Source organism: Paenibacillus sp. DP01 (assembly GCF_044784315.1).
GTDB lineage: Bacteria > Bacillota > Bacilli > Paenibacillales > Paenibacillaceae > Paenibacillus > Paenibacillus polymyxa.
In genome coordinates this window covers 3,532,402-3,647,744 of the sequence record NZ_CP173059.1, presented here as the reverse complement: position 1 = coordinate 3,647,744, position 115,343 = coordinate 3,532,402, and the positions used below count along the sequence as shown (strand labels likewise).

The following is a 115,343-nucleotide window of genomic DNA, read 5'->3' as shown; positions in this document are numbered from 1 at the left end:
AAAAGGATATTGGCCGAGACGATAAATTTATCGATATGGGACTGGATTCTATTATAGGCGTAGAGTGGGTACAGGACGTGAATAAACGGTTTGGAACGGCTATTTCAGCAACCAGAGTATATGACTATCCTAACATCAAAGAATTTTCCAAATATTTAGCAAAGGAATTAAGCAAATCGGCGGGAGCCTCAAACCAAGTACCTGTAGAGTCAACTTCTACGCAGCCCATGCAAGCATTGATCCAGAAGGTGCTGCAAGGTGAATTAAATGTTGAGCAGGCCGATCAGTTGTTCAAGCAATTACACTCGTAAATTGCCGACACGATATTCGTCCTATTTCATACGGCTAGGAGGGCATTTTTATGGATCCAAAAGATATTTTTCGTGCGGTACAAACAGGGGAAATAAATTCTGAAGATGCCGAAGCACGATTGCGCCAATTGATGGGCGGGCTTTCGGATGAATCTTTGGAAGAATCATTGGAAGTCCGGTCACAGGAATCAACTTCAGAGGAATTGTCTCTTTCGCTACAGCCATTGGACAGCTTTCACGGACCGGAGAAGGAGAGCAATGGCGAAACGGAAGTGCCGCCTGTGGTTCAATTGCAGGAATTTGAGCATGGCATTGTTCTGTTAACAATGAAGGATACCGTGCACAAAAATACATTTTCCGATGAACTGATTGTGGGCCTGAACCAGGCGTTCGCTACGGTGCAGGCTAACGAGAATTATAAAGTTGTGATTCTGACGGGATATGACACCTATTTTGCCACAGGGGGTACGCAGGAGGGATTGCTGGCCATTCATGAGGGAAAGGCGAAATATAGCGATACCAATGTTTACAAGATTGCACTGGATTGCAAGCTGCCAGTCATTGCTGCTATGCAGGGACATGGGATTGGCGCGGGCTGGTGCATGGGGATGTTTTGCGATTTTATCGTGATGAGTAGAGAAAGTATCTACACTACTAATTTTATGAAATACGGCTTTACTCCCGGTGCGGGCTCAACCCTCATTTTTCCTGAAAAGTTCGGAGTTAGCATGGCGCAGGAAATTTTATTCACTGGTACTAGATATAGCGGTTCAGAACTGGAGTCCAAAGGGACTCCTTTTCCTGTTCTGCCGAGAAATGAAGTGGTACCGTACGCAATGCAGCTGGCAAGGAAACTGTCCGAGTCGCCAAGAGAGTCATTGATTGAGCTGAAAAACCATATGGCTCAGCCGATTAGAGAAAAGCTGGCGGCTACGATTGAGAAAGAAATAAAAATGCAGGACAAAACGTTTGTGAATCAGCAAGAGGTCAAGGAACGGATTCAGACGGCCTACGGACAACTTCCGAATAGCGATGGTACGCACAAACCGCTCAAGCAGGCGGATATGAAAAAATCTGTGCCCAGTATGCCGCATGGTCAGGAGAAGGATTCTATCGCAGTTATTGGCATGGCGGGGCAGTTTCCCAAATCCAAGACATTGGCTGAGTTCTGGGATAACCTGGCTCAGGGCAGGGATTGTATATCGGAAATTCCTTCAACACGCTGGTCCATTGACGAATATTATGATACTGATCCCAAGGCTGAGGGGAAAACCTATAGCAAGTGGATGGGTGTGCTAGAGGATATAGATCGATTTGACCCGTTGTTCTTTAATATATCTCCTGCGGAAGCAGAGATGATGGACCCTCAACAGCGTCTATTTCTGGAAAGTAGCTGGAAATGCATTGAAGATGCTGGATTGAATCCAGCCTCACTGTCAGGGAGCCGTTGCGGTGTTTTTGTAGGTTGTGCAGCTAGTGATTATGGAAGGTCCATGAGCGGACAGGGATTGAATGCGCAGGTTCTTATGGGAGGATCACCTTCCATTTTATCGGCCCGGATTTCGTATTTGCTGAATTTGAAGGGCCCTTCTCTGGCGATTGATACCGCATGCTCTTCCTCTCTGGTAGCTATAGCTGAAGCTTGCAACAGCCTTGTTTTAGAAACAAGCGATCTTGCTTTGGCGGGCGGAGTAATGATCATGGCAGGGCCAGGGATGCATGTCATGACCAGCAAAGCAGGAATGCTGTCCAAGGATGGACGATGCTTTACTTTTGACGCCCGTGCAAACGGGTTTGTCCCTGGAGAAGGGGTTGGCGTTATTTTATTAAAACGGCTCTCTGATGCAATCAGGGACAAGGACTCCATCTATGGAGTTATCCGGGGATGGGGAATGAACCAGGATGGGAAAACCAACGGCATTACCGCTCCAAGTGTAAATTCACAGATTTCGCTTGAAAGTGAGGTTTACCAGCGGTTCAATATTAATCCTGAAACGATCTCTATGGTAGAGGCCCATGGGACAGGTACCAAACTGGGCGATCCGATCGAAGTGGAAGGGCTTACCGAAGCTTTCCGATCCTATACGAACAAAAAGGGCTATTGCGCGCTGGGATCGCTGAAAAGCAATATGGGACATATGCTAACAGCGGCCGGAGTAGCTGGCATAATGAAAGTGCTCCTCGCCATGAAACATCGGCAATTGCCGCCAACCATCAATTTTGAATCCCTAAATGAACATATTTCTTTGGAGGAAAGCCCGTTTTACATTAACACTGGGCTACAAAAGTGGGAGTCCAAACCGGGGATACCTCGACGTGCAAGCGTCAGTGCTTTCGGGTTTAGCGGTACTAATGCGCATATGGTTATTGAAGAATATGTGCCTGTAGCCTCTGAGGTGAAGCTGAACCCAGTCGATCAAGATAACCCAGTGCTATTTGTACTTTCTGCCAAAAGCGAACAAGCCCTGAAATCCTATGCCGCCGACATGATGGAATTTGTTAAATTGCACGAAAGCACTAAGCTGTCAGACCTGACTTATACCCTGCAAGTGGGCAGAGAGGCTATGAACTGGCGCCTCGCGTTTTTGACAGATTCAAGAGAAAATCTGATCCATGAGCTGGAACATTTTGTGAATGGCAACTCGTCGGACAAGGTGTTAACTGGACAAGTGGACGATGCTAGAGGCGAAATTGAACTTTTTGATTCTGACGAAGATACTGGAACCCTCGTTCGGACCTGGCTTCAAAATAAAAGACTTGATAAAGTAGCCAAATTATGGACTAATGGCGCAACTGTTGAATGGGATGCACTTTATGGAGCAACCAAGCCCCAGCGAATCAGTCTGCCGACCTATCCTTTCGAGAGGGAACACTATTGGTTGTCTGAGACAGACATGGAGCAGGAGAATATAAACCCGGCTATGACCGCCCAAATTCACCCTTTGTTGCATCAAAATACTTCCGATCTCTCCGGGCAGCGCTACGACTCCACCTTTACAGGCCGGGAATTTTTCCTAGCAGATCACCGAGTCATGGGCCAACCGACATTACCTGGGGTGGCTTACCTTGAAATGGTGCGAGCGGCCGTCGAAGAAGCAGCAGGAGATGTCATGGAGGGTGAGACCCGTATTCAACTGAGAAATGTAGTATGGGCTCAGCCCATCGTTGTAGCTAACAATCCGATCAGGGTACACACCAGCCTATATCCTCAGGACGATGGAGCGATTGCGTTTGAAATATACAGCGGGGGGGAAGAAGACGCCGAAAATATTATACACAGCCAGGGGATAGCTGTGTTGGAGAGAAACAGTGAGCCGCAGTACCTGGACCTGAATGTTTTACAGGCAGAATGTATTCACAGTTCACTATCTTCAAGCCAATGCTATGAAGCTTTCAGAGCTATGGGAATAGACTATGGCCCGGGACACCAGGGGATCGAGACCATCTTACGGGGAAAGGATTTCGTGCTGGCAAAGCTGTCCCTTCCATCCAATGTATCTCATACTCAAAGTGAATTTGTATTGCATCCGGCTTTGATGGATTCAGCCTTGCAGGCCACAATCGGCTTGGTGATGGATCGGGAAGAACATGTGTCTGAAGGCAACCTCTCGGTACCCTTTGCCTTGCAGGAACTGAAAATATTCGAAAAATGCACTTCTGTGATGTGGGCACGGATTTCCAGACAAGCGAGTGAGGAGACACTAAATGGATTGAGCATAGTACATATCGATCTCTGCGACGAGAGCGGAAAGATTTGTGTGCAGCTCAAAGGGCTCTCATCCAGAGAACTGGAAAAAGGAGCAGGGCAAGCAGATTTCGTCGAGAATGTGGGCACACTCATGCTGGAGCCGGTCTGGGAGGAGGAGGCAGTCCTTGCAGGAGAGAACGCGTTCAAAGATATACGGCATATTGTGATCCTGTGCGAATTTGAAGGTATTTCCAGAAAGGATATTGCAGCTCGTATGGATGGTACTCGCTGCATTGTTTTACAGTCATCGAGTAATGACTTGGATGCGCGGTTTGAAGACTACACTATTCAGATATTTGAAGAATTGCAAAATATAATGCTGGATATACACAAACAAAAAACTTTGCTGCAAATTGCAGTCCCTGCCCGAAATGACCAACAGGTTTATTCCGGGTTCTTTGCCATGCTGCAAACCGCCCAAAAAGAAAACCCGAATGTCATGGGTCAACTGCTAGAGCTTGATGCCAAGGATGGCCCTGAGGGGATTATTGCAAAATTACAAGAGAACCGTTACGGCCAGTACGGCGAACGAATACGATATCATGGCGACAAGCGACAGGCTTTAAAGTGGCAAGAAATTGAAACCTTGCGTGAAGATGCAGCCCAGCCATGGAAAGATGGAGGGACCTATCTCATCACTGGCGGTCTAGGCGGCCTGGGACTGATTTTTGCCAGAGACATCCTGTGTAATGTGAAAGACTCCACCGTCGTACTGGTAGGACGATCACCTCTGTCAGCGGATAAACAGACCTTGTTAAGCGAATTGGAAGCGCTGGAAGGTCATATAGAGTACAGACAGGTGGACGTGGGTCAAAAGGAAGCGGTCACCGAGTTAATTCATGGCATCGTCGAGCAATATGGCGGTCTTAACGGTATTTTACACACAGCAGGAGTGATACGGGACAACTTCATCATCAAAAAGACGATAGAAGAAGTTAGAGAAGTGCTGACTCCCAAAGTCTCAGGGTTGATCCATCTGGATCAGGCCAGCAACTCCCTGCCTCTGGATTTCTTTATCCTGTTTTCTTCCGGCGCCGGAAGTGTTGGCAATGTAGGACAGGTTGACTACTCTGCTGCCAATGGCTTTATGGATGCTTATGCTTCTTATCGAAATGCTTTGGCGGCAGGCAAGCAACGCCAGGGGCACACGCTGTCGATCAACTGGCCGTTGTGGAAGGACGGTGGGATGCATGTCGATGGGGAAACGGAAAAGGCAATGCAAGGTCTGGGCATGATTGCCATGGAAACAGAGAGTGGAATAAAGGCTTTGTATCAAAGCTTATCTTCCGGTAAAAGCCAGGTTATGGTTATCGAAGGATATCCTCAAACGATTAAGACGGCCATTCTGGGACAGCCTTCAGGAACAGAGATTTCAGGCCGTTCCAGAATGGAAGATGGGGAAGCCTCGATTATCGGCGAAGAATGGCTAAGAGAAAAAGCTGAAGACTATTTGAAAACATTGCTTTCGGCTGTAATCAAGCTGCCAGCTGAAAGTATAAATGTAAATGCGCCTATGGACAGGTATGGGATTGATTCCATATTGGTCATGCAGCTCACAAATGAATTGGAAAAAACGTTTGGCTCACTGCCGAAGACATTATTTTTTGAATATCATAATCTCCGCTCATTAACTGGATATTTCCTTGAATCGCACCATGGCCGGCTGGTAGACGTTTTAAAAGCGCAGGAGAAGAATGCGGCTCCTCATAAAGTGGCGAACGAACCTGCAAAAGCAGCAATAGAGCCTTTGGCTCCGATCGCTGCGAGTCGCAGACGTCCATGGCCTTTCCCGACAGGTACGCAGCCCCATCAGGAAGAGAAGGGCTTGGACATTGCCATTATAGGGGTATCGGGAAGATATCCGGGGGCAGCAGGTATCCAGGAGTTCTGGAAAAACCTAAGGGATGGGAAGGACTCCATCACTGAGATTCCCAAGGAGCGTTGGGACTACAGTCTGTACTTTAATGAAACTAAAGGGAAGCCCGGGAAAACCTACAGCAAGTGGGGAGGGTTCATCGATGGGGTGGACTGGTTTGACCCGTTGTTTTTCAACATTTCGCCAAGAGAAGCGGAAACGATGGACCCTCAAGAGCGCCTTTTCCTGGAATGTGTGTATGAAACCATAGAGGATGCGGGCTATACGCGCGAAACTCTTGGTGCAGACCGGGGACTTGGCGGCATGGAAGGCAATGTTGGCGTTTATGTCGGAGTAATGTATCACGAATATCAGCTTTATGGAGCCCAGGAACAAGCCAAAGGGAATATGCTCGGGCTTCTCGGGAATGCTTCGGCGGTTGCCAACCGTGTATCGTATTTTTGTAATTTTCATGGACCAAGTATCGCTGTGGATACCATGTGCTCTTCGTCACTGACAGCAATCCATATGGCCTGTCACGGACTGCAGCATGGAGAATGTGAACTGGCGGTTGCAGGGGGAGTCAACGTTTCCGTCCATCCTAACAAATATCTATTACTAGGACAGGGAAGCTTTGCATCAAGCAATGGGCGGTGTGAAAGCTTCGGACAGGGTGACGGATATGTGCCAGGAGAAGGAGTCGGGGCTTTGCTGCTCAAGCCGCTGGCCAAAGCTATAGCAGATGGAGACCGGATATATGGCGTCATAAAAGGTACTGCAGTGAATCACGGAGGAAAAACCAATGGATATACTGTACCCAACCCCAACGCACAGGCTAGCGTGATTGGGCAGGCTATTCAGGAGGCGGGAATCAACCCTAGAACCATTAGCTATATAGAGGCGCATGGGACAGGAACTCCTCTGGGTGATCCGATTGAAATTGCGGGCTTACAAAAGGTGTTCCGGGAATATACCAGAGACAAGCAGTTCTGTTCAATCGGGTCTGCCAAGTCTAATATCGGACATTGTGAGAGCGCAGCCGGTATTGCCGCAGTGACAAAGGTGCTGTTGCAGTTGAAATATAAACAATTGGTGCCTTCACTGCATTCAAGCAAGTTAAATCCCAACATCGATTTTAGTGATAGTCCTTTTAAAGTACAGCAGACATTAGAGGAATGGAAAAGACCTGTCGTATCCATGGATGGTGAAATCAAGGAGTATCCAAGGTTGGCAGGAGTCTCGGCCTTCGGGGCAGGCGGATCTAACGCGCATGTGGTAATTGAAGAGTACATTCCAGCAGAGACTACTCAGCTGCAAGCTGCTCCTGCGTCTCTTCATCCTGCCATGATTGTGCTATCGGCCAAGAACAGGGAAAGGCTGAACGAGCAGGCGCAAAGATTGCTATCTGCCATTAGAGAGCTGAATGACCCGCGTATAGGTCTCGCAGATATCGCCTACACGCTGCAGATCGGACGAGAAGCGATGGAAGAACGGCTTGCGATCATCGCCACATCCATCCAAGAGCTGGATTGGAAATTGGAAAGCTTCCTGCTGGAAAAGGAAGGTATAGAAGAACTGTATAGAGGACAGGTAAAGCGCAACAAAGGAGTATTGGTCACTCAGGAAATCGATGAGGATATGGCTAAAATGGTGGGTGCATGGGTGAGCAAAGGTAAATATGGAAAGCTCGCCGAGCTTTGGGTGACAGGACTGCTGTTGGACTGGAACAGGCTTTATGGGGAAAAGAAGCCTCACAGAATTAGTTTGCCAACCTATCCTTTTGCCAGAGAAAGCTATTGGGTGCCCGTAAACCAGGTAAAGGGCGATGGCTTGATAGCCGCTCTGAGTCAGTCTACATTTTTGTCCCCTTTACTGCATCACAACACTTCAAACTTCTTGAAGCAGCGGTTCAGCTCAACGTTTACAGGCGAGGAATTTTTCCTCAGAGATCATACGGTAAAAGGCCAACGGATTCTACCAGGCGTCGCTTATCTTGAGATGGTGCGGGCGGCTGTGGAACGCTCTATAGGAGATGAGGACAACTGCACAACAGGAATCCGGTTGAAAAATGTAAACTGGATTCGGCCAATTGTGGTCGAAGATCAGTCATTCCCAGTACACACAGGCCTATTTTTGGAAGACGCGGGAAAAATCAGCTTTGAGGTATATAGTAAGCAAGCAGGAAGCGATATCGGACATACCGTGCACAGCCAGGGCAATGCGGTGCAGTTTAACGTGGAACAAAAGCCAGTGCTTAACCTAGAGGCATTACAGGCAGAATTTGATCTACACGGATTTGAGGGGGAGCGTTGCTACGATATCTTCCAAAAAATTGGCATGGATTACGGCCCAGCCTTCAGGTGCGTGGAGAAAGTGTATACACGTCCGGGCAAGGTACTGGCCAAGCTGGCATTGCCCTCCGTGCTCTCCGATTCGGCTGACAGCTTTGTTCTTCACCCTAGCCTAATGGATGCGGCCTTGCATGCATCCATTGGATTAATCATGGGTCAAGATGGAGAGCTGCCGGACAGCACAGTACCCAATACGCCTTCTATGCCATTCGCCCTTCAAGAGATCGAAATCCATGGGGCATGCACCCAGAATATGTGGTCGTTGATTCAATACAGCGAGGGCAGCAAGAGAGAGGACAAGGTACAGAAGCTCAATATCGACTTATGTGATGAGGAAGGGAACGTTTGTGTCAGAATAACGGGACTATCCACCCGAGCGCTGGACGGAGATATCCGCACTGAGCATGCACAAGGCGTAGTTGCAGGAGATCATGCCGCCGATCCGCTTGTAGGAGCTGTCATGCTCATCCCAAAATGGGACCCCGTTGCGCTTAAAAAAGAATCAGCTTTCCCATCTTCGACAGACCGAATGGTCATTGCAGGTGGTACGGACAAAGATAGACAGGCCATCCGGGAATATTATCCGAAGGCGCATTTTTTGGAGCTGCAGGCGCAGGATTCCATAGAAACGGTTGCCTCAAAGGTTGAAGAATATGGAGCCGTTGACCATATACTGTGGATTGCACCTACGATTTCTGTCGAATCGGTCACTGCTGAATCCTTGATTGAGGAACAGGAGCCCGGAGTCTTGCTCTTCTTTAGAATGGTCAAGGCGCTGCTCCTGCTGGGGTATGGGACGAAAAAGCTAGGCTGGACCACCATAACCACCCAGGCTCAGTCGATCGATCAGGACGATACAGTCCACCCGGCCCACGCAAGTTTGCATGGGTTGGTAGGCACGATGGCCAAAGAATATCCGAACTGGAAGGTTCGTATCATAGACCTGCAATCCGACTATGACTGGCCGTTATCCGAACTATTTACGCTGCCTTCAGACCGTCAGGGACGGATGTGGGTTTTCAGAGGCGGTCAGTGGTATCGCCAGCAGCTGATTCCGTTTAAGCAGACTCCAGGCTCAAAAGGACAGACGCTGTACAAAACCGGAGGCATCTATGTGGTTATCGGTGGTGCAGGCAACATCGGAGTGGCGTGGAGCAAGTATATGGCTTCGACCTATCAGGCCCAGATGGTGTGGATAGGCAGAAGGCCAAAGGACGCGTCCATCCAGGCTAAATTGGACGAATTTAAAGGCCACGGACCTGTTCCATACTATATTACGGCAGATGCAGCAGATGAAAGGTCGCTGCAGGGGGCATATGAGGAGATAAAGCAGCGGTACTCCAAGATCAACGGCGTAGTCCACTCTGCCATTGCCTTTTTGGAGAAGGGTTTGGAAGATTTGACGGAGGAAGAGCTCCGGTCCGGGCTTTCGGCAAAGGTCGATGTGAGTGTGCGCATGGCTCAGGTCTTCCAAAATGAACCGCTGGATTTCGTGTTGTTTTTCTCTTCCATTATTGCCTATGTAAAAAATCCCGGACAAAGCAGCTATGCTGCCGGATGTACCTTTAAGGATGCGTTTGCGCAGCGGCTTTCACAGGAATGGCATTGCCCGGTGAAAGTCATGAACTGGGGATACTGGGGGAACGACGAGAACAATGCTTCCCAAGACAGGCAGCAAGAGGTGGAAAATTACTCAAAACTAGCGCAGATCGGCGTCGGACTTATTGAGCCTCAAGAGGGGATGGAGGCACTTGAGACGTTGCTTGCTTCACCATTGAATCAAGTAGGGCTGATGAAGACAACAAAACATTTAGATTTGGAAGGGACTAATCCGGCGGAAGCCATTGGCCTATATTCGCACAACACGGATCCCGATCTTCGGGATATACAAGAAAGTATGGCTGCAGTAATCAAATCAAAAGACCAGTTTGCCGAGGATTATGCGGCAGAGGATGCTGGCAGCCTGCAGGAAAAGGAATTGGAACACCTTCTGGGCAAGCTGTTGCAGGAGCAGCTTTGGTCCATGGGGCTGTCAGGGACAGATCATCAGTCTGTTGACGAGTTCAAACATAAGCATGGACTGCCTGAGTTATACGGCAAATGGCTAGGTGAGAGTGTAAAGATTTTGGCACGGCTGAATGATGCTCTTACAGATGGAAATGCTTCCAGCCCGGCTTACCGAGAGGATGTCTGGCAGGAATGGGAAGAGCACAAGCATACATGGAAAAAATATCCGCAGATGCGGGCGAGGGTACATTTGGCTGAGACAACGCTGCGGGCCTTGCCTGAAATTATTACCGGCCAATGTCCTGCAACGGAAATCATGTTCCCCAATTCCTCGATGGAATTAGTGGAAGGGATTTATAAAGACAGTCTGGTAGCTGACTATTTTAATGAAGTTCTTTCCGATACGATCGCCGCCTATGTTCAGCAGAGAATTATGAGCGACTCTGCTGCAGAAATCAGAATTCTCGAAATCGGAGCAGGCACCGGAGGAACCAGCAACACCGTATTCCTCAAATTACGGCCATATTGCAAACACATTCAGGAATATTGTTATACCGATATTTCGAAGGCCTTTTTGATGCATGCGGAAAAAGAGTATGGGCCAGACAATCCGTACCTTAGTTATCGAATCTTTAATGTGGAAGAACCTATTGCTGGACAAGGTATTGATGCGGGTAAATATGACATTGTCATTGCTGCCAATGTACTTCATACGGCCAAAGATATTCGTCAGGCATTGCGTAATGCGAAAGCGGTTTTGAAAAGCAACGGCCTGCTTCTATTAAATGAACTCATGGGCAGCAGCATATTTACCCACCTTACCTTCGGATTGCTGGATGGCTGGTGGGCTTATGAGGATTCGGAGTTGCGTATTCCCGGCTGCCCTGGACTTTATCCTCACGTATGGAAAAGCGTATTGGCCAAAGAAGGCTTTCACACAGCGTTCTTCCCGGCACAGGAGGCGCATGATTGGGGCCAGCAGATCGTTGCAGCCCAAAGCGATGGCTTGGTTCGGCAAAAGCGACAGCCAAAGCAAAAATCCCTATCGGTAGAGAATAGAACCGTTGAAGCAGGATCAATAAAACAATCAGCTCAGCCCAAAAGAGAGGCAGTACAGGCGGAATCAGCGGAATCAGAAAATGTGCTGCGCAGCAAAAGTACGGCCTACTTTAAAAATTTACTTGGCGAAACCCTAAAAATGGAACCGGGAAGCATCGACTCTACGGTTGCCCTGGAAGAGTACGGGATCGACTCGATATTGGTTGTGCAAATCACCAATGTGCTGCGTGAAGTGATCGAGGATTTTGCCAGCACCCTGTTTTTTGAGTACAACACCATAGATGATCTGGTAGCGTACCTGCTTCAAACGCAAAAGGATTCGTTGAAGAAGCTGGTAGGTATGAAGGAGACAGAGATGAGCGAAGAAACTTCCAGAGTGGAAGAAGTCCCTGCTCCACAGGTAGTCGATATTGCCCCGATGAGATTTGCACAGAAAGGACGCTTCCTTAAGCCGTCTGTCAGCAAAGGTGAGAAGCCGAAGGAGCACTCCTCTAATATCAGAGATATTGCGATTGTGGGCTTGTCCGGGCGCTATCCAGGAGCTCGTAATGTAGAGGAATATTGGAACAACCTAAAAGAGGGTAAAAACTGCATCACTGAAATTCCGAAAGATCGTTGGGATTGGAAGACCTACTTTGACGAAGAAAAAGGAAAACGAGGTACCATCTATACGAAATCAGGCGGCTTTATCGAGGGAATCGATTTATTTGATCCACTATTTTTCAAGATTTCTCCTGCAGAAGCCGAAACTATGGACCCGCAGGAACGGCTCTTTCTGGAAGCTGCATATGCAAGTATAGAGGATGCCGGATATACCCCTGCCAATCTTTGTGAGAGTCGTAAAGTGGGCGTATTCGCAGGCGTGATGAATGGAAATTACGGTTTGGGACCTCAATACAATTCCATTTCCAATCGGATATCCTATCATTTGGATTTCCAAGGTCCAAGTATGACCATCGATACCGCTTGTTCCTCCTCATTGACGGCTATCCATCTAGCTTTGGAAAGTCTGTATAGCGGTATCAGCGAGTGCGCTATTGTCGGAGGGGTCAATTTGATCGTAGACCCAATCCACTATATCAAGCTGTCAGCGATGACGATGCTTTCGAAAACTGGCGAATGTAAGTCGTTTGGAGACCAAGCGGATGGATTCGTTGATGGGGAAGGCGTCGGCGCTATCGTGTTAAAGCCGCTGGAGAAGGCTATTGCAGACGGTGACCATATTTATGGTGTCATCAAAGGGAGCATGCTCAATGCTTCAGGTAAAACCAGTGGTTATACCGTGCCTAGCCCTCAAGCTCAATCTCAACTGATTGAGGATGCGCTACGGCGTTCGAATGTTGATGCAAGAACCATCAGTTATATTGAAGCCCATGGAACCGGCACGGCTTTGGGAGACCCTATTGAAATTGCCGGATTGACCAGGGCTTTTGAGAAATTCACACAAGACAAGCAGTTCTGCGCCATAGGTTCGGTCAAATCCAATATTGGTCACACCGAGAGCGCAGCAGGCATTGCAGGAGTAACTAAAATATTGCTGCAGCTTAAGCATCGCCAGTTAGTACCGTCCTTACATTCTAGGAAGTTGAATCCTGAAATTCATTTCAGCAATACTCCTTTTGTCGTTCAGCAGAATCTAGAAGAATGGAAGAGACCGGTAATTACAACCGATGGAATCACTCAGGAGTGTCCGAGACGGGCTGGAATATCGTCTTTCGGTGCAGGTGGGGCCAACGCTCATATCGTGATTGAAGAGTATATTCCCGAGGTTCAGGAGCCATCAGGAATAGAACCTGCTTCTCAGGGACCTGCGATGATCGTGCTATCAGCCAAGAGTGAGGAGCAGCTTAAGGAAAAAGGACGACAGCTGCTTGAGGCTCTTCAGGGTCAGCTATCCTCGGCCAGCATATTGGATATTGCCTATACGCTCCAGGTGGGACGCGAACCGATGGAGGAGCGTCTAGCCATGCTCGTGGATTCGATCACAGATCTTGAGGAGAAATTAAAGGAATTTGTGGACGGACGCCACAGCATGCTCAACCTGTATAGAGGTCAAGTAAAACGCAACAAAGAAGCGTTGTCCATTTTTACGGGGGACGAAGACCTGCAACAACTGATTGAACATTGGATTTCCAAAAGGAAATATACAAAGCTTCTGGAGCTGTGGGCCAAAGGGCTAAATTTGGATTGGGAAAAAGTTTATACGGGGAAGGTACCTCACCGTATCAGCCTGCCAACCTACCCATTTGCAAAAGAGCATTATTGGACTTCGGATAGCAAGGATCAATTAAAAGCCCACGCATTACTGTCGCAAAATGAAAGCAATGTAGATTTTGATGATCAATTGTGCGGCAGACTCTTGGATGAAATGATGAACGACGCCATGTCTGTTGATGAGGCCGCCAATGAAATCTTCAATATATTCATACGTAAATGAGAAGTTTCTACATGCTGGGAGGCAATCGAAGATGAAGGACTTTTTTCAAACTATTCTGGGTGAGGTAAAAAGCGGACGGATGCAGAAAGAGGAGGCTCTCCTCAGAATACGCCAAATTCAAGCTCAAATGGCTTCAGATGGAACTCTGCACAGCAGAGCAGGGAACACGGAGGGGGCTCTGGCGGATACAGGAGTCCTTATGCTTGAGCCTTCATGGAAAGAGCAAGCTGCGCTCCAAAAAGCGACTCTTCATGAATGTAGCCAGCATCTGGTGGTGCTTTGTGAACTTGATCATATCTCAGAGCGAAGTATTGAAGCGCTCATGAAAGGAACCCGATGCATCAAGCTCCATGCCGGTTTGACCGGCATGGATGAACGCTTTCAGCGCTATGCCCTTCAACTGCTTGCAGAAGTGCAAATGCTCCTCAAAGAGAACTTGAGGGGCAGCGTGTTGGTACAGATTGCTGCTTCTTCACAAACCGGGCAGCAGCTCTTTGCTGGGCTTTTGGGATTGCTGCAAACAGCCGAAAAAGAAAATCCAAAAATCGTAGGGCAATTTGTTGAATTGGAAGCTACAGGTTTGGAAGAGATCGTTGAGAAATTGAAAGAGAACAGTCAATACCCCAAAGACAAAAGGATACGGTATGAGAACGGTAAACGTCTGATTCTCAGCTGGAATGAAATGAAAGCCCCTGAAACTCCGGGAAGAGTGCCCTGGAAGGATCAGGGGATTTATTTGATTACGGGCGGTGCAGGAGGTTTAGGGCTTGTTTTGGCGAGAGATATCGCCCGGCGAGTCCGAGAAGCTACGCTAGTCCTTGTAGGACGTTCCATGCTTGATGAAGGCAAGCAGGTCATACTGGAGGAGTTGAAGGCGCTGGGAGCCCGCGTAGAGTACAAACGAGCGGATGTATCCCGAAAGGAAGAGGTCTCGCAACTGGTCCTAAAGATCCGAGAGGAGCACGGGGGGCTTGATGGCATCCTCCATAGCGCAGGGGTGATACAGGATCGTTTTATGATTCATAAGACGCAGGAAGAGTTCAAGGAAGTAATGGCGCCCAAAGTAGCCGGGGTGGTCAACTTGGATCAGGCGACGAAGGAGCTAGATCTTGATTTCTTCATTTTCTTCTCTTCCATCGCAGGGATTATGGGCAATCCTGGTCAGGCCGACTATGCCGCAGCAAATGCGTTTATGGATGCCTATGCCTTTTATCGAAACAGCCTCGTCTCTTGCAAGGAGCGCAAAGGGCAGACGCTGTCTGTCAATTGGCCTCTCTGGAAGGATGGAGGCATGCATGCGGATGCTGAAACGGAGAGGGTTTGGCAAAGTATTGGCATGGTGGCCATGCAAACTTCAAACGGCGTTAAGGCTTTATATGATAGCCTGGCCTCTGGCCAGAAGCAGGTGCTGGTGATAGAGGGGGATTTGTCCAGATTGCGGAAGCATCTATTGGAGCCTCAGCCACAGGAGAAAGTATACGTTGAAGAAATAGCTTCTTCACCAATAAAGCCTGAGCTACTTCTGGAAAAAACCTTGTACCAGCTTAAAGTGTTGTTTGGAGAAGTGACTAAGCTGAGCATTGAAAAGATTGATGTCAGTGAGCCTTTGGAGAGCTACGGCATAGACTCCATCATGATTACAAGGCTTAACCAAAAGCTTCAGGGAGTTTTTGGTGAAATCTCGATGACCCTGTTTTTTGAATATCAGACGTTGGAAGCGGTAGCGGAATATTTTATTGCTGACTACTATGAGGAATGCGTACGGTGGACAGGACTTGGCAGACGGCTGGAGCCGGAAGAAAACTTCGTCCCTGCATCCTTGCATGTTAATAGCGAATTATCATTGCCGACTCTGCCACAGGAAGAAAAACATCGCACTAGCAGCGCAGCTATAGACACAGGCAGTGCGAAACACGAGCAAATAGCCATTATTGGCATGAGCGGACGATTTCCACAAGCAAAAAATATGGAAGAATACTGGAGCAATTTACAACAGGGCAAAGATTGTATTACAGAGGTCCCTGCGGATCGCTGGAAGAGGGAAGGATTTTATTCTCCTGACATCAAGGAAGCTGTGGAGAAGGGCAAAAGCTATAGCAAATATGGGGGATTTGTAGAGGATTTCGCAGATTTTGATCCTCTTTTCTTCAATATATCGCCCCGGGAAGCGATGAGTATGGACCCTCAGGAACGGATATTCCTGGAAGAATGCTGGAAGGCCTTCGAGGATGCTGGATATAGCAGAGATCAGCTTGCAGTGCAATACAATGGGCGAATCGGCGTCTTTGCAGGCATTACCGCAACAGGCTTCAATTTATACGGGCCCAAGCTGTGGGAGCAAGGCAAACCGATCTTTCCTCGCACATCGTTCAGTTCGGTAGCCAATCGAATATCGTATCTCTTGAATTTGAAGGGACCGAGCTTTTCGGTCGATACCATGTGCTCTTCGTCATTAACTGCAATCCATGAGGCTTGTGAGCATATTCATAACGGAGAATGCGAGATTGCCATTGCAGGTGGAGTCAACTTATATCTTCATCCTTCCAACTATGTTTTTCTAAGCACAATGCGAATGCTATCGCCAGAGGGACGTTGCAAGAGTTTTGGCGAAGGGGGGAATGGATTTGTCCCTGGTGAAGGTGCGGGCGTTGTACTGCTCAAACCTTTATCTCAGGCCATTGCTGACAAGGATCACATTTATGCGGTTATTCGGGCTACTAGTATCAATCATGGTGGAAAAACGAACGGATATACCGTTCCTAATCCGGTAGCACAAGGAGAATTGATCCGAGAGGCTTTGGATAAAGCAGGCGTCAATGCTCGAACAGTCAGTTATATTGAAGCCCACGGAACAGGGACAGAGCTTGGTGATCCTATTGAAATTACCGGACTTACCCAGGCTTTCAAGAAGGATACACAGGATACAGGGTTCTGTGCGATTGGCTCGGTAAAATCAAATATAGGCCATTTGGAGGCGGCCGCAGGGATTGCGGGTGTCGCTAAAATTATACTGCAAATGAAAAACCAGAAAATTGCCCCAAGTCTGCATGCCAAAGTATTGAATCCCAATATAAATTTTGCCAAGACGCCATTTGCAGTTCAGCAGGGACTTGCTGAATGGAAACGTCCGATTCTGGAGGAAAACGGCGAGCAACGGGAATACCCGAGAATTGCAGGAATATCTTCCTTCGGAGCCGGAGGATCTAATGCCCATATCGTTCTTGAAGAATACATTCCAGCAGAACAGGCTGCCTCTACTCCGCAAAGGCCAGTTGTCATCGTATTGTCGGCCAAAAGTAATGAAGCATTGAAAGAGCAGGCTGTTCAATTGACTGCTGCAATGGATAAAAATGACTTCTCGGATAATGACCTGATAAATGTGGCTTACACCTTGCAGATAGGGCGTGAGGCGATGGAAGAGCGCCTTGCTGTGGTCGTTCAGTCAGTGGAGGAACTTAGAAACAAGCTGCAGGAATTTATTGGGGGAAGGCAGAATATTGTACAGCTTTATCGGGGACAGGCTAAACGAGATAAGGAGAGTTTAGATGTCGTTAAGCAGGAAGAAGCGCTGGATGAATCCTCTGATGCCTGGAATCTAGCAGAGAAATACGGCAGGCTTTCGGAATTGTGGGTCAAGGGTGTGCACATTGACTGGAACAGACTTTACAGTGATGTCCAGCCTTTCCGCATCAGTTTGCCTACGTATCCCTTTGCTAGGGAACGCTACTGGATATCAGTAGATGAAGAAAAGCCCGCTGGCGTCACTCCGGCATATCTGCACCCCTTACTGCATCACAATACCTCCGTTCTTTCTGAGCAAAGATTCAGCTCAATCTTCAACGGTCAGGAGTTTTATCTGAATAACTCCGTCGTTGATGGAAGACTTGTTCTGTCGGATGGAGCATGTCTTGAAATGGCGCGGGCAGCGGTTGAACAATCGTTAACAGTTCAGGAGAAGGGTCAGGCAGGCATCACACTCACAGACATGGTATGGACACATGCTCCTGTCATAGGAGATCAGCCGGAAATACATATAGGACTCTTTCCGGGAGATCAAGGTGGAATTGGCTTCAAAATTTACAGCACACGAACCGAAGCAGGAGATCCTGTCTTACACAGCGAGGGAAGTGCCGAGCTGGAGGCTTTAAATAGAACGGAAACATTAGATATTCAGGCTTTGCAGATGGAGTGCATTGATCATATTTTACCTAGGGGAGACGATGAAGCACTGCGCACGACTGGAGCCAACTACGATTCGGAATTCCAGTCCGCTGAGCAAGTTTATATAGGTCAGGGTTTGGTGTTGGCCAAGCTATCACTGCCTTCCGGTATTGCGAATACTGGGGGCCTATTTGTTATGCATCCCTTCATGACAAGTGCTGCCCTGCAATTGCCGTTATACCTGCTTTCGAATAATGAAAATGTTATGCAGTTCAATGGCATTGATTCTCGGGAAAAAATACTGCCGACTGCGATAGATAAGCTTCAAATATTTCAGGAATGTCCGAGCAAAATGTGGGCGTTAGTACGGCATGGAAGAGGAAATCAGATTAATCATAAGATGCACAAGTATGATATTGATTTGTGCGACGAGGCAGGCAGAATCTGTGTGCGCATAAAAGGGGTCTCCTATAAGGAAGCGGAGACTTGTGAGCAACCGCTCGGTGCAATGATGCTACAGCCATTCTGGAAAGAACAGGCGGCTAATAAGGAAACCATAGCAACCGACTACGAACGGCATGTGGTCATACTTTGTGAGACAGATGCCATAGCTGCAGTACATGTCGAGGCCTCCTTGACAGGCGTGGAATGCATCACCCTACAAGCCCGCATGGAAGAGGTCAACCGACGCTTTGAAACATATGCCGTTCAGGTTTTTGAGAAAATACAAGGCATCCTAATTGACAAGCCTAAAGGCAAAGTGCTGGTACAAATGGTAACGATGTCTGGAAATGAGAAACTACTTTTCTCCGGGCTGTGCGGCATACTCAAAACGGCTCATAAGGAAAATCCAAAGTTCTACGGGCAACTGATTGAAGTAGGGGAAACGGAAAAAAATGAAGGACTCATTGAAATATTAAGGTCGAGCAGTCAGCGTCCAGAGGACAGCCGCATCCGTTTTGTAGAAGGTAAACGTTGGATTCCTGCCTGGAACAAGGTTGAAATGCCAGCGACACCACAAATTCCATGGAAAGATCATGGGGTTTACCTGCTTACTGGAGGTGCCAAGGGCCTGGGTCTAATTTTTGCCAAAGAAATTGCGCGCCAGACCAGGGAAGCAACCTTGATTCTGACTGGGCGGTCCCTGCTGACCGAGGACAAGCTGGCCCAATTGGAAGAATTGAAGGCTTTGGGCGCCAAGGTGGAATACAGACAGGTGGATGTCACGCAGAAGGCAGCGGTGGTTGGCCTGATTGAGGACATCCAAATGGCATACGGCGGAATTAACGGCATTCTGCACAGTGCTGGAATCATTAAAGATAACTATATTATCAAAAAGACGAGCGCAGAATTCAGGGAAGTTCTGGCACCGAAGGTGGTCGGACTAGCCAATTTGGATCAGGCCAGTAAGGACATGCCCCTAGATTTCTTTATTCTTTTCTCATCAGCTGCCGGAGTGGGCGGAAATGCGGGTCAGTCTGACTATGCCACCGCGAATGCGTTCATGGATGCCTATGCTTGGTATCGTAATACTTTGGTATCCTCCTGGGAGCGTATGGGCAAAACGCTGTCGATCAATTGGCCGTTATGGAAAGACGGCGGAATGCGACCTGACCAGGAGACGGAAAAAGCTTTGCAGAATGTAGGCATGTATGCGATGAGGACAGAGACTGGTATTCGTGCGTTGTATCAAAGTATAGCCTGCATATCGAATCAAGCGATGGTGGTAGAAGGAGACATTGAGCTGATCAGCAGAATGATGATTATGGAAGGACAGCTTGAAGACAGCGGAGAAGCAGCCCGAGATCAGAGACTCGGATCAGAAGACAACATCGCTCCTTTCTCAGAAAATAAGACAGTGTCCGTCCAAGATGAACATCTGCTGCGTGAAAAGACGGCCCATTACTTGAAGACTTTGTTGTCTTCGTCAATCGAACTGCCTGCATATCGAATTGAAGAGGATGCGCCGTTGGAAAATTACGGGGTGGATTCTATCAAGTCCATGGAACTGACTGACCAGTTGGAGAAAACGTTCGATCAGGTGTCGAAGACGATATTTTTTGAATATCCGAATATCCGGAGCTTAACCGAGTATTTTCTGGAATCTCATCGAGACGAATTAATCGCTCTGTTTGGTCTGGAGCAGGCAGTAACTGTAGGTGTAAAAGCCACCACCGCTACGACAGCAATGGATACAGAACTTCGACCAGGAGAAGAACAGTTGCGTGATCAGGTGACAAGTTATCTAAAAGGCTTGCTTTCTTCGTCTACCGGACTGCCGGAACAGCGCATTGAAGAGGATAAAAACCTGGAGAACTATGGAGTTGACTCCATAAAGTCTATGGAAATAACCGATCAGCTGGAAGAAACGTTTGGATCACTGTCCAGAACCTTACTGTTTGAATATCCGAATATCCGAAGCTTAACCGAATATTTTCTGGAATCTCACCGAGACGAGTTAAGCACTTTGTTTGGTCTGGATCAGGTAGCGACTGTAAGTGCAATAGCTGACACGGCTTCCGTAGCCAATGAGACAAAATCCCTGGCTGGAGAAGAGCGGTTGCGTGATCAGATAACGGGTTATCTAAAGGGCTTACTTTCCTCATCCACTGGACTGCCGGAACAGCGCATTGAAGAGGATAAAAACTTAGAAAACTATGGGGTTGACTCCATAAAGTCTATGGAAATAACCGATCAGTTGGAAGAAACGTTTGGATCACTGTCCAGAACCTTACTGTTTGAATATCCGAATATCCAGAGTTTAACGGCTTACTTCCTGGAATCTCATCGGGACGAATTGAACGCTTTGTTTGGTGCTGAACAAGAGCTAGTCGCGGCAGCCAGCACGAAATCCATGGGCATCGTAGAGCATGCAAAAGCGCCCTCTCCTTTATTTCGGCACTCACCTATTTCGTCAGTGCGAGTAGAGCCTAAGGAGGAGGCAAAAGAAACGAAGACAAAAATAGAAACAAAAACAGAAACAGGAGCGATGGACATTGCTGTCATCGGGATGTCTGGAAAATATCCTGGAGCGGAAAATATTCAAGAATTCTGGAGAAATCTCCAAGAGGGCAAGGACTGCATTACCGAAGTTCCCAAAGATCGCTGGGATCACGATCTTTACTTTGATAAAGAAAGAAATAAACCGGGAAAAACCTACTGCAAGTGGGGGGGCTTCCTAAACAGAATAAATCCGTTGGATTCTTCTTTCTTTCACCTCACTCCTTATGAGGTGAGTTTGATGGACCCTATGGAACAGCTTTTCCTGGAAATGATATGGAGCCTGCTGGAAAGTGCGGGATATACGCGAGAGATGCTACAGAAAAAACACCAATCCAAGGTTGGGGTCTACGTTGGTGCTACGTATCATAAATACTGCACCTGTGATACAAATACGGATGCCCCTCGGATCACATCCTTTGGTTCTGTTGCCGTCGCCAACCCCATGTCGCATTATTTCAATTTCCAGGGACCGAGCATATCCATTGATACGATGAGCTCTTCCTCTGCTGTGGCTGTCCATATGGCATGTGAAAGCCTGATCAGAGGTGAGTGTCAAATCGCAGTAGCTGGCGGTGGGAATCTGTTGACAAGCCCCAAAAAGTATATTGAATCCAGCCAGAACCAATTGATCGGAAGCCATGAAGAAAGTCGAAGCTTTGCGGATGGAGACGGATATCTTCCTGCTGAAGGTGTTGGGGCAGTTCTCTTAAAGCCGCTTCATAAGGCAGAGGAGGATGGAGACTGCATTTTAGCAGTCATCAAATCTACGGCCACTAATCATGGAGGACACAGTAATGGGTACACGGTCCCCAATCCCAATGCACAGGCACAACTTGTTGAAGAGAACTTTTTGAAAGCCGGCATTCACCCTCGGACAGTCAGCTATGTAGAGGCAGCAGCCAATGGATCTACATTAGGAGACCCGATTGAGCTAGTCGCCTTGAAAAAATCTTTCCAGAAATTTACGGATGAGCAGCACTTTTGTGCCATGGGTTCGGTTAAATCCAATATAGGCCATGCAGAAGCGGCCTCGGGGATATCGCAGCTTACCAAGGCCATATTGCAATTGTGGCATCGAAAGCTGGTTCCCACCATTAAAGCGGAAAAGCTGAATCCTAATCTTACGTTCAGCAATACTCCATTTTATTTGCAGCGGGAGCTTCAGGAATGGAAGCGGCCTGTAATAGAGCTGGAGGGAGAAGAGCGGGAATTTCCGCTACGGGCAACAGTAAGCTCCTTCGGTGCTGGGGGATCGAATGTTCATTTTATTCTGGAAGAATACATCCCTTCGCCAAAAGAAGCTGTCCAGTTGCAAGGGGCAGATCAGACAGAAGTAGTGGTTCTCTCAGACATAAACTGGGAGCGACTAAATGCGCTTGCGAGTCAATTACTTGAATATGTAGAGCAGCAGCACGAGCTTTCCTTACATGATATTGCTTTCACCCTTCAGACAGGCCGTGAAGCGATGAAGTGCCGGGCGGCAATCGTAGCGAGCTCACGGGAGGAATTGCGAACTGGTCTTAGAGAGCTTATCGAGTCAGTCGGCCAGGGCAACGAGCCGGAGAGAGCATCTATTCCAGTATTTATCGGAGAAGGCGGAGAAGATTCAAATAAAAGTGCACTTCTGTCAGGAAAAGTAGGCGAGAAAGTTTCTCAAATACTTCTAGAGGAGAGAAATCTGGAAAATATTGCGATGTATTGGACCCAGGGAGGCAGGATTACGTGGGAGGCGCTCCATGAGGGACACACTGTTCGTAGAATTCCCTTACCGACTTCTCCTTTCTGAGCACACATTGGGGAACAAAACCCTGTCTAACGAAAAATACGAATATTCCGGAGGTAAACATGAGGGAGTTCAAAGATAAGGTAGCTGTGATTACGGGAGCTGCCAGCGGAATTGGCCGAGCTATTGCAGACCGATGTGTCAATGAAGGGATGAAGGTTGTTCTGGCGGATATTGAGGAGGGGGCTCTTCTAAGGACTGAACGAGAATTGCAAGAAATGGGCGCAGCTACACTATCTGTTGTGACCGATATTTCCAAAGAAGCTGATATTCGTTTATTAGCGCAAAAAACAGTTCAGACCTTTGGTGCTGTGCATCTTTTGTTCAATAATGCAGGTGTGGATGCCGGCACAGGCCGCTTATTATGGGAGAATACTGTGGCAGATTGGCAGTGGGTAATTAACGTAAACATTTGGGGAATTCTGTTTGCTACCGAAATTTTTGTTCCTATTATGGTGAAACAAAAAACTCCATGCCATATTGTAAATACAGCATCGATTGCTGGTCTGCTGTCCGGTCCTGGAAATGGAATATACAGCGCGTCAAAGCATGCCGTTTTAAGCCTGTCTGAAACGCTATACCAAGAGCTAAGATTGATCGGTTCTAATGTGGGAGTGTCGGTTGTGTGTCCGGGATTCGTCCGTACTCAAATTATGGATGCAGAGCGAAACCGCCCGACAGAGCTGCGTAAGCCAGATGGGAGTGGAAATCTTCCGCCCGAAAGACAAGTCATTACCGAATTGGCTCGCAAGGCTGTCCAAAATGGCATACTTCCAGAGGATGTGGCCCATCAAATTTTTGAGGGCATCCGAAAAGGGCAGCTATATATCATCACAGAACCGAAATTCAAACCTGCAATCAGGCAGCATATGGAGAATGTCCTTAATGAAAGTAATCCTACGGCATCCCAAATGCAATTAGTGCGCAATTTGTTATGAACTGTGAATGATAGAGGAACTGCTTAGGCGAGTCTGATCAATACGTTGTGGGGGTTACTCGGATGGACAGATCAGTGGTTTTTATGTTTTCAGGTCAAGGTTCGCAATACTACGGTATGGGAAAGGAATTATATATGTCCAACCCGGTTTTCCGAACATGGATGACCAGGTTGGATGAGATTCATATGGATGTTACAGGCAGGTCTGTATTAAAAACGCTGTTCGATGACACGCGTCGCAGGGGAGAAGAGTTTGACAACCTGCTATATACTCATCCTGCCATTTTTATGGTTGAATATGCGCTCACACAGGTGTTATTGGAAAAGGGAATTTACCCTGATTATGTTTTAGGCTCTAGCCTGGGTGAGTCTGTTTCTGGTGCTGTGGCTGACTGCATGAGCTATGAGGACACACTTCAATGCATTATCAAGCAAGCACAGCTGGTGGAAACGTACTGTCCGAAAGGGGGTATGATGGCCGTCATTGGTGATCCCGGTCTGTATGATGAAGTACCCATATTGAATACCAACTCAGAGCTGGCATCCATCAACTTTGACTCGCATTTTGTTATTTCAGGCAGCTGCGAGGGTCTGTCAGAGATTGAACACTATTTGAAGGCAAATGAGATGATCTGTCAAAGACTGCCAGTACACTATGCTTTTCATGCTTCCTTAATGGACCCAATCGCATTGGAATATACGGAATTTTTAAAGCTCATGACCATAAGAAGCCCTAAAATAAATATGGTTTCATCTATGTACGGCGGGAAGATGACATGGCTTGACAACCGTTTTCTTTGGGATGTTACTAGAAAGCCTATGCAATTTCAGAGCGCTCTAAAGTGTCTGGGAGACAGGGACGGTGTTGTCTATATTGATCTCGGTCCCTCGGGCACGCTTGCTAATTTTGTAAAGTACAATTTTGGCCCCAAGAAAAAGGCAAGCGTCTGTTCTATTCTCTCCCCTTTTCAACAGGACATAAAAAATTTGGATCGTCTGTTCGAAATATTTGCCTAATATGCATCCATTACTAACAAGGAGGAAATCAATGATCGCATATCTGTTCCCTGGACAAGGAGCTCAAGTAAAAGGTATGGGCGAAGGACTGTTTGATGAATTTCCAGAATTGGTTGCCAAAGCGGATGCAGTTCTTGGTTATTCTATTCAGAAGCTGTGCCTTGAAGACCCTGCCAACCAGCTCGGGCAAACGGATTTTACCCAGCCAGCCCTATTCGTCGTAAACGCTTTAAGCTATCTGAAAAAAATAAGAGAGACCGGAAGAAAACCCGATTATGTTGCAGGACATAGCTTGGGTGAATATAATGCTTTATTTGCCGCGGAAGCGTTTGATTTTGAAACCGGCTTGAAGCTGGTCCAAAAAAGAGGAGAGCTGATGGCTCGGGCTACTGGTGGCGGAATGGCGGCAGTTTTAGGCTTGAAAGAAGAAGTGTTTCGGGAAGTAATGGAGAAAAATAAATTAATAGAGCTCGATGTTGCCAACTATAATTCGCCCAGCCAGATTGTCATTTCAGGGCCAAAGGAACTGATTGAGCAGGCGAAACCGATTTTTGAAGATGCAGGAGCCCGAAATTATGTGGTTTTGAATGTAAGTGGAGCATTTCACTCTAGGTATATGGAAAATGCCAAACAGAAATTTGAGGCCTATGCGGCGCCATTTGAATTCTCGAACATCAAAATACCCGTTATTTCCAATGTCCATGCCAGACCCTACAAGCAGCAGGACTTAAGAAGTACGCTGATCAACCAGATTGTAAGCCCGGTCAAGTGGTCGGAGAGTATACGGTATCTGATGGGTAAAAGTGTAACCCAGTTTATCCAAATCGGGCCTGGAAATGTTGTGGCAGGATTGGTTAATGCCATACAACGAGAAGCCGAGCCATTGATCGTGACAGAGGTTGAAGACCGAAACGAACAGGTACAGAAGAGGATGTCGAAGGATACGTTGAGAAATGATGAATCGATATCCGAAAAGCGACAGGCTCCCATAACAAAATCCGGTCATGACGTACTGGAATCCAGCAAACGATTTACGGCAGAGTCTCTTGGGCATAGCGAATTTAAACAAGATTACGGAATTAAGTATGCGTATCTTATAGGCTCTATGTACAAGGGAATCTCTTCAAAAGAGATGGTCGTAACAGCAGGAAAGGCAGGAATGATGGCATTTTTTGGAACTGGGGGAGTGAAGATGGATGTTCTGGAGGAAACCATAAAGTATATTCAGAAGCAATTGAACCATGGCGAAGCCTATGGAATGAATCTGATTCATGTGCCGGACCACCCAGACATAGAAAATAACATCGTTGATTTGTACATAAAATACGGTGTTAGAAATATTGAAGCCTCTGCGTTTATGAGTATCACACCTTCTTTGGTTAGGTACAGGCTGAAGGGGCTGAGACGGAATGCACAGGGAAATGTTACGCCACAGAACAGAATTATTGCGAAAGTATCCAGGCCAGAGGTTGTTGAAGCCTTCCTGAGTCCTGCGCCTCAGAATATTATCAATAAGCTGCTGGCGGAAAATAGGATCAGCCGGGAAGAAGCGATGATGGGGATGGAAATTCCCATGGTAGATGATTTGTGCGTCGAGGCTGACTCAGGTGGGCATACTGACCATGCAGTTGCTTATGTATTGGTCCCGCTGATGCTTCAGATGAGGGATGAAGCGATTCGAAAGTATAAACACAATAAAAGTATAAGGGTAGGGGCAGCCGGGGGAATAGGGACTCCACAAGCTGCAGCGGCGGCGTTTATACTGGGTGCTGATTTTATCATGACGGGTTCAATCAATCAGTGCACAGTTGAAGCAGGGACGAGTGATGAAGTAAAAGATTTGCTTCAGCAGTTAAACATTCAGGATACGGACTACGCTCCAGCAGGGGATATGTTTGAAATGGGCGCAAAAGTTCAGGTCATGAAAAAAGGAGTGTTTTTCCCAGCCAGGGCGAATAAATTATATGATCTTTACCGTAATTATAATTCCATAGATGAAATTGATAGAGAAACAAAACACTATATTGAAGAAAAGTATTTTAAGAAGAGTATTGAACAAGTCTACGAAGATATTAAAGCTTATTATCCGCCTGAAATCATTGAAAAAGCTGAAAGAATCCCGAAACGGAAGATGGCCTTGATATTTAGATGGTACTTTACTTATTCTACTCGACTTGCCATTAATGGCGACAAAAACAACAGAGTCGATTATCAAGTACACTGCGGACCAGCCCTCGGCGCTTTTAATCAATGGGTTAAGGGGACAGATCTTGAGAATTGGAAGAATAGACATGTTGACGATATAGGACAAAAAATAATGGTTGAGACTGCAGAGTACCTGAATGAAAGATTTAAAGCTTTAACTGCTAGTCTTACAATCTAGTTGGATTCAACCTAGGGCAAGAAGCTAATAATGAAGTGCAGTATGTTCTAACCGTATAAGCCCATGGCCGGATTCATGCAGAATAGAGTAGCAATATATGCAATCAGACCATGGGTTACATCATTGAAACCATGTAGATACTAGGGTAAAAGAAAGAGGGTGTTTCTGTGCATAGATATAGAACTCATAACTGTGGAGAGCTGAATCAGACGCATGTCGGGGAAATCGTGAGAATTGCAGGCTGGGTTAAAAATATTCGTAACCTCGGTGGGATTGTTTTTATTGATCTTAGGGATCATTATGGGGTTACGCAAATCGTTGTCTCTGATCCTAATGAATTAAAGGATTTTGTATCCAAGATCAATAGGGAATCAACCATCTCTGTTACAGGAGCTGTATGTCACAGGTCCGAAAGTACGATCAGTCCTCATATGAAAACCGGTTATATTGAGGTCATTGCCAATGAGATAGAAGTGCTAGGGAAAGTCATGAATCCGTTGCCTTTTGAAGTATCTTCAGCACATGAAGCCCGGGAAGATTTAAGATTAAAGTATCGTTTCCTGGATCTGCGCCATGAAAATCTGCATGATAATATTGTACTTCGCTCTAAAGTCATTCAAAGTATCCGAAAAAAGATGATTGATTTGGATTTTTTAGAGATTCAGACACCGATTCTGGCAAGTTCATCTCCAGAGGGCGCCAGAGACTATTTAGTTCCTAGTAGAGTGCATCCAGGTCAATTTTATGCCTTGCCTCAGGCACCTCAACAATTCAAACAACTATTAATGGTCTCCGGCTTTGATAAATATTTTCAAATTGCTCCGTGCTTTAGAGATGAGGATGCAAGAGCAGACAGATCACCCGGTGAGTTTTATCAGCTGGATTTGGAAATGGCTTTTGCTACACAGGAAGATGTTTTTAATGTAGTTGAAAATATGCTGTATGAAGTTTTTTCTGAATTTACACATTTTAAAATTTCAAAGCCTTTTAGTAAAATTCCCTATCAAGAAGCCATGCTCAAATATGGGAGCGATAAACCTGATTTAAGAAATCCATTAATTATCCATGATGTTACAGAGCTTTTTGCAGAGAGTGATTTTAAAGTGTTTAAAAATAAAACGATACGAGTTATTGCTGTTCCTGATTGTGGAGGGCAGCCAAGAAGCTTTTACGACGACATGGTAAACTTTGCTGCTGAAGCTGGAGCGAAAGGTCTTTCATGGATTAAGTTTAATGATGATATGTCTCTCAGCGGCTCGATTGCAAAGTTTATACCGGAGAAGGTAAAAAACGAATTGATCGATGTAACGCAAGCTGGTCCGGGATATGCACTGTTTTTTGCTGCCGATGAGCTTAAAAATGTCGAAAAAATAGCTGGCGCTGTCCGAAACCAATTAGGCAAAAGGCTGGATTTATTGGAAAAGGATACGTTTAAGTTTTGCTGGATTGTTGATTTCCCCATGTTTGAATTGGACCCTGATACTCATAAAATAGAGTTCAGCCATAACCCATTTTCGATGCCGCAAGGTGGCATGGATGCGCTGCTGAATATGAATCCTCTGGAGATCCTGGCGTACCAATATGATATTGTATGTAATGGAATTGAGCTGTCCTCGGGGGCTGTCCGTAACCACGATACAGAGATTATGGTAAAAGCCTTTGAGATCGCGGGTTATACATATGAAGAGATTAAGAGTAAATTTCCTGCACTCTTTAATGCTTTTCAATTTGGGCCACCCCCTCACGCAGGTATAGCACCTGGAATTGATAGGATTGTGATGATCCTTGCAAATGAATCGAATATTCGAGAGGTTATTGCCTTTCCAATGAACAGTAAAGCACAGGATGTATTAATGGGAGCCCCTTCAGAGGTTACTGACAAACAATTGAGAGATGTTCATATAAAATTGGCAAATGCCAAGCCACAAACAGAATGAACGGATTCAACAAGATACTGCAAGCAAAGCTGAATCCAGCACGCAATTAAATCCGATTGAGTGAGCTAAAAACTCTCCCTGCTAGAAGCAGAGGAGAGTTTTTTTATGTAGCTTAGATTGTTCAATTTAGGTTAGTAGCAACTGCTGCAACCTTTCTATCGTGAACCACGTCAAGAAGTTGTTAACGGCCAAGCGGCCTAATTCAACTACAAGGTGGAACTTAACATGAGCATGAGAAAAAGTGCAATCGCAGCCCTTACGACTATAGCTCTGCTGTCCTTCTCGATTGGAGGTCATTTGTCTGCGGCAGACAGTCAATTCAAGGATTTGGGCCATGTAAATGGCAAAGAAAAAATCATATCCCTTAAAGAGCGGGGGTTACTTAAAGGTGCCTCTGACACGCAGTTTCTCCCCTCATCTAAAGTGACCGCTGCCCAAGGCATTCAGTTGATCTCGGGCGGACTTCAGCTTAGTTTGGCCGCCATTGATTTGAACCAGGCGCCGCAGGCGAGTGGACTGTTTACCCAGGTTAGGGATACCGCCTGGTACGCCGAAGCTTTTATTAACGCGTATTATAACGGTGTAGACATTCCAAAAGAAATCAATCCTGCCAAAGCACTAACCAAAGAAGAGTTCACTCACATGTTGATTCAGGGCATGGAAAAAGCAGGTGCTCTTCCCATGATTAAAATCGCACCTGCAAATATTGCGGATGACAGCGAGCTGGAGCCTTCTTACCAAGGCAGCATTCAACGCTCGCTAGTGTACAAGGTCAATGTCCTGGATGGGAAGGGAAATTTTCATCCCAAAAGTGCGATTACACGTGCCGAAGCTGCTGTTATGTTATACAATGCATTGGAATACCTGAATGCTCATCCAAAGTCGTAACCAATACAGCAATTAAGAGCTTTACTTCTGAAGAATTTAAGCATTCAGTTACTTGACATCAATACCGTGAATGCTATAATAAGGAAATCGAATTTAGACCCCGCGGTAGTTGACTATCGTAAGAATACTTTTCTGGTCCTTCGGCATAGAAACACAAGTAACGAATAAATAAGCTGGCTCCGGATGAGGGGTCAGCTTTATTTGTTTGTACAAAAGTTAACAGCTTTCACAGATTTACATATTGAGAGGAGACAGCGGTATGTTTGGGAATGACTGGGATGATGTACTACGGGAAGAGGTCGAAAAGCCTTACTTTAATGAATTAAGGTATACGTTAGCTCGAGAGTACAAGTTACATAAGGTATATCCTCCAAAGGAAGATTTGTTTTCAGCACTCAAATTAACGCCATATCATCTGACCAAAGCGGTTATATTAGGGCAGGACCCATACCATGGAGAGGGACAAGCTCACGGCTTGAGCTTTTCGGTTAGACCCGGTGTGCGTACACCGCCGTCTCTACAAAATATATACAAGGAGCTGCGCGATGATGTCGGCACTCCCATTCCGAATCAGGGATACCTCGTTCCTTGGGCTGAGCAAGGTGTGCTGCTGCTGAACAACGTGCTGACCGTGCGCGAAGGACAACCTCAATCTCATCAGGGAATAGGTTGGGAACGTTTCACGGATGCTGTCATTGAAGCGATTAATGAACGTGAACAGCCGGCAGTGTTCATTTTGTGGGGGAGCCATGCTCAGAAAAAAGCAAGCTTCGTGAATACCAGTAAGCACTTGGTGCTGAAATCTGCTCATCCGAGTCCATTGGCGGCTCATAGAGGTTTTTTTGGCAGCAAGCCTTTTTCACGTACCAATGCATTTTTGCAAGAGCATGGAATGGAACCGATTCGGTGGGAGATTCCTAACCGCTAGCACGGGAGGTGAGGACATGCGTCAATGGAAGGGACGTCAGGTCATTTTATATCACGGCAACAACGGTCATACCCAGAAGGTGCGCGGCACACTTGAAAAATGGGATGATATACGAAAATGCGTTATTTTGGGCCCGAAAATGCTGGCTATTCCTTTTGAAAATATTACGCATATTACCATGCTTCCTCCGGGACGTGAGCGTAAAAGCCGCCAGCCAGCGAGGCTGAACGCTTTCGGTTATGTAATGAATGTTCCGTTACAGTTTGATAATGCCATTCATTTTCAGTCGGCGGTGACGATTTGGAGAGATGATCAACTGATTGCTTATAATGTAAAGCTGGTTAGTCACTCGGCAGACCATGTGACTCTTGAGGATGGACAAACCTTATCCAAGGCAGAGCATTTATTTGTAGTGAGGTCACTGCGTGGCGAACTTTAACTGTTATAATTCACCTTTTTTTGATGAAGGGTTCAATTTAGTTAGCTGCTTACCGATAAAAGATAATGGGATTGTTAATAATATCCTGTTTTATAGAATGAAACCAAGGGAGAGAAACGAATGGAGCGTATGAAACGTATGAGCAAACGGAGTACCTTCTTACTTGCTTTGCTGATGTTTGTATTCGCAGCATGGCCAGCAGGTTTGATCCGGGCTGAGGAGAAAACGACCTCTACGGTACAGTGGGACAGTCAAAATCCAACCACAATCAATCTGGGTGGAAGCCCCGCTCAATTAAAAGTGTGGTCTGTGACGGAGACTGGTAAAACGGATGTAACCGAAGAAGCTGAATGGATCTCCGGGGACTCAAGTATTTTAAAGGTAGAAAAGGGACTCATTACCCCAGTGTCCAAAGGGCAGATTAAGATTGTTGCCACATATGGTCAGAAAACGGTAAGTACGACGATTACGGTAAAATCGCCTTACAGCAAGTTGCAATTCAATCCGACGGGTCCTCTGAATCTGACTATTGGCGGAGAATCGAAGCAACTGACTGCTCAAGGTGTGCTTAGCGGAGGTGGCACGGAAAATGTGTCCGGCGTGGAATGGACATCCACGAATGAAGCTGTTGCTACCGTAGAAAATGGACTTGTACGTCCTCTTGCCAAAGGCGTGACTTATATAAAAGCCGCCAAAGATGGCCTTAATGCTCAATTGATCGTGTATGTGCGCTCTTCATCCCAGGCACTGGTACTGAGTGAGACTGGCTCCAAATCGGTCTATATGGGGAGCTCCCCCATTCAGGTTACTGCAACCGATGTGAACCTGACTGGCGGCAAAACAGATGTGACCAACACAGCAGAATGGACTTCCTCTAATTCGCTGGTTGCCACTGTAGAGCAAGGGAAAATCACACCGATGGATGTAGGGAATTCGACGATTACAGCTTCCTATCATGGTTTGAGTAAGACTCTGAAGATTAATGTACTTCCAACTGTCGAAAAACTGGTCTCAAGCAAAGCCAGTCTGGCTCTTGAAACTGGCAGCAAAACATCTCTTCCGAGTATATCTGCTTATTTGGTCAATGGAGCCAAAAAAGCAGTTCAATCCGATGTAAAATGGAGCTTAAGCAGTGAGAGTGCAGTCAAAATTGCAAATGGTAAACTGGTAGCAGTAAACCCAGGTAGTGCAACATTGACAGCGACAGTAGGTGCGCTCAAGCTGGACATTCCAGTGACCGTACAATATAAGGTTCTTAAGCTGACGGCTTCTGAGAAAAAATATGTATTGGTTGCAGGCCAAGAAACGAGTATTCCGACTGTAAAAGCACACATGGCTGGTGGCGGAGTACTGGATGTGACCAACCAGGTAAGCTGGGTAGCTACAACAGCGGCAGTTACAGTGGGAAATGGCAAAGTAAAAGCGGTGAGTGGTGGAAACTCGGGAATCAAGGCAATGTATATGAATAAATACGTGAAAGTGCCTGTCATTGTGGAGGGAGCCATTTCTACATTGACACCAAGTTTTTCGAATGCTGAGATGAATTTGAAGGGAAGTAAGTCCATCAAAGTCGTCGGCAATTATACAGATGGTAAAAAAGTTACCCTGAGCAGCAAAGTGAAATGGACAACATCGAATGCTTCTGTAGTGCTCGTAAAAGGGTCTTCCATTAAAGCTGTTGGAATTGGAACAGCAACCATTACGGGTACGTACCAGGATAAGTCGTTTAACGTGGAGATTAAGGTTACACCTAAGTTGCTTAAGCTGGTATTGAGCAATAAAAACCTGAAGCTGCCTAAGGGCTCATCTCAAGTGCTTAGCGTGAGTGCAGTTTATGATTCAGGCGCGACTGCGAATGTGACCAATTCAGCGGTGTGGACATCCTCCAAACCGTCGATCGTACAGGTTACAGCTGGTCAGGTGAAGGCCTTGGATAGCGGAAGCTCCAGTATTAAAGTAGTCTATGGTGGTAAGAAGGTAACGACGTCTGCCAAAGTGTTAAAATAGTCTACGTACATTGCCACATCTGGCGTATACCAAACAAATAAACCCCCGGTCCAAAGACCGGGGGTTTTATTTTCAGCTTATTCTACGCCGTCCTGATAATGATTTTTCCAGTGCTTATCGCCTTTGTGCGCGAAATCTTCAACTGTTTTCTCCAGAGTAGCTACTAGTTGGGCTTTAATCTCAGCGATTGTGTCACGAAATAATCTTTCTTCCGTACCGTTGATTTTTTCACCATATAAAGCTTGAGCAGCTACAAATTGACGATGTTGTTCTACAAAACTGTCAATCGAATGCAATGCATGCTCCACGTATTGTGAAATGCTATGATGCTCGTTAGGCAGTTGTAATTTTAATTCCTTAACTCTGTTTAATAATGCCATGATGATCACCTCGTGCGTTTTGTTATGTCAATAATTATACATCATTTTCGGAAAAATTTCATTAAATTTCGGTTAAATTGTGACTTTTATTATGTCATGATTGCATTTTCAATGGTAATCAGTCCTAATCTCGGAATTTTGTGCTTTTTTCTTGGTATCGTGATTTCAAAATTTAAAATATATGATACGAAGACAATGTAAAAGCAGGCTGCGACAGCTGTCTTTCTGACATGCTATAATGGGGAAAAAGCCCAGTCGGAAAGGTTGTCAGTATGGTATGAAGCTTTTTAAAGGTTTATTTTGGGGAATTCTGATTAGTCTTCTCCTGTGGTGCGCCTTGTTTGGGCTTGTCCGCTGGATGACTCATTAAGTCGTTCTCTGTATCTTATACAATAACTCTTGCGACTGTATCCACGTCATTAACGGAAATCGTATATACGTGTTCGTCATCGTAGAGCTTGAATTGCTGAGTTTCTTGGTCAGATAGGAGCTTAGGCCAGCCAATTACGGTATTTCCATTCAGTAACCGGATTACAACAGCTTGCATTTGGCTCACGGCCAGTTTGATCTCATCGTTCATTCGTACAACCTCCTCTCTATACTATTTGTCGTCGGATATTTAACCTTTTTTTATAGTCGGTAAGGGGTTACAAAAAATAAAATCTGGGGATTACCTTAGCTGAAGGTCATTTACTGGAATAGCTTGAAAGGAAGAGGGAAATTGAAGAAAAAGTTGCTAAGTTTTATAGCCTTAGTGTTGCTAGCTGTGGGAGCGTACTGGTTTGAAGGAGACAATCTTTTTACGAAAATAACAGGAGAGAACCCGCCTTCATCAGCTCAGGTAACGCTGCAATTTCCGTCAGGTCGTTATCCTGAAACGGCGCAGCATATTAAGGAAGCCATTCAAGCGGGAAAATCACCAGTATGCACAATTGACCGGGAAGGAGCCGAGCAAAATCGTCAGCATTCACTTGCGGGTGTTCCTACTCGTAAAGGGTTTGATCGTGATGAATGGCCGATGGCTATGTGCTCAGAAGGGGGTAAGGGTGCAAATATCAAATACATAGCTCCTAAGGATAATCGTGGGGCAGGATCATGGGTCAGTCACCAGTTAGATCAGTATGAGGATGGGACTCGTGTAAAATTCGTTATTAAATAGTTTTTGATTTAGTGTTTTTACCTTTTAGCTCCTTAGATGTTTCCTGTTTGGCTTTAATCAGCGCCAAAAAATCAAAAAAATCACCTAGTGTATTGAAGCCGGCACCTAATATGGCCAGGTCTTCAGCAGATAGTTGATCTAACCATTCCATTTGCTTAGCGTCAAACATATTATCACCGCCAACCCTTAATAATGTATAGTATGTAGTGGCGGCAACGAAGGTCAGGGCTCTGGCATACCTTTTAAGTATGCCTGTTTTTTGTGCAGAGGATGTGTAAAACTCATGTTAAAATTTAATTTTTATACTAAAATCGTTTCCATCGTTATCGTATTGCTGATACCTGTGCTGCTTCTGTATGTCTACTCTAATCAGACAACGACAGGCGTATTACGTGAAGAACTGAATCAATCCAATTATAACCAGCTGACTTTTTTTCAAAACCAGGTGAATACGAATATTGAAATGATTTCCTCCTGGCCGCATCTGCTGATTCATGATCCTGATGTAGCCAGTTTCCAAGCAATTTTTTTAAAGGATAAGACTCTCAACCTGGATGGAATTAACCTTGTCAAGCGGATTCAAACCAAGCTTGGGCTTCAGGAAAGCTCTTCGAACTGGAGAACAGGGCTGAGTATATATTCTCCTTCGCTTGGACGAGTTGTATCGGAGAATGGAGCCAGTTATTATGATCAGAAGAAATTAAGACAATCGATTACAAACGGCTGGCAGGTATCTAAAAAAAGAGTGTACGGTAAGGATCAATTTATATTTTCATTGTATACCTTATCCCCGTTTTCCTCACTAGCCAATCCAGAAACCGCTAACACAATTATTAAAGTGGAATTCGATAGCAGCAACATTCAGGACATGCTTGACCGCTTTAAAGGCGATGGGCGAAAGGAGCCTTTTTATTATAAAAAAGGTGTAGGCGTGATTTACAATCGCTCTGCAAATGAAGAATTGTCAAGCCAGCTGATTGCGAAACTGGAGAAATTGGGATTACATGAAGTTGATAATTTGACCGTGAAAATTGGAGAAGAGAGTTACCTTGTTCACGCCGTTCTTTCGCAAACAACAGGTTGGTATTTGATTGACTACATGCCTTTGTCCGATATGATGTCTCCGATTTATTCATCTAACCGACTATTTTATCTAACCGTTGTTGGCTCGCTACTGGTGGGGATCATTGGTGCTTATCTTCTTCACTCACAGGTACAAGTTCCGATTCTCCAGCTTGTGCGGGCGTTTAGGAGATTAAAGGATGGAGACTATGCTGTTCGTTTGAGTCCTAAGGGTAGTCATGAATTTGCATTTCTGTCACGTCAATTCAACCTGATGGTCGAACAGATTCAAGAGCTGTTTGAGAAGGTTTACGTTGAGAAGCTGCATGTAAAGGAAGCTCGTCTAAAGCAGCTCCAGTCTCAAATCAATCCCCATTTTTTTTATAATTGTTTTTCCTTTATTACGAGTATGGCAAAGCTGCGCAATCATGAGGCGGTCGTGGCTATGGCTCATAATTTGTCCAAATATTATCGCTATACGACAAGACAGGAAAGAGATTTGGTTCCTTTATCGGATGAAGTCGAGTTTGTGCAATATTATTTGAAAATTCAGCAGATGCGTATGCCACGGTTAACGTTCACTATTGACATTTCTTCACAGGCCCATAGTCTGCTGGTTCCACCGCTTGTATTGCAACCCCTGGTGGAAAATGCAGTGCTGCACGGAATAGAACCTCAGGCGGAGGAGGGGATCATCCGTATTATGACTGAGTGCATCGGCTCATCCATGTACTTGATTGTAGACGATAACGGACTCGGTTTGAGTGAAGAGGATATAAGATCCCTGACATTAGCACTTGAGAAGCCTGTAGAGGAGAAAAGTGGCTATGGTTTATGGAATGTGCATCAAAGAATGCGATTACATTTTGGTGAAAACGCCGGGCTGGAATTCTCGTTGTCTCCGTTGGGAGGATTGAGAGTGATTTTAAAATGGCCACTGTCAATTGAAGAAGGGCAGGAAGACGGGTTGATCCATTCTTCATCAAATTCAAGAAATAGTTAAATTGGAGGATACTGATGGTTCAGATATTACTAGTCGATGATGAGAGTTATGTTACTGAAAGCCTGGCGGCTACCATACCGTGGGAGTCATTGGGAATTGAGAGGGTACATCAAGCAGCTTCAGCCTTGGCAGCAGTAGATGTGCTGGAAGCGCATGATATTGATATTCTGGTTACGGACATTCGTATGCCTGGCATGACGGGATTAGAGCTGATTGTTGAAGTAAACGAACGTTGGCCGCACATCCGAAGTTTATTACTGACAGGCTATGCTGATTTTGAATACGCTAAAAAAGCGCTCCAGCTTAAGGCTTTTGATTACATATTAAAGCCGGTGGATGATGATGAGTTTATCAAATGTGTGTCAGCTGCTATGGATTCGCTAAAGGAAGAATGGGAAGCATTCGACAAGGTTCATCAATTACAATACAGTCGCAGGAACGATTTCGGTGTGCTGCGCACTCATTTGATGCACGATTTGTTACTCGGGCGTGATTTGACTGTACAGAAAATAACGGACAAAATGTCCGAATATGAAATCAAGCTACGTACAGAACATCCTGCCAGTATGCTGCTTATTCAGCTGGGCAAGCATTTTTCCGATATGGATTATCACTCAGTTTCCTTAATTGAGTATGCGATTGGAAATATTGCAGAAGAAGTGTTTGCTCCTGATTTTCATGTTTGGCATTGCAAAGCGCCACATGATTGCCTAATCGTGTTAATTGAAGGAAATTGGGATTTATTTGCTGAAAGGACTGTGGATGAACAGAATCATTTTTTGCGTGCAGCGATTGAGACCTTTCGGAAAAATGTGAGCAATTACTTGAAAGGTGAAATTTACGTCACATTAACGAATTGGTTTCATTTCCCGGATGAGCTGCCTAAGCTATATCAGACAGCAATCAGATCCTTATATTGGAACCAACAGGAGGAAACGAATCCACTGCTATTCATAGAAGAGCAGACAGAACAGTCACATAGCTCAGTGAAGTCGCTGGAGGGTCTTTATACGCACCCTACGCTTACTCATCTGCTAGAGTCCAGGCAATGGGAAGAGGCCGAAGCAAAAGTAAGCCGTGTATTTGGCAAAATGGAAGAGGCAGGTTATACACGCGAGCATTTGTATGAACTGTTTATTTCGGTAACGAGCGCCTTTATGTATACAGCTCACAAACAAGGACGCTTCATTACACAAATGGACCAGGTAGGCTTCGATCCGTTACATGCGCAGAAATTGGTTCATTCGTTTCCCCACCTCAAAGAGTGGATATTTTCCATGATGAACAAGCTTAAAGCCGAGTGGTCCGCAAGCGAGCAAAGCGCCAAAAGCTATGTGGTCAAGCAGGTTCAGGAGTTGATCGCTCAGGATAAAGGACAGGAGCTGTCTGTTAAGACGATTGCCGATCAGGTCTATCTTCATCCCGTCTATTTGTCCAAAATCTATAAAGCCGAAACTGGGGAAGGCCTGGGAGATTATATTATCCGAATGAGAATGGAACGGGCTCTTTATTTGCTCAAATATTCCAACAAAAAAATATATGAAATAACAACTGAACTCGGCTATCAGAATCCCCAATATTTCAGCAAGATGTTCAAAAAGCATTATGGAATGACTCCGCATGAATTTCGGGACCAGTAAAGACGAATGAATAAAGATCAGTTGAGAAAGGTGCAGAAATATTTATTTTGTGACATAGGCTGCTAAGAAAAGCCCTCTTATAATAAAAGAGTAGAAAATGATTTTTAGAGGGGGAACAAGATGCGAGTTCATTCGAAGAAAAAGCTATTGTCGTTGCTCGCCGCAACTATGGTATTAGGGGTTGGCCTTGTGGGCTGCTCAGGTGCAGGAAATGATGGGAATGCGGACAGCACAGCTAAAACTGAAAACGTATACAAAGAAAAATACAACCCAGAAGTTACAATATCCACGGTATGGGGGGTAGATCCCGCCTTAAAATTTAAAAATGGCGAATCTATCGAAAATAACGTTGCGACGAAATGGGCCAAAGAGAAATTTGGTATTAATATAAAATCACTCTGGTCTGTCACGGATACAAACGGTGCGTTTGCTACCAAGCTGCGGTTGGCGATGTCCTCTGGCCAGGAGATGCCTGATGTCGTTGTACTGGGAACGGAGAATGAGCAGCTGGCCCAGGATATGATCGATTCCGGTATGTTCGCTGAAGTTGGCCCGTTGTTTGATAAATATGCTTCGGATTCTTGGAAGCAGGCCATGAGTCAGGATACGAATGTATGGAATCAGTATAGCCGGGATGGTAAAAAAATGGGTATCCCTGTGCTTGATTTCGCCTATAACCATGATTATGTATTGTGGGTACGACAAGATTGGTTGGATAAGCTGGGGATGAAGGCTCCTGAGACGATGGATGATCTGGAAAAAGTGATGGATGCCTTTAAAAATAAAAATCCGGACGGATTGGCTCCGGACAAAGTGACCCCGCTCAGCATCGGTTTCAAAACATCCATGAACACTTGGATGGGTGACCCATCCTGGATTTTCGGGGCTTATGGCACACTACCCCAGCAGTGGAACAAAGGTGCAAACGGCAGCTTGGAATATGGCTCTGTCCAGCCTGGCATGAAGCCGGGTCTGCAAAAACTGAGCGAGTGGCTCAAAAAAGGATATATCCCTCAGGAAGCAGCATTATGGGATGAAAATAAAACGACAGAACCTACAGTTGCAGGGACAGCCGGGATGATTCCTGGGCCATATTGGATGAGCGGATGGCCGCTTCAAGATACGGTTAAAAATGCGCCGAGTGCTGTATGGAAGCCGATCAAGATTCCAGCCGGACCTGACAACAAAGCTATGCGCCATGGAACGCAGTACACCAATGGTGTCGTACTCATCAACAAACAAATGCAGCATCCTGAAGCCTTCTTCACATATCAAAATTACTTGTTTGATCATTATGCAAATGCCAAACCGGACGGTGATTTGTCGAATGGGCTGTTTAAGGGCTACGATTATGATTTAGATGCCAATGGAAAGCTGGTGTCTATTGATAAAATACCGGGTGGTTATGTAAACTCTATTCGTTATTTGCTGGTTCGTGATGGTGCACGTATCCCTGATGCCCAAATGAAGGCTTTGTTAAGCTTGGCTGACGGTGCAGAACCGAAAACCAGACTGGAGAAAGATGTAATGGTGAATTACGGGAAAGACACTCCCGCAGCGGCCAAAGTGCTTATGGAACAAAAGGATATCTCTATGAAAGATCAGTTTACAGGACCAACCACGCCAACGATGAAGGCTAAAAAGGATTATCTCGATAAGATTGAAAGCCAGACGTTCAATGAAATTATTTATGGCAAACAGCCGATTTCCGCTTTTGATACCTTTGTACAGACGTGGAAAGCCGCTGGTGGCGAACAAATTACAAAGGAAGTAAACGAATGGTATAAGAGCGTCGAAAAGTAAAAGTTGTCGATGGTGTAAAACAGATTGAAAAAGGCTGTCCCAAGGTGGACAGCCTTTTTACTTCAGCTTCATATGGATTAAATAAAAATGATTGCTTTTGTGCCATGTATGTTGGTTTTTTGAACTGTTGGGACTGCGAAAACGCTTTTATAATTGAGGTATACCATGAGAATTACAGGAGGAACTGCAATGAGAAGTCTGCAACGTACGTGGCCATTTCATATCATGCTGCTGCCAGCCATCATTTTCTTAATTGTATTCAGCTACATTCCAATGGGCGGCATCGTGATGGCCTTTCAAAATTACAAACCTTGGCTAGGCATAACTGGTTCTGAATGGGTTGGACTGGATAATTTCCGCTTTTTGTTCCAACGGGAGGACAGTCTTCAGGTCGTATGGAATACGCTGATTATTGCTGTGTTAAAGATGTTTTTCAATCTGCTGGTTCCGTTTGTTTTTGCTATCCTGCTGAATGAAATTCGCAAGGTCGGACTTCAGCGCTCCATTCAGACATTGGTGTATCTGCCACACTTTCTGTCCTGGGTAATCTTGGGCGGAATTCTGATTGATCTGTTGGCTACTGACGGATTTATGAACCGGATTCTTGGAAGTATAGGAATCCAGCCTATCTTCTTTCTGGGAGATAACAACTGGTTTCGTTTTACCGTCATTGTATCGGACATATGGAAAGAGTTTGGCTACAATACCATCGTATTCCTCGCTGCACTGGCGGGTATCAATCCTTCGTTGTATGAGGCTTCTGAAATGGATGGAGCGAGCCGGTGGAGACAGACGCTGCACATTACTGTACCATCATTGATCCCGATGGTGGTCGTTGTTGGGACGCTTGCCCTTGGTAATGTTCTGAATGCTGGTTTTGACCAGATTTTCAACCTTTATAATCCGCTGGTATACCAAAAAGGCGATATTATTGACACATTCGTCTACCGGACAGCATTGATCAATGGGGAGATGGGCTTTGCTACCGCCATTGGGTTGTTCAAATCCGTTATCAGTATGATTCTCATTCTGATATCTTATCGGCTTGCTTACAAATGGGCAGGTTACCGCATATTCTGATTCCACGAGGCTGAAAGAGGGAGAGTCATGTATCATAAAACAACGCCATACCGCATTTTTAATGTGTTCAACATTTGCTTGCTTGTGATATTGTCTATCATGTGTATCGTTCCACTGATCCATGTGTTGGCGGTATCGTTTAGTGCTAAATCAGCAGCAGATGCCAATCTGGTTGGACTGTGGCCAGTGCAATTTTCTTTAGAAGCCTATAAGAAGACGATGAATAACCCAATTTTTCTGCACTCCATCTGGATTTCCGTCTGCCGAACTGTCTTGGGAACCGGCTTGACGCTGCTGATTACCTTTTTAGCTGCTTATCCGCTTTCGAAGGAAACCACGGTGTTCCGTAGTCGCAACATTTATTCATGGCTGTTTGTATTTAGTATGATTTTTAACGGTGGTCTGGTTCCATTTTATATGGTTATTCAAAAGATTCATCTTATGGACAGCTTCTGGGTACTTGTATTGCCAGGAGCGGTCAATACATTTCTGGTCATTCTTATGCTGAATTTTTTCAGAGGTATCCCCAAAGAGATGGAAGAGGCGGCATTGATCGACGGAGCAGGGCATTTTCGGACATTGTTTAGTATTTTCTTACCGATATCCATGCCTTCCATTGCGACGATTGCGCTGTTCAGTATGGTATTTCATTGGAACTCATGGTTTGATGGTCTGCTCTATTTGAGCAATGCAAAGGATTATCCGCTGGCGACGTTCCTGCAAACTGTAATTATACAGAAGGATATGAGCTCCATGAGCATGAGTCCCAAAGAGATGGAATTACTGTCTCAGACGACGGTTAATGCAGCACAAATTTTCATTGGTGCAGCGCCTATTCTTATTGTATATCCATTTTTACAAAAGTATTTTGTTAAAGGTATGACGTTAGGTTCCGTCAAAGAGTAACAGAACTAATACAAGGAGATGATTTACAGTGACATATCCAAACATAACCAAGTACCCTCCCATTAGTGAGCGAGTTCCGCGTATGCTGCATGGAGCAGACTATAACCCGGAGCAATGGCAGCAATATCCCGAGGTGTTAGCGGAGGATATCCGCTTGATGAAACTAGCCAAATGCAACGTAATGTCTGTCGGCATTTTCTCATGGGTATCCTTGGAGCCTGAGGAAGGTGTATTTACGTTTGAATGGCTGGATCGTATTCTGGATTCGTTTGCTGAGAACGGAATCTATGCGTTTTTGGCCACTCCGAGCGGAGCAAGACCAGCCTGGATGTCGCAAAAATATCCCGAGGTGCTGCGTGTAGGGGTTAACCGTGTCCGTAACTTGCACGGGTTTCGACATAACCACTGTTATACGTCGCCTGTATACCGGGAAAAAGTACGTATCATGAATACGAAGCTGGCTGAGCGATATGCTAATCATCCTGCTGTTATTGGCTGGCACATTTCCAATGAATTTGGTGGAGATTGTCACTGTGATTATTGTCAGGAGGCGTTTCGCGCTTGGGTGCAGGATAAATATGGTACGTTAGATAAACTTAATCATGCATGGTGGACGACATTTTGGAGTCATACAGTTACGGACTGGAGCCAAGTTGAATCTCCGGCACCTCATGGTGAAACGCAGGTTCATGCCATGAATTTGGACTGGAGACGATTTGTAACCGAACAGACCGCAGATTTTATCAAACATGAGATTGTGCCGCTCAAGGCTGCGAATCCGGACATTCCAGTCACAACCAATTTAATGGAGTTTTTTGAAGGATTGAATTACTGGAAGTTTGCTGATCTGCTCGATGTTATATCCTGGGACAGTTATCCGACGTGGCATGACCGTGAAGGGGATGACAGCCGTCAGGCTGCGAGAGTGGCTATGATGCACGATATTATTCGCTCCATTAAAGGTGGGAAACCCTGGATGCTCATGGAAAGTACGCCAAGTTTGACAAACTGGCAAGACGTTAGCAAGCTGAAGCGACCGGGTATGCATCTGCTATCGTCTTTACAGGCTGTGGCGCACGGCTCAGACACCGTTCAATATTTTCAGTGGCGGAAAAGTCGCGGTTCGAGTGAAAAGCTGCATGGTGCAGTCGTCGATCATGTAGGACACGAGCATACTCGGGTATTCGGGGATGTGACAGATGTCGGTCATGCGCTGGAAAAACTGGAAGAGGTGGTCGGTACATCCGTACCGGCTGAGGCCGCAGTCATTTTTGACTGGGAGAACCGTTGGGGAATCAACGATTCACAGGGACCGCGGAACAAAGGCGTGAAATATGAGGAGACAGCTGAAGCACATTATTTGGCTTTATGGGAGCAGGGAGTGCCAGTAGATGTCATTCATATGGATGCAGATTTCTCCAAATATAAACTTTTGGTCGCTCCGATGTTGTATATGGTCCGCAGCGGTGTAGGGGAGCGCATACAGAAGTTTGTCGAAAATGGCGGCATTTTCGTAGCAACCTATTGGTCTGGCATCGTGGATGAACATGATTTATGCTTTCTTGGAGGCTTTCCAGGGCCGCTTCGTAAAACGCTGGGAATCTGGTCGGAAGAGATTGATGGATTGCATGATCATGATCGTAACTACATTATACCGATTGAAGGCAATGAGCTGGATCTACAAGGGGAATATGAAGCTGTTGAATTGTGTGATCTCATTCATACGGAGGGTGCAGAGGTACTGGCTAAGTACGGGACAGACTTTTATGCAGGACGTCCAGCTTTGACGGTGAACCGTTTGGGACAGGGAAAAGCTTATTACATCGCATCACGCAACAACGGACTATTCCATAGTCATTTTTACAAGAGTTTAATTGATGAGGCAGGTCTCAGTAAAGCACTCGATGTGCAGTTGCCACATGGAGTGAACACAGCGATTCGTACCGATGGAGTTCATGATTATATTTTTGTAATGAATTTTACGCATGAGCCGCAAGAGATTACACTGGATGGACGAACTTATGCGGATATGCTTGAAAATCTTGTGGTAGCAGACAGCAGCGTTCAATTGGGTGCCTATGCTGTTAAGGTTCTAAAGACAGCGCGCAATAATTAGAACACGTTATACATGTGATCGCCGCCGATTCCCGAGTGAGGGAGCAGGTGGATTGGCCAGAGGCAATGTGAGTATACAATTTAGATTGGGGATGACTTATGAAAACAGGTAAACGTACTATGGTATTTGCGATGTTGATCTTGTTATCCAGCTTTTTGTACCCATTGGGCTCTGTGGGAGGGGGTGCGGCTTCGGCCGCCCCTGCTTTCGCCAAAGGAGCAGATATAAGCTGGGTCGCAGGGATGGAAGCCCAAGGTATGACCTGGAAGGATAAAAAAGGGGTTCGCCGGGATGTGCTGCAAATTTTACGGGACGATTATCAGATCAATTCGGTTCGTATTCGAGTGTGGGTAAATCCTGACATGAAGGATTATGCAAGCGGATACATGAATGCCGAGAAGGCAGCAGAACTTGCGCAGCGAGCTCAAAAGTTAGGCATGAGCGTTATGCTGACCCTGCATTATAGCGATTCATGGGCTGACCCAGGACAGCAGAACAAGCCTTACGCATGGCGCAATTTTACATTTACACAACTTATGGATGCGGTCTGGTCCCATACCGTCTATGTTATGAACACGATGAAGAGCAAGGGTGTGACACCGGATTGGGTGCAAATCGGCAATGAAACGAACAATGGCATGCTCTGGGATGACGGCAAAGCCTCAGTGAATATGAAAAACTATGCGTGGCTCGTCAATACAGGGAATAACGCTGTTAAATCCGTAAGCAACAGCACCAAGACGATCGTACATTTAGCTAATGGGGATAACAGTTCCGTTTTGAACTGGAACATTGGTGGACTGATTGATAATGGAGCTCAGTTTGACCTTATTGGACTGTCTTTATATCCGTCTTCCTCTGACTGGCAGGGTAAGGTGGATCAGACGATTACCAATGCCAATAGCCTCATTGCGAAATATGGTAAAGGCATTGTTATCAGTGAAATCGGGATGGAATATAATGAACCTGCTGCTTCCAAGGCATTTATTTCTGCAATCAAAACGAAGGTTCGGAGTATCGGAGGCGGTAAAGGCGTGGGCGTATTTTATTGGGAGCCAGCTGCAACCCCAGGTTATAATCAAGGCTATAACAAAGGTGCTTGGCAGGCTGACGGTAAGCCAACCTCAGCGTTGGAAGGCTTTTTAAACTAAAGAACGATGTAAGAGCATATCAAAGAACCTCTAATGTGCATTCTATGCAGATTAGAGGTTCTTTGTTTTATGATGATTGGGTAGTTATAATGTTTAGACTTCCCGGTTTACCTTGAAGAATGAAATAAGCTCTTCCAGCTCCCCGGACATCAATGTAAGCTTGTCCGAAGCTTGGACAATCGAAGCCATAGACTCTGTCTGTTCCCCAATGGTTTGTTCAATTTGTTTGCTGCTGTTGACTGTTTTGCTAACTGTGGAAGACAACTCGTCCGAGGTAGCTGACATTTCCTGCGTGCTGGCCGAGATTTGCTCAGTTGCACTGGATACCTCCTGGATTTGTGACGACACTTTGTTGGACGCTTCTAAAATTTCAGAGAACATTTCGCCTGTCTGCTTCGTAACTTCCAGTCCGACGTGAACTTCTTTTGTACCCAGGCTAATGCCTTTTACAGTTTGTTCAATCTCTTTTTGAATTTCTTCAATAAGCTCTGCAATTTGTTTGGCGGATTCTTGAGACTGTTCAGCCAAATTACGCACTTCTCCAGCTACTACTGCAAAACCTTTGCCTTCTTCGCCGACTCTGGCAGCTTCAATCGAAGCGTTGAGGGCAAGCAGATTCGTTTGGCTGGCAATACCGGTAATGATGCTTACAATATTACTGATTTCGTTAGAACGGTTCTGCAATGCATTAACGGAATCAACTGTACTTTCCATTGTAGTGGAGATAGAGTCCATCTGAGTGGATAGCTTTTGAGCTACCTGATTGCCTTCAACGGAGCGCTTTTCCATGGAATAAGCTTGATCCGCAACAGAAGAGGAGCTTTCAGCGATGGTTTGGATCACTGTAGACATTTCATTCATAGCCCTGGAGCTTTCAAGTGCTGCGTGATCCTGAGCCTCAAGCCCCTGGGTTATTTCCCGGATATTGCTGTTAATGACGTTTGTATTCGTACTGTTTTTCTCGCTGATACTTAACAATTCCTGGGCTGATCCCGTTACTTCTTGCGTCGTATCCTGTACTTTCACCATTGTATCGTTAAGGCGCTTGATCATAGAATTAAATTTTTGATTAATAATACCAAGGTCGTCTAGTCCTGACTTAATTTTCACATTCAGATTACCCTCGCTGACTTCTTCAATTCCCTTCATCAAGGAACGAATTGGGGAGAGCGTGCGTTTTACCAGCAAGTATTGAATCGTCAAGAAGATAGCAAGAAACAGAATGAGCAGTGAAACACCATATACAAGCAGCTTATGAAGACCCGTAGGTACAGAGCTCGCATCTACGTCAAAGTAAATTGCACTTGTGACTTTACCACTTGCGTCTGTAATCGGGTAAACAATCGTAGTCCATGTGCCATATTCGTCCGTATAAAAGCTGCTCAATGCTGATTCATTGGATTGAAGCACTTTATTTACGGCTTCTGCATTTTCGTCAGGCAGAGTGTACATATCCCCAATATTCATCTTCGAGTCTTGGAAAGCTTGAACCAAATTAGTGGGAACGCCAATAATGGAGGTTTGATTTCCTTCTTTTAGTTCTGTCCCAAATATGTAAGCTTGGGCGACATTAGGATAAAATGTGTGAATAGAATCTAGAAATTTACGTAATTCCTGTTGAACAGAACCGTTATAATCTTTTTCGCTTAATGCTTGTTGTACTTTTGTTTTGTCAACATCTTCTGCCCATTTTTTGGTCAGCACTTTAACCTGATCTTGCAGCTGCGTGGTGAGAATGTTCTTTTGAAGTATATAGCTAGATGTGATAAGAATAGCACCTATTAATACGATGTTAAGAAAAGATATTAATAGATTTTTACCAAAAAAGGACATAGTGCTCCACTTCAAGTTTTTCACAAGTTTCTTCTCCTTTAAATTTTAATTTAATGCTACAGTACAGCTATCCCTTATATATTTCGTCAATTTCCTTTATAAATGTTAGCGAATTATTACAATTGGGATATACTTACTGATGGATAATGAAAATAATGATGAGAACCAACAAATTGTATGGAAGCTTACCAAAAATAAAAAGCGGCAACCCACATGCAATAAATGTAGGTCGCCGCTTGCTAGCAAGACAGGATAGCTGGTTTCAACTCAAATACAACTAAATTACTTTATTGTTTGAACAATATTTAAAAAATAAGATAAATGCGGGCGAACGAATGCCCTTAATCATTATATATAACAGTCTTTCGCTGAACGTTGAAAGCTTTCTGTCATTATACAAGTAGTGAAATGAGCAGAGGGAGCGAAAAAAGCGATAATACTGAGCTTATAACAAATGCAGATGCCGCTTCTGTTTCCAGTGATTCATAGCGGGTCGCGATCATAGCGGCTACAGCAGAGCCGGGAAATGCGACAAGCAGTACGGCTTTGGTTACATCCTCAGGGGACAGTCCGATCAGAACAGCAATACCGAGCATAACCATAGGCATTACGATCGCTTTCAGCACAGCGATACTAAGTGCTTTTGGACTGAACGTAATCTTTTTAATCCCAATAGTTACCCCAATAGCAAATAGAGCCGTACCCGCAGTAATATTGCCGATTTGGTCAAACATAGATTGCAAAAGTTTCGGAGCTTGGAATCCGCATAAAGTCAATACAACACCAATCAAGGGTACGCAAGCCAGCGGTTCACTGAGTCCATGAAGGACAGATTTTATAGTGACTTTAAATAAATTGCCTTTTGTGTCGTCAGATTGTGTTGATTTGCGCTGGCCGACCGTTCCCAAAATACTTGCAAGCGGATCAAGAATCGCATTAACAACGATGCCGGTAATCGCAATAGGAATGGCGACTGCCGCACTTCCGAACAAGCTTCCCAAAACGGGAATCCCCATGAATGCAAAAGAGGGCTGTGTCGAATTCAATGCGAACATGGAGGATTCTGTCAGGCCTTTTTTTGCAATCAAGCGATATAAGATGAGCAATACAATATAAAAGCCAATCACCCCAAGCAGCAAAGCAACAAGAAAGGGCCACTTTTGGATTAATGTCTCTCTTGGTGTCGTCGTAATACCAATAAACAAGTGTGCAGGTAAAGCAAATTTGGTTACCAGTGTATTTAGTCCCTTAGAAGAAGCTGGGTTAAAGGCCTTAAAAAAACCTGCAAAATAACCAATTAAAATGACAAAGAAAATAGGAATTAAAATAATAAAGATATGACCTGTAGCCATGATGTCGCCTCCAATAAAGATGTCCGCCAAAAATGGCGGACATCAGTTAAATAATCACTTTGCTTACAGCATGTATAAATTTTGATGTTGTTCGCTATTTTTAAACCAGAACGGCTTCCTGTCCATACTGTTTGATGGGTTTATATTTGCATTCCCACATGGATTCCCGAACCGCTTGTACGATATCATCCGGCTGATGACGCGCTACTCCATCTTGAACGGCTGCCTTGGCGACAGCCACTGCTACAGCTTCAGATACTTCTCGCAGTTCGTTGATTTTTGGCAGCAGGGAAGCACCAGGCTGTGACAAATCAACCATTTGAGCTACTGCATGGGCAGCTGCTGCAAACATACTATCTGTTATAATTTTGGATTTTACTACGATTGCTCCAAGACCAAGACCCGGGAATACAAAAGCATTGTTGGATTGCCCAATTTCAAACGTAATATTGTTGTAGATTACTGGCTCAAAAGGGCTTCCTGTTGCAATAAGCGCTTTTCCTTCAGTCCAGTGGATCAGGTCTTCAGGAGTTGCCTCCGCCAGAGGAGTCGGATTGGACATTGGCATAATAATAGGGCGTTCTGTATGCTTGGCCATCTCTTTCACGATTTCCTCACTAAATGCTCCAGTAACACCGGAAGTTCCGATCATAATCGTCGGTTTCACGCGGCGAATAACTTCAAGCAGAGGGATTTTGCCATCTTCAGCATGCTCCCAGTCACGGCATTCGGCAGCATCACGCACATAAGGGACCTGGAATGGCAAAAGTCCTTCCGTTTCATTGGTAAGCAGGCCACGGTAATCATATGCCCAGAAGTTACGTCTTGCTTCAGCTTCTGACAATCCTTCCAGCATCATGGCCGCACTAATTTGGTCTGCATTGCCGATTCCGGCAGCTCCTGGACCAAACACTAGAACCCGATGCTTGCTCAGAGGGATTCCGGACAATTGGACACCAGACATCACACCTGCAAGTGTAACTGCACCGGTACCTTGAATGTCATCATTAAACGTTAAGATATTATTTCCGTACTTATTAATAATATTCCGAGCATTGACGTTACCTAGATCTTCCCAGTGCAGCAGTGCGTTCGGGAAAGAAGAAAGTGCAGCTTGAACATAAGTATCAATAAATTGATCATATTGTTCTCCACGTACACGCTTATGACGATTCCCCATGTATAAAGGATCTTCTAACAGCTTTTCATTGTTTGTACCTGCATCCAGCACAACGGCCAGTACCCGGCTAGGATCAATACCAGCAGCGGCTGTATATACAGCAAGCTTACCAATAGAGATGTTAATACCGCCAACTCCCCAGTCCCCAATTCCCAAAATACTTTCAGAATCTGTGGCTACGATCAGATCGATATCATCAGGACCCAAGTTCAAATTTTTAAAAGCTTCTTTGATGCCAGCAAGATTATCAATAGATAGATACATACCGCCCGGTTTATGATATTCATGACTGTATTCCTGAATAGCCTGACCGACTGTTGGTGTATAGACAATCGGAAGCATCTCGCTCAAGTGCTCGGAAAGCAAACGATAATAAAGGACAGTATTCCGATTAAAAAGATCATTTAATGCAACGTTTTTACGTAAATTATCCGGTTGGCTTTGAAATTGCTCATACACCCGTTGAACCTGTTCCTCAATCGTGAGTATGGTAGGAGGAAGGAGGCCGTCAAGTCCAAGTTGCTGACGTTCTTCTAGCGTAAAAGCCACTCCTTTGTTCAGCAGTGGGTTGGCAAGAAGATCTTTTCCGGTTAATTTAGTTTCGATAGTTCCATTTTCCGTAACATGAAAAGCACGCATTTCCAATTCCTTCTTTCTAAAAAATACATTCGGTTAATCCTTGAACAATTCGTGAACAAGTATACGCCTTATTTTAAACCAAGTGAACAAGTATGTTGTGTGAAAAATGGTTATATAAGTGTTTACATAAGAAAAAATATGAAAATTAAAGCGGTTTTCAATGATTTTCAAATGAAAAATTCATTGAATTTTCATAATATTTTCGGTAAATATTCAATAAGTGTGACTTTTTTCATAGCTCTTATAATTTGATTGAATATGTATAGAGGAATAGCTTAACTTCATTTTTCTATAAATGAAGTTAAGCTATTTTTTATTATAAGGGATAATTGAGGCTTAAAATCTAAACGTTTGGTGGCTGTCTATTTAGTGGATAGTCAGATATTTAATTCTCCGATTCGGTTTACGGCTTCATTAGCGCCTGGAGCAGAGCGTTGCATCCAGCTGTTGCGCCATTTCAATTGCATGATAATGACGAGGACAAAAGCACAGAATGTGATCAGACTTAGACAGATGAAGCCAGGCATGTAAGAACCCGTTAATTTGTACAGATGGCCCAGAATAAGAGGAAGACAGTATCCGCCTATGCCACCAGCAGCCCCGACGATGCCGGTCATAAGCCCGATTTCGTTGCCGAATCGCTGCGGCACAAGCTGGAATACGGAGCCGTTGCCAGCCCCAAGGCACATCATGCCTACGAACAGCAGAACTACGACTACGGCAAGTGGTGGCAAAAATGCTATGCTGGCGAGCATCATCCCGGCCCCGGCATACAAATACATTAACATGCGAGAACCACCAATCCGGTCAGACAAAAAGCCGCCTACAGGACGAAAGAAGCTTCCGGCAATCACACAAACGGTTGCAAAATCAGCGGCATGCACCGCAGAGAGGCCGTATTGGGTATTGAAGAAAATGGTCAAATAATTAGAAAGGCCGACGAACCCACCGAACGTCACGCAATAAAAGGCACAGAACACCCAGGCATCCCTCTGTTTGAGCACCGAAGCATATTGCGCCAGACTTTTTGGTACTGGGCGATGAGGGCTGTTGCGGGCAAAAATACTGAACAGAACAAAGACGATGAAAATTGGGATAATGGCCAATCCAAACACGACCTCCCAACTGCCAAAATGTTGGGCAATACGGTTGGCAAACAAAGTTGCGAGGACGGTCCCGCTGTTGCCGGCACCGGCAATTCCCATGGCCAGACCTTGATGCTCTTTGGGGTACCATTGGCCAGCCAACGGTAGTGCAGCTGCAAATGAGGCGCCGGCCACACCCAGAAGCAGGGCGACAGTGTACAACTGCTCCAGCGAATCAACCCACAGCCAGCCGAGCAGGAGAGGAATGATCGTGATAAGCATACCGATCTGTCCCGTGAGCTTCGGACCGATATAATCTGACATGAATCCAAGCACGAGTCGCAACAGAGAGCCGCTGAGTATCGGGAGAGCGACAAGGTTGGCTTTTTGTACAGGGTCCATTGGATAATCATTAGCAATGACAACGACCAACGGTCCAATCATTCCCCATATCATAAAGCTAATATCAAAATACAAAAAAGAGCCAAAAAGGGTGGGCTTGTGTCCGCTGTGCCAGAAACTTTTTTTCTTCATTCTCCATCTCTCCTGTTCTTATTGGGGTTTGTAGAGCTCAGGCCTTAGACTTCAGCCCTCTGCTGAACATAAAAAGCCGCAAATCGTCCCGTCATTGATATTGGGAACGTTTTGCGGCTTCATTGCCGTGTTTGACACACTTCATTGTGCATCGCTTGGGTATGATCACATGGTAGTGATTTTAATTCAAATTATAAAAAGATATTCTACTTGTGTCAATATACATAACATTAAAATTATAATAAATTAAAAAATAGGTTTAAATACAGGTTTCATGTATTGAATATTGACATAATACTCACAATTCAGTAATCTTAAGTACATATCGGTACAACGATGTGCCGACATTTACGGCAACGGTGCCCTTTTCCATCGAATGGAGAAGGGCTTTTTCTGTCTTATTTTAGGTTCAGAGAATGGGGCTGGATTAATTATGATAAAAAGACTGGTCGTCATCGGTAATGGTATGGCAGGCATCAAATGTGTTGAGGAAATTCTCAGTCTGGAGCCGGAGCGATTCCAAATCACAATATTTGGTGCAGAGCCACGTCCCGGGTACAATCGTGTGCTCCTGTCCAAAATGCTTCAGGAGGAGAGCTCGTTCCAACATATTGTTACCCATAGCTGGGACTGGTACGAAGAAAATGGGGTAAAGTTGCAAGCTGGTGAACGTGTGTGTCGTATTGATGTAGCAACCGGTATGGTGGAAACGGAATCCGGCATTCAAGAGCCCTATGACATTCTCATACTGGCAACTGGCTCTTTGCCTTTCATACCTCCCATTCCCGGAGTCCGAAAAGAGGGAGTAATCGCTTTTCGTGATGTAAATGACTGTGAAACCATGGCCAGATATGCCAAAACGTATCGCAAGGCCACCGTCATCGGAGGAGGGCTATTGGGGCTTGAGGCTGCTCAAGGCTTGCTGAATCTAGGGATGGAAACTGACGTTGTTCATAATGCGCAGTATCTGATGAATCGTCAGCTTGACCGTACTGCGGCTGTGCTTTTACAACGGCGGTTGGAGCAGCAGGGCATGCGGTTTCATTTGGCGAAGGATACGGTCAATATTATAGGCCGCAACCGGGCACAAGGATTGATGTTTGCGGACGGGAACAGATTGGAAACAGACTTGGTCGTGCTGGCGGTTGGTATCCGGCCCAATATCGCTTTGGCTCAGGACAGTGGTCTGACAGTAAACCGTGCCATTGTCGTGGATGATTATATGCGCACGAGTATTCCTGGTATTTACGCAGTTGGCGAATGTGCTGAGCACCGTGGAATTTCATATGGGCTGGTGGCGCCGCTATATGAGCAGGGCAAAGTGCTGGCAAAGGTGATTTGTGGTCGTGAAACGGCTCCTTATGAAGGGACGGTTCCCTATGCCCAGCTCAAGGTTGCGGGAATTCATGTGTTTTCGGCAGGAGACATTCGTGAAGAGGGAAACGAGATTGCGATCATGGAATATAACGGTATGCAGGAGATGTACAAAAAAGTGATGATGCGCGCTGGCGCTATTACTGGAGCGATTTTATTCGGGGATACGGCGGAAAGCACCTCGCTGCTTGGAATGGTACGGCGCGGCGCGCCACCTACAGGGCTTACACCTCAGAATAACAGCAAAAGCAAAGCAGAGGATGCTGCGGAAGCATTGCCCGAAGGAGAGACGGTATGCGCATGTAACGGTGTGAGCAAGGGGGATATCTTGCGAGTGATTGCCACGGATAAGCTGAAAACAGTCGAAGAGGTGAAGAGCCGGACCAAAGCGTCCGGTTCCTGCGGTGGTTGCCGGCCGCTAGTGGCTGCACTGGTCAAAAATGGTTTGTCCCGAGCGACAGCTTCTGGACCTGTGGTTACTCCGACTGCTCAAGAGGTTGTCCCTGTGTGTGGTTGTACGCATTATGATCATGATTCGCTTAAGACAGCGATGGTGGACGCAGTTTGTCGAACTCTAGAGGAAGTAGTATCTCGTCTCGGTTGGACCAGGCAGCAGGGCTGTGAATTATGTCGTCCTGCTGTACTTTATTATCTGGAATCTCTAGGTTTGCGGAACGGATCTGCAACAAATCAACTGGGAATAGGCGTTGCGCTTCAGCCCACCGTACCATACGAAGGGGAAGCGGGTTCTGTGGGCCTGAGTTTTACAAATTTGGATGTTGAACGTAGGGATTTTGTTGATCCTGCCCCGATCGATCAGGCTTCTGGTGGAGTGATCTGGCTGAGAGAGCGGCTGGCAGCAGTATGGGGCAGTCTTTCATTACCGTCACCAGTTGCGGTTGCTGTTAGTCCGGGTTCAGAGTATCCCGATGGCGTGCTTGTCCATGACATTGGAATCTCCCGATCTCCAGCAGGTTGGGAGGTTTATGCTGGTGGCCATGCAGGACATCCGGTTCGTCAGGGGTTGCTGCTTGGATTGGAGGAGAATCCGGAAGAAGTGGTGCTGATGGTTGTAACCTGCTTGCAAATATACAGGCATAGTGCTAGGTATGGGGAGAAAATGTGGGAATGGATTGAACGGACTGGCGTTCTAGCGCTGCGGGAAAGTGTGCTCGACGTTACTCTGCGAAGTGAGCTGACCGTTAGCCTGCGGTCCACCATGCTGACAGGTTAACGGATTGTGGGAGTTGTAGTGAATGGAGAGGGAAGGTGACTTTTATGTGTCAGTTAGGAGAAAACAAACTGGAAGCCGGTCAATACGTCCTCCCTGTGGTGGAGACACAGTGCCCATTTTGCAGCGTGCAATGTAAGATGACCGTTAGTACGGAAACGGAAGCACTCGCGGGTATCGTTCGAACGGTGTATAAAGCGGAAGGGAAACCTAATGCAGCCTCACAAGGCAGGTTGTGCATCAAGGGAATGAATGCGCATCAGCATGCAACTCATGCAGAAAGGCTGACACAGCCTCTCCTGCGCAAAGAGGGCAGGCTCGTTCCTGTCCCATGGGGAGAGGCGATGGATGCTGTAACTAACAGTTTCTCCTCGCTACTGTCCACGCAGGGTCCTGATGGAATCGGCATTTACGGCGGAGGCTCACTATCGAATGAAACGGCTTATTTACTTGGGAAATTTGCCAGAGTGGCTATAGGTACGCGCTATATTGATTATAACGGGCGCTTCTGCATGTCGGCGGCAGCATCTGCTGGTAGCAAAGTGTTTGGTATTGACCGCGGACTGACCTGCAGGCTGGCTGATATTCCGTTGGCTCGTTGTATTGTGCTTGCAGGTACGAATATCGCTGAATGTCAGCCGACGTTAATGCCTTATTTTCACCAAGCGAAGGAAAATGGTGCGTTTGTCATCGTAATTGACCCGCGCGCGACACCCACAGCGGCAATAGCCGATCTGCACCTGCAAATCAGACCGGGTACGGATGCTGTGCTGGCCAATGCCATGCTAAAGGTCATCGTGGATGAGGGATTGGTAAATGAAGAATTTATCCGCAAGCGGACCAACGGGTATGAACAGTTGTTGACTCATTTGGATGGGGTGGATCTGAACGAATCAGCTGCGCTGTGCGGAGTCGAGGCAGAGATGATCCGGCAGGCAGCGCGTGCCTTTGGCAGTGTGGAAACGGGTATCGTTTTTACTGCCAGGGGTGTCGAACAGCAGACGGATGGGCACATGGCAGTGCGTGCATTTCTTAATCTTGTGCTGGCCACCGGAAAGATTGGAAGAGAAGGGTGTGGGTATGGGGCCATCACAGGTCAGGGAAACGGGCAAGGGGGACGAGAGCACGGTCAAAAGGCTGACCAGCTTCCTGGCTACAGATCGATTGAGAATGAAGAAGATCGAGCCTATGTTGCGTCCGTGTGGGGAGTTGAACCAAGCAGCTTGCCGGGAAAAGGAGTGTCGGCCTATGAAATGATGGAACTGGTTCATCAGAGAAAAATCCAAGCGCTGTTCGTGATGGGCTCTAATCCTGTTGTGTCTAACCCGAATGCACGGTTGGTTGAGGACGCGCTGGAAAAGCTGGATTTGTTGATTGTGGCGGATATGTTTCTCACTGAAACGGCACGAATGGCCGACGTTGTTTTGCCTGTGACGTCTTATTTGGAGAATACGGGAACGATGACTAATCTGGAAGGCCGCGTTTTGCTGCGGGAAGCGGTGCGCCTTGCACCGGGCGAAGCTAGAGATGACTGGAGCATTTTATGTCAAATAGCTGCAAGGTTGAACAAGGGGAGGTACTTCGCATATAAAGATGCAGAGGATATCTTTGAAGAACTGCGTCTCGCTAGCCGAGGGGGACTTGCTGATTATTACGGGATCACTTATGACAGGCTGCGTCGCGAGGAAGGGGTGTATTGGCCATGCCCATCTATGGATGAAGCTGGTACGGATACGATGTTTCGGGAAAGTTTTGCTCTTTCCGACCGAAGGGCTGTTTTTACAGTGGTTGAAAGCTGTGGAGCAGGAGAAGAAATATCCGAGGAATATCCGCTTACTTTAACGAATGGCCGCGTGCTGGCTCACTATTTGACTGGCGCGCAAACACGCAGAAGTCCTTCGCTGGCCGCGCGTGAGATTGAGAATTATGTAGAAATTCATCCGCGTACTGCGCAGCGCTGGTATATCAGGGACGGGGAGTGGGTGGAAATAACATCCCAGCGCGGCAGCTTCACCGTCCGCAGCCGGATCAGGCCACATATTCGCGAAGACACGCTTTTCGTGCCCATGCATTGGGGCGGGACGCAAAATGTAAATCGGGCGACCCGTCCCGACCTTGATCCGTTCTGCCGGATGCCCGGCTTCAAGACGGCAGCTGTACGCATCCGTCCCCTCCGCCTAGCTGTATCTGCAACCAGTGGACATAACGGGGAGTGGTCACAGTTCTAGAACAGGAAGGTGTGAGTGCATCTTCTTTTTCTTGCATAAAAGGCCGCCCCTTTTGCATGAGCATGGGGGGGACCTTTTTGAGTAGTTCAGTTTATGTCCTGATAAATGCGGGACTGCAGGAGGCGAGTTTTATAAATGAAAATGGGTTTCGGATGTGTTGGCACCCGTTTTTATTTCTTTTCTCAACATAGCTTCACGCCAGCGGCAGTACAAATCCCAGGCGTTCCCGTTTTCAAGCAGCGGCTTGCAGGTGTACAAGCCTTCCTCAATGGAGTCGACCCGCCCTGCAATGAACAGTCGTACCGCGCCGTTGAGCAACACTTGATTCGAGAAGGCAGTAGGAGCTGTGCCTTGCAACACTTCCTCTGATATGCGCAGCTGTTCAGCAGGGGTCCAGCGGTGTTCTGGTACTACCGAATCCAGCCCGTACATTTCGGGATCTATAACCTGGAGGGACACCTTACCATTAGCAAACAGGTAAGTCCGGGTCGGTCGGTCGATGAATAGGTCCTCCGATCCTTCGCTCCCCTGGACGATCAAAGCCCTGCGATAACTCAGATTTTGCATGACCTTCGCCGTCTTGTCGAATACGGTGTTGTGGAAAACACCAAATACAATGTACGGGGAGGAACCGTAATCAACCAGTTTCTCGGCTGTGTTCAGTACTGTGCGAAGCCCCAACTCTTCGCGAATAGACCGCAGATCCCGCAGGGGCGTGCACCATTGTTCGGAAACAACGAAAAGCACGCCTGTCTGCTTCGCAGCATGAATGGCGGTTTCGTGTGACATGTCCGCAGTCGCTACCCCCATCTCCTGCAACAAAAGTGGGAGTGTAACCCCCCATTTGGGAGGAAGGGGTGCACTCCCATGCATCGTTACAGGTAATCCGTATGAGGCAAGTAGAAAGGCAGTTGCGAAGGTAGCAATAAATGATGACTTCCTACCGTCGTACGGACCGGCGAAATCAATGCCTTCCTGCATGGGAAAGCGGTGGGAATATTTGCGACAGACATTAACGAATGCTTCCAGCTCGGCAACACTCTCCATTTTGATGCGTTCCGCGGCAAAGAAGGCACCGATTTGAGCTGGGGTTGCTGACCGGGTCATAATCAGTTCGGCGGCAGCTTCGGCTTCGGCATAGTTCAGATCACGAGCGCCTCTTTTGCCGCGCCCAACTTCTTTTAATATTTCAATGATATTCATGTTCAAGGCCCCTTTCAGATTTATGCTTTTAGCATTTGCTGTGCTTTCACAATGGAGATGGCCACATCAACGATTCGTTTGCGCTCATTCATCGCTTTTTTACGCAGCAGATCATATGCCTCCGCTTCCGGGATGCCGTTTACTTCGCCAAGTATCCCCTTCGCCATATCAATCCATTTGCGTTCTTCCAGCCGAGCGGTCAGTTGTTTGCGTTCACTTTGCCAATGCTGGCGTTCAAAAAAGCGTTTGGCGCTAAAATGAAGAGCCCAATTCAGCTCATGGGCTGCCATGGAAGGGGTTAGAATACCGTCGACAGTCACGTCTGCTTCACAAGCCTCCGTCGATGACAGCGCTGATGTCGCGCTGCACCACCAGAGCAACGGAATTGCTTTGGTTTGCTCCAACCTGCTACTCCACATGCTGATTGTGCCGACAGGTATGTTTAGTACGGCCGCATCTGCATTATGGATGAGCTGTTTGATTTCAGATTCATGGCGGCAGGGCAAAGGCAGGTATCCGTTGGATTCTAAAAGGTGCTCAGGTTCTGCCTGCCATGAGGGAATGGTGTCTGCCTGCTCGGATGCAGGGTCAGCATGTGAGTGAATTACCAACAAGGAACGCAAGCGGGCTCCTCCTCTCTTTAACATGAAGGGTAAATAAGCATGAGGATTGTATGTCTTGATAAGAAATGTGACATATAACTTGATGAGATGGGTTTGCTTTTCCATCATAATGAAGTGGAAACGAACTTTTAAACCATTTTGGCGTGTTTTGGACTGAAAATCAATCCTAATTTTGTAGAAGAGTGATATTTTATACGTCATCAATATGTTACTTAGTGATAAAATATTATTTTTACGAGATTTTGCGTAAGGAATATTGACATGTGATTTGAATCGTTATATATTGGCTACAGTACTTTAAATTCATACTCTGATGGATACAACGGCGTATTCGATGAAACGGCAATGGAGCCTGTTTTCACATGTGGAGGGATGTTTTGCATCCCCGTATGTGAAGCAGGCTTTTTATGTTTTAAGGATAGAAATGGAGAGGGAGTGACCTAATGAACTACATCCAAAAATTAGTGCTGGTCGGCAACGGAATGGCGGGGATACGCACTCTCGAACATTTGCTGAAGATCGCACCAGGTGCCTATGAGATTACGGTATTTGGGGCCGAGCCCCATCCAAACTATAATCGGATCATGCTGTCCTCTGTTCTGGCCGGTGGAGCAGGTTTGCAGGATATTATCATCAACGATTGGAATTGGTATGAAGACAATAATATCCGATTGTATACCGATGATCCTGTCACAGCGATCGATACGGAAAAGCGACAGGTGACTTCACGATCCGGTGTATGCGTCTCTTATGATTTACTGTTGTTGGCAACAGGTTCTAAAGCCTTCATTTTGCCGCTTCCAGGAGCCGACAAGGATGGTGTGATTGGGTTCCGGGATATTCGTGACTGCGAGATGATGATGGAGACGGCGAAGACGCACAAAAAAGCGGCCGTTATCGGCGGCGGATTGCTTGGGCTAGAGGCAGCCAGGGGGCTACTCAATTTGGGAATGGACGTTACAGTTATTCATATTAACGGTTATATTATGGATCGGCAGCTGGATGAGGCTGCTTCCCTTATGTTACGGCGCGAGCTGGAGGAACAGGGAATGACTTTTCTGGTCAATAAGCGGACGGCGGCTATCACCGGGCGTCGTCGCGTGGAAGGGCTAAAGTTTGCTGATGGCAGCGAACTGGAAGCGGATTTGATCGTTATGGCGGTAGGTATCAAACCAGACATTGAACTGGCGGTGTCAGCGGGAATCCCCGTAAACCGCGGTGTCATCGTAAATGATCACATGGAAACGAATATTCCTGGCATATATGCCGTTGGAGAATGTGCAGAACACCGGGGAATCACTTACGGTCTGGTTGCCCCATTATATGAGCAGGGGGGCGTCCTGGCTCAGCGACTCGCGGGAATGGAGACTCCTGGCTACAGTGGTTCCGTTACTTCTACAAGATTGAAGGTATCGGGCGTCGATGTATTTTCAGCAGGAAATTACAAGGATGAGTCGGGAACGCGATCACTGCGGTATCAGGATGATATTGATGGCGTCTACAAAAAAATCGTCATTAAGGAAGAAAAACTGATCGGTGCCGTTCTGTTTGGGGATACCTCTGATGGAGCCAAGTTGTTTTCTCTGATTAAAAGTGGGGAGTCGGTGGTTGGTCGAGAGAAAGAGTTGTTACTTGGCTTTAACCCTGGTCAATCAGAAGGTAGTGGCACCATGATGCTGGAGCAGATGCCTGAAGACGAAATTGTATGCGGATGTAATGGTGTATCCAAGGGTGACATTGGAGAGGCGGTTGCGGCTGGCTGTAAGAGTCTTGGGGAAATTAAGGCCTGCACGAAGGCATCGGCATCATGCGGCGGCTGCAAGCCATTAGTGGAGGGGCTCTTACAGCTGTACGCAGGTGCAGAAGCCGGAGAATCGATTAAAGAGGGGATATGTGGCTGTACGACACTTGATCGGGAGGCGATTATTGATGGTATCCGAGAAATGGGGTTGAAGAGCGTCAAAGAAGTGATGAACGTGCTGGGCTGGAACGAGCCTGAAGGATGCACCAAATGTCGGCCGGCCCTCAATTATTATCTAGGTATGCTGTGGCCACTGGATTATGAGGATGAGAAGGAATCCAGATTTACGAATGAAAGGTACCATGCCAATATTCAGAAAGATGGCACCTACTCTGTGGTGCCCCGCATTTATGGAGGAGTTACTTCACCTGCCGACCTGAAGAAGATTGCTGCTGTCGCGGAGAAATACAATGTGCCTTTGGTTAAATTTACGGGTGGCCAACGTCTTGACCTGCTTGGTGTAAAAAAAGAAGATCTACCGGGAATCTGGTCCGAATTGGATATGCCATCGGGATATGCATATGGAAAGACATTGCGAACCGTCAAGACGTGTGTCGGTAACACTTTTTGTCGCTTCGGCACACAGGACGCTATGGGCATGGGCATCCGGTTGGAAAAGGCATTCGAACGTCTGAATGCGCCATCCAAAGTCAAACTGGCTGTGTCGGGCTGTCCGCGTAACTGCGCAGAAGCGACGATCAAGGACTTGGGTGTTGTTGCTATTGACGGTGGCTGGGGGATCTATATTGGAGGTAACGGCGGGATTAAAGTGCGGGCAGCAGAACTGCTGTGTACCGTTAAAACTGAGGACGAAGTGATGGAATGGACTGGCGCCTATCTGCAGTATTACCGTGAGCAGGCGAATTGGAACGAGCGTACAGCTCATTGGGTGGAACGGGTAGGCGTGGACTCGATCAAACAGGTATTAGCAAACGCGGAGACGAGGCAGCAACTGGTAAGCAGAATTGAGGAGACGTTAAGCACAACGACTGATCCGTGGCACGAAATCATTCATAACGAAGAGCTGCGCAAAAACTTTGTACAGCTGCCGGAGCTTAAGGCAGTAATGGAATAGGGGGCTGACCAAATGGAGAGCAATACGATAACCAGCAGAATCAGGATAGCAGATCTGAACGAGATTGACCGACGTGGAGCAAGAACAGTTCGCATTCATAATGCAGAGATAGCCGTATTTCGCCTTAGTGACGGCAGCGTGCGTGCGCTTGAGAACCGTTGTCCACACAAAGGGGGACGGCTATCCGAAGGAATGATATGTGGATCGGTGGTCCATTGTCCGCTCCATGATTGGAAAGTCGACCTGTCCACTGGTCAGGTGCAAGAGCCGGATACTGGATGTGTGACCACTTACCCGACGGAGATTGACAGTGAGAGTGGAGCAGTTTACATCGTAATCTAGGGGCATTAGGTTTATTTGCTTGGGGTGCTGGGCTTAGTTGTTCTTCTATATAATAGAAGAGATACGTATTGCCGAACAATTCTCTAGAATTCAATCTTGCTGAAAAAAGAGATATTGCTGCTTAAGTGTAGTGTTAGAGTATATAAAAAAGTCAACCTTATTTCCGGTTGGCTTTTTTTGTCGCTTAAATCTTAAATAATGACCAGTTTCTCTTCTCAGCACCAACTTGAAAATCTTTACCATCACTACTCATAATCTGAGTGATTGATATAGTTCTCTTATCGAAATCCACGTCCTTCTACCGAATTCCTAATATCTCCGCACTCCGGTAGTTAGAGTAAGAAGGAGCACAATATAATACATATCGTCTTTTGAAGCTTCTAGGAAGGCGTGTGCCTGTTCCAAGGTCCATACCTGCATTTCCTTTTTTCGAGCTTTAGCCGTTCGACTAACGAAACAGGGTTTTTGCTGATCATTATAAAAGTCTTGAATGTTGCGTGGTGTGATGCTGCTAACGCCGAAATGCGTACATATCTTATTCAACAATTCGAACGATATATTTTCATCTTTTCCATTGCAGCAGCAGATATTCCCTGTTGAAGCCGCAAATCCTCTTTGTTTATATCTCTTTCAATAATAGTAATTCTAGCAAAAAATTGAATTGAAAAAATATTACGAAAAAATTGATCGTAAAATGAAAATATTTGTGATCTTTTAGGTTTTACACATGGTAAATTAGTAACATGGAAAACAAAGAGAGAGCAGCACCCCACACAAACACATGCCTGTTTGACGGTGGGGCGTAAAACGAGCGGTACCAGTTATCCCCTTGCTATAAGACCTACAGAGAGCCGCAAGGGTAGGATAAGTGGGCATGTTGCTCTTTCTGTTTTCACTACTCCACTCTTGCTAATGTGCGTCTGACAAGCGCACTCCTCATGACAGTGATCCTAGCCACTAAAGAGTGGATCAGGAGCGCAACTGGTCGCGTAAGAAAGTACCTAGAAAAAGGCTGCATGCAAGGGTGAAAGTGCCATGTCCACATCTATTATCATAACTGCAGTGGGGTATATCCACGAAGGTTCGATTCCTCTCGCGAAAAAGAACGGGTGGGTGTGTCGGTGGTTCGAATCCGCCAGCGGTTTCATGCAGAATACTTGGTGTGCTACTGGATTCATTTCTGGCTGGTCCTGGTTCAAATCCGGGCTTCTGCTAACATGGAATCAAAACCCATTTTTTGTTGAATAATTACAACAAAAGACTTATAATGTAAATGTTCATAAATACCTGTAAAAACTTTATCAATCATGAATGCTCTAATAGTTTCTTACATACTGTGCTGGTTGATAGAGTTGGCAGGATAAAAAAATCAAAGAAAGTAGGCTTATGAGTATGAAAAACCTTAAAAAAGCTTCTGCAGTATCTGTTTTATCATTAGCTCTTGCAATTCCCTTATCTGCTTCTGCGGCAGCTACGGATGTTGCACCAGCTACAACTGACTTTACAGCAGTTTCCCAATCTGCAAACACATCGACCGATGTGAATACACCAAAAGCGGGAGATCATGTTATTACTCCTTATGCCACTAAATCGGTGGTTGATAGAACTCTCCGCAACACAGAACTTACAGAAAATTTCGATATACCCGCAGGTTATGGCTATGTTAAAGTATGGATACGTAATGACGGTAAGCAGCCAATTAAATTTTCGGTGAACAGAGGCTCAGAAACAGGTTCACAAATGTTGTCTGGAAGTGTAGAACCTGGTCGCACTTACAGTGAAATCAGTTCAAGCGCTTGGCCTGGTGCTAATAAGTATTATGTATCTCTTTCCTCGGGTAAAGCATACATGGAGGGCGAGCTTTCTGTTCGTATAGGCACTTCACGAGGAGAACTGTAATAATCAAATTATAGTTATTTAAATGCAGTGAGAAGGTCGGCTATCGTGCCGACCTTTTTAGTATCTTCAATATCACTAGTATGCACGGTTAGCTTAATGGTAGAGCACAGACGGGCCCGAGTAAAACAGACCTAACGGCGTGGGTTCAATTCCCACACCGTGCACCTAATTAAAAGACTTAATGAGAGTGGCGTAGATACGCTGCTCTTTTTTGTACGCAAAAATAATAGAAAAGGAAGTGTTTGGTAATGAGTACAGAGGCAAGCGCAGTACGTAACGGCGGATTTGGGTATCTTGGTTCGGATAATATCTTTAAGGTGGTAAATACCGAGGCTGAGGCTCGTAAATATAGCCCCACTGGTAGAATAGTAAGCTTTGCAGGTCCACACGCATACGGCAACCCTGTTGTCCCTACAGGCACGGGAGAATATAACCAACTGGCTATTAAATTGCATGCGGATGGTAGCCTGACCGAGAGCGAAGGCTTTGCTATTCCTGCCATGGCGGCTGCAGATGCCGCTGCAGCTCGTACGCTTATTGTTGCAGGTACGCTAGTTAGTGCGGCTACAATAGCAGCAAACGGTACAGTGAAGCAGGCAGCAGCACAGGACAATAGCGAGGCTACGGATGTGGCAGGTCTGGTCGCAGACTTTAATTCTTGGATTTGTAGGCTACGAACTGCAGGTATCTTGCACAAATAATACTGTTGAATTTTTTATACAGTAAATGATGTATGTTACTAGTGGACGATTGTGCCCCTCTAGCATGATGTTACGTACTCTAAATGGCTGTTTACTCCGAACTGGTTCGGTGAGCAGCGGTATTGATTACTGGTATGAACCTGCAATAGTGGCAGTGTCAAAAGAAAAAGTTCCCGCTATTGAGGTTATTGGCGGATTTGATACGCGTATTGCTTTGGATTTGGATTTATGAATACTGCTTGTCATTTTCGATTCGTTCTGGAACTCTTTTTGGAACTCTTTCTGCCATTGTCCTGCGCAGCCTCTCTCCTGAGATCGACCGGAAACGGACACAGGCTGCTGTAGAGGCAGTTCTTGAGAAATACAAGATATATAATAAGTTTGCTTCTATTATGAACCTTCTTGTTGAGAAGGAGTAGAGAAAGAGTGGGAAAATGAACGAAATTAAAGTGGCTAATGATTGGGCGCAATACCCTATGACTCTGCGCCCCAAGTATGTTGAGGAAATAATGAAGATGAGCCCAAAAAAGACCTACGAGTTTCTGGTAGGGAAATATATATCAGTAAATTGGTATTTCGTAACTGGCATGATGGTACTAATTTTGATGTGTTCCAAAACAACGAAAGCAGCGGATCTTAGCCGCTGCTTTTTTGTATCAAAAAGTGATTCGTATTAAATTCGTATCAGAGCCATATTTCGTATCGGATATGAGTTTATAAAAATAAGAACCCCCCCTATAAATCAAGGGGGGGTCGGTATAGGACGGATGGGGATCGAACCCATGACCCTTACCCTGTCAAGATAATGCTCTCCCGCTGAGCTACCGTCCTGTAGTTACTAGATAATATCATGTATTAACCATATATGTAAAGTGAAAAGATAGAAATCAGCCTGTACTTCATGACTATTTATATATATAATTCAAATTTAGTGAGTTTACATTTGAAATTAAGGATAGGAGGAACTGATGATGGCCGCAGAAATTATAACTGTAACAACAGAAGAGCAACTGCAGAAGGCAATATTGATCCGTACCAAAGTGTTTGTCGAAGAGCAGAAGGTTCCTCTGGATCTTGAAATTGATCATTATGACAAGCTGGGAGATACCGCCCATCATTTGCTAATTTGTGAACATGGGGAAATGGTGGCTACTGGTCGGCTGACATATTATGATGAAGAGACAGCTAAAATGCAACGTATTGCCGTTCTCAAGGAGCATCGTGCAGCAGGTTATGGACGTGTATTACTGCTAGCACTGGAGGAACGTGCACGTGAACTTGGGCTGAGATACTCGTTGTTAGATGCTCAATGTCAAGCTGAGAAGTTTTACGAAAAGCTTGGCTATGAAACGATCTCCGATGAACCTTTTGATGATGCGGGAATACCGCATGTACGTATGCGTAAAAAGTTGTAGTCGAGGCACAGGGTGTATACAAAGCTGTACAATGCGCATGCTAGTAAAAGTTCCTCCACTATACTATGGATAAGGAGCGATGCAGCATGGCTAATACAGAACGAGAACAAATTACGGCAGTACGTAAAAACGGGGATGGCGATCTTGCGTCATTTCAGACGTCTACTGGACGGATTTTGGATTATAGCCAAGCGTTGAACGAGATTGAAGCAGGTTCAATTGCAGGCGTCAACGTGTTCAAGGCCAAGGATGGAAGCAAACGAATTCGAGGGGATGCCGATGGAGATCCTTCTAATAACCTAGATCAACTGCCGTTGTTCTGACCTTGACTCGCAACATTAACGTCCAAGCTTATCATTGATACAAAAAATATGCAGCAAGCCGCCTAGCTATCCTTTGTAGGAAAGTCGGGCGGCTTTTTGTTAATTGTTAATACTCCCTTTAGCTCGGTTACTCTGCACGTTCCAATTCTGCTAGCGGATATACTCGTTGCTGCTCCAGAAAGGACATAATCCCTGCCTTATCCCTAAATTGTTCCATATCGTCACTATAGTGCATCAGATGAATTTGCTCTTGAAGAGGTGTTGGCAAGCTTAGCAGCTCATCTAACGTTGTATGGACTTCTCCGGCACCTTGTAATTGAACCTCATGTAAGATGCTTCGACATCCCCGTTCATGCACCAGATGATGAAGTAAATCGGGATCAAAAACCATGTCCGCACTATAAAAAAGACGATCATTAATGAACAAAGAGTAACTGTTTTTACCAGGAATATGCCGTGTAGGGATCAGCTCTACCTGGATACCCGGTACTAAGGTGGTGGGTACGTCAGGGGTTATGACATTTACCTCAAATACATCCTCAAGCTTGTCAATCATACCTTGCTGTGACATGCCGCCCTTGAGCGTATGCTCCCATAAAGGATGGATTAATGGTTCGGCGATATAAAGCAGAGGTTTGCGACGATGGAGGATATTCATTTGAAAACCGAATTCCTCTAGGCCTCCGACATGATCTGCGTGAATATGTGTGATTAAAATAGCGTCAATATCAGGCAAAGGGACACCCATCTGGTGTAATGCTAGAGATGCGGTTGTACCGCAATCGATCAGCAGCTTGCCTTCCCCGCTATCCAGCAGCGCGTTGTTGTTGTAATAATGCTTGGCAAAGGCGCTACCTGTACCAAGCATCTGTATCGTTAGGCCCATTATGGATTCACCCTCCAGACGATGTGTTATAAGACACTCTACAATCGTATTTTAACATCTAGGCTGCAGGAACTAAAGATTTGGCTCCTTATGTAAAAACTTTGGACAATTTGTGAAACACAGCGCAACTTGTGCGGCTGAGCTAGGTATAAATGTACGACAGATGGTTTTTAACAGATAACGATGGAGGGATATGTAGTATGAAATGGAGAAAAGTCATGGCCCTAGTGATGGCCTTTTCAATAATGGGAGGGACCGTCATTTCGGCGGAGTCCGCCAAGGACCAAGTGCAGTTGATTATTAACGGAGAAGTGTCAAAAGATGGCGCAGTTGTCATTGATGGGAAAACTTATGTGCCTATCCGTGACTTTAACGGGCTTGTAAATTTTGATCCCTCTGGTGGAAAAGTTGTCTTCGACCAGCCAAACGTGCATATGTTCCTGTTCAAGGGAGATACTGTGTTTGGTAACGTGAATAAAGGTAACAAAGTGAAATTTAATGTTTTCAGCCAAATTGATACCCTGAAAACAGATATCTCCGGAGTGAAAGTAGCGATTACCGACCCTTCGGGCAATGTAAAGGATATTCAGTCCCAAGATATCAAAGGAGCGCAAAAGGATAACTTCTGGTTCCGTACGAACGACTTTACGTATGATTTCAAAACAGCAGGGAACTATCGAGTCGGTTTCTACATTAAAGAAAGTAAAGACGGTAGTTATACACTGGTATCCGAAAAAGTCATCACAGCGATAAATTAGGCATACCACAAATTGACCTGCACTCTTGATCATGTTACGATACGAGGGAAAATAAAACAATTTGAAGGTAGGTATTTCCATGAGTGATCACAAACATGAACACGGTGAAGCCTGCAACCACGATCATGACCACGAACATGAAGAAATGGTTCTTACGCTAACTGATGAAAATGGCAAAGATGTAGAAATGGTGCTGGTAGAGACCTTTGACGTAGAAGATCACGTGTATGCTCTGTTGCTTGAGCGTGGCAATCCCGAAGCGGATGGTATCATTCTTCGTATGGAAGAAGAAAACGAAGAAATGGTGCTTTACAATATTGAGGACGAAGATGAGTGGAAGCGTGTAGAAGCAGCTTATAGCGAGCTTGTTGCCCAATACGAATAAGATTGGATACAGCAGCTGCTCTTGCTCTTCAAAACACTAGAAAAGCCCCCGAATGGGGGCTTTTTTTGTTGACCATCAACATTTTTTTGCATGCAGATGCTAACAGACCATTGTTTAAGAAATAGCGTCAGTTTCAACGATAACCTTCACCTGATGTACCGTTCGATCCTCAGGTCCTTTAACAGGCAGGCCTACTTCCACATGATCTACAATATAATCAATATTGTCCTGCGAAATAACTTCGCCCGGCAATAGGATTGGGATGCCTGGTGGATATACATAAATGAATTCTGCAATGATACGGCCAGCAGATTCCTTGAAGGGTACAATTTCCGTATCTCCGTAAAAAGCGTCTCTCGGAATGAGGGAGAGCTGCGGTATATCCGGTATCTTTACAACCAGCTCATGCTGCTGACCTGTGGAATAGTGCAGTGAAGCCAGCTCGCGCAAAGCTTTTAATAAAATGTCAATTTCCTCTTTGGTATCACCAGGAGTCACCAAACAGAGAATATTATACATATCGCTAAGCTCAACTTCGATATTGTAGTGATCTCTCAGCCAATTTTCCACATCATATCCGGTAAGGCCTAAATGGCGAATATGAACCGTCACTTTGGTCGGATCATAATCATAGGTAGCTTCCGTGCCAAGAATTTCACTGCCAAAGCAATATAGCCCTTCGATTTTGTTGACCTCTGCGCGGCAATATTCAGCTAATTCCAGAGCACGTTGTGCGATTTCATGGCCATTAAGGGCCAAATTGCGTCGGGATGTGTCCAACGAAGCCAGCAGAATGTACGAAGTGGACGTCGTTGTCAGCATACTGAAAATAGTTTGTACACGCTGCGGATTAACGAATCCGTTTTTTGTATTTACATTTAGTATCGAGCTTTGAGTCAAAGAACCACCCAGCTTGTGAACGCTTGTAGCTGACATGTCTGCCCCCGCCTCCATGGCGGACATCGGCAAATCAGCGTGAAAATGAATCAGTACTCCGTGAGCCTCATCGACCAGGACCGGCACATTATAGCTGTGAGCGAGATCTACAATTTCCTTCAAATCGGCGCACACACCGTAATATGTCGGGTTGATGACAAGGACGCCCTTGGCGTCAGGGTGACGTTCCAATGCCCGGCGTACGGACTTGGTTGTAACCCCGTGGTGAATACCGAGATTCTCATCACTGACCGGAGAAATGAATACCGGCTTCGCACCAGCGAAGATGATGGCAGACATTATGGATTTGTGTATATTTCGGGGTACAATAATTTTATCACCTGGCACACAAATGGACATAATCATGGTGATAATGGCTCCGCTTGTCCCCTGTACACTGTAATAAGTATAATCAGCTCCGAAGGCTTCTGCTGCAAGCTTTTGAGCTTCTTCAATGACGCCTGATGGCTGATGCAGATCGTCCAATGGAGCGATATTGATCATATCTATGGAAAAAGCATTATCCCCCATAAATTCGCGAAATTCCCGATCTGCCCCCACTCCCTTTTTATGACCTGGGATGTGAAATTGAACCGGGTTGCTCTGAGCATGCTTTTTCAAAGCAGTAAAAAGCGGGGTGTTGCTTTGATTCATTAGTGTTGTCACAACCTTTCATGCAGGATTTCGACAATCCTGTGCAATTGATAATAGAACAAAATTGAGTATAGCAGTTTGAAGTAGGAATGCAAGCGATTGAGGGCGCATTTATTTGCGAAAGAGTGGAGTAGGCGGAGAACCCCGAATGTATAGACAAAAAACAAAGGCGGAGGATGTGGGATAGATGAAGCAAATTAGACGAAAAAAAGCTTCGCAGCGGCTGTGGACTCCTTTTTTTGCCAAATTATGGATACTGGTGTTTCTGGTCGAATTTATGAAGGGATCTCTTCTGGTATCGATCCTGCCGGTATATATGGGAGAAACGTTGGGGCTGTCGGCCGGAATTATCGGTTTAGCCTTTTCGCTTCAGTATTTCGGAGACAATGCATTCCGGGCACCGGCGGGCTGGATGGCTGAACGGCTCGGTTACCGTGGCACGATGTCAACCGCGTTGTTGTTTACACTTGTAGCGATCATTATGCTAAGCGCACTGACGGAACCTGTGTGGCTCGTCATCGCGTGTCTGCTACTAGGACTGGGGACATCTCCGCTCTGGCCGTGTGTGATGACCGGAACGACCGAAATGTCCGGACCTAATAACAATAATGGTGCAGCGATGGGAACACTGGAAATTGCGTCCATGGGCGGAACGGGCTTGGGTCCACTCGTTATGAACTTCGCCATATCCCACTACGGACACTCTTACGGTATGGTGTTCATGATTTTGATAGGATGCAGTATTGTATTACTACTGGTTGCTCTTATGCTGCCTGGAACGAACAGGTCTGCTGGCAAAGGTGACCTCGAACAGAGCGCTCTCATATCTTCTGATGGGAAGTCCAAGCAGAAGCGGCAAGTGCTGAGTGGTATCCAGGAGACGATCAGCACGCTCAAAACCAAGCTTAATGTGAATCCGTTAATTTACCCTGCGCTGTTTTTGCAGTCCTTTGTCATCGGTTTGATCAGCCCTGTGCTAACGCTGTACGCGCGGACGGATCTCGGAATTTCACCGAACTTGTATAGCGTGCTTCTGATTGCCGGCGGTGGGGTGACTGTGCTGGCATTGATCCCTTGTGGCAAGCTGGTGGATCGCCTTGGAACCAAGTACTTTTTGCACATCGGATTTTTGCTTGCCGGGACCACGCTATTTTTCTTTTCAACAGTACAGACCATCCCGCTTGTGTTTGTATCCGTAGCAATTATTGGCTTGGGATATGCGCTCATTTTGCCTGCATGGAACACGTTTCTTGCCCAACTGATTCCGGAAAGCGAGCGTGCAACAGTATGGGGCTTTTTTTTAACACTCCAAGGCTCTGGCATGGTTATCGGTCCGCTCGTTTCAGGAGTGCTATGGGACCGCGCTGGACACACAGCTCCATTTATCATCAGTGGGATCGTGATGCTGCTCATGTTTGGCTGCCATCTGGCTTTGGCGCGCAATCCACGGAGAAAAACCGTTGTTAAGGCTTGAACGGTGCTTTTAGAAGTGGATCAGGGCCGCATTTATTCTGAAGCTATTCCTTTGGAAAAGACATCCGGTACAGTGGCAGCAAATGCTCAAAAGTGGAACGCACTGTCTGCAGTAGCGCAGCTCCGTCACTAGCGAGAGGATCATTACGATCAATGCGGAGCCCGCACATGACCTCGGCTTTTTTCACCTGCTGCAGCTTGTTAATGATGATTTGAAACTCTTCAGTGTCCATTTGCTGCTGTTCTGTACCTTGTGGAGCCATATGATCCATGGACCAGTAAAAGTGACCTGGTATGTTAGATCGCACATCGCTCAGGTTGGTTTCAAGCGCCTGGGCAAATGTGATTTTATTCGGACTTTCATAAATGACTGCGAATATGACGAATATATGGGAAGCGAACATACCTACCTCAAAATGCGGCAACGCCTTATACCCGCGTTTATTTGCCGCCCAGGCTACCCATGTATCGATCGGGGGATTGACCTTGCGTCGTGCATGCTTGGCAACGTGAACGTGCATAGGCTCCCCGCATAAGTCCGTCAGGAAGGGGGCTAACTCCTCGCCAATCGCCTCCAACTTGGGCCGAACCTGTTGAATCAGCACCTCCATGCGAGGTTCCAATCCTGGTATCTCAAAAACATCAAAGTCCTTTGCAGTAAATCCACTAAATGTCATTCCTATTCCTCCTGTAACTAGGCTAAGCCATATCGTGTGGCGTATTATGTCCGATTATAGCATAATGTCAGCGGGCTTGACCGTCTTTAGACCAGGCTCGGTACAAGCACATAAGGCAAAAGTAGGATTGTGCGCTGTTACTCATAAAAATAGGTCAAATAACCAAGTACCCTTACATAAAATGAAGTATAAAATAGAGCAAGGGAAGATCAAGCGGGAAAGCCGCAGGCTTGCTGTAGCCGGACTTCTTGAATCGGACTTGAAAAAGGAGGGAATGCCGTGAACAAGGGCTGTGAGGTAGAATATTGCAATCTAGAGCTCCGGTTTAGCCGTCGGCATATCCATAATCTGATCAAGGATTTGATATCGGAAGGGTATTCGCTGTACTGGAGCGAGGATGAGTCGTATCTGGTTTTGTCGGTGAGAACCGGGCGCAAGCTGGTGAAGCTCCGTTTTCAACAATTGCGCACAGGACACTATAAGCTGGCTGGAGATTATGTAATCCGCGATGCCAAGCTGGCTGAGTGGCTGGAGAAGCTAATTGGAAGTACTCGAGGTCATGCCATTGTCAAAAGAGTCAAGGATCATCATATCTTGGTAGAAAATATTTTGTTCGGCGAGGTCATTCGTCTGGTCGAGGTTACTGGCTTTAAGCAGCGTGTTATTTATCAGAAAGGACCCGTGCTGTCCGCTCAGGAAATGGAAGATATGTACGCTTCCAATGAAGGGGAAACCCGGCTGCTGCTGCTCAAAATGGAAGTGGACGATGAATTGGAGAAGCTGTTCACAGCCATGACCGAGGAAGATACGATTAAAATCGAGAATTGCCACAAACGCCTGCAAACGCTATCTCACCAACTGCTGATGATGGAAGCGTAGTACATCGGAACACCTCATGCAAATGGGGTGTTTTGATCTGTGATTAGACAGGGGTTCACTTCTGACACTAAAAACGTTAAAATAGAAGTGCACGTGTTCCGATTCACATAAAGTGTAATGCGGTAAAGCGGCGATATAGAATACAAAATATGTTGCAAAGGATGAGGAACCAGATGGCAAAACAGCAAATTGGTGTGATCGGCCTGGCGGTAATGGGTAAAAACTTGGCCCTTAATATTGAGAGCAGAGGCTTCACCGTTTCGGTTTTTAACCGCTCTCCAGAAAAAACGCACGATCTTATCAAAGAAGCAGAAGGTAAGAAACTGACGGGTACTTTCTCCATTGAAGAATTTGTGAACTCACTGGAATCACCCCGTAAAATCCTGATCATGGTTCAAGCTGGTAAAGCTACAGATGCCACGATTGAACAGCTTGTGCCTCATCTGGACAAGGGCGACATTATTATAGACGGAGGCAATGCCTACTTCCCTGATACACAGCGCCGCAGCAAGGAGCTGGAGGAAAAAGGACTTCGCTTTATTGGTACAGGCGTATCCGGTGGTGAAGAAGGTGCCTTGAATGGTCCTGCCATTATGCCGGGTGGACAAGAAAGTGCCTACAAACTCGTAGAGCCGATTCTGACTGCAATCTCTGCTAAAGTGGACGGCGACCCATGCTGTACATATATCGGTCCCGACGGTGCTGGTCACTATGTAAAAATGGTGCATAATGGTATCGAGTACGGCGACATGCAATTGATTGGTGAAGCATATCACTTGCTGAAATCAGTCCTGAATGTGAGTGCGGAAGAACTTCATGAAATCTTTACAGAATGGAATAAAGGTGAACTGGACAGCTATCTGATCGAAATTACAGCTGACATCTTCTCCCAGTATGATGCTGAAACAGGCAAGCCTATGGTAGATGTGATCTTGGATGCTGCAGGTCAAAAAGGTACTGGTAAATGGACAAGCCAAAGTGCGCTGGATCTGGGTGTGCCATTGTCCATGATTACCGAGTCCGTATTCTCCCGTTTCTTGTCTGCTATGAAAGATGAGCGTATTGCGGCAAGCAAAGTGCTGAGCGGTCCTAAAGCTGAATCCTTCAGCGGCGACAAAAAAGAATTTATCGAAAGCGTACGTAAAGCCCTGTTCGCAAGTAAAATTGTGTCTTATGCTCAAGGTTTCGCTCAAATGCGTGCAGCTTCCGATGAATATGATTGGGATTTGAAATACGGAAAAATTGCAATGATCTTCCGCGGTGGTTGCATTATCCGTTCGCAATTCCTGCAAAACATCAAGGATGCGTATGACCGTGATCCTGCTCTGAAAAACCTATTGCTGGACTCTTATTTCAAAAATGTAGTAGAAACGTATCAAGATGCATGGCGTCAAGTGATTTCCGTGGCTGTATCTCAAGGTGTTCCAGTGCCTGGCTTCTCCAGCGCGCTTGCTTACTATGACAGCTATCGCACGGAGCGTTTGCCAGCAAACCTGCTGCAAGCGCAACGTGACTACTTTGGTGCACACACGTTCAAGCGTGTGGACAAAGAAGGCGTATTCCATCATCAATGGTTCTAATGAACTGACGAATATGTAAGAATGCAGTATGTAACGCAACGGAAGCTTTTTTGCCCTCTGGGGCGAAGAAGCTTCCGTTTTTGATTTGGTATTTTAGATACAATGTTGGATGCGCTAAAGGATTGTGTAATCTTTTGACGCTATGGTATGATAGAAGTATGATATTTTAATGCTTTACCGCGTCTAAGGCTTTGAGTTTAAATAAAAGAGACGGGAATCTTCCGTCTCTTTTATAGACTAGCTGTTTTACTGCTCCTGTGACCATTGCAGCATGCCACCAGTCATATTGGTGCAACCCTCGTAACCTAACTGCTGCAAATATTCGCAGGCACGTTCACTGCGATAACCGCTCCGGCAAATAAAGATGATTTCATCGGTGCGTTCAATTTCCTCAAGGCGGCCCGGAATCTGTCCGAGCGGAATGTGCTTGGCACCTTCAATCATACCTTCCGCTACTTCTTCCGCTTCACGGACGTCGATCAATTGCAATTGCTCCCCTGCTTGCAGGCGTGCGCGAAGCTCAGAAGGTTCAATCAGAGCGATTTGCGTCATGGCTGGACCTCTTTTCTAATGTAAATGGGTACTATTTGTATTGTTGACGTGTGAGAAACGTCACACTCTCTATGTATGATAGCGAAGCGATCTCTAAGCTGTCAATTAGCCTAAATCTAAAAATCAAATAAAGATTAGTCAACCAGGTTGTTAAACCTCGACAGACCTAGATGAATATTCCTTATTTTTTAGGTGGAGAAATGAACGTTACAACTTGTATAATTAACGTAAACTAGGATGGTTTGAATCGAAAAGGAGCATGTATAATATGGATGTTATCGTTAGACCTACCCCTTCCCTGCAAGGAGAGATTGGGGCTTTGTCCTCCAAAAACTACACTACTCGTTATCTGCTAACGGCTGCACTAGCTGATGGGCAAAGTACTATTTACTATCCAGCTCATAGTGAAGACAGTGATGCTATGCGTCGTTGTATCACCGATCTGGGAGCAGTGCTGGAAGAGGATGATGAAAAAATCGTGATTACAGGTTTTGGTAGCCATCCTCAAGCTGTGAAGGAACTGAACGTGGGCAATGCAGGAGCGGTGCTCCGTTTTTTGATGGGAATTGCGTCCCTATGTCCGGATGTTACATTTGTGAATACATATCCCGACTCCTTGGGGAAAAGACCCCATGATGATCTAATTGATGCACTGGGCCAACTGGGGGTTAGAGTAGATCATCGTGAAGGCAAGTTGCCAATACGTATTCAGGGTGGTCAGGCGAAGGGCGGTAAAATCCAAGTGTCCGGTTCGGTTAGCTCACAGTATTTAAGCGCTCTGTTGTTCCTTACACCTCTACTGGAGGAAGATAGTGAAATTGAAGTGCTGCATGATTTGAAATCCAAAGTGGTCATTGGGCAGACGCTGGAGGTATTGCAAGAGGCTGGTATTACCATTCATGCAAGTGATGACTACATGTCTTTCCGCGTACCGGGTCGGCAATCCTATCAGCCACGTACGTATACTGTACAGGGGGATTATCCAGGGAGTGCTGCGGTGCTGGCGGCGGCTGCAGTAACGAATTCCGATGTAACCATCCATCGTCTTAAAGAACAGAGCAAACAGGGAGAACGTGCTATTGTAGACGTGCTGCGTATGATGGAAGTGCCACTGACACATGAGAACGATACCGTTGTCGTAAAGGGGAACGGTCGATTGAAAGCCATCGAGTTTGACGGTGATGCTGCGACAGACGCTGTGCTTGCCATGGTAGCTGCGGCTGTATTTGCCGAAGGTACGTCCCGTTTCTATAACGTGGAAAATTTACGGTATAAGGAATGTGACCGTATTACCGATTATTTGAATGAATTGAGCAAGGCTGGAGCTCGGGTAGAAGAACGTCAAGCGGAAATCATTGTGCATGGTAGACCGGAGGGTGTCGAAGGTGGTGTGGAAATCAACGCGCATTTTGATCACCGTGTCATTATGGCATTGACGGTTGTAGGTTTGCGTGCGCAGAAGCCGCTAGTGATCAAGGATGCGCATCATGTCGCCAAATCGTATCCACAGTATTTCGACCATCTGACGACGCTTGGTGCTTCTGTAGAATGGGTAAAATAAAGGTAAGTTAAGATGCAGACAGGAGGAGAAAAAATGGCTTTTGAAAATCCGTCCAGAGAAGAGATTAAGAATATTTTGGAACAAGTAGGCAATATTGCGGTTGTTGGTTTGTCTGATAAATCAGACCGCACCTCATACATGGTTTCTTATGCTATGCAACAGCGGGGATACCGGATTATTCCGGTAAATCCTGCGGCCGCAGGACAAACGATTCTTGGAGAGACTTGCTATGCCAGTCTTGCTGAAGTACCAGAGCCCGTTGAATTGGTTAATGTATTCCGGCGTAGCGAATACTGCGCAGAGGTTGCGCGTGAAGCCGCTGCTATTGGAGCTAAGATATTGTGGCTGCAACAGGGAATTATAAGCCAGGAAGCCGCTGACATTGCGCAGGAGCATGGAATGACGGTTATTATGGATCGTTGCATTAAGGTGGAGGATTCAGTGACCCAAGCTGTACGTAAAGGATAATCACATCGCTGAATCATGCTATATGAGCATGAAAAAAACCTTCTTCCCTTATTTCATAGGGTTGAAGGTTTTTGGTGTGAAATCAGAACTATGATACAGTATATTATACTTTCAGGAATCCATATAATGTATGTATGCTTGGAATATGATAGGGTCTAGTTTAAATTCATAGGGTTATCGCTGAGTAATAAGTTATATGACCTGTAAAAGCGTAAATAAATATTTTTGGCTGACGGAACCATTGCTTTGACAAAAGTATTTATTCGGCTTACCATCAGGGATAGAAGGGAGAGGAATGCCATGAATTGGCTCGGATCCTTACAACAGCTTGGTCGTGCTGTCATGCTCCCGACGATGGTGCTACCAGCAGCTGCAATATTGCTAAGTCTCGGCAGCCTTCCTTGGGCCACGTGGGGATTTCCTATGGTGTCTGATATGGCAAATGCGGCGGGACACGGGATTTTTTATTTTTTGCCGTATTTGTTTGCGGTGGGTGTTGCACTGGGCATGTCGAATCAAGCAGGTCAGGCGGGACTGGCTGCATTGGCCGGTATGGCTATATATGATCAGGTCACATTGAGATTTGGAAACGGACTCATTCAGCCAGCGACGCTCATTGGTATCATTTTGGGGATTATTTCAGGCTTGGCTTATAATCGCTTCAAAAGCATTAAGTTGCCCGAAGTGCTTCAGTTTTTTGGGGGAACCCGATTTGTTCTGCTGCTTATTGGCCTGTTCTCTGCTGTATTTGCAGGGCTTATGTTGATTATTGCTCCGCTGATCCAGCGAGGACTGGAATTTATAGTAGGCCTGGAATCGAGCTTGGGCGGTTTTGGACTGCTTATTTACGGTATTCTATACCGATTATTGGCAGCTTTTGGTCTTCATCATCTGCTTAATAATATATTTTGGTTTCAACTGGGTACATATAAAACGCCGTCTGGCAACGTTGTGCAGGGGGATTTGCCCCGTTTTTTTGCTGGCGATCCGACAGCGGGCTATTTCATGTCCGGGTTGTTTCCCATTATGATGTTTGCGATCCCTGCGATTGCGTTAGCGATCATTCAGGAAGCTCGTGAAGATTTGAAACCAAAGGTGCAGAAAACGTTTCTGACGGCCGCATTGGTCTGCTTTTTTACCGGAGTGTCGGAACAGATTGAGTTTGCCTTTTTGTTTGCTGCTCCTTATTTGTTCCTCGTTCATGCGGTTATGTCCGGTCTGGCCATGTGGCTTACCTTTGAGTTGGACATTCATCATGGCTTTTCATATTCGGCGGGTTTTATAGATTATGTCCTTAATTTCCACCTGTCACATAACGCCTGGTTACTAATTCCAGTCGGAGTGGCATATGGACTTGTGTATTATGTACTGTTTCGATGGGCGATCCGTCGGTTCCGTATTCCAACCCCTGGTCGCGAGGAAGGCTCAGTTCTGGAGGATTGGGCCGGTAATATTCCTTACAGTGCTCCGCTTATTTTGGAAGCACTCGGTGGGAAGGAGAATATTGTGCAGGTAGAGGCCTGCATTACCCGTTTACGGCTGACCGTTCACAATGACAGGCTGATTGATACCGGAGCAATGAAGGCTTTGGGATCAGCCGGGCTTATTAATCTGGGCGGGGGTAATTTACAAGTCGTATTTGGAACATATTCAGAACTGATCCGTGAGGAAATTGCGAAGTTGATGGAACGTGATCTTCCTCAAATTTTGTTCAATGCTCCTGTACATGGAAAAATGCTACCGATTCATGAAGTGCCTGACAAAATTTTTGCAACGAAGCTGGTTGGGGACGGTGTTGCTTTTGTTCCTGAACGCGGTGAACTTGTGTCTCCGGTGTATGGTACTGTGATGCATTTGTATCCGACCATGCACGCTTTAGGCATCTCCACACGAGAAGGACTTGAGGTTCTGCTTCACATCGGGATTGATACTTCACAGCTAAAAGGGAATTTTACTGCTATGGTAGAAGCAGGCGATACGGTGGAACCGGGGCAATTGCTGATCAAATTTGATTTGCAGGCGCTACGAGAGCAAGCTCCATCGCTGGTGACTCCTATGGTCATCACGAATCCGGATCGCGTCAAGTCGTGGAGCTTTGCTCCGTTTAAAACAGTGAAAAAAGGTCAGGCCTCGGTAATGTCCGTTGTGCTGCATGACAGGAATGTTGGAGGGGTAGAAACATGATAGAAGGCATCGGCGCCGCAGCAGGTGTGGCCATCGGGAAGGCATTTGTCCTGCCGAGCTGGGAATGGGATTTACCAGATCAAAAAATGGATACGGTAGATCTAGCGAAGGAATTTGAACGATTGTATGAAGGGATACGTACATCCAAAAGTGAAATCCAGTTTATTAAGGATGAGTTTCGAGAGATGGTGGGACCGGAGGAATCCAGCATTTTTGATGCTCATCTTGCGATATTGGAAGATCCGGAATTCATGAATGAAATTAGCGGAATTATTCAGCGTCAGTATAAGGCGGCCGAGGTGGCTGTGAAGGAAGCTATTGATCATTTTGTGACCATGTTTGATTTGCTGGATGATGAATATATGAAGGAGCGGGCAATCGACATTAAGGATGTGGGGAACCGACTGCTCAAGCATTTGCTGGGCGCACCGGAAGTGACTCTTCCTAACGACACACAGCCCTATATTCTGGTAGCCAAGGAGCTTTCGCCATCCCAATCGGCACACCTGAATCCCAGCTACGTGTTGGGGATTGTGACTATGAATGGTGGTAAAACATCGCATTCCGCGATTATGGCCCGTGCGCTTGGTATCCCACTCGTTTCAGGATTGGAGAGCAATTTGAATTTGCCCGTTCAAACCGGAGATATGATGGTTGTGGACGGAGACCTGGGCAGGGTGTATGTAAATCCGGAAAAATCAGTAACAGACCACTATATCGTTTTGCGTGACGAGCAGCGACGCAGAAAAGAGCAGCTTCAGGTACTCGCTTCGGTAGAAGCTGTGACCAAGGATGGAACCACGCTGAGGCTGGCGGCCAATATTAGCTCCGTTAAAGAGCTGGAGGCCGCTTTGAAGCATGGAGCTCAAGGTGTGGGGCTGTTCCGCACGGAATTTTTATATATGGATCGCAAATCTGCTCCTGATGAAGAGGAACAGTATGAAGTATATCGGCTAATAGCGGAAAAGGCAGGCAATCACTCCGTAGTCATCCGTACATTGGATATCGGCGGCGACAAGCCGTTGGATTATCTTGAACTCCCAGAGGAAGAAAATCCTTTTCTAGGTTATCGTGCTATACGGATTAGTTTGGATTGGAAGGAAATGTTTAAAACTCAATTGACTGCAATTTTGCGAGCCAGTGCAACGGGGAATATCAAGGTCATGTACCCGATGATCTCATCCGTGGAGGAAGTCCGTCAGGCAGATGTTCTTTTGAAGGAGGCTATGGCGGATCTGGATGCAAGAGGGCTTGCCTATAATCCCAAAATACAGCGAGGAATTATGATTGAGGTTCCGGCTGCGGCGATGATCGCGGATCTATTAGCAGCTGAAACCGATTTTTTTAGTATCGGAACAAATGATCTAGTTCAGTATGTGCTGGCTGTGGACCGTATGAATGAGCAGATTGCGCATATGTACCATCCATACCACCCGGCTGTACTTCGAATGCTGCGCATGACTGCACAGGCGGCACATCAAGCCGGAATTGATGTGAGTGTCTGCGGTGAGATGGCTGGAGATGAACGATCCGTTCCACTTTGGCTGGAACTAGGAATACATCAGCTCAGTATGTCCCCCCAATCTTTATTGCGGGTCAAGCATCGTGTGCTGAATACGACCGCATCTGAGGCGATGACAGTTGCTCGTGCTTGCTTTGGCATGTCTACTGGTGCAGCGATCGAAGACAAGCTGACTGCAGCTAATATCAGCTGCACCCCGGCCGGACCTGGGCGGCAGTAATGCTTTAAAATCTGAAAGCTTAGATTGGCTCGTACAAAAAAGCACCTTCAAAACCATGAATAAAGTGGTTTTGAAGGTGCTTTTTCGATATAGCTATAGATAAGGGTTACTCAAGTCCTGAATGTGCGGACTGGATATCTTATTTCTGAGCGTTATTAGCTAATACATCGCAGAACGCTTTTCCGTAAGGGGGAAGATCAGGCGGTCGACGAGCGGATACAATATGTCCGTCTGTCACCACAGCTTCATCCTTCCAGATGGCTCCTGCATTTTCCATATCATCACGAATACCTGGTGTGGAGGTGACCGTAACACCATCCAATATTTTTGCAGAAATCAGTACCCAGCCTGCATGGCAGATTTGTCCGATGGGTTTATGTGCGGCATGAAATTCCTGTACGAGTCGAATGACCTTGGGATAGCGGCGCAGTTTATCGGGCGCCCATCCGCCAGGAACGAGAATTCCGTCATAATCGCTGCTATTCAGTTCTTCAAAGGCATATTCTGCTTCAGCAGGTACGCCGTATTTTCCAATATACTTTTTACCCTTTTCAGCACCGGCTAAATGTACTTCCGCGCCTTCTTCACGAACGCGATACACCGGGTACCATAATTCCAGATCCTCGAATTCCTCATCTACCAGGGCAATTACCTTTTTTCCGGTAAGTCTTGACATCCAACCATCCTTTCGTGCGTCACATGATGACACCTTTGTTTTGTAATCTGTACTTTTACATCTTAAGAAAAAGTACGCCCGAAGTCCATTCCTCCGCAGATTCTCGGGTTAGGAGTCGCTCTTTAACAACAATCGTCGTCATTTTTTGACCCCCAAAGCTTTGGTAATTTGTTCATTGCTGCAATCTGTGGAAGGATTTGAGGCCCCAAAGTCGAAATAAAAAAAGGTATGATAGATTTTATTGAGTTAACAAATATTTTATAGACTAGTAAATAGATATATCTGGATTCTGATGAGATCCTCATATAAGTTTGATCCTACGTAATGAGGTGGTAAAATGCATAAGCAATGCCAATGTGGTGAACCGATGGGGCTGGAATTGCGAAAGGTAATATATGCGAGTAAGGTTGAAATTTTGCATGTCCCTGTATTCTCATGTCCGTCATGCTTTTCCAGTGAGGTTTTGCAGCATGTGACGAAGGACATTAAGGAACTATTACAAAGTTTAGGGAGCAAACCTGCACCCCGGCGAATATCTTTTGCACGCAACAATGAACTGGCAGAAATTATTCGTAAGCTTGTACTGGAGGAAGCGGATAATCCCAATGTGGATTGGCAATCCGCTTTGGAGGAGCGAATGGAGCTTCGAATTAATCTCTTACTGGATCTTTATCGCTATGCGAGAAGCCTAGGAGATGAAGATTGGATGAATGATGTAGAGAAAAGATTGGTTCAATTATCCGGTTTTACCAGTAAATCGGTGTTTACGAATACGAAAAACTAAAAAATATGAAAATTTTCATGGTCACCATTGGATTTTACATGTTCTTTTTGTTACGATGAGAATAGGCCATACGACAAGACACAGAAAGGAATGTATATCCAATGGCGACGATGACGAAAATGACTACTATTCAACAATTAAATACGGCTCTGGAAGCGTCATCAGACAAGCCGTTACTCCTCTTTAAGCACAGTACACGTTGTCCGATAAGTGCAGGTGCATATCAGGAAGTGGAGTCTTATTTGGAAGGTGCTCCCGACGAAAATATTGAATACGGTATCATTTATGTAGTAGAAGATCGGCCGGTGTCCAATGCGGCTGCGGACAAGCTTCAGGTGAAACATGAATCGCCGCAGGCCATTTTAATCAAGGACGGGGAGGCTGTCTGGCATACATCCCATTCGAATATTACAGCCCGTGCGCTTCACGATCATCTCACATAGATAGAATGAGTGCTGTCGTTGCATAAAGTAGTATTTTGTCGTATCATGGTTCTAATTAGTTGATCTAGGATTCGGTTGAAAATTTATTGGCAATGGAGAGAAGGAATGTGACGGTAACGATCTATGATGTAGCTCGCGAAGCTGGTGTCTCAATGGCCACGGTGTCCCGCGTAGTTAACAATAATCCTAATGTAAAACCTCAGACCCGCAAGAAGGTGTACGAAGCGATTGAACAATTGGGATATCGCCCGAATGCGGTAGCTAGAGGTCTGGCCAGCAAGAAGACAACGACTGTTGGCGTGGTTATTCCGGATATATCGAACTCAATTTTTGCAGAAATTGCACGCGGTATTGAGGATATTGCAAATATGTATCACTATAACATCATTTTATGTAATGCCGACAAGCGTAAAGAAAAAGAGATCCGCGTTATCAACACATTACTTGAAAAGCAAGTGGATGGACTGCTGTTCATGGGCGGCACAGTAACGGACGAGCATATTCAGGCCTTCCATACAGCTGCAGTTCCTATTGTTCTATGTGCAACGAGTGATGAAAAAGGTAGCTATCCTTCAGTTGATATTGACCATGAAGCCGCTGCTTTTGATGCAGTTAACACGTTGATCCGCCATGGACACCGTCAAATCGCAATGATCAGTGGTACGCTTCAAGACCCTGCAAACGGCTATGCACGTTTCCAAGGTTACAAGAGAGCATTGGAAACAGCTGGAATTGATTATCAGGAGGATCTCGTGAGAATCGGGAACTACCGCTATGAATCCGGTGTTGAAGCCATGAAATACTTCCTCGGTCTGAAGAAGAAACCAAGTGCTATTTTTGCCGCTACGGATGAAATGGCAATTGGTGCGATTCATAGTATTCAGGATGAGGGATTGAAAGTCCCTGATGATTTTTCGGTAATCAGTGTTGACAACATTCGTATGGCCTCCATGGTTCGTCCTCAGCTGACAACCGTCGCACAACCAATGTACGATTTGGGTGCGGTAGCCATGCGTTTGCTGACCAAGCTGATGAAGAAGGAAAACGTGGAGAACTCTCGCGTTATTTTGCCGCACGAGACTATTTTGCGGTTATCAGTTAATTATTTAGACTAGGCACAGTGCCGAATAGGATACACCTTCGATGAAAGCTCCTTTGACGGAGCTTTTTTCGTAGATACATAGCTTCTTGTGAAATCATCATCAAACTAAGAAACGAGGGATGCGTAATGAGCCGACTTTATGGATTAATGGGTGCGATGGATGAAGAAATTGAATTGCTGCTCTCGGCAATGACGGAAGCAAGCAAGACGACCAAGACGGGAATCACATACACTACCGGAATGATTCACGGGCAAAGGGTAGTCGTCTGCAAGTCCGGTGTAGGCAAAGTCAATGCTGCGGTAACAACACAAATCTTAATTGATCATTTTGGCGTCGAACAAATTATATTCACGGGAGTGGCAGGGGCGGTACACCCGGATTTAAACATTGGGGACATTGTCATCTCATCAACATGTATGCAGCATGACATGGATGTAACGCCTTTGGGTTATGCCAGAGGGGTCATTCCTTATCAGGACACCTCAGAGTTCGCGGCCGATCCCGAGCTTGTCCGTCTGGCTGAACAAGCCTGCAAATCGTTTGGCGATCGATACATTGTCGGGAAAGTACTTTCCGGCGATCAATTTGTCGCAAATCGTGAGATAGTGACAGCATTGCACCAAGAAATGGACGGTGCTTGTACCGAGATGGAAGGCGCCGCAGTGGCTCAGACAGCTCATATGAACGCTGTGCCTTATGTTGTCCTACGATCGATGTCAGATAAGGCTGATGGATCGGCTCACGTGAATTATGCTGAGTTTACGGTAGAAGCCTCACATCGTTCGCACCGTATTGTGGAGTTCATGCTCAAGCATTTGGGATAAGAGTGTAATATTTTTAATACATGAATCTTCGAACAAACCGGATACGGTCAAACTGTTCTCGTGATTCGAGGGGCACATCATCTCCCATTCGTACCATCAGACAGTTCGCAGGATGTGAGCATATTTCAGGATCATCCGTGGCGTACCATACCATATTTACGGTTTTCATCAGGCGTTCCATCATGCGGCGGTATTCCCATACGGAAAGACCGCTGCCTTTTAAATCCCAGTGCCAGTAATATTCGGTTGTAAAAATAATATAGGATTCGAGCTGTCCGTCTTCAAAGGCAATCCGAATCATTCGGCTACCCAGGCCCAGTCCGCGATAGTCATCGGCTACCTCGACAGCTCCGAGTTCCAGTAAATCCTTCATGCCAGCTTCCGACCAGCGTTCCATCTCATCTGGATAGTGAAAAGTGACATATCCCAGAAGGGTTTCTCCATCATGGGCAATGATGATTCTGCCTTCAGGCAGTTCTGAAATTTCCACCAGCGCGTCGAATTGCTCCTTTGGTTTACGAAAGGCGTCCAATTGCGTATGCATTTGAAATGAACGCAATCGATCAGCGGATACCGGTCCTTCTACATGGATGGTTTGTCCGTTATGATCCAGTGTGTCCAAGTGGTACAATTTTAAATGCTGCATGGGTGCGACCTCCTTGTTTGCCATCAGTACCTCTTCATATCCCCTACTTATAACAAAAAAACAAATAAATGAAAAGGATGGTCGTCACATCCTCACCTATGATATACTGATTTAGACACGAATTGTTCACAATTAAATGCTTTAAATCAAACCGCAAATCAAAAGATTTGATTTGCATCATTAATTTTGTAAGCGCTATTTTGTTCTGTGTAATTCTCATTATTCCATTGTGAGGAGGCTGAACGCATGAAGATTGAAGAACTCCAGGCTGTAGTTCCCACATCCAACATGGGCCCTTATGAACAAGCTTACAACAACTTTCAGTGGGAAGATGTAGAACGTCATTTTACGTGGTATGAAACAGGCAAAGTGAATATGGCACATGAGGCGATTGATCGACATGTAGAGGAAGGCCGGGGGGAGAAAGCAGCACTTTTGTATTGCGACGCAAACCGTCATGAAACCTACACTTTTTCTCAGCTCCGTGCCAGCTCCAACAGGTTCGGAAATGTGCTGCGCAAATACGGTATTGGTAAAGGGGAGCGGGTGTTTATATTCATGCCGCGTTCACCTGAACTGGTCATTAGCATGCTTGGGGTTTTAAAGGTAGGGGCTGTTGTCGGTCCACTATTTGAGGCGTTTATGGAAACGGCGGTTAAAGATCGCTTGGAGGATAGCGGGGCGGTGGCATTAGTAACCACACCTACGCTTCTTTCACGGGTGAAACGTGAGGAGCTTCCTGAGTTGCGTCATATTTTTGTGGTTGGTGATATGGACGAACGGGAGCAGGGAATTATTGATTTCGAAACGGAAATGCTCACGTCCTCAGAAGATCTTGAGCCCGAATGGCTGAGTCGTGAAGATGGATTAATTATTCACTATACATCAGGCTCAACGGGCAAGCCCAAAGGCGTGTATCATGTACAAAATGCAATGATTCAGCATTACTATACGGGTAAAACGGTGCTGGATCTGCGGGAAGATGATGTATATTGGTGTACTGCGGATCCTGGCTGGGTTACGGGAACGTCATATGGCATTTTTGCTCCTTGGCTAAATGGAGCAACAAATGTCATCCGTGGAGGCCGTTTCAGCCCAGAGGACTGGTACCGTACGATTGAACGTCACGAAGTGACGATTTGGTATAGTGCTCCTACGGCGTTTCGGATGTTGATGAGCGCAGGGGAGCAGGTAGTTTCCAACTATGATCTCAGCAGCTTGCGGCATGTATTATCCGTTGGGGAGCCACTGAATCCCGAGGTAGTGAGATGGGGCTGGCAAGTATACACACAGCGTATTCATGATACTTGGTGGATGACGGAAACAGGAGGCCAGTTGATCTGTAATTACCCAGAGCTGCCGATTAAACCAGGTTCGATGGGAAAGCCACTTCCAGGTATTCAAGCTGCTATTTTGGACGACAGAGGCCAGGTGTTGCCTCCTAATAGGATGGGACATTTGGCGATTCGTACACCATGGCCATCCATGATGAACCGTATATGGAACAACCCAAATAAGTTTCAGGAATATTTCCGCTTTCCCGGTTGGTATGTATCCGGTGATTCAGCTTACATGGATGAGGACGGATACTTCTGGTTTCAGGGAAGAATTGATGATGTTATCAACTCCTCCGGAGAGCGCATCGGTCCTTTTGAGGTTGAGAGCAAGCTTCTGGAGCATCCTGCTGTAGCGGAAGCTGGAGTCATTGGGAAACCAGATACTGTTCGAGGAGAGATCATTAAAGCATTTGTCGCCCTGCGTGATGGCTATACCGCGTCGGAAGCGTTACAACAGGACATTTACCGCTTCGTCAAGGAAGGGCTGTCTGCTCATGCTGCTCCGCGTGAAATTGAATTTAAGGAAAAGTTACCCAAAACCCGTTCCGGCAAAATTATGAGACGTGTGCTGAAAGCCTGGGAGCTTAACCTTCCTACAGGTGACCTGTCTACCATTGAGGATTGAATTGATGCATGTTTGCACTAAAAAGGGAGTCTCCATAGCCATTATAGCTATGAAGACTCCCTTTTTTATTAGGATGAACTCATTCATCTCACCCAAAATATTGCTTCTTGTTTTTGTCTTGAACTATGGACGAACGGCTCCAGAAGGAGCCGATTCCCCCATGGTATTCATGGAAGTAACACGGAACCAGCCTTTGGGCTTGCGGCCTGGTTTATACTCAAAGTTGGTGTTTGCGGTAGAGCCTATGTTTTTAAAAGGCTCCGCACCGCTTTCACTGTAATATACGTTATAGCCTGTTATAGCGTCCGCAGGCTTTCCTGCACTCCATTGGAGCACTACGGACGTGCCTGCCGCTTTAGCTTGGGGCTGTTCAGGAGCAGTAGGAACTTCTGTAGGCTGCGCACCTGTTTCATCTCCCTCGCCCGGAGCTTCTGGTGACTCAGAATCCGCAGGTGGTACTACAGGTGCTGTGTCTGCTTTGCTGCTTGGTCCAGACTCATGTCCTCCCACATCAACGGCGGTCACATAGTAACTTGCGCTGCTTCCACCAGGGCTGTCGGAGAATACCTTGGAGCCATCAGCCATGACAACCTTGCCAAGCCGCTCGAAGCTGCCTCCATCTGTAGAACGATATAGACGGTAACCTACAACATCACTGTTTCCGCTTGGGCTAAAGCTAATTATGGCCTTGCCGTCGCTATAGCTTACGCTGACGCTAGATGGAGCGTTAGGAGCTGCCCCATCGTCCCTGCGTGGATCAATCTGAGTAGGAGCTTCTTTATCTGCATCTTGAGGCAGATAGTAGGACAACGAATTATGCCGTCTCATCACTGTAAAGGCTTGCTGAAGCTCTTTAATCAATTCTGAGATTGGCTTTTCCCGTTTTCTAACGGTCCGTTCATACAACATATCATCTGGCGTACCATCACGTGGAATGTAATTTACACCCTGATAGGTAATATATTTCGCACGGGTAACGCCATTTTCACTGTTTTTGGGTAAATATTTACTGTTATAAATGTCTGAACCATAAGCGGATGCTGTCCGGCTTACAATACCGTCAGGTCTCTTGAAACTATCCGTTTGGAATAACTGAGAATCTTTAGCCGTTACTTCATTCATGATTAGAGCCCATAGACGACGAGCCCGCTCTTTTTGTGCTTTCGTTTCAAGCTTATTGACAGGTTGCTTGTATCCAACCCACACTCCCAGCGTGACGTCAGGTGTAAAGCCCTCGAACCACACATCGGTGTAGGATTGCGTAGTGCCTGTCTTACCGGCAATCGGAATCTTGCCGGATTGATTAAAGTTACGTCTCACCAGTTTGCCTGTGCCTTCCGATACGGCTGTACGTAACATATCCGTCATCAGGTAGGCAGTTTGTGGTGTGAAGGCTTGCACGGGATTAGGCTGATGCTTGTATACAATATTGCCTTGCGAATCCACGATCTTTTCGATCATGTAGGCATCATTAAACACACCGCCATTTGGGATGGCTCCATATGCATTGGTGAGCTCCTCAACGGTTACCCCGTGGGCCAAGCCACCGAGTACACCGGTTTGGGCGTTGTTATCGCTTGGTTCCAAGGTGGTAATACCCAGTTTTTTAGCAAAAGCCCACGCCTTATTGATCCCTACCTTTTCGTTAAACAGCTTGAGTGCTATCGTATTTAGCGATTGATTCAGTGCATAACGCGCTGTGACTAATCCTTGGTAGCGGTTGTTGGAATTTTTCGGGATGTGATATCCATTACTGCCATCCTTCAAAATAATAGGGGCATCATCCACAATCGTGCCAGGCTGTACAAGACCGCTGTCCAAAGCAGGCAGATAAGCAGCAATCGGTTTCATGGCTGAACCCGGCTGGCGTACCATCTGGGTAGCGTAGTTCATTTGCTCTTTTTGGAAGTCACGACCTTCCATCATACCGAGAATGGCGCCGGTTTTATGCTGAATCAGAATGGCTGCCGCTTGCTCGTCACCTTTGGTTTTACTAGTAGCAGAGAAGTTGTCCTTATTTTCTGCAATTTGACGCATAGATTTGTACACGCTCTTATCAATGGTGGTATATACCATATAGCCGCCTGTGCGAAGCTGCTGTTCGGCTTCTTTGAGCAAGTCGTTATCATCCTTGGTTTTGGTATCCGCACTGGCATTAGCCTTTTGACTCGGATTGGTGACAGACATGAGTGCCTGCGCAGCTTGCCGCTCTGTTTCCATCATAAGATATGGATAGGTGTTATAAGCCTTAACAGTGCGTGGTGCGAGAGATTTTTTGATATCAAAAGCCATCGCTTCATCATATTGTGCTTTATTGATTTTGTTCTCCTCCAGCATTCGGCTGAGCACCAGGTGCTGGCGGTTGATCGCTCTTTTAAAACCAGCTTCATTAAATTCGCCTTTACCGTTGTAAGCAGAATAAGAAGAAGGGAGTTGTGGCAAACCTGCCAGATAGGCAGCTTGGGCTACATTAAGCTTGCCCAAATCATTCTCATTAAAAATACCTTTGGCCGCTGCTTTAATACCAAAGACGTTGTAACCGCTTGATCCGTTACCGAAAGGTACCTTATTGAGATAGGCTGTAATTATTTGCTGCTTACTCAGGAAGCGCTCCAGGCGCAGAGATAGTAAAATTTCTTTGACCTTGCGGTCATCCGTACGATCAAGATTTAAAAAGACACGACGTGCAAGCTGCTGGGTAAGAGTACTCCCTCCAGTTTGTACGGATTCATGTAGTGCCTTTTGCTTCACAGCACGCAGCGTTCCCGACAAATCGACACCTTTATGCTCGTAAAAATGGTTATCTTCAATAGCAATGACTGCGTCAATGACGAGCTGAGGAATCTCCTTAAATGTAACAGGTCTTCGATCTTCCTCGGTCCGAAGCTGCCCGATGGGAGAGCCATCATTGAAATAAGCGAAGCCTGTAATTGCATTTTTATCTACTTCCTGTAGAATCGTAGATCTGGAACGCACGGGCTCGTTTTTTACAATAGAAGCAATATAGCCGGCGGCGGTTCCTCCTGCGAATAGTGCTCCCATAAAACCGATGATGACGACCCACTTTATGACACGGCCGAGCCTTCGCATGGTTCTCCGTAAGCGGGAAGGCTTTGGCTCTGATACATTGTTTTTTTCTTCAACCATTAAGTCTTCCTCCTTTATAACAGCCATTATTATAGCATAAAATTACAAAATGAACCCATATGCTAAAAAGCCTGTCTTTTGGTGTCGTTGACTACATAAAAACAGTGTGTTATAAATAGGTCAAAGTAAATATCGTGAAAAGCAGAGAAAGACTTCAGTAGAAGGCGGAATCACGTTGTGCAGAGAGCCGATGGGTGGTGTGAATCGGTAGCGTCCCTCCTTTGAATTACCGTCTGGAGCTGTCTGGATGAATGGAAGGCTTTTGCAGGTTTGCGAAGCTCATCATAGTAATCCGGTACCGGGTGTAGACCCGTTATAGGAATGAAGTGAAAGAAACGTTTGCTTTTGCATACGTTTCTTTAATTAGGGTGGTAACGCGAGCAGCTCCTTCTCGTCCCTTGGGATGAAAGGGGCTTTTTGGTTTGTTAAAATAGTAATTTTTGGATGAAAAATAGGAGGGATTCAGGATGAAGTGGGAAGAATTGAAGCCTGAGCAACAGGCAGAGGTAGAACGACAACTAGAAGTGATACGTCGTGGAGTAGCGGAAATTGTACCTGAGGATGAGCTGAAGCGTAAGGTTGTTAAATCGGTTGTTAGCGGCGAGCCACTCAAAATTAAGCTGGGTCTGGATCCGTCTGCGCCCGACATTCACATCGGACATACGGTTGTTATGCACAAACTGCGTCAGTTCCAGGAATTAGGTCATCAAGTGCAACTGATTATCGGAGATTTTACAGGCAGAATTGGTGATCCGACAGGTAAATCGGAGACCCGCAAGCAACTGACTGAGGAAGATGTACAGCGCAATGCACAAACATACAAGGAACAAATCTTTAAGATTCTCGATCCTGAAAAGACAAAGGTATACTACAATTCCGAATGGTTAGGACCGATGTCTTTTGCGGATGTGGTAACCCTGTCTGCCAAAGTAACGGTTGCCCGTATGTTGGAGCGGGATGATTTTACAAAAAGATACCAAAACGGCTTGCCAATCAGCATCCATGAGTTCTTTTACCCGCTGATGCAGGGCATGGACTCCGTGGCTCTCCAAAGCGATATAGAATTGGGAGGGACAGATCAAAAGTTTAATCTGCTGATGGGCAGAACCCTGCAAAAAGAATACGGAGTGGAGCCGCAGGCAACTATTACATTACCACTGCTTGAGGGTCTTGATGGCGTTCAGAAGATGAGCAAAAGTTTGGGGAACTACATTGGTGTGGATGAGGAGCCAAACGAAATTTACGGTAAATCGATGTCCGTTCCTGACGAGCTGATGCTGAAATATTTTGAGCTTGCAACGGATATTACCAATGAGGAGCTGGCAGAGCTGGCGAAAGGTGTTAAGGAGGGTTCAGTGCATCCACGTGATGCCAAAATGAAACTGGCCGGAACATTAGTCCGCATGTACCACGGTGAAGAGGCGGCGGAAGCGGCCAAGCAGCATTTTGTGACCGTATTCCAACAACGTGCGCTTCCTGACGATATTGAAGAATTCACTTTGACAGCTGATCAGTTAGAAGAAGGCGGCATTCGTGTGATCCAGTTGCTGACTCATCTAGGCTTTGCAGCATCTAACGGTGAGGCCAAGCGTAGTATTCAGCAGGGGTCAGTTAAAATTAATGAAGAGAAGTGGACTGATGTGAACGAAGCATACAAGCCGCAAGAAGGCGACATTGTACAGGTGGGTAAACGGAAATTTGCTAAAATCAAGCTTGGATAATTAAAATACATTCACTAGCAGCGTTGAGATTAATTTTACATCTCAGTGCTGCTTTTTTTATTTCTGCCAAGTGAAAAGCCGTGGTAAACTTAGCACAAATAATCAAACAAGTAGGTAAAGAGTTATACATAATGAATACGTGGGTTGCCCAATGTGGATGTAGGCTAGATAAATTACAAGTGCGGGGAAGGATTATATGGACTACTTTAAACGAATTCAGTGTGCGATTGAGTTTATTGAATTGAATCTCCGGGAGGATTTAAAAATTGCCGAGGTTGCTTCACAGGCATACTTTTCAGCATTTCATTTCCAGCGGGTTTTTCAGGCCATTTCGGGTTTTACAGTGCAACAATATATAAGAAGGAGAAGATTGTCCGAGGCGGCTAAACGGCTAAAGCAATCCAATCAAAAGGTATTGGACATTGCTATTGAGTATCAGTACAACTCGCAAGAAGCTTTTACTCGCGCATTTGAAAAAAGTTTTGGGATCACCCCTGGGAAATATCGTAACTGTGATATTGAGCTTTCTGGTCAAAGCAAAATCAATTTTCTGGATTACCAAAAAAACGCAACGGAGGAATTAGAGGTGAACAAGCCTGTGATATTGCAACTCGAAACGACCAAAATTGTAGGATATGAATATAAAACAAATCTGAATAATGAGCAGCACTATAAAGAAATCCCAGGATTTTATGAACACTTTGGCGCACATGAATATTTTATGTGTATTCCGAATAAAATCGCACCGGGAATGTCATATGGGATTGCCTGTCGATTTGAAGACAACGGTGCATTTTCATTTGTGGTGGGTGAGGCCGTTGAAGAAGAATCAAAAGAACTGGCTGAGGGTTTCATATATATGGAGATTCCAGCAGGCAAGTATGCTGAGTTTGACGCTTCAGGTTCAAATGGACGAGTTCAGAGTATACGAGATTTTATCTACGGCACATGGCTTCCTAATTCTAATTTTGAACGGAGGGAGGGACCTGATTTTGAAATTACGGACGTGATGAATTCCTATCCTGATCATTTGAGTATGAAAGTGTACATCCCCATTGAATAAAACTCTCAGGCTTAATGCGTGGGGAATATAAAAAGCACCCGAATGAATTCGGGTGCTTTTTGGTGCTAATGCAAGGATTAGCGGTTGTAGAATTCGACGATTTGTTTTTCATCGATATCTTGGGACAACTCAGCACGCTCAGGCAAACGAATGTATTTACCTTCCAGAGCTGCGTCATTGTACTCCAGGTAAGCTGCCAAGTGGTTACGGTTTTCCAAAGCTTCTTTTATGGAAGACAGGGAACGACTTCTTTCACGAAGACCGATCACGTCGCCAAGGCTCACTTGGTAAGAAGCGATGTCAACTTTTTTGCCGTTCACAGTAACGTGACCATGAGCTACCAATTGACGTGCGCCTGCACGGGAATTAGCAAAGCCAAGACGGAATACAAGGTTGTCCAGGCGGCTTTCCAGCAAGAACATGAAGTTCTCACCAGCGATACCGTGCATGTGTTGAGCTTTGTTGAACAGGGTACGGAATTGTTTTTCACCCAAACCGTACATGTGGCGCAGCTTTTGTTTTTCTTGAAGCTGCATACCGTAGTTACTGATTTTTCTCCGTTGGTTTGCACCATGTTGTCCCGGAGGGAAAGGGCGTTTCAATTCTTTACCTGTGCCGCTCAGGGAAATACCGAGACGACGGCTCAATTTAAATTTAGGACCAGTGTAACGTGCCATTATAGAGTTAACTCCTTCATAATTAAAATTTGAGTTGGGGCTCTCTTTGCGCTCCAATTTGTTCGGCGCTACCTAGTAAGGTGAGACGCACTACTGACAGAAAAGTTCAGCCGCTGTCCTGTCAGCAACAAATAAGATGAGGGTGACACAAACTGTTACGCCCAAAATTTAAGATCCGCACAGTAGATAGTTCTGCCGTACAGTCTTTTTCAATAATATATATTATATGGTATAGTGGGTCAATGTCAAGAAGAGAAAAAGAATGAAAACGTCAAAATTTGTCGATAGGGCTTTAGAACTAAAAAAGTGGGACGAATTTCTGAAAAATGGATGCAAATTTCTAAAGTTGAGAGTAAAATAGATCATATTATGAGCTATAGTGGTGTATAGCCGCTGTCTTGGTACAGCTAATTTTGCTGTGAAGGAGCGCCTTAATATGTCGGAATTTTCAACAACGGATCAGCAAACGCTTGACAGTAAAACAGTGCAGGCTAGCGGTGCTCCGCTGTTTGATGATAAAGGATATACGTCTTTTGCCTGGCTCCAGAACATGGATATGACACCCTATGATTACCCCTATATTAATCAGCTTCTCGTCCAAGGATATCGGAATTGGTTACAGCAGAGCAATGGTATATCCTGGATCAGTGAAGAGTATACTGCTGTCTTTAATTTTACAGGTGTTCGGGTTGCTGGTAGGGAAGAGGATGATGACGAGGATTTAGAGTTGGTCGAGCGTTGTTGCATATCTAGAGAGATGGAAGTGAGCCAGCGTAAACTTCGAGATGGGAGCCTTGCATTTGTATACATGGTCCCCATATTATGCCGCAATTACAAGAGAGAGCCTTTCGCCGCTCTTCGTTTTACACGGCCTGCTCAACATTCTGTCTCGAATCAGGACGCATTGTTAGTGGCTTCTTTGCATTTTAGATCCTGCTTTTACTCGAAGTTTGAGTATATATTTATGGAAGATATCCTAGGGATGCAGAATCGGAGCGAACGTGAGGGCAGACGCCGCTCTATTTTATTTCAGATTGTAAAGCGGATGCATGACAAGATTGATGTGGAAGGCGTGCTGGATGAAGTATTTGGAAGTATCGCCTATTTGTTTCCCCATGTGGATATCACGTTGTATATGAGTCAGGATCGGCACAGTCGAAATCCTCAGGTCAAGCCTTTGTTGCTGCATGAACGTGACGAGGATGTATGTGTCCGTGCATTTATGAAAGGGCAAATGGCTGTGAATGAGCCTACCAGTCCACAAGATGAAATAACTGAAATCGGTATCCCGTTACGTGGTAAGCAGGGCGTATATGGTGTTTTCCATATGATTCTTCCGGCAGGTGCGGATAGTATGGAAAAAGTGGACGTAGAGCTGATTGCGATGATGGCAGATACAGCTGGCACCGCATTTGAAAATGCGAAGCTGCTGGAGCAATCGAATGTACTTATCCATGAATTGCGGCTCATTAATGAGTTGGTTCAGCGTTTGAATCAGAGCCTGAAATTAAATGAAATATTTGAGTTTGCCGTGCAGGAGTTATTAAAAATGTTCATGGCCGACTTTTGTTGTATTGTGCAGCTGGATCAGGATGGAAGTTGCTTTAGGGTGATGTCAAGCAATGTGGAAAGTTTAAAGCTGGAGAGTTACCCTCGTGAAGGCGGATTTGCTGGACTGATATGCAAAACAGGAGAGCCTGTGATTGTGTCTGACTATAGGAAGGATGGAAAGATATCCTCTTGGTTTATGGATGCGACGGACTCTCAGTCATTGATGGCTGTGCCTATGAAGAACAGGGGGACTCCTAGAGGGGTTATATTATTATCGAGCAAGCTTCCACACTTTTTTTCTTACGATAATTACAAGATGCTGCAAATGCTGGCTCCTCATATCGGACTGGCCGTAACTAATGCTATGCTGCATGCCGAGGTGCGGCGTCTCGCTAATATGGACATGCTAACAGGTTTATATGTGCGTCATTATGTAGACCGAATCATTCAGGAGCATCAGGAAAAAGATTTCTGTGGCTCTCTTATTTTGGTCGATATTGACCAATTCAAGCAGGTGAATGATACGTATGGCCACCAGACGGGGGACGAAATTCTGAAAAGCGTCAGCAATATTGTTCGCTCGGCGACCCGTGATGAGGATGTATGTGCCAGATGGGGCGGAGAGGAGCTTGCCATTTATTTGCCGCAGCTGGGGGTGCAGCAGGCACTGGGGTATGCAGAAAAAATACGTAGCCGTGTACAATATGAAACTAATCCTCAGGTGACTGTTTCTTGTGGGATTGCTGAATGGAACTGGCTGGACGAGCAGATCAGTATCGAATCTTTATTTTATAGGGCTGATATGGCCTTATATGAAGCAAAAAATGAAGGCCGTAATCGTATAGTTATTGATCATATAGGCGATGTGTAGAGAATATTCCTTAGGGAATGTTCTCTTTTTGTTTTGCATAACCGTTTGTAGACAGGTAATCCTAAGCGTAGCTATAACATGGATGTTCTAAAACAGAATTTTTATCATGATTTATAGTCATGTTTAGGATAGGACGGATGATGGTATGCATTGGAGAAAGCAATGGGTAATGCGGGGCTGTGTGTTTCTGATTATATGTGTGTTAAGCGGTTGTGCACTGGATCGGCAATATACTCCTGAGCAGATTTTTAGAAGAGCTGTTGCAGGAATGGCTGGCAGAGAGAGGATAACGTTTATCGGACAGACTGGAATCAGAACTGACGGCGGCCTGCCTACGACTAAACAGTTTGAATATCGCGGGAAGCTAAAAAATCACGATGAACTGATCATGCACTGGGGATCTGCAGAGGCTTTCCGTAAGCAAGGTGACTACGTAGCACTGAAAGAAGATAAGTCCGAGCCTGGTGTTACACATGAACGGTTTCTTCGTCAAAATGGAAAATGGATTGCGCTGGCATCTGGGGATACTTCTATGGTTCAAAATGGCATGTTAAATCGCTTCAATCCGATTCAGGAGCTTGAGGAATTAAACACACTGAATAAGAGCATTCGTATGGAAAAGGGAGCTGCCCGGGGAACTTGGGTGGTGAGGATTGAACCAGAACCTGCCTCAGCAAAGCGTTGGTTGAAAGAACGTTTAATGGAAGAAATGAATACGTTAAATCCTCAAATCAGCATTTTAAAAACGCAGCAAACAGAAACGAACCAAGAGCTGCAACAAAAGTTAAGCCAAGTATGGAAGCAAAGTTGTGAGGATATGAACAACCAGCTGGAGCACTCCGATGTGCGGACTGTGTACCATTTAACTATAGACCGCCAGACGGGTTTGCCTTTAAAGCTGTCGTCAGAATGCCGAATTTCCCGACAAGTTGCGAATGAAAAGCTGCACCAAGAGGCTCTGATAACCAGAGTTGCTTTTGAGGACTACAAGTAACGGAGCGGGCATGATACAATGGAATTTGAATTAACCGTTGTTCAAAAAGAGCGAAATAAAGAAGGAGAGACACTACATGAAAGATCCTAGAATACTTAAGCTGGCGGAAAATCTGGTAGGTTACTCTGTTGAAGTGCAGCCTGGAGAAAATGTATTGATCGAAATGATTGGTACAGAGCGTGACTTGCTTAACGCCATCATTCATGAAGTTGGTAAAAAAGGCGGAAATGTTTTTGTTCAGCTTACAGATCGTAAGGTGCAGAGCGCTATGCTTCGTAATGCGACAAAGGAAATGATGGAAACTTGGGCTGAAATTGACCTCAACCGGATGAAACAAATGCAATGTTACATCGGAATTCGTGCAGGTGAAAATGTAAATGATCTGTCAGATGTACCGGAAGATAAAATGAAAATGTATAATTCCATTTATCAGCATGCGGTACATAGCGAACAGCGAGTGAAACACACCAAATGGGTAGTGCTGCGTTATCCGAATGACAGCATGGCTCAATTGGCCAATATTAGCACTGAAGCATTCGAAGATTTTTATTTCGATGTATGTAACCTGGATTACGCGAAAATGGACAAGGCTCAAGATGCATTGGCAGACCTGATGAACCGGACAGACAAAGTACGGATCAGCGGTCCAGGTACTGATCTGAGCTTCTCTATCAAGCAAATCGGAGCCATTAAGTGTTCGGGTCAATGCAATATTCCGGATGGCGAAGTATATAGCGCGCCTGTACGTGATTCAGTTAACGGAACCATTAGCTATAATGCACAAACCCTGTATAATGGAATTACCTTTGAGAATGTTAAATTCCGTTTTGAAAATGGTAAAATCGTGGAAGCGACAAGCAACGATACCAAGCGGTTAAATGATATTCTCGATTCCGATGAGGGAGCACGCTATATTGGCGAGTTTGCCATCGGGTTTAACCCACACATTTTACACCCAATGAAGGATATTCTGTTTGACGAGAAGATTGCTGGTAGCTTGCATTTTACACCAGGTCAAGCTTATGAAACGGCGGATAACGGTAACCGTTCTTCGATTCATTGGGATTTGGTATTGATCCAGCGTCCGGAATATGGTGGCGGTGAAATTTATTTTGATGATGTTTTAATCCGTAAGGATGGCATTTTTGTGCTGCCTGAGCTGGAGCCTTTAAATCCTGAAAACTTGAAATAACGATATCTGTTCTTGCTGAGAAAGCGATTTCAATGTATCATAATGAATGAGCATTGATACATGACAATCCAGTAAAGCGAGGGATCTTACTATGTCCAACAATAATGCGGCGGTTGTTGAAATTGCACAGACGGCGAGCAAATTCACTTCTTCCATCGTCCTTCATTCCGAAAATAAGTATATTGATGTGAAAAGTATACTGGGCTTGTTTACGACGTTGGTCAGCAGTCACAGTTATGAGCTGCATGTTCACGGGCCTGACGCCGAGGAAGCCAAAAAAGCGATTATTGAGGTGTTCCAGAAGCACGGGCTGCACATTTCAGTAGCCACCTAACTTATTGAGGAAGCAAAAGCATCCCTACCTGTAACTGTAGGGATGCTTTTTTTGTCAGGTTCTTGTATTAGCCTGCAATTTGGTCTAATATTAAGGTTAGGACGTCTTGTGCGACATTGAGACATAGGGGGGAAGAATCCATGACTTCATCTGATTTGCAGGAACAATTGAATATCAAGGCCATTAATCTGCTTCAGGAAGATGCAGATAAAATAAAGAAGCTTATTGAAGTACAGATGGAGAATCTGGCAACCCGTTATTGCCCTCTCTATGAGGAAGTGCTGGATACTCAGATGTACGGATTTTCCAAGGAAGTGGATTTTGCGGTTCGCGCCGGACTTCTTCCGGAAATGGTAGGTAAACAGCTGGTCAGTGAGCTGGAACGCAATCTGGCTATTCTATATGAGGCCATGAATAATAAGGCTAATTAGAAAGACGGTTGAATTGATGAGAGCATGCGAAGTTTGAGAGCATGCTTTTTTTGATGCCATTTTTTAAAAAGGGGACGAGAGGTTGCTTATAGCGTTCACCTTTGCCCTTGAATTTTTACAGTTTAAGGGGTTATATCGTCTTAAAAATTCAAGGGCATTAGTGATCAGAAGAATAAACGAAATGCGAAGAAGTCACTACAATGTAATCTACATTTTAAACTTTGGAAGCTACACCAGGAAGAAGGATACACCCAACAATACATACACTACCAGCAGCATGAGTCCCTCATACCAGTTGGTTGAGCCGTCCTGAGTGATGGATTTGGCGATAAATACAGCGACGGCAATGGCTACCAATTCAATGGTGGTGAAAACGATATTCATCGTGTTTCCCATAAAGTAACTGACAAAAATCAGCACAGGGGCAACGAATAGGGCAATTTGCAAACTGCTGCCGACAGCAATTTCAACAGATGCACCGATTTTGTTCTTCATGGCTAGTAAAATGGCAGCGCTATGTTCGGCCGCATTACCAATAATAGCGACAAGAAATGCACCCACAAACAATTCGCTGAGTCCAAATTGAGTCGTAAATACTTCCAGTGTACCTACCAGCCATTCGCTGACAAAAGCGACCATAACGGTAGCGAGTACCAAATAGGCAATGGATTTATTTCTAGACCATACAGGGGCATGTTCATGCGGCAATTCTTCATCTTTTTGTTCGGTCACGTCAGCTAAATAGTCCTTATGCGTAATCATAGAAAAAATAAGCCACGCAATATACGCGACAATGAGCGTGCCTGCAACAATGAGACTGAGTGTATCTGACTCGCTATCCGTGATCACATGTGTGTTCAGAAAGACAGCTGGAACGAACAAGGCAATAACAGCCACAATCATCAGGGAGCCACTTAATCCAGCCAGCGATATATTGAAATTTTGCACTTTATATTTCAAACCGCCAGCGAACAGACTCGCTCCGAGCACCAGCAGCAGATTGCCGATGATCGAACCCGTAAGACTGGCCTTTACCATATCGTAAAGACCTTCTTTGACGAGAAAAATGGCGATGATCAGCTCGGCTGCGTTACCAAAGGTGGCATTTAAGAATCCACCTAAACGTTGACCAGCATAATGAGCAACACTTTCAGTCGCCCTACCGAGAAAACCGGCTACGAATACAACAGAAATCGCACAAATGACAAATTGGGCTATGGCATTCCAATGTGTGTAATGAGCGACTGCACTAAGAGCAAATGTCGCTATAAGCAAAGCGGGAGATAACCATTTTTTCAATGAAGAGCACCTCGATATCAATAGATGTGTACAAGTTTGGTGAATACTGTCACTTGTATGGATTTTTCTAAATTAATATACCCAAAATGATATAGGTTGTAAACGAACGATGTTTTTATACGTAAGGTTTGCATTTGGAGTGGCTGAGGCTTTACAATACAAATAAAGGATGGATGAAGGGGGACATAGGTCATGGCAGAGCAAATTCAACAACTGGAAGCAGGAAACATCAAGATTTCCAACGATGTCGTAGGAAAAATTGCCGGGATGGCCGCATTAGAGACACCAGGCATTGCTGCAATGTCAGGCGGCTTATCGGAAGGCTGGGCCAAAAGGCTGAGCGGTAAAAATGTGCAAAAGGGCGTATCAGTGGAGGTTGGACAACTGGAAGCTGCCATTGATCTACGTATTATCGTGCTCTACGAAACACCTATTCATGAGGTGTCCCGAATTCTTCAGCAAAATGTGCGAGAAGCCGTCGAAAGCATGACGGGGTTGCGGGTCGTGGAAGTGAACGTAAAAGTGGAAGGTGTCGCGTTCAAGGACGACGCAGTGTAATAGAACCACTGCATGCTAATGGACATTTTTTCACCAATGGTATAGATGCCGGGAATTCCGTGCGATAATCCGCATAAGAACACGAAAACTGGTGGTTATAAAACGCCAGTTTTCGTTTTGTGAATCTGCTGGTTAACATTTTGCAGACGGACCTGTAGTTATATACATATACAAAAAAAGAACTTCCAATGCCACCGTGATTAGTGGTCATATGGAAGTTCTTTTTTTAGCGGTAACGGTTGGTTCTACGAGTTTGAAAGCGAGTGGGAACTTCATTACGGACCGTCACCCCTGTGGTGCGTTCTTGCACTGCTTGTTTGGTGTTCTCACGAGAAATACTGAGCATGATGCCCATAGAAAACATCATGACAAGCAGGGAGGAACCACCAAAGCTAATAAACGGAAGAGTTACGCCAGTGATTGGAATCGTTTGGGTTACCCCGCCGATATTAATGAAGGCCTGAATGGCGATCAAACCCATGATGCCAGTGCCCACCAACGTTCCGAACGGATCATGGCAACGCAGAGCAATGATCATGCCTCGCCAAATGAAATACAAATATAGCATTAGGAAAATGGCTGTTCCGATAAATCCGAATTCTTCACCAATAACTGAAAAGATAAAATCATTAAACGAATTGGGCAGATAATGAAGCTTGATAATGCCTTTACCAAATCCCGATCCGTTTAAGCCGCCTTCGCCAATAGCTTGCAGGGACTGCACCAGATTGTATCCTGTGCCTTGTTTATACTTCTCGGGATTAAGAAAGGCTTGAAAGCGTCCGATTTTATAATCTTGCTTGGCAGCAGTAGCTTGTCCATTTGTGCTGTCGGAATCTCCTCCAAACAACGATCCAATACCAAATACGATGGAAGCGCCTAGCACGAGCAGGATGATTGATGCTGTAATGTGTTTGACGCTGGCTCCCCCGGCATAAATAATCAGGCCGCTGGTGGCTACCAAAATAAAGCAGGAGCCTAAATCCGGTTGAAGCATGATGAGTCCTGCGACAGAGCCTACAATGACAGTTACAGGTATGTAGCCAGTCCGCAAATCTCTAAATCGATCTCCTTTTTTGACAATCAGTGCGGATAAGTAAAGGATGATGGATATCTTTGCGAGTTCTGTTGGCTGGAAGCCAATACTACCAAATCTGAGCCAGCTTTTTGCACCATTCAGAGAGCCTGTAAAAAGAACGATGATTAGCAGTAATATGGTTATGAAAAATAAAGGCACAAAAAGCTTTTTATATTTTTCCATCTTAATATTCATAGCTACCAGCATAATAAAAAGTCCAAGTATAGCAAATGCGGACTGGCGCTTTACAAAATATAAAGAGTCAAAATTGTATTCTTTATTCAGCAGAGCTACGCTGGAGCTGGAGCTAAATACCATGATTACACCGAATCCAACCAGCAACAAAGTGAGGATCAGCAATTGGAAATCCGGTGTCCCTCTTCTTCGAGTCTCCGGCTTCGTATTTCTCATATCAGCTTCCCCCGGTATTCGCCGCAAGGTATATTCCTCGCAGACGTTTATCATTTTATCGTTTATCCATTTTATCATAGTATGTTTGATAGGCTTCTGCAACCATCTGGAGCAACAGATATCACAACAATTCCATATCTGCTACAATAGGATAAAAATAAAGACTTGAGAGAAACGGCGCGTATGGGGTAAAGCTACATGATTTATCGGAAACTGGCCCGATGTTTTAAAAGGAGAGGTGGAACATAATGACACAACAGGCGATGGACCAAACCTGGTTTAATCAATTACAACAAAACATGGTGGAGTGGCGTAGACATTTACATAAGAATCCCGAAATTTCTTTTCAGGAAAGTAAAACTGCCGCTTTTGTAGCGGATAAACTAGAGAGCTGGGGATTAGATGTTCGCCGACAGGTAGGGGGACACGGTGTTGTAGGTACCATTCGTGGTGCCAAACCTGGACCTGTGGTTATGTTGCGCGCCGATATGGACGCTCTTCCTATTCAGGATGAAAAGGAATGTGAATATCGCTCCAGTGTGGATGGGGCCATGCATGCTTGCGGACATGACGGACATACGTCTGTTTTGCTTGGGACAGCATACTATTACAGTCTGAACCGCGATGAGCTGGAGGGAGAAATCCGGTTTTTGTTCCAGCCTGCGGAGGAATTGCTGCCTGGGGGTGCGGTTAATGTCATCAAAGATGGCGTACTGGAAGGTGTGGATGTGATTTATGGCATCCATTTATGGACACCCTTCTCGGTCGGGACCGCTGCGAGTTGTGCAGGGCCGTTGATGGCGGCTGCCGACGATTTTTATATTGAAATTGCAGGTAAGGGTGGGCATGGCGGTATGCCCCAGTCCACTAATGATAGTGTGGTGGCAGGCTCAGCTCTTGTTATGCAACTGCAGAGTATCGTAAGCCGTTCAGTCGACCCGTTAAAGCCTGCTGTGTTGACGGTGGGAACGATCCAAGGGGGCTCTGCGCAAAATATAATTGCAGAAACCTGCCGCTTGAGTGGAACCATTCGTACGTTTGATGAGCAGACCCGGACGGTCATGAAAGAGCGATTGCATGAGGTAACTGAGCTTACAGCAGCAACATATGGGACATCAGCAAAAATTCGTTACATTATGGGATACCCGCCAGTTGTTAACGATGCCCAGGAAGCATCCCGCTTTTTTAAGGAAGCAAAGCCTGTGTTCGGCGAGGGGAATGTACAGGAAGCGCCAAAGTTGATGCCTGCCGAAGATTTTGCGTATTATTTGGAACGTGTGCCAGGTTGTTTTATGTTCGTCGGGGCGGGTAATCCGGCCAAAGGAGCAATTTATCCGCATCACCATCCAAAATTTGATTTTGATGAGGATGCCATGATCAACGCAGTTCGTCTGTTTATTGCCATGTCTACCGGATATGTTGCTGGACGAAAAGAAGGGGCAATTAACGGCTAATACGAGCTAAATTGGGAAGGGTCCAATCTGGAGTATGAGCTGAATGAAATGGGGTACCCTACTCTTGAAAAGGAGGGAGTACCCATGAAAAAGGTTCAGGAAGTTATGACTAAAAAATGTGTAACGGTTACCCCGCAGGACAATATTTACGAAATAGCGGTCAAAATGAAAGACAATGATACTGGTTTTATCCCAGTTGTGGAAAGCGAAGGCAGTGATAAGTTGATCGGTGTGGTAACAGACCGTGACCTTGTGATTCGCGGCTACGCAGCTAAAAATTCTGGTTCTGGTTCGGTGGATACGGTAATGACAACAGGTATTCGTACAGCCAGTGCTGACATGTCAGTGGACCAAGCAGCTGAACTGATGGCAGAACAGCAAATCCGTCGTTTGCCCGTGACGGAAGGAGACCGTCTGATCGGGATTGTTTCGATTGGGGATTTAGCGGTTCGTAATATTTTTGCAGACAACGCTGGAGAGGCGCTTAGCCAAATTTCCGAGCAGGTTCACTAGAAGGATAATATAGCAGGTACCAGTTTGGGACGGTCATTATCCCGAGCTTCTGATCAGGAGTTCAACCCGAGTGTGGGTTGGACTCCTTGCTATTCCGGTTGATATGCGAATAAACGGATAAGCTATTTATTATAGAACTTTTGAGTGTCAGGAGGTAGTCATGAACCCAGATCATCCTTGTATTGTACAACGTGATTTTACCGTTCTACTGGAAATGGGTTTGCCCGATTCGGAATGGGCCCGTTCACAGTTGCAGGTTTATGCGGAACTGGTAAAAAGTCCGTCCGCTTTTCATACATATCACATCACTCCATTGTCGCTCTGGAATGCGGCCGCTCTCGGGTGGAGTGCTGAGGACATTCAAAAAAGTTTGCACGCTATGTCCCGTTGGGATATTCCGCGTGATTTGTTGAGAGATATTGAACAGCTTGTATCTCGTTACGGGACGTTGACGCTGTCACGGGCAAGTGCAAAAGAAGAACAAATTTATGGCACTGATACGATTGACGCGAATCGTGATGAGCAAGAGTCAGACAGAGATACAAAGGCGAGTAAAACCAACACATACACAATAGGGGATCACTTGATCTTGACGGCAGAGACCCCAGCTTTACTGGATGAGCTATTAAACAAGAAAGAGCTAAAACAGCTTGGTTTGCTTCGCACCAATGAGACAAATGCATCCGTACCGCCCGAAAATCGTGGCTTGCTCAAGCAGGAATTAACTCGCTTGGGATATCCTGTTGTGGATACGGCAGGTTATCTTGAGGGTAATCTGCTTCGTTTTACCTTGGGAAAGGGACAAACGGAGTTGCAGCTTCGTGATTACCAGGTGAAAGCCGCTGATGCATTTGAAGGTGCAGACGGCTTAGGGGGGAGTGGTGTACTAGTGCTCCCATGTGGAGCCGGAAAAACAGTGATCGGTATGGCAGTGATGAATCGCCTTCAGTGTGAGGTGCTCATTTTAACTTCTAATACTATCTCCGTGCGGCAATGGATCGAAGAATTGAAGCAAAAGACGAATATTCCTGTCGATTCTATCGGGGAATACAGTGGTCAGAAAAAGGAGGTCCGACCGATAACGGTGGCAACCTATCAGATTTTGACGCATCGTCGCACCAAAGACGGAGAGTTTGAACATATGAAGCTACTGAGTGAGCGGAAGTGGGGACTCATTATATATGATGAGGTACATTTGCTGCCTGCGCCAGTATTTCGAGCGACGGCTGATATTCAGGCTACCCGTCGTTTGGGATTAACAGCTACGTTAGTTCGAGAGGACGGGTGTGAGCGGGATGTGTTCTCTTTAATTGGACCCAAACGGTACGATATGCCGTGGAAGGAACTGGAACGACAGGGCTGGATTGCTCAGGTCGATTGTGTAGAGCTGCGTTTGCCCATGACCGCTGACCTTTTGGAGCGAAGTATGCGCGCTGAAGGCAGACAGCAATACCGAATTGCAGCCGAAAATCCGGCTAAGCTGGAGGCAGTACGCAGTCTAATGGAGAAACACAAGGGGATACCCACGCTTATTATTGGTCAATATTTAGACCAGTTACGTAAATTGGCTCAGGAGCTGGACGTTCCACTGATTACGGGATCCATGACTCAGAGTGAGCGGGTGCGTTGGTTCGAAGCGTTTCGCAAGGGCAGTATTCAAACCCTATTGGTATCCAAAGTGGCGAACTTTGCGGTGGATTTGCCGGATGCAGCGGTGGCCATAGAAGTATCGGGTAGCTTTGGCTCACGTCAGGAAGAAGCGCAGCGACTTGGCCGCATTTTACGACCAAAGCCAGGCGAGAATAAAGCTTATTTTTATGCATTAGTGACAGAGAACAGTAGGGAGACGGATTTTGCAGCACGTCGTCAGCTGTTTCTGATTGAGCAGGGCTATGAATATGCGGTTCGCAGGTTTGATAGGACAATGGCTAGCAGAAGCCAGGAGGATGAGACAGAAGATGGCGGAAAGAAAAAGGAGGCCTAATCAAGGATGGGCGTAACGGATACGCAAGGCAGCTGGAATGAGATTTCAGCGGATGAACTGCTGGTGCTTAAACGATGCTTTATCCGGCATGCTGCACAACCTATGAGGGAAGAGGAGCCTGTGCAGCTTACCCAAGGTGCTTTAAGCGGAGTCGAAACAAAACTGGCACTGCATGGGCTTCGCACCCGGGGGTGGCTGGAGGCAGTCACCAAATCGTGGGGTGAGCGGATTTTATATATTCCGATTGATCGACTACCCGCTCTGTACGATATGCTGTTAAAGCAAACTCCAATGAACGGGATACATACGGATCATCCGATAACAGTACATGAAGCAATGACAGGACTGGAGTCGGAGTTGCTGCATGTGTTGTCACGTATTGCAATACAGGGGGTTCCTTTGACGGCCAAAGGAACCATACATAAGCGGTCATTGCAAAAATTAAATGAACTGACCCCCTTTCGTCCAGAGGACCTGGAAGGACTTGGGTTGCATTATGCACATGCCGAGCTGTATCCAGTACAAACGGTGGTCATGATCGATTTACTACTTAGTTTGGGCCTGCTAGTGAAAGAAACTGTGTCTTTCCGCATTCAGGAAGCGGAACTGGCGACATGGATTCGCTTGTCTGCTGGGCAAATGCGCAAGCATATTTTTGCCACCCTCATGGAAAGGTACGGCAAGGCTGAAGCGCCCATACAGCATTTTCGCTATATGCTGTGTGCCGTCTCGCAGTATGTAGGTACGGATGGATGGGTATCTATTCAATGTCTGCTGCAATGGATGCTTCAGGTAGGTTTAATGCCGCAGAATCGTTTAAAGGGAAATGATTCTACGAACGGTACCCTTATAGACATTGTTCCTACAATCGCAAATCTCGAAGGGCCTGCGGAGGAAACGGTATCTGATTGTAATTTTAATGGACCTTTTATGGAAGATATAAAGGGTTGGTTGAAGGCCCTGACGGCTTTTGGAATGGGGGATTGGGGTCAGACCACATCAGGTGAATTGTGTTTTCGCTGGAATGTCTCTGTGACAGATCTGCTTCGTCCCTATCATGACGAGGATATACATCAAGAGCAAGGTGCCTTTTATGTGCAGCCTGATTTTGAAATATTAGTGCCGCCAGATGTCGCATATGATGTGCGCTGGCGATTGGAATGCTGCTGTGAACGTGTGACAGGAGACCGGATGGTAGTATATCGGATTACCAGAGAGAGTATTACAGAGGCAATCGAGCTGGGCATGGAGGCTAAGACGATTCCTGCTCTTTTGGACAAGTACAGTCGGACAGGGGTGCCAGAACATGTACGGCTGGCAGTAGAGCAGTGGGCAGGCGATGTCGGACGAACGGCTTTTGCGACGGTAACACTTCTGCGATGCGGTACTCAGGAGGATGCGGACATGGTTGCGCGTCATCCTGCATTAGAAGGATTACTGGAGCGACTCGGCGACAAAGATTTTATTATCCCGGTGCGCTCTGCTGACAAAATAAGAAAAGCGCTCGCTGCAATTGGATTAAGTCCGCGTCTTGAGCCAAAAGGTGCGGATGAGCCAGCTCATCATTATCCACTTTTGACGGAGACAGAGAACCTAGAAGCAGGCCGTCCCCTATTTTCACATGAGGGAAGAGCTGGTCTGGTTTACACAGGGCGTACGTTGCATTTTTATGAACAAGAGCACACCCTGCCTGATCCGTCTGACTATTTTCCAGAAAGATCTACAGTACCCTCTTCATGGACAAAAGAATGGAGGAGTTACCATACGTCCACTTCCAGGCAGTTGATGGAGCAAGCGATCCGTTGGCAGGCGGCGGTGGGATTGCGCATTAGTGGGAAAGAGGTTAAATGGATACCGGAATCGGTGGTTTCGGGCGATCCTTGGAGTGTCACAGGCTGGTACGCCTCAGGAATGGATGAGAAAACATCTTCTCATGCAACCTTGCAGCCAAGGGATTGGTCCGAGATGAGGTTGTTGGTTCCTTTTACATAGTCGTGTCAGGAAGTGCATGAAACTCCTTCTTCTCAAAAGAAGGATGTGGTATGATAAATGAGTCTACTTTTATTGGGTAGAACTTTATATAAAGTGAGATGACATTCATGAGCGTAGCCGAATTGAACACGGTCAATATGGCAGAAGTGCTTATTAACGCCTATGAATTGGGCGATATGGTCAACCGGTCCTTTGAGGTATCGGATTATTTATATTGGAAGCAGCGTGTGGAATTGAATCCGTCTATTCAGGCGTGTGTACGCAAGCTGGATGCCAAAAAGGAGCTTTTCGCTGAAACGGAGCGTTTTGGGCATTTTCATCCCAACTATCATGAAGCGAAGGACGCAGTGCAGGTCGTTGAACTGGAGCTAGAACAATTTGAGGCTGTTAAGGAGTTCAAACGGGCCGAAAAGGCGCTGGATGATATGCTTCATGCCATGTCTGAAACGATTGCATATTCCGTGTCCGAGACCATTAAGGTGCCGAGCAACGATCCGAATGTGAAAAAGGGCGGATGCGGCAGCGGAGGAAAATGCTCCTGCGGATAGGCCATAGGAATGATACGGAGGGGAGATGAAGCGAATGTTTGCCGAGCGGACAGGGTACATCATTTGGGTAAGCGATATCAAGGCTGCCCGCAATCTGGAGAAATACGGAAATGTCCACTATATTTCAAAGCGTATGCATTATGTAGTTATTTATATGAATGCGGATCGGGCAGAGGACACCGTTAAAAATATTCGCAGACTTTCCTATGTACGTAAGGTTGAGCGCTCTTTCCGAAATGAGATTAGGACGGAGTACAACGACGATAAGGAAAAGATGAAAGAATATGAAATATAAGCTTTGATTGTCTATACATTCAGAATTCTTAAAAAAGGTCAGCCTACGGGCTGGCTTTTTTTGTGAAGCCAGGACTTTTGCATACTAATCTTAATGCTGTTAGACCTAAAAAATCTTTAAAAAACACCCATAAACTTCAATTTTGTAACTTGTAGTCCCGGGTCTGTTGAGGTAACATATGAATATATTGGTAGATATAAAGACCTATCTGGTGGGGAGAGTGATCCCGTGCGTGACAAGGCAATGCAGCGATGGAGTACATACGAACCGTTCTACGTGGAGATGGGCGATAAGAAAGTCGCCGATATCGTGATTACAAATCATGCGAAAACACGTTATTTAGATCGGGTAGAGCAGAAACAGTCCGAGACGAATCATATCGCCGCCTGGCTTTGGGAGTGCCTGAAGCAAAACAGGATGGAGTCCTACTATCATAATGAAGAGGATGTATATTTAATTGATGGTGATCTGGTCGTTGTCGCCGAATTTGGTGAGTTGCCAGGTGAGATGGACATTGCGGGAAATCCGCTTCATAAGATGATTATCATTACCTTTTTGGGTCGGATGTCAGAGACTATCGAATTGAGGGACTTAAAATCTTACTATTCATGGTTGCGCCATTCGCGGCGCATGACACTGATGAAAAGCACTCGTAAGCAAAAATAGACGGTGATTTGGCGAACGGTTCCATTAGAAACCGCGCTCATTGACACCGTCGAGTTTGAGTAAAAGTATGCAGTTATCAGCTGCATGCTTTTTTATTTTGCAAGCATATACTCCTCATTTCGGTAAGTTTACTCGGAAATTGTTCGCAGACGTTTTTCTTATGCTAAAATAAGGAGATCAGAGGGGAGAGGGCTGTCAATATGAACTTTCATCAGCTGCACATTTTTTATACCGTAGCGGAGCGCGGAAGCTTCTCGGCGGCGGCGCAAGCGCTGCATATGACGCAACCTGCGGTGACGATGCAAATTCAATCTTTGGAAGATTACTTTGGCACGAAGCTACTGCACCGATCGACTAAAAAAATTGAGCTTTCGGAGGCAGGAGCGACATTACTTCCTTTTGCAAAAAGAAGTATGCAACTGATCAGGGAAGCTGACGAGGCAATGTCTGCTTTTACTCACATGCTGGAGGGAAGATTGCATATTGGCGCCAGCCTAACGATTGGTGAATATATTGTGCCAAGAATGTTGGGCCCGTTTGGTCAGGAGTACCCTCACATACGCATGGCAATGAATGTAATGAATACGACTCAAATTATGGATGATATACTAAAGCATCAGTTGAATTTAGGGCTGATTGAGGCCCCGGTACAACACCCGGATATTGTGGTGGAATCTGTGATGCAGGACGAACTGAAGCTGATTGTTCCTTCGGGGCATGTGTTAGCCAAGGCCAAAAAAGTAGTTTTAGAAGATGTATTCAAGCATCCTTTTGTAGCTAGAGAAAAAGGTTCTGGTACACGACAAGTCATAGAAGATGGGCTCAAAAATCGTGGTGCGGATGCCTCTCGACTTGATATTGTAATGGAGATGGGCAGCACTGGAGCGGTCAAATCAGCGGTAGAGGCAGGACTGGGGATTACCATGCTGTCACCTTCTTCAGTCAAACACGAGGTTGCGCTCGGGTTGTTGAAAATTGTAAATATTTCAGATATTACCTTCAAACGAGAGTTTTATGCGATTCATCTGAAATCAGCTTTGTTGCCAATCCCGGTAGTAACTTTTTTATCTTACTTGCGTCGTCATGATCAGGGATTGGACGTATTCGAGGACTCGCAGGACAAACTTGTAGTGATGAAAGAGGAGGAGCAATTGCGTAATGAAGGAACAGATTAATTCACAACGATATGATCTACATACACACACCCAAGCATCTGACGGTATGCAATCACCTGCTGATAATGTGCGCTGGGCGAAGGAAAAAGGGTTGGCCGGTGTGGCTATTACAGATCATGATACGGTGGCCGGTTTGGAGGAAGCCTTGGAGGAGGGAAGACGCATTGGAATGACCGTGGTGCCGGGTGTGGAAATCAGTACACGTGCTGGTGGCAAAGATATTCATATATTAGGTTATTTTATGGATTACCGTAATAAAATATTTTTGGAACGGTTGGAAAAGCTGAGACAGGCGCGGGATACCCGTAATGATTTGATTTTGAGTCGATTGCGTAGCTTGGGCGTAGAAATCACGCTAGATGAGGTGGTGGCTACAATGGGCAGACCACTAGCGCCAGATGAAAGCATTGGACGTCCGCATATGGCAGATACCCTGGTTCAAAAAGGTTACGCGAAGGACATGCGTGATGCGTTTGACCGTTACTTGGCAGAAGGCGCGCCCGGATACGTATCTGTACCCCGTGTAGAGCCTGCGGAGGCTATAAGCTGGATTCGTGAAGCAGGAGGTGTGCCTGTAATGGCCCACCCTGGCTTGTATGGAAATGATGAACTGGTACGCTCCATTATAGAGGCAGCGAAGCCTGTAGGGTTGGAGGTGAGCCATTCAGACCATGATGCTGAGGCTGAGAGCCGATATACTGCTATGGCGGTGCATTATGGGCTTATCGCAACAGGCGGCTCGGATTTTCACGGTGCGCGCCAAGGTGTGATTTTCCACGGTGATCTGGGTAGCCGTAGTGTGGATGGTCAGGTTGTCGAGGAATTGAGAAAGGCTGCTGTTGGACAAAAGTAAATGAGAAAAAGCCCCTTGCCTACCGCATGGAACACCAGAAGTGTACGTGCAACGGGCAAAGGGCTTTTTTTGTAGATTCCAAATGCTGGTGGAACCTAGCCGTTTTTGATGCGGTTCGGCAGCTTTTTGACCAGTTCCTCATTAGGTGTGATAAAGAGCGTACGCTGATGATCGTAGATGACAAAGCCGGGCTTCGCACCGCTTGGTTTGCGTACATGCCGAATCAAGGTGGCATCTACGGGTACGCTGCTAGACTGCTTGGCTTGGCTGAAATAGGCAGCCAGTTGAGCAGCTTCCTCCAACGTTGCGTCTCCGAATTTCTCGGCACGAATAACGACGTGTGACCCTGGAATATCCTTTGTATGCAGCCACGTGTCATTGGGTCCAGCCAGTCGATTGGTCACATATTCATTCTGCAAGTTATTTTTGCCGACCAGCAGTTCGATGCCTTCGGATGATGTATATACGTGCAAGGTCGGGCGGTCATTTTTCTTCTTTTTCTTTCCTTTTTTAACCCGATCTCTGAGATAGCCCTGCTGAACCAGCTCTTCACGTATTTCCTCAATGTCGTTAATAGAGGCATGGGCTAGCTGCTGAAGAAGATTGTCCATATAACGAATTTCTTCGTGTGTTTTTGCTAGTTGTTCGTCAATGACAGCCAGGCTGTTTTTATATTTGTTGTACTTTTTAAAATAACGTTGTGCATTATCTGAAGGGTTGAGTAGCGGGTCCAATGGAATGGTGATCGCACCCTGTTCCTCGTCATAAAAGTTAGTGAGTGTTACTTCCTTGTCTCCCTTTTTTACCTCATGCAGTGAAGCGAACAGCAGCTCTCCGTAAATCCGAAATTGATCGGCATCTTCCGCTTCGGCCAAATCTTGATGGAGATGATCGAGTTTTTTTACGTTTTTGCTCCGCTCGTTTTGTAGAAACCGCAGTAGGTCGCTAACCTTTTGCTTAACCGTGTCCCTTTCTGCTTTTTCACCGAAAAAGTCCTCCATACACTCGCTGATGGTAGCGTATTCCTTACGTTCTCCTTCGATCAGCGTCAGTGGAATGGCTGAAAATATTACTTTATCTTGTGCGTTCAGTCCAGATACTGGCTGAAAACGATGATTCCGCACGTCATCCATAATGTCACTGAATGTCCTCCACAGTCGACGATCCTTGTCACCAGATGCTTCTTCGTTAGATGCTCGGATTAGTATCTCTTCAGCAATAAGGGGACTAAGTCCGGTAAAAGTGTTCACGAGCCAGCGTTTGGGAGCTTCTTCGGCCTCAAGGGCTGCTTGATACGAGGAGATGAAGGCTGCATCTTCGACTTCTAGTGGATTCAGCTTATTTTGTTCAGGAGGTTCCGTATATTGAAAGCCTGGCATAACGACCCGATAGCTGCTGATAGAGGGTGTGACATGATGAATGCCATCCAGCATCATACCTGTTTCCGGGTCAAGCAAAATAATATTGCTATGTCTACCCATCACTTCAATAATAATGCGCTTCAATGAAATATCCCCCAGCTCATCACGCTGACGTATATCCATATGAATAATGCGCTCCATGCCCACCTGCGTGATGTTCTCAATAATGCCTCCTTCGCAATGTTTGCGAAGAAGCATACAAAACATGGGAGCTTCTGTCGGATTGAGAAAGCTTTGCTCTGTAAAATGTACGCGCGGAAATGTCGGATTAGCCGACAGCAACAGCTTTACACTCCCGCCTTGTGCCCGCAGGTTCAGCACGATATCGCGTTCGTTTGGCTGATGTATTTTATTAATGCGCCCGCCCCGGATGGCTTGCAGTTCGTGTACGATAGCGCGGGTTACGATTCCGTCCAATGCCATAATGTATGTTCTCCTTTGAAGCAAATGTATTTTCGCCTTCCTTCTATGATACATAACTTTGGGACAAAACTTAAGCGGCTTTGTGATATTTCGAGTCCTGTCCGAATAGATTGAATCAAGAAAGTCTGTCCAGCATATCAGCAATCGTGGCACAAAAATATATTAACGGGCAGCCATCCTACGCACAACCGACGGAAACGGACTATCTGACCGGGAGGGAATTGGGGAGAATGGAACAAGCACACTGGCACCAATTAAGCAATGAACAGCTTTCAACTAGTCTGGAAGTCGACCCGAAGCAGGGTCTTTCGGAGGAACAGATTGCGGAACGAAGAGAAAGGACGGGTTGGAATGAGCTGAGCGAGGGCAAGCGTGTTTCGGCAATTTTGCTGCTGCTCAACCAGTTCAAGGATTTTATGATGCTTGTATTGATGGGAGCGACCCTGATCTCTGGCCTACTCGGCGAGTATCTGGATGCGATTACCATTATTGCTATCGTTGTGCTAAATGGAATTCTCGGCTTTGTGCAGGAATTCAGAGCTGAACGTTCATTGCGAGCTTTAAGACAGCTTTCGGCTCCAACCGCCAAGGTGCTGCGAGGCGGCAAACGAATACATGTTCAGGCCAGAGAACTGGTGCCGGGCGATATCGTGCTGCTGGAAAGCGGTGATCGTATCCCTGCAGATGTAAGGTGGTTGAGTACAAACGGCTGTGATGTCGAGGAGTCTGCCCTGACAGGTGAATCGGTTCCGGTGAGTAAGCATTCCCGTCCTATTCATGCCGCCGAAGTACCTCTTGGGGACCAAAAGAACATCGGTTTTATGGGCACCATGATGACCCGAGGCACGGCACAAGGCGTGGTTATTCGTACAGGCATGAGTACTGAAATGGGCAAGATCGCAGACTTAATCGAAAATACCGAGTCGCAGGAGACACCATTGCAGCACAGACTGGAACAATTGGGCAAAATATTGATTATCGTGGCGTTGGCGCTAACTGTGCTCGTGGTCGTAGCGGGCATTTTGCATGGTCAGCCAGCCATGAACATGTTTTTGGCCGGCGTGAGCTTGGCTGTGGCAGCTATACCAGAAGGATTGCCCGCGATTGTAACCATTGCACTCGCTTTGGGT

Annotated in this window: 78 protein-coding genes, 2 tRNA genes, 1 pseudogene and 1 other annotated feature (2 of these 82 only partly in view); of the genes and pseudogenes, 60 read left to right on the top strand and 21 right to left on the bottom strand. The window is 45.9% G+C overall.

Annotation, left to right across the window (positions count from 1 at the left end; all coding sequences use genetic code 11):
* The 11 genes from ACH59B_RS16005 to ACH59B_RS15955 all read left to right on the top strand — a co-directional run.
* Positions 1-311 carry the 3' portion of an SDR family NAD(P)-dependent oxidoreductase gene (locus ACH59B_RS16005; RefSeq protein ID WP_404302082.1) on the top strand. The gene continues 19,450 nt to the left of window position 1, outside the view, so the window shows 311 of its 19,761 coding nt (coding positions 19,451-19,761); its start codon lies off the left edge, out of view; the stop codon is at positions 309-311.
* A 50-nt stretch (positions 312-361) separates the two neighbouring features.
* A complete protein-coding gene (locus tag ACH59B_RS16000; RefSeq protein ID WP_404302080.1) occupies positions 362-13,768 on the top strand; it encodes an SDR family NAD(P)-dependent oxidoreductase in 13,407 nt (4,468 codons plus the stop codon).
* A gap of 31 nt (positions 13,769-13,799) precedes the next feature.
* Positions 13,800-22,718: an SDR family NAD(P)-dependent oxidoreductase gene (locus ACH59B_RS15995; RefSeq protein WP_404302078.1), complete on the top strand. Its 8,919-nt coding sequence runs from the start codon at positions 13,800-13,802 to the stop codon at positions 22,716-22,718.
* Positions 22,719-22,777: 59 nt separating this feature from the next.
* Entirely contained in the window at positions 22,778-23,653 is an 876-nt protein-coding gene (locus tag ACH59B_RS15990) for an SDR family NAD(P)-dependent oxidoreductase (protein ID WP_016822429.1), read from the top strand.
* A gap of 62 nt (positions 23,654-23,715) precedes the next feature.
* Positions 23,716-24,669: an acyltransferase domain-containing protein gene (locus ACH59B_RS15985; RefSeq protein ID WP_016822428.1), complete on the top strand. Its 954-nt coding sequence runs from the start codon at positions 23,716-23,718 to the stop codon at positions 24,667-24,669.
* 31 nt (positions 24,670-24,700) lie between these two features.
* Positions 24,701-27,052, top strand: a complete 2,352-nt coding sequence (fabD, locus tag ACH59B_RS15980) for an ACP S-malonyltransferase (RefSeq protein WP_404303983.1) — start codon at positions 24,701-24,703, stop codon at positions 27,050-27,052.
* A 167-nt stretch (positions 27,053-27,219) separates the two neighbouring features.
* Positions 27,220-28,989 (top strand): aspartate--tRNA ligase, encoded by a 1,770-nt coding sequence (gene aspS / locus ACH59B_RS15975; protein ID WP_103042518.1) that lies wholly within the window; start codon positions 27,220-27,222, stop codon positions 28,987-28,989.
* A gap of 225 nt (positions 28,990-29,214) precedes the next feature.
* Entirely contained in the window at positions 29,215-29,877 is a 663-nt protein-coding gene (locus ACH59B_RS15970) for an S-layer homology domain-containing protein (RefSeq protein WP_019687987.1), read from the top strand.
* A 259-nt stretch (positions 29,878-30,136) separates the two neighbouring features.
* Positions 30,137-30,805 carry a uracil-DNA glycosylase gene (locus tag ACH59B_RS15965; RefSeq protein ID WP_016822424.1) on the top strand — a complete coding sequence of 223 codons (669 nt, stop codon included), beginning with the start codon at positions 30,137-30,139 and terminating at the stop codon, positions 30,803-30,805.
* A gap of 16 nt (positions 30,806-30,821) precedes the next feature.
* The gene (locus tag ACH59B_RS15960; protein ID WP_016822423.1) at positions 30,822-31,244 is read left to right on the top strand and encodes a hypothetical protein; all 423 of its coding nucleotides are present in this window, start codon (positions 30,822-30,824) and stop codon (positions 31,242-31,244) included.
* A gap of 120 nt (positions 31,245-31,364) precedes the next feature.
* The gene (locus tag ACH59B_RS15955; protein WP_019687986.1) at positions 31,365-33,251 is read left to right on the top strand and encodes an Ig-like domain-containing protein; all 1,887 of its coding nucleotides are present in this window, start codon (positions 31,365-31,367) and stop codon (positions 33,249-33,251) included.
* Positions 33,252-33,328: 77 nt separating this feature from the next.
* On the opposite strand, the gene ACH59B_RS15950 is transcribed toward ACH59B_RS15955, so the two are convergent.
* Both ACH59B_RS15950 and ACH59B_RS15945 read right to left on the bottom strand, forming a co-directional pair.
* A complete protein-coding gene (locus tag ACH59B_RS15950; RefSeq protein ID WP_013371923.1) occupies positions 33,329-33,631 on the bottom strand; it encodes a hypothetical protein in 303 nt (100 codons plus the stop codon).
* A gap of 385 nt (positions 33,632-34,016) precedes the next feature.
* A complete protein-coding gene (locus ACH59B_RS15945; protein ID WP_016822421.1) occupies positions 34,017-34,211 on the bottom strand; it encodes a hypothetical protein in 195 nt (64 codons plus the stop codon).
* 141 nt (positions 34,212-34,352) lie between these two features.
* Between ACH59B_RS15945 and ACH59B_RS15940 the strand changes: the two genes are divergently transcribed.
* Positions 34,353-34,790: a NucA/NucB deoxyribonuclease domain-containing protein gene (locus ACH59B_RS15940; protein WP_016822420.1), complete on the top strand. Its 438-nt coding sequence runs from the start codon at positions 34,353-34,355 to the stop codon at positions 34,788-34,790.
* On the opposite strand, the gene ACH59B_RS15935 is transcribed toward ACH59B_RS15940, so the two are convergent.
* Positions 34,783-34,959 carry a hypothetical protein gene (locus ACH59B_RS15935; protein ID WP_016822419.1) on the bottom strand — a complete coding sequence of 59 codons (177 nt, stop codon included), beginning with the start codon at positions 34,957-34,959 and terminating at the stop codon, positions 34,783-34,785. The genes ACH59B_RS15940 and ACH59B_RS15935 overlap by 8 nt on opposite strands.
* 114 nt (positions 34,960-35,073) lie before the next feature.
* On the opposite strand from ACH59B_RS15935, the pseudogene ACH59B_RS15930 reads away from it, so the two are divergent.
* The 7 genes and pseudogenes from ACH59B_RS15930 (at position 35,074) to ACH59B_RS15900 (ending at position 45,551) form a co-directional block, all read left to right on the top strand.
* Positions 35,074-36,895 (top strand): annotated as a pseudogene (locus ACH59B_RS15930) (sensor histidine kinase).
* Positions 36,870-38,495: a response regulator gene (locus tag ACH59B_RS15925; RefSeq protein WP_039276118.1), complete on the top strand. Its 1,626-nt coding sequence runs from the start codon at positions 36,870-36,872 to the stop codon at positions 38,493-38,495. The pseudogene ACH59B_RS15930 and the gene ACH59B_RS15925 overlap by 26 nt, the downstream one beginning before the upstream one ends.
* A 120-nt stretch (positions 38,496-38,615) precedes the next feature.
* Positions 38,616-40,298, top strand: a complete 1,683-nt coding sequence (locus ACH59B_RS15920; RefSeq protein WP_017427838.1) for an extracellular solute-binding protein — start codon at positions 38,616-38,618, stop codon at positions 40,296-40,298.
* A gap of 189 nt (positions 40,299-40,487) precedes the next feature.
* Positions 40,488-41,378: a sugar ABC transporter permease gene (locus tag ACH59B_RS15915; RefSeq protein ID WP_016822416.1), complete on the top strand. Its 891-nt coding sequence runs from the start codon at positions 40,488-40,490 to the stop codon at positions 41,376-41,378.
* 27 nt (positions 41,379-41,405) lie between these two features.
* Positions 41,406-42,284 (top strand): carbohydrate ABC transporter permease, encoded by an 879-nt coding sequence (locus ACH59B_RS15910; protein WP_016822415.1) that lies wholly within the window; start codon positions 41,406-41,408, stop codon positions 42,282-42,284.
* Between the two features lie 28 nt (positions 42,285-42,312).
* Positions 42,313-44,400, top strand: a complete 2,088-nt coding sequence (locus ACH59B_RS15905) for a beta-galactosidase (protein WP_404302072.1) — start codon at positions 42,313-42,315, stop codon at positions 44,398-44,400.
* Positions 44,401-44,498: 98 nt separating this feature from the next.
* Positions 44,499-45,551, top strand: a complete 1,053-nt coding sequence (locus ACH59B_RS15900; RefSeq protein WP_404302070.1) for an arabinogalactan endo-beta-1,4-galactanase — start codon at positions 44,499-44,501, stop codon at positions 45,549-45,551.
* Between the two features lie 93 nt (positions 45,552-45,644).
* Here ACH59B_RS15900 and ACH59B_RS15895 read toward each other — a convergent pair whose 3' ends face one another.
* The 4 genes from ACH59B_RS15895 to ACH59B_RS15880 all read right to left on the bottom strand — a co-directional run bounded on the left by ACH59B_RS15895 (position 45,645) and on the right by ACH59B_RS15880 (position 52,174).
* On the bottom strand, positions 45,645-47,408 hold the full coding sequence (locus tag ACH59B_RS15895; protein WP_404302068.1) for a methyl-accepting chemotaxis protein: 1,764 nt from the start codon (positions 47,406-47,408) through the stop codon (positions 45,645-45,647).
* A 368-nt stretch (positions 47,409-47,776) separates the two neighbouring features.
* A complete protein-coding gene (locus tag ACH59B_RS15890; protein WP_404302066.1) occupies positions 47,777-48,736 on the bottom strand; it encodes an AEC family transporter in 960 nt (319 codons plus the stop codon).
* Positions 48,737-48,836: 100 nt separating this feature from the next.
* Positions 48,837-50,555, bottom strand: coding sequence for an NAD-dependent malic enzyme (locus ACH59B_RS15885; protein WP_045244409.1), 1,719 nt, complete (start codon positions 50,553-50,555; stop codon positions 48,837-48,839).
* Between the two features lie 377 nt (positions 50,556-50,932).
* Complete coding sequence (locus tag ACH59B_RS15880; protein WP_123797373.1) at positions 50,933-52,174, bottom strand: NarK/NasA family nitrate transporter; 1,242 nt, start codon at positions 52,172-52,174, stop codon at positions 50,933-50,935.
* A gap of 433 nt (positions 52,175-52,607) precedes the next feature.
* Here ACH59B_RS15880 and nirB (ACH59B_RS15875) point away from each other — a divergent pair, with 433 nt between their 5' ends.
* Entirely contained in the window at positions 52,608-54,782 is a 2,175-nt protein-coding gene (gene nirB, locus ACH59B_RS15875; protein ID WP_123797372.1) for a nitrite reductase large subunit NirB, read from the top strand.
* A 44-nt stretch (positions 54,783-54,826) separates the two neighbouring features.
* Entirely contained in the window at positions 54,827-57,007 is a 2,181-nt protein-coding gene (locus ACH59B_RS15870; RefSeq protein ID WP_404302063.1) for a molybdopterin oxidoreductase family protein, read from the top strand.
* 129 nt (positions 57,008-57,136) lie between these two features.
* Here the strand turns inward: ACH59B_RS15870 and ACH59B_RS15865 are convergent, their stop codons facing one another.
* Together ACH59B_RS15865 and ACH59B_RS15860 are read right to left on the bottom strand one after the other, a co-directional pair.
* Positions 57,137-58,210, bottom strand: coding sequence for an anthranilate phosphoribosyltransferase (locus ACH59B_RS15865; protein WP_404303981.1), 1,074 nt, complete (start codon positions 58,208-58,210; stop codon positions 57,137-57,139).
* Between the two features lie 20 nt (positions 58,211-58,230).
* A complete protein-coding gene (locus tag ACH59B_RS15860) occupies positions 58,231-58,833 on the bottom strand; it encodes an ANTAR domain-containing response regulator (RefSeq protein WP_016822405.1) in 603 nt (200 codons plus the stop codon).
* A gap of 443 nt (positions 58,834-59,276) precedes the next feature.
* Between ACH59B_RS15860 and nirB (ACH59B_RS15855) the strand changes: the two genes are divergently transcribed.
* The 5 genes from nirB (ACH59B_RS15855) (at position 59,277) to ACH59B_RS15835 (ending at position 64,651) form a co-directional block, all read left to right on the top strand.
* Positions 59,277-61,709, top strand: coding sequence for a nitrite reductase large subunit NirB (gene nirB, locus ACH59B_RS15855; protein ID WP_404302061.1), 2,433 nt, complete (start codon positions 59,277-59,279; stop codon positions 61,707-61,709).
* A gap of 12 nt (positions 61,710-61,721) precedes the next feature.
* Positions 61,722-62,051: a nitrite reductase small subunit NirD gene (gene nirD / locus ACH59B_RS15850; protein ID WP_019687974.1), complete on the top strand. Its 330-nt coding sequence runs from the start codon at positions 61,722-61,724 to the stop codon at positions 62,049-62,051.
* Between the two features lie 1,386 nt (positions 62,052-63,437).
* Positions 63,438-63,950, top strand: a complete 513-nt coding sequence (locus tag ACH59B_RS15845) for a hypothetical protein (protein WP_117288960.1) — start codon at positions 63,438-63,440, stop codon at positions 63,948-63,950.
* A gap of 82 nt (positions 63,951-64,032) precedes the next feature.
* A tRNA-OTHER gene (locus tag ACH59B_RS15840) sits at positions 64,033-64,114 on the top strand.
* Positions 64,115-64,198: 84 nt separating this feature from the next.
* Positions 64,199-64,651, top strand: a complete 453-nt coding sequence (locus tag ACH59B_RS15835) for a head fiber protein (protein WP_404302059.1) — start codon at positions 64,199-64,201, stop codon at positions 64,649-64,651.
* Positions 64,652-65,410: 759 nt separating this feature from the next.
* On the opposite strand, the gene ACH59B_RS15830 is transcribed toward ACH59B_RS15835, so the two are convergent.
* Positions 65,411-65,482: transfer RNA gene (locus tag ACH59B_RS15830), tRNA-Val, on the bottom strand.
* A 140-nt stretch (positions 65,483-65,622) separates the two neighbouring features.
* Here ACH59B_RS15830 and ACH59B_RS15825 point away from each other — a divergent pair.
* Positions 65,623-66,066 carry a GNAT family N-acetyltransferase gene (locus ACH59B_RS15825; RefSeq protein WP_017427817.1) on the top strand — a complete coding sequence of 148 codons (444 nt, stop codon included), beginning with the start codon at positions 65,623-65,625 and terminating at the stop codon, positions 66,064-66,066.
* 86 nt (positions 66,067-66,152) lie between these two features.
* On the top strand, positions 66,153-66,389 hold the full coding sequence (locus ACH59B_RS15820; RefSeq protein ID WP_016822393.1) for a DUF3892 domain-containing protein: 237 nt from the start codon (positions 66,153-66,155) through the stop codon (positions 66,387-66,389).
* Between the two features lie 127 nt (positions 66,390-66,516).
* Here the strand turns inward: ACH59B_RS15820 and ACH59B_RS15815 are convergent, their stop codons facing one another.
* A complete protein-coding gene (locus tag ACH59B_RS15815; protein ID WP_404302057.1) occupies positions 66,517-67,275 on the bottom strand; it encodes an MBL fold metallo-hydrolase in 759 nt (252 codons plus the stop codon).
* Between the two features lie 200 nt (positions 67,276-67,475).
* Here ACH59B_RS15815 and ACH59B_RS15810 point away from each other — a divergent pair, with 200 nt between their 5' ends.
* Positions 67,476-68,033, top strand: coding sequence for a hypothetical protein (locus tag ACH59B_RS15810; protein WP_013371897.1), 558 nt, complete (start codon positions 67,476-67,478; stop codon positions 68,031-68,033).
* 79 nt (positions 68,034-68,112) lie between these two features.
* Positions 68,113-68,418 (top strand): DUF1292 domain-containing protein, encoded by a 306-nt coding sequence (locus tag ACH59B_RS15805; RefSeq protein ID WP_007431055.1) that lies wholly within the window; start codon positions 68,113-68,115, stop codon positions 68,416-68,418.
* A 114-nt stretch (positions 68,419-68,532) separates the two neighbouring features.
* On the opposite strand, the gene ACH59B_RS15800 is transcribed toward ACH59B_RS15805, so the two are convergent.
* Positions 68,533-70,008 (bottom strand): aminotransferase class I/II-fold pyridoxal phosphate-dependent enzyme, encoded by a 1,476-nt coding sequence (locus ACH59B_RS15800; protein WP_039276095.1) that lies wholly within the window; start codon positions 70,006-70,008, stop codon positions 68,533-68,535.
* 187 nt (positions 70,009-70,195) lie between these two features.
* On the opposite strand from ACH59B_RS15800, the gene ACH59B_RS15795 reads away from it, so the two are divergent.
* Positions 70,196-71,482 (top strand): MFS transporter, encoded by a 1,287-nt coding sequence (locus ACH59B_RS15795; RefSeq protein ID WP_019687971.1) that lies wholly within the window; start codon positions 70,196-70,198, stop codon positions 71,480-71,482.
* Positions 71,483-71,525: 43 nt separating this feature from the next.
* On the opposite strand, the gene ACH59B_RS15790 is transcribed toward ACH59B_RS15795, so the two are convergent.
* Entirely contained in the window at positions 71,526-72,158 is a 633-nt protein-coding gene (locus ACH59B_RS15790) for a YktB family protein (RefSeq protein WP_404302054.1), read from the bottom strand.
* Positions 72,159-72,437: 279 nt separating this feature from the next.
* Here ACH59B_RS15790 and ACH59B_RS15785 point away from each other — a divergent pair, with 279 nt between their 5' ends.
* Positions 72,438-73,037 carry a hypothetical protein gene (locus ACH59B_RS15785; RefSeq protein WP_016822387.1) on the top strand — a complete coding sequence of 200 codons (600 nt, stop codon included), beginning with the start codon at positions 72,438-72,440 and terminating at the stop codon, positions 73,035-73,037.
* 173 nt (positions 73,038-73,210) lie between these two features.
* Entirely contained in the window at positions 73,211-74,617 is a 1,407-nt protein-coding gene (gene gndA, locus ACH59B_RS15780; RefSeq protein ID WP_404302052.1) for an NADP-dependent phosphogluconate dehydrogenase, read from the top strand.
* Between the two features lie 246 nt (positions 74,618-74,863).
* On the opposite strand, the gene ACH59B_RS15775 is transcribed toward gndA, so the two are convergent.
* Entirely contained in the window at positions 74,864-75,169 is a 306-nt protein-coding gene (locus tag ACH59B_RS15775) for a rhodanese-like domain-containing protein (RefSeq protein WP_404302050.1), read from the bottom strand.
* Positions 75,170-75,437: 268 nt separating this feature from the next.
* Here ACH59B_RS15775 and aroA point away from each other — a divergent pair, with 268 nt between their 5' ends.
* The 4 genes from aroA (at position 75,438) to ptsP (ending at position 81,124) form a co-directional block, all read left to right on the top strand.
* Positions 75,438-76,730 (top strand): 3-phosphoshikimate 1-carboxyvinyltransferase, encoded by a 1,293-nt coding sequence (gene aroA, locus ACH59B_RS15770; protein ID WP_250247609.1) that lies wholly within the window; start codon positions 75,438-75,440, stop codon positions 76,728-76,730.
* A gap of 33 nt (positions 76,731-76,763) precedes the next feature.
* On the top strand, positions 76,764-77,198 hold the full coding sequence (locus tag ACH59B_RS15765; RefSeq protein ID WP_019687968.1) for a CoA-binding protein: 435 nt from the start codon (positions 76,764-76,766) through the stop codon (positions 77,196-77,198).
* A gap of 300 nt (positions 77,199-77,498) precedes the next feature.
* Entirely contained in the window at positions 77,499-79,382 is a 1,884-nt protein-coding gene (locus ACH59B_RS15760) for a glucose PTS transporter subunit IIA (RefSeq protein ID WP_013371886.1), read from the top strand.
* Entirely contained in the window at positions 79,379-81,124 is a 1,746-nt protein-coding gene (gene ptsP / locus ACH59B_RS15755; protein WP_019687966.1) for a phosphoenolpyruvate--protein phosphotransferase, read from the top strand. Before ACH59B_RS15760 ends, ptsP begins: the two co-directional genes overlap by 4 nt.
* Before the next feature lie 139 nt (positions 81,125-81,263).
* Here the strand turns inward: ptsP and ACH59B_RS15750 are convergent, their stop codons facing one another.
* Entirely contained in the window at positions 81,264-81,800 is a 537-nt protein-coding gene (locus ACH59B_RS15750; RefSeq protein ID WP_126666129.1) for a type 1 glutamine amidotransferase domain-containing protein, read from the bottom strand.
* Between the two features lie 337 nt (positions 81,801-82,137).
* Here ACH59B_RS15750 and ACH59B_RS15745 point away from each other — a divergent pair, with 337 nt between their 5' ends.
* The 4 genes from ACH59B_RS15745 (at position 82,138) to ACH59B_RS15730 (ending at position 84,954) form a co-directional block, all read left to right on the top strand.
* Entirely contained in the window at positions 82,138-82,584 is a 447-nt protein-coding gene (locus tag ACH59B_RS15745; protein ID WP_016822381.1) for a hypothetical protein, read from the top strand.
* A 101-nt stretch (positions 82,585-82,685) separates the two neighbouring features.
* The gene (gene ytxJ, locus ACH59B_RS15740; RefSeq protein ID WP_016822380.1) at positions 82,686-83,027 is read left to right on the top strand and encodes a bacillithiol system redox-active protein YtxJ; all 342 of its coding nucleotides are present in this window, start codon (positions 82,686-82,688) and stop codon (positions 83,025-83,027) included.
* 107 nt (positions 83,028-83,134) lie between these two features.
* On the top strand, positions 83,135-84,142 hold the full coding sequence (ccpA, locus tag ACH59B_RS15735; RefSeq protein WP_013371881.1) for a catabolite control protein A: 1,008 nt from the start codon (positions 83,135-83,137) through the stop codon (positions 84,140-84,142).
* A 113-nt stretch (positions 84,143-84,255) separates the two neighbouring features.
* Positions 84,256-84,954, top strand: coding sequence for a 5'-methylthioadenosine/adenosylhomocysteine nucleosidase (locus ACH59B_RS15730; RefSeq protein ID WP_016822379.1), 699 nt, complete (start codon positions 84,256-84,258; stop codon positions 84,952-84,954).
* 13 nt (positions 84,955-84,967) lie between these two features.
* Here ACH59B_RS15730 and ACH59B_RS15725 read toward each other — a convergent pair whose 3' ends face one another.
* Complete coding sequence (locus ACH59B_RS15725; RefSeq protein WP_016822378.1) at positions 84,968-85,600, bottom strand: GNAT family N-acetyltransferase; 633 nt, start codon at positions 85,598-85,600, stop codon at positions 84,968-84,970.
* A gap of 246 nt (positions 85,601-85,846) precedes the next feature.
* Between ACH59B_RS15725 and acsA the strand changes: the two genes are divergently transcribed.
* On the top strand, positions 85,847-87,562 hold the full coding sequence (acsA, locus tag ACH59B_RS15720; RefSeq protein ID WP_404302045.1) for an acetate--CoA ligase: 1,716 nt from the start codon (positions 85,847-85,849) through the stop codon (positions 87,560-87,562).
* Between the two features lie 123 nt (positions 87,563-87,685).
* Here acsA and ACH59B_RS15715 read toward each other — a convergent pair whose 3' ends face one another.
* Positions 87,686-90,709 carry a transglycosylase domain-containing protein gene (locus tag ACH59B_RS15715; protein ID WP_013371876.1) on the bottom strand — a complete coding sequence of 1,008 codons (3,024 nt, stop codon included), beginning with the start codon at positions 90,707-90,709 and terminating at the stop codon, positions 87,686-87,688.
* Between the two features lie 135 nt (positions 90,710-90,844).
* Positions 90,845-91,111: a binding site (T-box leader), on the top strand.
* 65 nt (positions 91,112-91,176) lie between these two features.
* Between ACH59B_RS15715 and tyrS the strand changes: the two genes are divergently transcribed.
* On the top strand, positions 91,177-92,430 hold the full coding sequence (tyrS, locus tag ACH59B_RS15710) for a tyrosine--tRNA ligase (protein ID WP_013371875.1): 1,254 nt from the start codon (positions 91,177-91,179) through the stop codon (positions 92,428-92,430).
* A gap of 196 nt (positions 92,431-92,626) precedes the next feature.
* Entirely contained in the window at positions 92,627-93,493 is an 867-nt protein-coding gene (locus ACH59B_RS15705) for an effector binding domain-containing protein (RefSeq protein ID WP_404302042.1), read from the top strand.
* 77 nt (positions 93,494-93,570) lie between these two features.
* Here the strand turns inward: ACH59B_RS15705 and rpsD are convergent, their stop codons facing one another.
* Positions 93,571-94,170 carry a 30S ribosomal protein S4 gene (gene rpsD, locus ACH59B_RS15700; RefSeq protein ID WP_016822373.1) on the bottom strand — a complete coding sequence of 200 codons (600 nt, stop codon included), beginning with the start codon at positions 94,168-94,170 and terminating at the stop codon, positions 93,571-93,573.
* Between the two features lie 436 nt (positions 94,171-94,606).
* On the opposite strand from rpsD, the gene ACH59B_RS15695 reads away from it, so the two are divergent.
* From ACH59B_RS15695 to ACH59B_RS15675, 5 genes are all read left to right on the top strand, one after another.
* Positions 94,607-96,592 (top strand): sensor domain-containing diguanylate cyclase, encoded by a 1,986-nt coding sequence (locus ACH59B_RS15695; protein ID WP_045244422.1) that lies wholly within the window; start codon positions 94,607-94,609, stop codon positions 96,590-96,592.
* Positions 96,593-96,761: 169 nt separating this feature from the next.
* Positions 96,762-97,586, top strand: coding sequence for a hypothetical protein (locus tag ACH59B_RS15690; protein ID WP_404303978.1), 825 nt, complete (start codon positions 96,762-96,764; stop codon positions 97,584-97,586).
* A gap of 76 nt (positions 97,587-97,662) precedes the next feature.
* A complete protein-coding gene (locus ACH59B_RS15685; protein WP_404302039.1) occupies positions 97,663-98,778 on the top strand; it encodes an aminopeptidase in 1,116 nt (371 codons plus the stop codon).
* A 91-nt stretch (positions 98,779-98,869) separates the two neighbouring features.
* Positions 98,870-99,112, top strand: a complete 243-nt coding sequence (locus ACH59B_RS15680) for an HPr family phosphocarrier protein (RefSeq protein WP_013371869.1) — start codon at positions 98,870-98,872, stop codon at positions 99,110-99,112.
* Between the two features lie 140 nt (positions 99,113-99,252).
* The gene (locus ACH59B_RS15675; protein WP_007431028.1) at positions 99,253-99,543 is read left to right on the top strand and encodes a YlaN family protein; all 291 of its coding nucleotides are present in this window, start codon (positions 99,253-99,255) and stop codon (positions 99,541-99,543) included.
* A gap of 228 nt (positions 99,544-99,771) precedes the next feature.
* Here ACH59B_RS15675 and cax read toward each other — a convergent pair whose 3' ends face one another.
* Positions 99,772-100,842, bottom strand: coding sequence for a calcium/proton exchanger (cax, locus tag ACH59B_RS15670; RefSeq protein WP_013371868.1), 1,071 nt, complete (start codon positions 100,840-100,842; stop codon positions 99,772-99,774).
* Between the two features lie 192 nt (positions 100,843-101,034).
* Between cax and ACH59B_RS15665 the strand changes: the two genes are divergently transcribed.
* Entirely contained in the window at positions 101,035-101,400 is a 366-nt protein-coding gene (locus tag ACH59B_RS15665) for an Asp23/Gls24 family envelope stress response protein (protein ID WP_013310912.1), read from the top strand.
* Between the two features lie 226 nt (positions 101,401-101,626).
* On the opposite strand, the gene ftsW is transcribed toward ACH59B_RS15665, so the two are convergent.
* Positions 101,627-102,889 carry a putative lipid II flippase FtsW gene (ftsW, locus tag ACH59B_RS15660; protein ID WP_153794757.1) on the bottom strand — a complete coding sequence of 421 codons (1,263 nt, stop codon included), beginning with the start codon at positions 102,887-102,889 and terminating at the stop codon, positions 101,627-101,629.
* Positions 102,890-103,137: 248 nt separating this feature from the next.
* Here ftsW and ACH59B_RS15655 point away from each other — a divergent pair, with 248 nt between their 5' ends.
* The 9 genes from ACH59B_RS15655 (at position 103,138) to ACH59B_RS15615 (ending at position 112,369) form a co-directional block, all read left to right on the top strand.
* Positions 103,138-104,343: a M20 family metallopeptidase gene (locus ACH59B_RS15655; protein ID WP_016822368.1), complete on the top strand. Its 1,206-nt coding sequence runs from the start codon at positions 103,138-103,140 to the stop codon at positions 104,341-104,343.
* A gap of 84 nt (positions 104,344-104,427) precedes the next feature.
* Positions 104,428-104,856, top strand: coding sequence for a CBS domain-containing protein (locus ACH59B_RS15650; RefSeq protein WP_013371865.1), 429 nt, complete (start codon positions 104,428-104,430; stop codon positions 104,854-104,856).
* A gap of 160 nt (positions 104,857-105,016) precedes the next feature.
* Positions 105,017-106,840: a DNA repair helicase XPB gene (locus ACH59B_RS15645; RefSeq protein ID WP_404302034.1), complete on the top strand. Its 1,824-nt coding sequence runs from the start codon at positions 105,017-105,019 to the stop codon at positions 106,838-106,840.
* 6 nt (positions 106,841-106,846) lie between these two features.
* Positions 106,847-108,832, top strand: coding sequence for a helicase-associated domain-containing protein (locus tag ACH59B_RS15640; protein WP_102999159.1), 1,986 nt, complete (start codon positions 106,847-106,849; stop codon positions 108,830-108,832).
* 107 nt (positions 108,833-108,939) lie between these two features.
* A complete protein-coding gene (locus ACH59B_RS15635; protein WP_016822365.1) occupies positions 108,940-109,380 on the top strand; it encodes a YlbF family regulator in 441 nt (146 codons plus the stop codon).
* Positions 109,381-109,414: 34 nt separating this feature from the next.
* Positions 109,415-109,675: a YlbG family protein gene (locus ACH59B_RS15630; protein ID WP_017427798.1), complete on the top strand. Its 261-nt coding sequence runs from the start codon at positions 109,415-109,417 to the stop codon at positions 109,673-109,675.
* A 228-nt stretch (positions 109,676-109,903) separates the two neighbouring features.
* Positions 109,904-110,341, top strand: coding sequence for a hypothetical protein (locus ACH59B_RS15625; RefSeq protein WP_013371860.1), 438 nt, complete (start codon positions 109,904-109,906; stop codon positions 110,339-110,341).
* A gap of 200 nt (positions 110,342-110,541) precedes the next feature.
* Positions 110,542-111,516, top strand: coding sequence for a selenium metabolism-associated LysR family transcriptional regulator (locus ACH59B_RS15620; protein WP_016822363.1), 975 nt, complete (start codon positions 110,542-110,544; stop codon positions 111,514-111,516).
* Positions 111,500-112,369 carry a PHP domain-containing protein gene (locus tag ACH59B_RS15615; RefSeq protein ID WP_404302030.1) on the top strand — a complete coding sequence of 290 codons (870 nt, stop codon included), beginning with the start codon at positions 111,500-111,502 and terminating at the stop codon, positions 112,367-112,369. The genes ACH59B_RS15620 and ACH59B_RS15615 overlap by 17 nt, the downstream gene beginning before the upstream one ends.
* Positions 112,370-112,464: 95 nt before the next feature.
* Here ACH59B_RS15615 and ACH59B_RS15610 read toward each other — a convergent pair whose 3' ends face one another.
* The gene (locus ACH59B_RS15610) at positions 112,465-114,213 is read right to left on the bottom strand and encodes an NFACT family protein (protein ID WP_404302028.1); all 1,749 of its coding nucleotides are present in this window, start codon (positions 114,211-114,213) and stop codon (positions 112,465-112,467) included.
* A 230-nt stretch (positions 114,214-114,443) separates the two neighbouring features.
* Here ACH59B_RS15610 and ACH59B_RS15605 point away from each other — a divergent pair, with 230 nt between their 5' ends.
* Positions 114,444-115,343: the start of a calcium-translocating P-type ATPase, SERCA-type gene (locus ACH59B_RS15605; RefSeq protein WP_404303976.1), read on the top strand. Its footprint extends 1,899 nt past the window's final position; only the first 900 of its 2,799 coding nucleotides appear in the window; it begins with the start codon at positions 114,444-114,446; its stop codon lies beyond the right edge, outside the window.

Bases quoted from the DNA above. Each gene is read 5' to 3' on its own strand.
- ACH59B_RS16000 (WP_404302080.1), top strand. From the start codon at position 362: ATGGATCCAAAAGATATTTTTCGTGCGGTACAAACAGGGGAAATAAAT.
- ACH59B_RS15995 (WP_404302078.1), top strand. From the start codon at position 13,800: ATGAAGGACTTTTTTCAAACTATTCTGGGTGAGGTAAAAAGCGGACGG.
- ACH59B_RS15990 (WP_016822429.1), top strand. From the start codon at position 22,778: ATGAGGGAGTTCAAAGATAAGGTAGCTGTGATTACGGGAGCTGCCAGC.
- ACH59B_RS15985 (WP_016822428.1), top strand. From the start codon at position 23,716: ATGGACAGATCAGTGGTTTTTATGTTTTCAGGTCAAGGTTCGCAATAC.
- fabD (WP_404303983.1), top strand. From the start codon at position 24,701: ATGATCGCATATCTGTTCCCTGGACAAGGAGCTCAAGTAAAAGGTATG.
- ACH59B_RS15970 (WP_019687987.1), top strand. From the start codon at position 29,215: ATGAGCATGAGAAAAAGTGCAATCGCAGCCCTTACGACTATAGCTCTG.
- ACH59B_RS15965 (WP_016822424.1), top strand. From the start codon at position 30,137: ATGTTTGGGAATGACTGGGATGATGTACTACGGGAAGAGGTCGAAAAG.
- ACH59B_RS15960 (WP_016822423.1), top strand. From the start codon at position 30,822: ATGCGTCAATGGAAGGGACGTCAGGTCATTTTATATCACGGCAACAAC.
- ACH59B_RS15955 (WP_019687986.1), top strand. From the start codon at position 31,365: ATGGAGCGTATGAAACGTATGAGCAAACGGAGTACCTTCTTACTTGCT.
- ACH59B_RS15950 (WP_013371923.1), bottom strand. From the start codon at position 33,631: ATGGCATTATTAAACAGAGTTAAGGAATTAAAATTACAACTGCCTAAC.
- ACH59B_RS15945 (WP_016822421.1), bottom strand. From the start codon at position 34,211: ATGAACGATGAGATCAAACTGGCCGTGAGCCAAATGCAAGCTGTTGTA.
- ACH59B_RS15935 (WP_016822419.1), bottom strand. From the start codon at position 34,959: ATGTTTGACGCTAAGCAAATGGAATGGTTAGATCAACTATCTGCTGAA.
- ACH59B_RS15925 (WP_039276118.1), top strand. From the start codon at position 36,870: ATGGTTCAGATATTACTAGTCGATGATGAGAGTTATGTTACTGAAAGC.
- ACH59B_RS15920 (WP_017427838.1), top strand. From the start codon at position 38,616: ATGCGAGTTCATTCGAAGAAAAAGCTATTGTCGTTGCTCGCCGCAACT.
- ACH59B_RS15915 (WP_016822416.1), top strand. From the start codon at position 40,488: ATGAGAAGTCTGCAACGTACGTGGCCATTTCATATCATGCTGCTGCCA.
- ACH59B_RS15910 (WP_016822415.1), top strand. From the start codon at position 41,406: ATGTATCATAAAACAACGCCATACCGCATTTTTAATGTGTTCAACATT.
- ACH59B_RS15900 (WP_404302070.1), top strand. From the start codon at position 44,499: ATGAAAACAGGTAAACGTACTATGGTATTTGCGATGTTGATCTTGTTA.
- ACH59B_RS15890 (WP_404302066.1), bottom strand. From the start codon at position 48,736: ATGGCTACAGGTCATATCTTTATTATTTTAATTCCTATTTTCTTTGTC.
- ACH59B_RS15885 (WP_045244409.1), bottom strand. From the start codon at position 50,555: ATGCGTGCTTTTCATGTTACGGAAAATGGAACTATCGAAACTAAATTA.
- ACH59B_RS15880 (WP_123797373.1), bottom strand. From the start codon at position 52,174: ATGAAGAAAAAAAGTTTCTGGCACAGCGGACACAAGCCCACCCTTTTT.
- nirB (WP_123797372.1), top strand. From the start codon at position 52,608: ATGATAAAAAGACTGGTCGTCATCGGTAATGGTATGGCAGGCATCAAA.
- ACH59B_RS15870 (WP_404302063.1), top strand. From the start codon at position 54,827: ATGTGTCAGTTAGGAGAAAACAAACTGGAAGCCGGTCAATACGTCCTC.
- ACH59B_RS15865 (WP_404303981.1), bottom strand. From the start codon at position 58,210: ATGAATATCATTGAAATATTAAAAGAAGTTGGGCGCGGCAAAAGAGGC.
- nirB (WP_404302061.1), top strand. From the start codon at position 59,277: ATGAACTACATCCAAAAATTAGTGCTGGTCGGCAACGGAATGGCGGGG.
- nirD (WP_019687974.1), top strand. From the start codon at position 61,722: ATGGAGAGCAATACGATAACCAGCAGAATCAGGATAGCAGATCTGAAC.
- ACH59B_RS15845 (WP_117288960.1), top strand. From the start codon at position 63,438: ATGAGTATGAAAAACCTTAAAAAAGCTTCTGCAGTATCTGTTTTATCA.
- ACH59B_RS15835 (WP_404302059.1), top strand. From the start codon at position 64,199: ATGAGTACAGAGGCAAGCGCAGTACGTAACGGCGGATTTGGGTATCTT.
- ACH59B_RS15825 (WP_017427817.1), top strand. From the start codon at position 65,623: ATGGCCGCAGAAATTATAACTGTAACAACAGAAGAGCAACTGCAGAAG.
- ACH59B_RS15820 (WP_016822393.1), top strand. From the start codon at position 66,153: ATGGCTAATACAGAACGAGAACAAATTACGGCAGTACGTAAAAACGGG.
- ACH59B_RS15815 (WP_404302057.1), bottom strand. From the start codon at position 67,275: ATGGGCCTAACGATACAGATGCTTGGTACAGGTAGCGCCTTTGCCAAG.
- ACH59B_RS15810 (WP_013371897.1), top strand. From the start codon at position 67,476: ATGAAATGGAGAAAAGTCATGGCCCTAGTGATGGCCTTTTCAATAATG.
- ACH59B_RS15805 (WP_007431055.1), top strand. From the start codon at position 68,113: ATGAGTGATCACAAACATGAACACGGTGAAGCCTGCAACCACGATCAT.
- ACH59B_RS15800 (WP_039276095.1), bottom strand. From the start codon at position 70,008: ATGAATCAAAGCAACACCCCGCTTTTTACTGCTTTGAAAAAGCATGCT.
- ACH59B_RS15795 (WP_019687971.1), top strand. From the start codon at position 70,196: ATGAAGCAAATTAGACGAAAAAAAGCTTCGCAGCGGCTGTGGACTCCT.
- ACH59B_RS15790 (WP_404302054.1), bottom strand. From the start codon at position 72,158: ATGACATTTAGTGGATTTACTGCAAAGGACTTTGATGTTTTTGAGATA.
- gndA (WP_404302052.1), top strand. From the start codon at position 73,211: ATGGCAAAACAGCAAATTGGTGTGATCGGCCTGGCGGTAATGGGTAAA.
- ACH59B_RS15775 (WP_404302050.1), bottom strand. From the start codon at position 75,169: ATGACGCAAATCGCTCTGATTGAACCTTCTGAGCTTCGCGCACGCCTG.
- aroA (WP_250247609.1), top strand. From the start codon at position 75,438: ATGGATGTTATCGTTAGACCTACCCCTTCCCTGCAAGGAGAGATTGGG.
- ACH59B_RS15765 (WP_019687968.1), top strand. From the start codon at position 76,764: ATGGCTTTTGAAAATCCGTCCAGAGAAGAGATTAAGAATATTTTGGAA.
- ACH59B_RS15760 (WP_013371886.1), top strand. From the start codon at position 77,499: ATGAATTGGCTCGGATCCTTACAACAGCTTGGTCGTGCTGTCATGCTC.
- ptsP (WP_019687966.1), top strand. From the start codon at position 79,379: ATGATAGAAGGCATCGGCGCCGCAGCAGGTGTGGCCATCGGGAAGGCA.
- ACH59B_RS15750 (WP_126666129.1), bottom strand. From the start codon at position 81,800: ATGTCAAGACTTACCGGAAAAAAGGTAATTGCCCTGGTAGATGAGGAA.
- ACH59B_RS15745 (WP_016822381.1), top strand. From the start codon at position 82,138: ATGCATAAGCAATGCCAATGTGGTGAACCGATGGGGCTGGAATTGCGA.
- ytxJ (WP_016822380.1), top strand. From the start codon at position 82,686: ATGGCGACGATGACGAAAATGACTACTATTCAACAATTAAATACGGCT.
- ACH59B_RS15730 (WP_016822379.1), top strand. From the start codon at position 84,256: ATGAGCCGACTTTATGGATTAATGGGTGCGATGGATGAAGAAATTGAA.
- ACH59B_RS15725 (WP_016822378.1), bottom strand. From the start codon at position 85,600: ATGCAGCATTTAAAATTGTACCACTTGGACACACTGGATCATAACGGA.
- acsA (WP_404302045.1), top strand. From the start codon at position 85,847: ATGAAGATTGAAGAACTCCAGGCTGTAGTTCCCACATCCAACATGGGC.
- ACH59B_RS15715 (WP_013371876.1), bottom strand. From the start codon at position 90,709: ATGGTTGAAGAAAAAAACAATGTATCAGAGCCAAAGCCTTCCCGCTTA.
- tyrS (WP_013371875.1), top strand. From the start codon at position 91,177: ATGAAGTGGGAAGAATTGAAGCCTGAGCAACAGGCAGAGGTAGAACGA.
- ACH59B_RS15705 (WP_404302042.1), top strand. From the start codon at position 92,627: ATGGACTACTTTAAACGAATTCAGTGTGCGATTGAGTTTATTGAATTG.
- rpsD (WP_016822373.1), bottom strand. From the start codon at position 94,170: ATGGCACGTTACACTGGTCCTAAATTTAAATTGAGCCGTCGTCTCGGT.
- ACH59B_RS15695 (WP_045244422.1), top strand. From the start codon at position 94,607: ATGTCGGAATTTTCAACAACGGATCAGCAAACGCTTGACAGTAAAACA.
- ACH59B_RS15690 (WP_404303978.1), top strand. From the start codon at position 96,762: ATGCGGGGCTGTGTGTTTCTGATTATATGTGTGTTAAGCGGTTGTGCA.
- ACH59B_RS15685 (WP_404302039.1), top strand. From the start codon at position 97,663: ATGAAAGATCCTAGAATACTTAAGCTGGCGGAAAATCTGGTAGGTTAC.
- ACH59B_RS15680 (WP_013371869.1), top strand. From the start codon at position 98,870: ATGTCCAACAATAATGCGGCGGTTGTTGAAATTGCACAGACGGCGAGC.
- ACH59B_RS15675 (WP_007431028.1), top strand. From the start codon at position 99,253: ATGACTTCATCTGATTTGCAGGAACAATTGAATATCAAGGCCATTAAT.
- ACH59B_RS15665 (WP_013310912.1), top strand. From the start codon at position 101,035: ATGGCAGAGCAAATTCAACAACTGGAAGCAGGAAACATCAAGATTTCC.
- ftsW (WP_153794757.1), bottom strand. From the start codon at position 102,889: ATGAGAAATACGAAGCCGGAGACTCGAAGAAGAGGGACACCGGATTTC.
- ACH59B_RS15655 (WP_016822368.1), top strand. From the start codon at position 103,138: ATGACACAACAGGCGATGGACCAAACCTGGTTTAATCAATTACAACAA.
- ACH59B_RS15650 (WP_013371865.1), top strand. From the start codon at position 104,428: ATGAAAAAGGTTCAGGAAGTTATGACTAAAAAATGTGTAACGGTTACC.
- ACH59B_RS15645 (WP_404302034.1), top strand. From the start codon at position 105,017: ATGAACCCAGATCATCCTTGTATTGTACAACGTGATTTTACCGTTCTA.
- ACH59B_RS15640 (WP_102999159.1), top strand. From the start codon at position 106,847: ATGGGCGTAACGGATACGCAAGGCAGCTGGAATGAGATTTCAGCGGAT.
- ACH59B_RS15635 (WP_016822365.1), top strand. From the start codon at position 108,940: ATGAGCGTAGCCGAATTGAACACGGTCAATATGGCAGAAGTGCTTATT.
- ACH59B_RS15630 (WP_017427798.1), top strand. From the start codon at position 109,415: ATGTTTGCCGAGCGGACAGGGTACATCATTTGGGTAAGCGATATCAAG.
- ACH59B_RS15620 (WP_016822363.1), top strand. From the start codon at position 110,542: ATGAACTTTCATCAGCTGCACATTTTTTATACCGTAGCGGAGCGCGGA.
- ACH59B_RS15615 (WP_404302030.1), top strand. From the start codon at position 111,500: ATGAAGGAACAGATTAATTCACAACGATATGATCTACATACACACACC.
- ACH59B_RS15610 (WP_404302028.1), bottom strand. From the start codon at position 114,213: ATGGCATTGGACGGAATCGTAACCCGCGCTATCGTACACGAACTGCAA.